Consider the following 105,041-nt stretch of genomic DNA (forward strand, 5'->3'; position numbering starts at 1 on the left):
TCCCCGACCCGGACGCCTACCCCCACGCCCACGGCGTCGTCCAGCCCGACCACCCCGGGCGGGGACACCTGCGCGCTGCGGTCCCGGCCGACCGGCAAGGTGCTGCATGGCTACTGGGAGAACTGGGACGGCGCCGCCAACGGCGTACACCCCGGCCTCGGCTGGATCCCGATCACCGACTCCCGGATCACCGGCCACGGCTACAACGTGGTGACCGCCGCGTTCCCGGTCATCCGCGCCGACGGCACCGTGCTCTGGGAGGACGGCATGGACGCCGGCGTCAAGGTGCCCACCCCCGCCCAGGTGTGCCAGGCCAAGGCCGCCGGACTCACCGTGCTGCTGTCCATCGGCGGCGCCACCGCCGGCATCGACCTCAGCTCCAGCGCCGTCGCCGACCGGTTCGTCGCCACCGTCGTACCGATCCTCAAGCGGCACAACTTCGACGGCATCGACATCGACATCGAGACCGGCCTCACCGGCAGCGGGAACATCAACCAGCTCTCCCCCTCGCAGGCCAACCTGATCCGGATCATCGACGGGGTGCTGGCCCAGATGCCCGCCGGGTTCGGGCTCACCATGGCGCCGGAGACCGCGTACGTCACCGGCGGCAGCGTCACCTACGGCTCGATCTGGGGCGCGTACCTGCCGATCGTCAAGAAGTACGCCGACAACGGGCGGCTCTGGTGGCTCAACATGCAGTACTACAACGGCTCGATGTACGGCTGCGCCGGTGACTCGTACCCGGCCGGCACCGTCGCCGGTTTCGTCGCGCAGACCAACTGCCTCGACGCCGGCCTGGTCATCCAGGGCACCACCGTCCGCGTACCGCTGGACCGGCAGGTCCCCGGGCTGCCCGCGCAGGTCGGCGCCGGCGGCGGGTACATGAGCCCGGCTCTGGTGGCGCAGGCGTGGAACACCTACCAGGGCCGGCTGAAGGGCCTGATGACCTGGTCGGTGAACTGGGACGGGTCGAAGGGCTGGACGTTCGGCGACAACGTCCGCTCCCTGCAGGGCCGCTGACCCGGCAGGGCTCCGCGTTCCACCCCCGGCGCGGAGCCCTGCCGCTGGCGCGGGTTGCGAGACCCTGCGAGGCTGGCGCTCGTGTATGACTACGACCTGCTGGTGCTGGGCTCCGGACCGAGTGGACAGAAGGCGGCGATCGCCGCGGCCAAGCTGGGCCGCCGCGTCGCCATCGTCGATCGCCGCGACATGCTCGGCGGAGTGTGCATCAACACCGGCACCGTGCCCTCGAAGACGCTGCGCGAGGCGGTCCTCTACCTGACCGGGCTGAGCCAGCGCGACCTCTACGGCAGCAGCTACCGGGTCAAGGAGGACATCACCGTCGCCGACCTGGCCGCCCGCACCCAGCACGTGATCACCCGACAGACCGACGTGATCCGCGACCAGCTGGCCCGCAACAAGGTCGCGCTGATCACCGGCACCGGCCGGTTCGCCGACGCCCACTCCGTCTGGGTGGACGCCGGCTCCGGCCGGGAGACCCGGATCAGCTTCGACAAGGCGGTCGTCGCCGCCGGCACCCGCCCGGCCCGACCGGACAGCGTCGACTTCGACGACCGGACCATCGTCGACTCCGACGGCGTGATCAACCTGCAGGCCGTCCCGCGCAGCATGGTCGTGGTCGGCGCCGGGGTGATCGGCATGGAGTACGCCTCGCTGTTCGCCGCGCTCGGCACCAAGGTGACAGTGGTCGAGCGCCGCCCCCGGATGCTCGACTTCTGCGACGAGGAGATCGTCGAGTCGCTGAAGTACCACCTGCGGGACCTGTCGGTGACCTTCCGCTTCGGCGAGGAGGTGGCCGCCGTCGAGAAGCACCGCACCGCAGCGCTCTGCGTCCTGCGCAGCGGCAAGAAGATCGTCGCGGACACGGTGATGTACTCGGCCGGGCGGCAGGGACAGACCGACGACCTCGCGCTGGACGCGGCCGGGCTCACCGCGGATCACCGCGGCCGGATCGCGGTCGACGCGAACTACCGCACCGCCGTCGACAACATCTACGCGGTCGGCGACGTGATCGGCTTCCCCGCGCTGGCGTCCACGTCGATGGAGCAGGGCCGGCTGGCCGCCCAGCACGCCTGCGGCGAACCGGCCCGCGGCATGTCAGACCTGCAACCGATCGGTATCTACACCATCCCGGAGATCAGCTTCGTCGGGAAGACCGAGGAGGAGCTGACCGAGGCGTCAACTCCGTTCGAGGTGGGCATCGCCCGCTACCGGGAACTGGCCCGGGGGCAGATCGTCGGCGACTCGTACGGGATGCTGAAACTGCTCGTCTCACCCGAGGACGGGCGGCTGCTCGGGGTGCACGTGTTCGGCACCGGCGCCACCGAGATCGTCCACATCGGGCAGGCCGTGATGGGCTGCGGCGGCACCGTCGACTACCTGCTCGACGCGGTGTTCAACTACCCGACCCTGGCCGAGGCGTACAAGGTGGCCGCCCTGGACGCCGCCAACAAGATCCGCAACATAACCCGAATCAACGACTGACCCCTGCTGCCCCGCCCTCGCCTCGTTGATCTTGCACTTGCCGCCCCGCGGGTGCCCGTTATGACCGGTGCATCCGGGCCGCAAGTGCAAGATCAGCGGGAAAGGGGGTCAGCGGCCGGTGGCGTAGCCCTGGGCGCCTCGGGGGTTCGCCGCCGCGGACAGGACTCCGGTGCGGGGGTCGCGGGTGACCGCGCACATGCGGCCCAGGCTCCACGGGTCGGACAGGCGGACGGTGTGGCCCCTTGCGCGCAGGCCGGACAGCACCTCCGCGTCGATCCGGTCCTCCAGCACCAGCACGCCGGGCTCGACGCCGCGCGGGTAGAACGACGCCGGGAAGCTCGTGGTGTGCCACGTGGGGGCGTCGATCGCCTCCTGCAGGTCCTGCCCGCCGGCCAGGTGCCGCAGCAGGAACAGCAGCTGCCACTGGTCCTGCTGGTCGCCACCGGGCGTCCCGCAGGCCATCACCGGCTCGCCGTCGCGCAGCACGAGCGTCGGGCTGAGCGTGGTACGCGGACGCCGCCCCGGCCGCAGCGTGGAGGCGAGCCCCTCCTCCAGCCAGCACATCTGCAACCGGCTGCCCAGCGGGAAGCCCAGCTCCGGGATGGTGGGTGAACTCTGCAGCCAGCCGCCGCTGGGCGTCGCGGAGATGATGTTGCCCCACCGGTCCACCACGTCGACGTGGCAGGTGTCGCCGCGGGTCACGCCGTCGGCCCGTACCGTCGGTTCGCCGGTGCTCGGGTCCTGCGGGACGGCCCGCCGGTCCGCGTCGGCCCGCAGGTGCGACGGCAGCCGGGGCGGGCTGCCCGCCGGGCTGCCGGGACGCAGCGTCGTGTCGGCGCGGTCGCCGACCAGCGCGGCCCGCGAACGGGCGTAGCCGGCCGACAGCAGCGCGGAGCCCGGCACGTCGGTGTCGCCGTACCACGCCTCCCGGTCGGCGAACGCGAGCTTCAGCGCCTCGGCCTGCGCGTGGATGCCGTCCAAGCTGGACGGATCGTAGACCGCCGGGTCGTCGAGCGCGTCCAGGACGGCCAGGGTCTGCAGCAGCACCGGGCCCTGCCCCCAGAAGCCGGTCTTGGCGATCGTGTGCCCGCGCCAGTCCAGCGTGACCGGCGCCTCCCAGGTGGCCGAGAACCCGGCCAGGTCGTCGCCGGTGACCAGCCCGGCGTGTGCGCGCCCGCTGGAGTCGCGGAACGGCAGCCGGCTGAAACGGTCGATCGCCTCGGCGACGAAACCCTCCCGCCAGGCGCGCCGGGCCGCCTCGATCTGCGCGTCCCGGTCCGCACCGGCGGCCCGTCCCGCGTGGACGAGGCGGCGCAGCGTGTCCGCGTACGCCGGGTTGGTGATCATCTCCCCCGGCGCGGGTGGGCGGCCGTCGCGCAGCCAGAGCCGCGCGGACGTCGGCCAGTGGTCGGTGAACAGCGACCGGACCCGCGCGACTGTCTGCCCGGCGGCGCCGACCAGCGGGTGGCCGGCGGCGGCGTAGCCGATCGCCGGTTCCAGCACCTCGGCGAGCGTGCGGGTGCCGTGGTCGCGCAGCAACAGCAGCCACGCGTCGACAGCGCCGGGCACCACGGCGGCGAGCGGGCCGGCGCCGGGCACGAGGTCCAGGCCCAGCGACCGGAAGTGCGCGACGGTGGCGGCGGCCGGGGCCGGACCTTGGCCGCACAGCACCCGCGGCGCCGGATCGGCGGCGGTGGCGAGGATCGCCGGCACCTCGCCGGCCGGGCCGTTGAGGTGCGGCTCCACGACGTGCAGCACGAACCCGGCGGTCACGGCGGCGTCGAACGCGTTGCCGCCGCGCTCCAGCACGCCCATCGCGGACTGGCTGGCCAGCCAGTGCGTGGACGAGACCATGCCGAACGTGCCGCGCAACGTCGGCCGGGTGGTGAACGTCATCGGCGGTGAGCCTACGCCGTGCCGGCGATGTCGGCGCGGTCCGTCGCGCCGCCCTCCTCCCCCGGGCTGCCGTCGCGCTCGCCGTCTAGCGGGAACAGGCACGCGGCCTCGTGGCCCGGACCCACCTCGGCCAGCGCCGGATCGGTCTCGGCGCACGCGGGGCGGGCCTGGGGACATCGGGTACGGAAGCGGCAGCCGCTCGGCGGGTCCACCGGGCTGGGGATGTCGCCGGTGAGCACGATGCGGCGGCGCTGCCGTTCGACCCGGGGGTCGGCCACCGGCACCGCCGACAACAACGCCGCCGTGTAGGGGTGCGCCGGGCGCCGGTAGATCCGCTCCGGTGGGCCGGTCTCCACGATGCGACCCAGGTACATGACCGCGATCCGGTCGCTCATGTGCTCCACGGCGGCCAGGTCGTGCGCGATGAACAGGTAGGTCAGCCCGAGGTCGCGTTGCAGGCGCCGCAGCAGGTTCATGATCTGCGCCTGGACGCTCAGGTCCAGCGAGGCGATCGGCTCGTCCAGGACGATCAGGTCCGGCTCGCCGGCCAGCGCCCGGGCCACGCCGACGCGCTGGCGCTGGCCGCCGGACAGCTCGTGCGGATGCCGGCCGGCCGTGTCGGCGCGCAGGCCGACCAGGTCCAGCAGTTCGGCCACCCGCTCCCGCCGGGCGGTGCGGGACGTGGCGAGCCGGTGCACGACAAGAGGTTCGGCGATACTGTCGCCGACGGTGCGGCGCGGGTCCAGCGACGCCTGCGGGTCCTGGAACACCATCGCCACGTGGCGGCGCGTCGCCCGCAGGCGGCGGCGGGACCAGCGGGTGACGTCCGCGCCCGCCACCCGGACCCGCCCGGCGCTCGGGTCGACCAGCCGCAGCAGCGCCAGCCCGGCGGTGGACTTGCCGCTGCCCGACTCGCCGACCAGCCCGAGCGTCTCGCCCCGGTGTACGGCGAGCGTGACGCCGTCGACGGCGCGGACCGTTCCGGCCGGGGTCGGGAAGTGCACCGCGAGGTCGTCCAGCTCGGCGATCACGTCGGGGGTGTCGTCGCTCATCCGGCCTCTCCACGGTAGAAGGTGCGGACCGTGTGCCCGTCGCCGACCGGGGTCAGCGGCGGCAGCTCGTGCTCGCAGCGCGGGTCCGCGCGGACCGGGCAGCGCGGCCAGAACGCGCAGCCGGGCGGCAGGTCCAGCGGGCTCGGCGGCGCGCCGGGGATGGCGACCAGGTCCTCGCCGCGCCGGGACGGGTCGGGCCGGGCCGCCAGCAGCGCCCGGGTGTACTGGTGGGTGGGCGTGTCGAACACCCCGTCGACCGGGCCCTGCTCGACGATGCGTCCCCCGTACATGACCGCGACGGTGTCGGCGATGCCGGCGACCACGCCCAGGTCGTGGGTGACCCAGACGACTGCGGTGCCCAGCCGCGCCTGCAGGTCGGCGACCAGCTCGATGATCTGCGCCTGGGTGGTGACGTCCAGCGCGGTGGTCGGCTCGTCGGCGATCAGCAGGTCCGGCTCGCACGCCAGCGCCATGGCGATGGCGACGCGCTGGCGCATGCCGCCGGAGAACTGGTGCGGGTACGCGTCGACGCGCCGCGCGGCCGACGGGATGCCGACCAGCTCCAGCAGCTCCACCGCCCGGTCGCGGGCGGCGCGGCGGGTCAGCCCGAGGTGCTCCTCGGCCGCCTCGGTGACCTGCCGGCCCACCGGCAGCACCGGGTTGAGGGAGGTCATCGGGTCCTGGAAGACGAACCCGACGTGCCGGCCGCGCAGCCTGCGGCGGCGGTCGTCGGGCAGCGCGGTCAGCTCGTGGTCGAGCAGCCGCACCCGGCCGGTGACCGTCGCGGCGCGCGGGGCCAGACCGGTGGCGGCGAGCAGGGTCATGCTCTTGCCGCTGCCGGACTCGCCGACCAGCGCGAACGTCTCCCCCTGCCGTACCTGCCAGGACACGCCGGCCACGGCGCGGGCCGGACCACGGCGGGTGCCGATCGTGACGGTGAGGTCGTCCACGGACAGCACCGTCGAGTCGGTCCTGGGCCGCTGGCGCTGGCTCGGCATGCGTTCGGTGCGCTCGCTCATGGGGTGCTCCGGCGGGCCTCGGCGAGGGTGAGCTGGCGCGGGTCGAGCACGTCCCGCAGCGCGTCGCCGACCAGGTTGAACGCCAGCACGGTGAGGAAGATCGCCGCGCCCGGGAACACGCCCAGCCACCAGGCGTCGGTGACGAAGCCGCGCCCGTCGAACAGCATCCGGCCCCAGGCCGGCGCGGGCGGCTGGATGCCGAGGCCGAGGAAGGACAACGCGGCCTCGGAGAGGATCGCGAACGCCAGCGACAGCGACGTCTGCACGATCAGCGGCGCGGCGATGTTCGGCAGCACGTGCCGGCGCATGATGCGCAGGTCGGACGCGCCGATGGACACGGCGGCCCGGACGAACACCTGCTCGCGTACGGACAGCACGCCGGCGCGGGTGATCCGGGCGAAGATGGGCGTGTAGACCACGCCGATGGCGACCATGGCGGTGAGCAGGCCGGGGCCGAGCACCGCCACGATGGCCACCGCCAGCAGCAGCACCGGGAACGCGAACAGCACGTCCATGCAGCGCATGAGGATGCTGTCCAGCCAGCCCCGGTAGTAGCCGGCGAACAGTCCGAGCGTCACCCCGGCGACCAGCGCGATGCCGACGCTGACCGCGCCGACCTGCAGTGACACGCGGGCGGCGACGAGCACCCGGCTGAGCACGTCGCGGCCCAGCTCGTCGGTGCCGAACGGGTGCGCGCCGCTGGGCGGGCGCAGCATCTGGTCCACGTCGACGTCGTTGACGCCGGCCGGGGCCAGCCACGGGCCGGCCACGCCCACCACGACCAGCAGGACGAGCACGATGGTGCCGCCGACGGCGAGCGGGTCGCGGCGGAGCGCGTCCAGCACACGGCGCCCGGTGCTCTCGGTCGTGGCGCTCACTTGACCGTGATCCTCGGGTCGAGGCGGGCGTAGAGGATGTCCACCAGCAGGTTGACCAGCAGGAACAGTGCGGCCACCAGCAGCACCGCGCCCTGCAGGACGGGATAGTCGCGGGCCTGCACGGCGTCGAAGGTGAGCCGGCCGATGCCCGGCCAGGCGAACAGCACCTCGATGACGATGACGCCGCCGAGCAGGCTCGCCAGTTGCACGGCGACCACAGTCACCACCGGGATCAGCGCGTTGCGCAGCACGTGCCGCACGATCACCACCCGGTTGCGCAGCCCTTTCGCCTCGGCGGTGCGCACGTAGTCGGCGGAGAGCACCTCCAGCACCGAGGAGCGGATGAACCGGGTGAGGATGGAGGCGGCGACCAGGCCGACGGTGACCGCCGGCAGCGCCACGTGGGTGGCCCACCGGCCGGGGTCCTCGGTCAGCGCCACGTAACCCGACGGTGGCAGCCAGCCGAGCACCCCGGCGAACAGCAGGATGCCCATGATGCCCATCCAGAAGTCCGGCACCGAGACGCCGAACTGGCTGAACACGCGGGCGGCGTGGTCCACGGCGGAGCCGCTGCGTACCGCCGCGACGATGCCCAGCGGGAACGCCACCAGCAGCGCGAACAGCACCGCGGTGACGGCCAGGGACAGCGTGGCGGGCAGCCGTTCCAGCACGATCTGGCTCACCGGCTGGCCGGTGCGGAAGCTGACCCCCAGGTCACCGGTGAGCGCGTGCCCGAGGTAGCTGGCGTACTGCACCGGCAGCGGCTGGTCGAGGCCGGCCCGTTCCCGCAACGCGTCGTACGTCTCCTGGTCGAACCGGGTGCCGAGCGCCACCCGGACCGGGTCGCCCGGCACGAGTTGCAGCAGCAGGAACACCACAAGGGTCACGCCGATCAGCACGACCGCCGACTGGAGTGCCCGCCGCAGGACGAAGCGGGCCATCACTTGGCCAGGGCGACCGACCGGAACCGGATCGCCCGGTCGGTGCGCACCTCGTAGCCGGAGACCTTCTTCGACCAGCCCTGCACCACGTCCGGGTTGTAGAGGTAGAGGTAGCTGGCGTCGTCGACGATCTGCTTCGCCGCCTGCTCGTACGCCTGCTTGCGGGCGCCCTGGTCGGTCTGGGTGCGCGCGTCGTCCAGCAGCTTGTCCACCGCCGGGTTCTTGTACTTGTGGAAGTTGAACGTGCCGCCGCTGTGGTGCTGGGCGTAGTAGAACTCGTCCGGGTCGATGTTGCCGAGCCAGCCCAGCATGAACCCGTCGAAGTTGCCCTTGGCCTGCTCGTCGAGCCACTGGGCGAAGTCCAGCGTACGGATCTTCACGGTGATGCCGACGTCCTTGAGCTGGGCGGCGATGACCTGGGCGGCGCTGACCGTCTCCGGGTACTCGCTGGTGACCATCAGGTCCATGGTCAGGTTGCTCACGCCCGCCTGGCCGAGCATCTGCTTGGCCTTGCCCGGGTCGTGGCTGTAGGGCGCGTAGTCGTAGTAGAACGCGCTGTCCTTCGGGATGGCGGTCTGGTTGACGGTGGCCAGGCCGAACTTCGCCGCCTTGGTGATCGCCTCCCGGTCCAGGGCGTACCCGATGGCGCGCCGCACCTCGGGATTGTCGAACGGCTTGCGGGCCTCGTTGAGCGCCACGTACCAGTAGTCGGTGGAGGCCGCCGACTTCACCACCGGGTCGTCGCCGTCCTGCAGCGACTTGACCTGCTGCGGCGGCAGGTTGTCGGTCCACTGCACCTGGCCGCTGCGCAGGTTCTGCAGCGCCACGGTGGGGTCCTTGACGAAGGTGAACGTGACGCCGTCGAGCTTCGGCTTCTCACCCCAGTAGGCGTCGTTGCGCACCAGCTTGATGCTGTCGCCGGCGGTGTAGCCGGCCACCGTGAACGGGCCGCTGCCCACCGGCGCGGTCTTCACCTTGCCGGACTCCACGTTGGACTTCTCCACGATCGCGACGCCTTTGAACCCACCGAGGTTGGCGAGCAGGTTCGGCGTGGGCGCGCTGAGCGTCACCACCACCGTCGCGGGGTCGGGCCCGGTGACCGACTTGACGGTGGCGAACTTGTACGCGTTGTTCAGCTTCTCCTTGATGATCCGCTCGAAGGAGTAGACGACGTCCTCGGAGGTCAGCGGCGACCCGTCGGAGAACTTCACGCCCTCACGCAGCGTGAACGTCCAGGTCAGCTGGTCGTCGCTGGTGGTCCACTTGGTCGCCAGCGACGGCACCATCTTCAGGTCGGCGTCCGGCTCGACGAGCGTGTCGTAGACGTTCTCCAGCACCTGGAAGCTGTAGTAGGCCGAGGTCTTGTGCGGGTCGAGCTGGTCGGGTTCGCCGCCGATCGCGGCGTTGAGGATTCCGCCTTCGCCGCCGGCGTTCCCCCCGCCGCCGACGTCGACCGCCTCGCCGCCGGTGCATCCGGACAGGACGCCGACGGTGAGGATGAGTGCGGCGCCGAACGCGCCGAGCTTGTTCCTGGACACAGGCCCCCCTTGCCACTTCCCGGACAAAAGAAAGTTTCGGCGAGTCTTGTCTCCGAGCCGGATGATGTCAAACGAATCCAGCCAAAATGACTGGTCGATCGGTGTTGCCGGTGCGGAGTGAACGGTGGTTCAATCCGGGCCCCGACCCGATCCGCCACCGCGCTGGGAGTTGCCGCCGTGACCACACACGAGGTCGTCAACCAGGTCCCCCCGATGGTCGGCCACGACACCGCCGACGACCCGGCGCTGCGCGACGGCGTGACCCGGGAGGGCGCCGAATGGGCGCTGCCCGGCCTGCAGGAGCTGGGCCGTCTCGCCGGTGGTGAGGAGGCAGCCGAACACGGGCGGCTCGCCAACGAGCACCCGCCGGTGCTGCGCACCCACGACCGGTACGGCAACCGGATCGACGAGGTGGAGTTCCACCCGTCCTGGCACGAGCTGATGCGTACCGCCGTCGGGCACGGCCTGCACGCCGCGCCGTGGACCGACGACCGACCCGGCGCGCACGTGGCCCGGGCGGCCGGCTTCTACCTGTGGCGGCCCGACGCCGGGCACGGCTGCCCCGTCTCGATGACCTACGCGGCGGTGCCCGCGCTGCGGCACAGCCCGGAGCTGGCCGACCGCTACGAGCCGCTGCTCACCACCCGCGAGTACGACTTCGGGCTGCGCCCGCCGCAGACCAAGCACGGGCTGCTCGCCGGCATGTCGATGACCGAGAAGCAGGGCGGCTCGGACGTACGCGCCAACACCACCACCGCCCACCCCGAGCCGGACGGCAGCTACCGGCTCGTCGGGCACAAGTGGTTCACCTCCGCGCCCATGTGCGACCTGTTCCTCACGCTCGCCCAGGCGCCCGGCGGCCTCACCTGCTTCCTGGTCCCCCGCGTGCTGCCCGACGGCGCCCGCAACCCGATGCGGCTGATGCGGCTCAAGGACAAGCTCGGCAACCGCTCCAACGCCTCCGCCGAGGTCGAGTACGAGCACGCGGTGGCGTGGCGCGTCGGCGACGAGGGCCGGGGCGTGCGCACCATCATCGACATGGTCAACCTGACCCGGCTCGACTGCGTGATCGGCGCGGCGGCCGGGATGCGTCACGGCGTGACCACCGCCGTGCACCACGCCACCCACCGGCGGGCGTTCGGCGACTACCTGGTTGACCAGCCGCTGATGCGCAACGTCCTGGCCGATCTCGCGGTGGAGTCCGAGGCCGCCACCGTGCTGATGGTCCGGCTGGCCGGCGCGACCGACCGGTCGGCGCGCGGCGACGACGGCGAGACCGCGTTCAAGCGCCTCGCCCTCGCAGTCGGCAAGTACTGGGTGTGCAAACGCTGGCCGGGGCACGCCGCCGAGGCGCTGGAGTGCCTGGGCGGCAACGGCTACGTGGAGGAGTCCGGCATGCCGCGGCTGTTCCGCGAGTCGCCGCTGAACTCGATCTGGGAGGGCTCCGGCAACGTCGCCGCGCTGGACGTGCTGCGCGCGCTCACCCGGGAGCCGCAGGTGCTCGCCGCGTACGAGGCGGAGGTGGCCGCCGCGGCCGGCGCGGACGCGCGCCTGGACGCCGCCGTACGCCGGGTGCGTGACGAACTGGCCGACCACACGGACCTGGAGCTGCGCGCCCGGCGGGTGGTGGAGCGGCTGGCGCTGGTGCTGCAGGGCGCGCTGCTGGTGCGCCACGGCCACCCCGCGGTCGCCGACGCGTTCTGCGCGTCCCGGCTCGACGGCGACCACGGTCAGGCGTACGGGACGCTACCCGGCGGACTGGACCTCGCAGCGATCATCGACCGCGCCACCCCGAAGATCGGCTGAGCGGCGATGACGCGCCTGGTCTCGACGCACCTGTATCCGGTCAAGTCCCTCGGCGGCGTCGACGTCGACCGGGCCGAGGTCGAGCCGTGGGGGTTGCGTCACGACCGCCGCTGGGTGTTGCTGCGCCCCGACGGCGGCAAAGTGGGCTCGACCGCCATTCCGGCGCTGCTCGGCCTGACCGCCGCGCCCGGGCCCGGGTCGATCACGCTCACCGACCGCGACGGGTCGTCGCTGAGGGTCGCCGAGCCGGTGGACGGGCCGCTCGTCCCGACCGACGTGTCCCGGCTGGACACGGTCCGGCTCGCCGCCGACGAGGCCCACGACTGGCTCTCCGCGAGGCTGGACCGCCCGGTGCGGCTGGCCTGGCTGGACGACCCGCGCCGCCGCCCGATGTCGGCCGAGCACGGCGGCCGGCCCGGCGACCCGCTCAACCTCTCCGACGCCGGACCGCTGCTGGTGGCCACGGCGCCGTCGCTGCGGCGGCTGCGGGACTGGATCGTCGAGGGCGCGCTGGAACGCGGCGAACCGGCCCCGGTGCCGCTGGCGATGGCCCGGTTCCGGCCCACTGTGGTGCTCGACGGGCCGTTCGAGCCGTTCGCCGAGGACGGCTGGACACGGGTGCGCATCGGCGCCGTCGACTTCCGGGTCTCCGAACGCTGCGACCGCTGCTCGGTGACGCTCATCGACCCGCAGACCCTCGCCAGCGGGAAGGAGCCCATCCGCACGCTGGCCCGGCACCGGCGCCACGACGGCAAGACCTGGTTCGGCGTCCGGCTGGTACCGGTGACCACCGGCGAGATCCGCGTCGGCGATCCCGTCACCGTCTCCTGATCCGGCCGCTCAGCGGCCACGCCACTCGTCGGCCAGGATCGCGTGGACGAGCTGGTCGGCCCACCCGCCCCGGAACCGGTAGCTGCGCACGTGCCGCGCCTCCCGCCGCATCCCGAGCCGGGCCATCAGGCGCGCCGACGGCTCGTTGTCCGCGTGGCAGCGGGCCACCACCCGGTGCAGCCCGAACTCGCCGAAACCCCAGTCCAGCAGCGCCCCGGCCGCCTCCGTGGCCAGCCCCCGGCCGCCGTGGTCGGGGTGGAACACGTACCCCAGTTCGGCGGTGCGGTCCGCGGCGCTGCGCCACACCAGCTCGACCGCGCCGATCACCCGCCCGTCGCGCACCACGGCGAGCGTCAGGCAGTCGCCCTCCGCGCGCAGCGCGTCCTCGCCGGCCATCGCGGTCACCGACGCCAGGGACTCCGCCCGGGTACGCGGGGCGGCGCCCGCCATCCAGCGGACCACGTCCGGGCGGCGCTGCCAGGCGTGCACGTCGTCGAGGTCGTCGAGCGTCACCGGGCGCAGCAGCAGCCGGGTCGTGCGCAGCGGGTACGCCGGGTGGGCCATCGGGCGATGGTAGGAGGAACCTAGGGTGGGCCGCATGGTCGTTTCCGCCGACGACGGCAACCCGCTCACCCAGCTCACGCTCGACCAGCTCCGGCAGCGCACCAGCGTGAAGTGGCGGCTGTACCCGCCGGACGTGCTGCCGCTGTGGGTGGCCGAGCAGGACGTGCCGCTGGCGCCGCCGGTGGCCGAGGCGCTGCGCCGCGCGGTCGACCTGGGCGACACCGGATACGCGTACGGCACCGGGTACGCCGAGGCGGTCGGCGGGTTCGCCGCGCAGCGGTGGGGCTGGGCCGACTTCCCGGTCGGCCGGACCACGCTGGTGCCGGACGTCATGATGGGCACGGTCGAGGTGCTGCGCCTGGTCACCGGGCCGGGCGACGCGGTGGTGGTCACTCCCCCGGTCTACCCGCCGTTCTACGCGTTCGTCACGCACGCCGACCGGCAGGTGATCGAGGCGCCGCTCGGCGCGGACCTGCGGCTCGACCCGGCCGCGCTGGAGGAGGCGTTCCGGCGCGCTCGTGCGATCGGCGAGCGGCCGGCGTTCCTGCTCTGCAACCCGCACAACCCGACCGGCGTGGTGCACCGGCCCGACGAGCTGGCCACCGTCGCGGAGCTGGCCGCCCGGCACGGCGTCCGGGTGGTCTCCGACGAGATCCACTCTCCGCTGGCGCTACCAGGTGCGCGGTTCACCCCGTACCTGACGGTGCCCGGCGCCCAGAACGCGTTCGCGCTGCTGTCGGCGTCCAAGGCGTGGAACCTCGCCGGGCTCAAGGCGGCGCTGGCCGTCGCCGGGCCGGACGCCGCCGACGACCTGGCCCGGATGCCGGAGGAGGTGAGCCACGGCCCGAGCCACTTCGGCGTGCTCGCGCACACCGCCGCGTTCCGGGCCGGCGGGCCGTGGCTGGACCGGCTGCTCGACGGCCTGGACGCCAACCGGGCACTGCTCGGGTCGCTGCTGGCCGAGCACCTGCCGGCCGTGTCGTGGCGGCCGCCGGAGGGCACGTACCTGGCCTGGCTGGACTGCCGCGCCCTCGGCGTGCCCACCGAGGCGGGCGACGGCCCGGGGGTGGCCAGCGATCTGGACGGGCCGGCGCGGATGTTCCTCGACCGGGCCCGGGTGGCGCTCAGCTCCGGGCACGTCTTCGGCGCCGGCGGCGCCGGATTCGTCCGGCTCAACTTCGCCACCTCCCCCGCCGTGCTCACCGAGGCGGTGACCCGGATGGGCCGCGCGGCGACCGGCTGACGGCCGGACCGGCACCGGCGCCCCGCGGCGCCGGTACGCCGGCCGGCTCAGGTGGTGGTCTGCCCGTCGATGCTCTCGCGCAGGATGTCCGCGTGCCCGGCGTGCTGGGTGGTCTCGGCGATGACGTGGATCAGCACCCGCCGGATGCTGCGGACCGAGCCGGGCTCGTTCCACGGCGCGTCCGGCACCGGCCAGGTCGCCGACAGGTCCTCGACGCCGGCGACGATCTCCTCGGTACGGGCGGCGATGCGGGCGTAGCGGTCCAGGATGGCCGGCAGCGTGTCCTCGGGCAGCATCTGGAAGTCCCGTCCCCGCTCGATCGCCCACTGCGGCAGCTCGCGGGCCTGCCCGGACATGAAGTCCTCCCAGGTGACGCCCTCGGGCATGGCGAAGGACATCGCCGACGGGCCTTCGACCACGAACCGCAGCCACGCCTCCTCGGTGGACGCGACGTGCTTGATCAGGCCGCCCAGGCAGAGCGCGCTGACCGTCGGCTTCTGCCCGGCCTGCTCGTCGGTCAGGCCGCGTACCGTGTTGGTCAGCATGTTCCGGGCCTCGGCGAGCTCGGCCAGCAGGTCGGTCCGCTCGGCGTCGAGGGTGGTGGGGGTCGTGGTGGTGCCGGTCATCGTCATCGGTTCCTTCCGGTCCTGATCGGGTACGGGCCCACACTCGCAGGCGTAGCGGTCAGGATGTGTCCTCTTCTGCGGGGAGAATGCGAGTCGTGCCGACGACTTCCGCGCGACTGCTCTCCCTGCTGTCCCTGCTTCAGGCCCGCCGGGACTGGCCGGGCGCGCTGCTCGCCGAACGGTTACGGGTCAGCGCGCGTACCGTGCGCCGCGACGTCGACCGGCTGCGGGAGCTGGGCTATCCGATCGAGAGCACCAAGGGCCCGGAGGGCGGCTACCGTCTCGGCGCCGGCTCGGCGCTGCCGCCGCTGCTCTTCGACGACGAGCAGGCGGTCGCGCTCACCGTGGCGTTGCAGACCGCCGCCACCGGCGTGACCGGCATCGAGGAGGCCGCCGCGCGGGCGCTGACCACGGTGCGGCAGGTGATGCCGCCCCGGCTGCGCCACCGAGTCGACGCGCTGCGGGTGATCGCGGTGGAACGGGCCGGCACGCCCGCCGCGGCCCGCGTGGAGCCGGGACTGCTGATGACACTCAGCGCCGCCGTGCACGCCCGCGAGGAGCTGCGCTTCGACTACGACTCGGTGTCGGCGTCCGCTCCCGACGCGCCGCCGCGCCGCGCGCAGCCGCACCACCTCGTCACCTGGGGCGGGCGCTGGTATCTCGTGGCCTGGGACCTGGACCGCGACGACTGGCGCACGTTCCGGGTCGACCGGATCAGCCCGCGTACGCCCACCGGCCCTCGGTTCACGCCGCGCGAGCTGCCCGGCGGGGACGTCGCGGCGTACATCGCCGGCCGGTTCAAGGGCGCCACCGGGCCGGGTGACTGGCCCTGCCGGGGTGAGGTGATCCTCGACCTGCCCGCCCGGACGGTCTCCGCGTGGACCCGCGACGGCATCGTCGAGGAGCTGGGGCCCGATCGCTGCCGTCTGACCCAGGGCGGCTGGTCGTGGACCGGGCTGGCCGCCCTGCTCGGCCGCTACGACGCCGACATCGAGGTGGTCGGGCCGCCCGAGTTGCGGGAGGCGTTCGCCCGCCTGGCCCGCCGCTACGCCGCAGCAGCGGAGGGCCCGAACCCGCCTCGGTAGCCGGGCCGGCCGGGGTGTCAGTCGGTGGGCAGGAGCGGGCGCATGAACGTGCGCTCGTACCGCAGGACGCAGCCCGACTCGTCGCGGATCCGGTCGGCGGCGACGAACTCGGGGTCCACTCCGAACCGGGCCCGGTACTGCTCGTACGCCGCCAGGCTCTCAAAGCTGAACAGCGCCTCGGCCCGGTCGCTGGCGCCCTCGGCGGGCAGGAAGTAGCCGTGGTGCACGCCGCCGTGCCGTGCCACCAGCCGCATCCAGGTGCGGGCGAAGCGCTCGAACGCCTCGATCTGTGCGGGGTCGATCGTGTAGTGCACGACGCAGGTGATCACGCGGCCACGATAGCGACGGTCGGTCAGGCGGCGCAGCGGCGGTCGCCGGGGTCGGTCGTGTCGGCCAGGCCCGCGTACCGGCCCCGGTGGCAGAGCAGCGGCGAGCCGACGTCGGCGTGCCACAGCAGCTCCGGCTCGGCCAGCACGACGGCGTGGTCCCCGACGACGACCCGGTCCACCACCCGGCACAGCAGCCAGGCCAGTGTGTCGTCGAGGACCGGCACCCCTTCCCGGGCCGGGCCGCCAGCGGGTCGGCTCGGCGAACCTGTCGATCCCGCTGGCGGCGAACCTCCGGGCCACCTCGTGCTGGCCGTGCCCGAGCAGGTGCACCGCGACGTGCCGGGCCCGGGACACCACCGGCCAGCTCGACGAGCCCAGGTCCAGCCGGTCAGACCGTGAAGCCGTGGAACAGCACCGAGGCCAGTCCGAGCGCGAGCACCAGGTTGAACACGGTGGCCGCGCCGAACACGGTGACCGGCCGCCAGCCGGCCTCGCGCAGCGACGACACGCGGACCTCCAGGCCGATGCTGACGAAGGCCAGGATGAGGAACCAGACCCGCAGGTCGGTGACGATCGCCATGGTGGCCTTGCCGTCCGCCCCGGCGGCGTCGAGGTACCAGGTGGCGATCACCGAGGCGGCGACGAACCCGAGGACGAACTTCGGGAACCGACGCCACAGCTCGCCGAGCCCAGGCCGCGGGGTGTCCGGACGGCGCTCCACGCGCAGCGCGAAGTACGCGGTGAGCGCCACCGCCACCACGCCCATCAGCGCGTTCTGGGTGACCTTGACGATGCTGGCGATCTGGAGCGCGTCCTCACCGGCGAGCGCGCCCGCCGCGGTGACGGCGGCGGTGGTGTCGATGTTGCCGCCGATCCAGGCACCGGCGACCGCGTCGGAGAGGCCGAGCACGTCGGCCAGCCACGGCAGCAGGAAGATCGACGGCAACGCGAACGCGATGACCAGGCTGGCCGTGTACGCGAGCTGTTCCCGGCGTGCCCGGACCGCGCCGGCGGCGGCGATCGCGGCGCTCACCCCGCAGATCGACACGGCCGAGGCGAGCAGCGCCCGCAGTTTGTCGTCGAGGCCGAAGCGCCCGGCCAGCCACCAGGTGAACAGGAACACGCCGCTGATCAGCAGCAGCGCCTGGGCGATGGCGGGACCGGCGGCGCTCGCGATGACGGCGAGGTTGATCGAGGCGCCGAGCAGCACCAGGCCGGTCTTGATGAAGAACTCGGTCCGGAACGCGGCGGAGATCCGGTCGCGCAGGCCGGTCACGGTGACCACCAGGTTGCCGAGCAGGCCGAGCAGGATCGCGTAGACCGGGTACTCGATCGCGGTGGCCACCTCCTCGACCGCGCTGCCCTCGGCCCAGACCGGCACGTTCTGTTCCAGGTAGCGGGTGAGCGCGGCCAGCCCGAGCACCACCAGCAGACCCACGGCGGTCCAGGCCCAGAACGCGCCGGAGCGCAGGTCGGCCGGGGGCGGCGCGTCCGCGGGCGTACCGTCCGGTCGGTCCACTGAGGTCGCGGCGGCTGGGGTGTCCGCGGTGGAGGCCGCGGACGGCCCGGCGGCGGTGCTGCGAACGGCGGGCTCCGGTGCGGCGGCCATCACGGCACCAGCCCGGCGGGGATGGCGCCGACCAGCACCAGGAGCAGCAGCGCGAGGCCGAGGACAGTGGCGGCCCAGTCCTCGCTGAAGGCGAGCCGGGACGTGCCTGCGGTGGGCGGTTCGGGTGGCGTGGGCGCGTTGCTCATGGAGGGCTCCTACGGGTACGCGCGGGCGAGGGAGGGCAGCCGAAGGCTCATCGACCCCACGGAGAGTTTCCTACTTAACTAGTAGGATTACAAGGTCTTCCCGCGCTCCGGCTCACCCGCGGCACGTTCGGCGACCACCACCGAGATGCCGTCGAGCACCCGCTGCAGACCGAACTCGAAGGCGTGGTCCGGCCCGTACGCCGCGCCGTGCGCCATGCCCGCGGCCGTGCCGACCCGCGCGGCGAGCGGGAAACTGCCGACGGTCATGAACTTCTCCAGCCAGGGCCCGTGCGTCTGCCACCACTGGTCGTCGGTCATCCCGGTCTCACGTTCCAGCTCGGCCACGTCCAGCGCGACCCGCGCCGCGCTCTTGGCGTGCCCCAGCACGAGCGTGAGCACCGCGTCCATCTCCACGTCGTCGAGCCCGATGTCCGCGACGGCGCGCAGCTCGTAGTCGTACTTCGCGAGCACGTTCGGGCCGAGCACCGGCCGGGTCGTCTCGGCGCGCAGCAGCCACGGGTGGGACCGGTAGAGCGCCAGATTGTCCCGCGCGATCCGTTCCAGCCGGCCCCGCCAGCCACCCGGCACGTCGGCCGGGCGCGGGAGGTCACCGAGAACGGCGTCCACCATGACGTCGAGCAGTTCCGCCTTTCCCGGCACGTACGTGTAGACGGACATGGTGCCCACGCCGAGCGCCTCGCTGACCCGGCGCATGGTGAGCGCGTCGATGCCCTCGGCGTCGGCGATCTCGATCGCGGCGCGCACGATCCGGTCGACGCTGAGACCGGGACCGGCGCCACGGCTGGCCGGCTCCCGGGTGCGCCAGAGAAGGGCCAGGCTGCGGGCGGGATCGGCCTTGCGCCGGCGCTCCTTCGACATGGTGCCGTCATCCTACCGGCCACGCCGGTCGCGGCCCGTCGGCGGGACGCCGGGCAAAAACCACGAGAATTGTTCGGGCAAAAAGAATGGCGGGTTCTCCCGCCACTACCAACATATAGCGCACCCCCGGTCTTGCGGCAAGCCCCGGGTGGTGGCGCAGAATTGCCGGCCGTAAACCATTGCCGAGGCATTCGAAAAGCCGCGAAGAGCGGAGGCTCGGCCGTGCCCGTGATCGGAGACGAGTTGAATCTGCCTGCCACCAGCGTTTTCGATCTTCCCGAGCGTCTGTCGGCCAAGGCCGACCCGGATCTGATCGCCACCGACGAGCGGCACTTCGCCGTCATCGCGGACAGCCTGCGCCGCTCGATCGCCGAGTTGACCGACCGGCTCGACGCGACGCGCCGGTCCGCCGGCGGCCGGGGCCGGCAGGCCGTCGACCGGGACCAGGAGGTCCGGCGGTTGAGCGCGCGCCTGCGTACGCTGCGCCGTTACGGCCTGGACCTGTGCCTGGGCCGGATGGTCGGCGCGGACGGCGCGGCCCCGGTGTACGTGGGCCGACTCGGCCTGACCGACGGCGCGGGCGGCCGGCTGCTGCTGGATTGGCGCTCCCCCGCCGCCGAGCCGTTCTTCGGCGCCACTCACGCCGACCCGATGGGCCTGGTCAGCCGCCGCCGGTACCGGTGGAGCCGAGGGCGGATCACCGACTACTGGGACGAGGTGTTCACCGCCGACGCTCTGGCCGGGCACGCCGCGCTGGACGACCAGTCGGCGTTCATCGCCAGCCTGGGCGCGACCCGGTCGGCGCGGATGCGTGACGTGCTCGGCACCATCCAGGCCGACCAGGACGCGATCATCCGGGCCGGTTCCCGGGGCGCGCTGGTGGTCGACGGCGGTCCCGGCACCGGCAAGACGGTGGTGGCGCTGCACCGCACCGCGTACCTGCTGCACGCCGACCAGCGCCTCGGCGAGCGCCGCGGCGGGGTCCTCGTCGTCGGGCCGCACCAGCCGTACCTGAACTACGTCTCCGACGTGCTGCCCAGCCTGGGCGAGGAGGACGTGCAGATCTGCACCCTGGCCGACCTGGTGCCGGAGGGCGCGGCGGCGGCGCCGGAGACCGACCCGGAGGTGGCCCGGCTGAAGGCGTCGGCGGACGTCGTGCGGGCTGTCGACGCCGCGGTCCGGTTCTACGAGGAGCCGCCCGCGACCGGGATGACAGTCGGGGTCGGGGACGCCGAGCTGCGGCTGACCGCCGACGACTGGGCGACGGCGTTCGAGGGCGCCGGCCCGGGCGTCGGGCACAACGAGGCCCGCGACGACGTGTGGGAGGAACTGGTCACGATCCTGGTGGAGAAGTACCGCGGGGACGAGCCGGAGGAGGCGGTCCGCCGGGCACTGGGACGCGACCGGGAACTGGTGACCGCGTTCGGCCGGGCGTGGCCGCTGCTCGACCCGCTCGACGTGGTGGCCGACCTGTGGTCGGTGCCGGCCTACCTGCGCCGGTGCGCGCCCTGGCTGAGCGTCGAGGAGATCCGTACGCTGCGGCGGGCCGACGCCCGGGCCTGGACGGTCGCGGACCTGCCGTGGCTGGACGCGGCCCGGCGGCGGGTCGGCGACCCGGAGGCGTCGCTGCGGCGGCGCCGCGACGAGGCGGTGCTGGCCGCGCAGCGCGCGGAGATGGACACGGTGGTCGACGCGCTGATCGCGTCGCACGCCTACGACGACGGCGAAGGTCTGATGACCATGCTGTACGGCGAGGACATGCGCACCAGCCTGGTCGACTCCAGCGCGTTGAGCGTGGCCGATCCGGACCTGCTGGCCGGGCCGTTCGCGCACGTGGTGGTGGACGAGGCGCAGGAGCTGACCGACGCGCAGTGGCAGATGCTGCTGGCGCGCTGCCCGTCGCGCAGCTTCACAGTGGTCGGCGACCGGGCGCAGGCGCGGCACGGGTTCACCGAGTCGTGGCCGCAGCGGCTGGCGCGGGCCGGGTTCGACCGGGTCGAGGTGGCGACGCTGACAGTCAACTACCGCACCCCGGCGCAGGTGATGGCGGCGGCCGAGCCGGTGATCCGGGCGGTGCTCCCGGACGCCAACGTGCCCACGTCCATCCGCGACGGCGCGCCCGTGCGGTACGGCGACCGCGCCGACCTGCGCGCGGTGGTGGACGGCTGGCTCGCCGCCCATCCCGAGGGCGTCGCGTGCGTCATCGGCGATCCCGGGTTCCCGGCGACCGACCGGGTCCGGTCGCTGACGCCGGAGCTGGCGAAGGGGCTGGAGTTCGACCTGGTGGTGCTGGTCGACCCGGAGTCCTTCGGCGACGGCATCTCCGGCGCGGTGGACCGGTACGTCGCGATGACCCGGGCCACCGGCGAGCTGGTCGTGCTCACCGGGCCGTGACCCGTGCCCCGGGGGCGGCGCACGCCCCCGGGGCACGGCTCAGCGGCTGAGCGCCCGGTAGCGGCGCAGCGACAGCGGCAGGAACACGGCGATCAGCCCGAGCGGCCAGAGCACCGCCAGCAGCGGGTGGTGCGCGGCCACCCAGGAGTCGCCGCCCCAGCCGGGGTTGCCGAACAGCTCCCGGGTGGCCCCGACCGTGGCGGACAGCGGGTTCCATTCGGCGACCGCGCCCAGCCACGCGGGCATGGTGGACGGCGCCACGAACGCGCTGGACAGGAAACCGAGCGGGAACTCCAGCGTCTGCACGGCGGTCACCGCGCTCTGCCCCTTGACGGTCAGGCCGAGGAAGACGCCCACCCAGACCAGCGCGAACCGCAGCAGCAGGATCAGCCCGAACGCGGTGAGCGTGTCACCGAGGTCGCCGCGCGCCCGCCACCCGACGGCCAGGCCGACGAGCAGCATGACGGCGAGCGTCACCACCGCGAACATCAGGTCGGCGACAGCGCGGCCGAGCAGCGGCGCCAGCCGCGACACCGGCATGGACCGCAGCCGGTCGGTGACACCGCGGTCCAGATCCGCCGCGACCGCCATGGTGGTCATACTGATGCCGAAGACCATGGTCATGGCGAACATCCCGGGCATCAGGAACTCGCGGTAACTGCCGCCGCCTGGTACCTGGAGCGCGCCGCCGAACAGGTACGCGAACATCAGCACCATCAGGATGTCGAAGCCCAGCGAGCCGATCAGCGGGCCGGGCTCGCGCCGCCAGTGCGCCAGCGCGCGCCCGGTCAACGTCAGGCCGTCACCGGCCAGCGACGCACGCCGGGCCGGGTTCACCGTCGCGGTCACGCGGTCACCTCCACGCCGGTGCGGGCGGCGGAGGACGTGGCAGTGAGCTGGAGGAACACCTCGTCCAGTGTGGGCCGCCGCAGCGCCACGTCGGCCACGCCCACGCCGTCGGCGTCGAGTGCGCGCAGCACCTCGGTCAGCGCACCGGCCCGCTCGCCGACCTGGGCGCTGACCGCCCGCCGGTCCGGATCGACAGCCGGTTCGGAGCGGGCCACCGCGCGCAGCCGGCTCGCGGCGGCGGCGAGGTCGACGGCGTCGCGGACGACCAGTTCGATCCGGTCGCCGCCCAGGCGGGACTTGAGCGCGTCCGGGGTGCCCTCGGCGATCACCCGCCCGGCGTCGAGCACGCAGACGCGGTCGGCGAGCTGGTCGGCCTCGTCCAGGTACTGCGTGGTCAGCAGCACCGTGGTGCCGCCGCGCACCAGGTCGCGTACCGCCTCCCACACCTCGTTGCGCCCGCGCGGGTCCAGCGCCGTGGTCGGCTCGTCGAGGAACAGCACCGACGGCGCGAGGATCATCCCGGCGGCCAGGTCGAGGCGGCGGCGCATGCCACCGGAGTACGTGCGTACCGGCCGGTCGGCGGCGTCGGCGAGCCCGAACCGGTCGAGCAGTTCGGTCGCCCGCCGCCGCGCCCCGGCCCGGCCCAGGTGGAACAGGCGGCCGAAGATGACCAGGTTCTCCCGGCCGCTCAGCGCCTCGTCCACCGCCGGATGCTGGCCGACCAGGCCGATGCGGTGGCGTACCCGGTCGGCCTGCCCGGCCACGTCGTAGCCGGCGACCTCGGCCCGCCCGGCGTCGAAGCGCAGCAGCGTGGCGAGGATGCGTACGGCTGTGGTCTTGCCCGCGCCGTTCGGGCCGAGCAGCCCGCACACGGTGCCCGGTGACACGCGCAGGTCGAATCCGTCCAGCGCCATGTTGTCCCCGTACCGCTTGCGCAGGCCCTCCGCGAGGATCGCGTGTTCCACGTCTGTCCCCCTCCGTCGACGACGGCCACTACCGTACAACGTACGGTAAGCCGTCCGCCAGGGACTGCGGCGCCTAGCGCTTGAGCAGCACGCGCAGCGCCTCGGTGATCTCGCCCGGCGCCTCCTCGGCCATGAAGTGCCCGGCCGTGGTGGTGCGGTGCTCCAGGTCCGGCGCCCAGGCCCGCCACACCGCCGCCGCGTCGTAGCCGAGCGCGGCGCCCCAGTCCTGCTGGATGACGGTGACCGGCATGGTCAGCCGCCGCCCGGCGTCCCGGTCCGCCCGGTCGTGCGTCACGTCGATCCCGGCCGAGGCCCGGTAGTCGGCGACGATCGAGTCGACCGCCTCGCGGGAGGCCCGCAGGTACTCGGCGCGCACCTGCGCCGGCATGGCCGCCGGGTCACCGGCCCAGGCGTCCAGGAAGTGCCCGAAGAACGCGTCAGCGCTGGCCGCGATCATCTGCTCGGGCAGGCCGGGCGGCTGCGCCATCAGGTAGAGGTGGAACGCCACCGAGGCGGACGCGCCGTGCAGCACGTCCCACATGTCGAGGGTGGGCAGCACGTCGAGCGACGCCAGGTGGGTGACCGCGTCCGGGTGGGCGAGGCCGGCCCGGACCGCCACCAGGGCGCCCCGGTCGTGCCCGGCGAGCGCGAACCGCTCGTGTCCGAGCGCGCGGGCCGCCGCCACCACGTCGGCGGCCATGGTCCGCTTGCTGTACGTGTCCTCGCTGGCAGCGGCCGGCTTGTCGCTGGCGCCGTAGCCGCGCAGGTCCGGGCAGATCACCGTGTGCTCGCCCGCCAGGTCGGCGGCGACGTGCCGCCACATCAGGTGGGTCTGCGGGAAGCCGTGCAGCAGCACGACCGGGCTGCCGGAGCCGCCCACCGCCACGTTCAGCGTCACCCCCTCGGCGACCGGAACGCGCTGGTAGTCGAATCCCGCGATGGTGGTGCTCATCTCGATCCCTCTTTCGTCTCGTCGTACCTGACCAGCGTGGCGGCGCCCGATGAGCAACCGATGAGCGCGATACGGTGACCGCTGTCGAGGAGGGTCGGTGCCTGTCGGTTTCGGTGTGCTGGGTCCGGTCACGGCCTGGGACGACGCGGGTGAGCCGGTCGACCTGAAGGGGCCCCGGCACCGGGCCGTGCTGGCCCGGCTGGTCGCCGCCCGGGGCCGGGTGGTGCCGGTCGGGCAGATCGTCGACGACCTGTGGGACGACCCGCCGGCCGGCGCGGTGGGCGCGGTCCGCACGTTCGTCGCGGCGCTGCGCCGCCGCCTCGAGCCGCGCCGTCCGCCACGCGAGGCGGCCCGGCTGCTGGTCACCGAGGGACCGGGGTACGCGCTGCGCGCCGACCCGGGCGCCGTCGACGCCTGGCGGTTCGAGGACACGGTCAGCGCGGTAGCCGACGCGCTGCCCCGGGCCGCGCTCGACCGGCTCGACGAGGCGCTGGGCTGGTGGCGCGGACCCGCGTACGCCGACTTCGACCAGCCGTGGGCGCACGCCGAACGGTCCCGGCTCGACCAGATCCGGCTCACCGCCGTGGAGCGGCGGGCCGAGGCGCTGCTGGCGCTGGACCGGGCCGCCGACGCCGTACCCGATCTCGACGCGCACGTCGCCTCGTACCCGTGGCGGGAGGACGGGTGGGCGCTGCTGGCGTCGGCGCTCTACCGGGCCGGGCGGCAGGCCGACGCGCTCGCCGTGCTGCGCCGCGCCCGGGAGCTGCTGCGCGACCAGCTCGGGCTGGACCCCGGACCCCGGCTGCGGCGGCTGGAGACCGACCTGCTGCGCCAGGCCGAACCCGAACCGACCGGCGCGGCGCGCGTCTGGGCCGAGACCGCAGCGGCGTACGAGCGCAGTGTGGTGCCCGGCGCGCGGGCCCGGCTGGAATCGACAGTCGGGCTGTTGCGCAGCCTCGCGGTGACCGGGCCGGGCGGACTGGAGGCGGCCCGGGACCAGCGCGAAGCCGCCATCACCGCCGCCGAGCAGCTGGGCGACCCGGAGTTCACCGCGCGCGTGATCGGCGGGTACGACGTACCCGCGATCTGGACCCGCTCGGACGACCCGGCGCAGGCGGCCCGGGTCGTCGCGGCGGCGCAGCGGGCGCTCGCCGGGCTGGGCCCGGACGCGCCGGAGGCGACCCGCGCCCGGCTGCTGGCCACCGTCGCGATCGAGTCCCGCGGTACGGCGTCACCCGGCCCGGCGCAGGCCGCCCGGGAGGCGGAGGCGATCGCCCGGCGGATGGCCGACCCGGCGCTGCTGGCCCAGGCGCTCAACGGCGTCTACATGCAGACGTTCCAGCGGGCCGGGCTCGCCCCGCAGCGGGACGCGGTCGGCGTCGAGCTGGTCGCGCTCGCCGCCCGGCACGGCCTGGCCACGGTGGAGATCCTCGGGCACCTGATCCGCGTGCAGGCGCGCAGCGCGCTCGCCGACTTCACCGCCGCCGACGCGCACGCCGAGGCGGCGGACCGGCTCGCCGCCCGGCACGAGAGCCCCCTCGTCGGCGTGTTCACCGGCGGCTACCGGGCCATGCGGACCGCCGCCACCGGCGCGTACCCGGATGCGGAGGCGGCGTACCGGTCGTGGGCGACCGGGCTGGCCGGCTGCGGGATGCCCGGCGTGGAGCGCGGCCTGCTGCCGCTGGCGCTGCTGTGCCTGCGGGTGTGGCACGACCGGCCCGCCGACTTCCCCGCCGACACCGACTGGGGCCCGTACGCGCCCTGGGCCCGCCCGCTGCTCCTGCTCGCCGACGGGCGGCGCGACGAGGCCGCAAGGGCGTTGCGTCGCACCCCGGCGCCGCCGCCTGACCTGCTCATGGAGGCGCTGTGGTGCCTCACCGGCCGCGCCGCTGTGGCGCTCGGGGACCGGGACGCGACGCTCCGGGCGCGCGACGCGCTCGTCCCGGCGGCGGGCGAGGTGGCCGGGGCGGGCAGCGGTCTGCTCACCGTCGGGCCGGTGGCCGCACACCTGGATCGGCTCGACGCAGCACTCGGGGTGACCGGCGGCTAGGGCCCTCCCGGGACACCCGGCCTGCGGCTAAGGTGCGGCGATGGACGAGCTGAGGCACCTGTTCCGGCGCGCCGCCGACCACGCGGCCGACTACCGGCGGTCTCTGCCGGGCCGGCCGGTCGGCGTACCCGTGGATCAGGCCACGCTGACCGAGGCGTTCGCCGGTCCACTGCCGGACGCGCCCACCCCGGCCGAGCAGGTCCTCGCCGACCTGGTGGCCGCCGCCGAACCCGGCCTGGTCGCCACCGCCGGCCCCCGCTACTTCGGCTTCGTCGTCGGCGGCGCCTCGCCCGCCGCAACCGCCGCCGACATGCTGGCCGTCGGCTGGGACCAGATCGCGTTCAACGCGGTCACCTCCCCCGCCGCCGTGGCCGCCGAGACGGCCGCCGGCGGCTGGCTGAAGGACCTGCTGGGCATCCCGGCGACCGCGTCGGTCGGCTTCGTCACCGGCGCACAGGCGGCGAACACCGCCGGGCTCGCCGCCGCCCGCCACCAGGTGCTCGCCGACGCCGGCTGGGACGTGGAGCGGCGCGGCCTGTCCGGCGCGCCGGCGGTACGCGTGTTCGCCGGGGCTGAGCGGCACGCCACCATCGACAGGTCGCTGCGCCTGCTCGGCCTCGGCACCGACGCGCTGCACGCGGTGCCGACCGGCCCGCAGGGCGCGATCGACCCGGACGCCCTGGAAGCGGCGCTGCGCGACGCCGGTCCCGGCCCGACCATCGTCTGCCTCCAAGCGGGCAACGTGAACACCGGCGCGTGCGACGACCTGCGCTGGGCCTGCGACCTGGTCCACCGGTACGGCGGCTGGGCGCACGTGGACGGCGCCTTCGGGCTGTGGGCGGCTGCCAGCCCGTCGACCCGGCACCTGGTCGACGGGCTGGAGAACGCCGACTCGTGGGCCTGCGACGGCCACAAGTGGCTGAACCTGCCGTACGACAGCGCGTTCGTGTTCTGCGCCCGGCCCGACGCGCACGCGGCGGCCATGTCGCTCGCGGCCGCGTACCTCGTGGGTTCCGGTGGTGTGCCGGCGGGCGCGGACCTGACCGCGGAGTCCTCCCGCCGCGCCCGGGGTTTCGCGGTCTGGGCGGGCCTGCGGGAGCTGGGCCGCGACGGCGTGGCCGCGCTGGTCGAGCGGTGCTGCGCGCTGGCGCGCCGGTTCGCCGACGGGCTCGCCGCCGCCGGGTTCGAGGTGGTGAACGACGTGGTGCTCAACCAGGTGCTCGTCGGGTTCGGCGACGACGCGCGCACCGACCGGGTGGTGGCCGCAGTCCAGGCTGACGGGACGTGCTGGGTGGGCGGGACGACGTGGCGGGGGCGGCGGCTGATGCGGATCTCGGTGTCGAACGCGATCACGACGGAGGCGGACGTGGACCGGTCGGTGGCGGCCCTCATCCGGGTGGCCAACTGACGGATCCACCGACCGAAGGCAGTCGTTCACCGTCCGAGGTGGATGAACGCCGCCCAGGCCAGCGGCTGGGCGAGGTCGGCCCGAGAGCATTGGGACGCCAGCTCGACGGGCATCTCGGGCGGTGGCACCCGATCCGCGTCCAGCATCCACAGCTGTGCACGGTGCAGCGCCTCGGCCGGCTGGCACCCATCGACATGGAGGTGATGGTGCACCAGGTACATCAGCAGCGAGGTACCGACGTCGGGTACCGACCACAGCGCCCCGAAGACAGTCCGGGCACCCGCCGCCAGGAATGCGGTGGCCAGGCTGAACGCCTCGTCGTGAAGACCGCCGATCAGGCTCGTGGTGCAGGCCGCCAGGAAGACCTGCCCCAGTTCGAGTGCCGCGCGCCGCGACGCGTCGAGCAGGTGCCGAGCGGGTAGCTCGCCCCCGGCGAGCACCAGGGAGGAGTCCGCCGGGCGCGCGGGATCGACGCGGCCGTGGCAGGCCAGGTGCAGGACGGCCGGGCCGGAGGCGGTACGCATCCACGCCAGCACCTCGTCGGGTCGGGCGAGACTGTCCGGGCCCTCAGACGGACCGCCCAGGTAGCGCCCCTGCGGATGGAACCGGTGGTGGACTGCTCGCGCTTCGGCGCCGGCGAAAGGCAGGTCGCCGAGGGGATCCCCGACCACGAGTGCCGACCGGGTGGACGTCGGTGGCTTGGTGGAGGAGGCGCAGAGCAGGCGCGCTGACGGAGTGTAGGAGACGACCACATCCTGTACGGCGTACCGCCGTACAGACGAGGTCTCCCGGTAGGCGGCGTGCCACGGCACGAGGCCGAGGATGCCCATCGGAACCATGACCAAACGGGCCGGCCCTGCGGCACGCAGGTCCCGGCCGATCGTGACGACCTCCGCCATGGCGGCACGCCAGGCCCATCGGCACAGGTCATCCAGCGGTGAGCCGGACATGACCGACCCGGTCGAGCCCACAGGTCCCGCATCTCGAAGGGGTCCGGCCGCCGCGGGACCCAGCCCCGCAGTCAGCAACCGCCGCAGCGGTGACCCGGGGGTGACGAGTAGCTGGGGCAACTCGACCAGGAACGTCGCAGATCGGGCCGGTACGACGGCCGCGAATCCGGGCACGGCACCGGCTGCGGGGACCAGGTACACGATCGCGTCCGCGCCGACGTCGATAAGTGCGGCGCGAAGGTTCTCGACTCGAACCTGCGCCACCGGATCGTGGCCGGCGGCGTCCAGGACCCGCAGCACCCGCGTACGCAGGTCGTCGGGGACCTCATCGGCGGCCGCCACGGCGTCGAGCGGCCGACCGGTGACCTGGTCGCGTCCCAGTCCTTCTGTGCGCCGCCACTCGTCGGCCAGGTCGGACCGTCCGACCTCGTCGAGCACATCCGCCACCGTCCGGGACTCGGTCGCGGCGTGCAGTACGAGTCCCCGTCCCGCGTCCAAGGCGACGATGGCGTCGTCATCGGCCTGGTCCTGCAGGCACCAGCGGAGCACGGTGGCCGCGTCCACCGTGGCCTCCCGGGCCGCCTCCAGGGCATGGTCGGTGCCCGCCTGGAGAAGGACTCGCCGCGCATGGCCCGCGAGCGCGGCGAGCCCGAGTCGGCGAGTGCGCTCACGGTCGGTACCGCCGGCCAGCCGCAGCGCCCGAGCGTGGTCACGCGTCAAGTCGGTCCACAGCGGGTTCTCCGGCCCGCCGCACTCCGCCACCGCCACACCAAGGTGATCGGCGGCACGGGCGGCCGCGCCCCGGCTCCCCAGACCCAGCTCGGCCTGTGCCGCCAGCTTCCAGCTCACCGTCCGCGCCACGTGCCCGCGTGGCAGCCGTTCCGCCAGATCGCTGAGGTGGTCGGCCCACAGCCGCAGCATCCGCCCGTCGCCATGCAGCGCGGCGACACTCACCTGGGGGATGGCAGTGATGATCGCGTCGGCCACCGACTGGTAGGGCAGCTCTCCAGGTGGCAGCGGACGCGGCGGCAGGGCGGCCGCCGGCCGATCGCCCGAAGCGAGCGCCGCGGCCGTCCGCAAGGCGCGGACCATCGGCTCCAGCGTCCGATCGGGGACGTACGCGTTGATCCGCCCGATCGTCTCCCGCATACCGTCGAGGTCACCGCCCGCGCCTCGCCCGGCCGCCCCCATGAGCATTGCCGCCGCGGGGAGGCCGACGCCGGGTTCGCCCTCGTCGGGGAGTACGTCGGCAGATCGTTCCGCCAGATCCATAGCGGCACCGAACGCGCGCAGATCACCCGTGGTGGCCGCTCTGGTGTACAAGGCGTGGTACAGCAGCACTCGCAGCCGCGCCCCCTCGGTCCGCGCGAGTCTGGCGTCACGCCCGGCGCGTACCACCGCCTCGACTCCCGCGCCCGCCTCCGGCTCGACGCCAGTGGCGTGAAGGTACTGGTCGAGCAGTCCGGCTGCCGCGTCTAGTGCGCCCGCGATCCCTTCGGGCGGGGGGCCGGTCGACCGGCCCAGTGCGAGCAGCCGGCGCAGCTTCGCCACGTCGATCTCGGCCTGTGTCTCGCCGAAGTAGGCGAACTCGCCGTACAGCACAATGGCGGCGAGGGCCACGCGTCGTTCGGCGTCGGCGCCCACCCGATCGGTCAACGCCTCGTCGGCGTCGTTGAGCGCCGTACGCAGGTAAACGGCGCCGGCTTGCGGATCATGGTAGGTGAGCAGCTCGTACCCGACCACGACCCGGAGGATGTGTGCCGCCAACAGGTCGTCGTCCGCCCGGCCGAGAGCCGCGACCGCGTCATCGGCGCACCCGATGGCGTTCCGGAGCGCCTCCGGCGCGCGGGCGAGCTGCCAGCACAGCAGGTGTGTCTCCCCGAGTGCCCGCCACACCGGCCCGCGGTCATCTGTCGACGACAACGCCTCGGCCAACACGGCACCGGCTTCCGTCAGCCCCTTGAGGTCACCGGTCGCGACCGCCTCCTGTCGCAGCAGGTCGGCCAGGCGGACGGCGACGGCGGGGTCGGGGTCGGCCTCCTGAACCGTCCGCCAACCCGAGATGGCCACACCCAGGTCAGCCGCGTTCCCGTCCAGTTCCCAGAGGGCTTCGTGCGCGGCGGCGAGAGCGCGGTGCAGTGAGATCCAGCCCGGCGTTCCGGGATCGCACGGCCCGAGTGCGCGCCGCGCAGCGGACGCGGCGATCTCGACGTGGGCCCGGTCCCGCTGGAGACCGGCTAGTTCCAGGTGGCCGCAGGCCAGATCCGCGGCGGCGATGGCGTAGCGGGACTCGATGGCGACGGGGAGCGCATCCAGTGCGGCCGTGAGCTCGGCGACGCCTCGGGTGAGGTCCTCCGTACACCTACCGGCATGGTCGTATCGCGCGAGCAGCGCCATTCCCCGTACCACCGCCAAGTGCGCCGCGTGATCCGAGGACGTGGAGACCAGGTGGATGTCTCGCAGCGTGCCGAGCGCCTCGTCCGCGTCCGCCGCGGCGGTCTCGGGCGGGAGTACGCTGTCCGCCCTCCGGGCGAGGAATCGATCCCAGACCGCCTCCCCCAGGTCCATTGCCACGTCATCCCGGTCCGTGTCGTCGGTCGGCCATCGCCGGTACGCGACCGTGAGATGGGAGACGGCGCCGTCATGATCCTTCGAGCCGTGGCCGAGCTTCGCCCGTGCCGCGAGCGCCAAGCCGAGCTGCCAGTGCCATAGCGCCGCATCCGGGTGGGCCTCGGCGGTGGTCACCGCCCGCTCCAGAGCATCGACGGCGGTGTCGAGGTCGGCCGGTTCGCCACCGATGTCGTACCGCTTCAGATGCGCGAGTCCAAGCATGCCGGACAGCCCGGGGAGGTCGGCACACGGTGGCGGCGCGGTGACGAGCGCAGCCAGCCGCGCGATCCACTCGTCCTCCTCGCTCACCATTCGGCCTCGACCGAGCCCGGCACCTCCGTCACCACCGGCACGACCGCTGTCGTCCAGTCACACGCGCTCCCCTCCATCGTGCCGGCGTCACGATGGACCGCAGCCAGCCCGAGCCGACCGAGTAGACCGGAGACCACCAGCGGCGCCCTCGTTCGACCCGGCCACGCCTCGTCCAGCGGCGGCAGCTCGAACGGTGACGAGCTGAACTCCTCTTCGGCCGCGAGGAGCACCAGCCAGTCCCGCGTCGTGGCGCCGGGCTCCACCACGGATCCAGCGGGTAGCCGCAGCTCCACCGGCCGTCCGTAGAGCGCCGCGCCCACGTGCTTCGGCGCGACGTACGCCCCGGGGAAGAGGCCGGCGTGCACGCGATGCCGCTCGGTGATGTCGAGCAGGACGCAGTGCAACCGACGGTCGCCGGCATTGCGGATCCGGACGAACACCGTCGGCGGAACCCACAGGTCGGCTTCCCTGCGGTACTGCAGGCGCAGCACGCCGTCGGCGCCCGGAAGCAACGGTGGGCGTTCCGCGGGCGCGGCCACCTCACCGGGCCTGGCCTCTACGACCTCCAGCGTGACCACGTCAGCCAGGGCTGAGACGGGATTGGTGAGGGCTTTCACGCGCTTCACCCGGGCGATGTGCTCGAGCACGGCGGTCACCCGCCGACCGCCGTCGCGGGCCACACCGGTCAGGTCATCGCAGAGCGGGAAGTCCTCAGCGTCACTGACGCGGACCCGGTCGGGCTCGGGCACGTCCAGGCGCAGTTCGGGCGTCCGCTCCTCGTCCGGACCGAGTATCCGCACGTGCGGCGACGGGCCACCGGCAGGCCCGGCCGTCTCGAGGGCCGCCAGCACGAGGTCCAAAGTTGGCTGGTGTGCCGCGTCCACCCCGACGGTGATCGCCGGAGTCGGCACCCGGCTGAGCACCACCGGGTACTGCAGATCGTCATCGGGCTCCCAGCCAAGGGGACGGACCACGCTGCGCTCGGGAAGAATCCGGACGACACGCGCCTCCCGAACTTCTGGCCCGGGTACGGCCACCCGTATGTCGTCGTACCCGTCCGCCAGGAGGCCGTGGCAGCTGCCAACGTCGATCTCCCAGTCACGCCGCACGCGGCGCATTCGCATACCGCCGGCCGACGGCGTCACCTCACCACCCAGGAACGGCTGGTCGGCGATACCCGGACTGGCGGGCGCCAGCTGCGGGACCTGCGCGGACACGTACCGTTCGACCTCGCACCGAGCAGCCGTCAGCAAGTCACGATACGTCGCCGCCGATCCAAGGCGTCGCATGGCGCTGATCAGGGACCAACTGAACAGTCCGTGGTACCGACCGTCCACCCACGTCTCGACGGCCGTCTCGGAGGAGCGGCAGGCGGCCAGTTCCACGTACTGCGCGGGTGGCCTGGAGGCAGCGGCCAGCAGATCCGGCAGCAACGCCTCGATCAAGGGTATGTCGGTCACCGGTGGAAGCGCCCGGCTCAGGTTGCGGGTGCCGCTCTGCGAGTGGCAGCTGTCCAGGACGACCACCAGGTGGACGCCACGCGCGGCGATCTCGCCGAGCAGCAGCGAGAGGTGCTTGTCGGAGAGTTCGGGGACACCATCGGAGCGGCTGTCGTGGCAGACGAGCGTCTGCATCTCGGCGCTCGGCTCCAGATGCCAGAGTTCGGCGGGGACCGCCATCCGCGAGCCGTGCCCGCTGAACCAGAAGATGGCCGTGTCCCCCGGTCCGGCTCGTCCGAGGTGGTCTCGAAGGCCGACGATGATCGCCGTCCGCGTGGCCTCCTGGTCACGCAGCACGCGGATCGACGACGGGTCCTGCTCCGGGCAACGTGTCTTCAGAAACTGCTCGGCCAGTGTCACGTCGTTGACGGTTCCGCGCAGTCCCGGTGCCGCGCGGTAGTGGTCGATCCCGACCAGCAACGCGAGGACTTTGCGGCTCATCCGCGTCGTCCTGGGGGCACATGGATCCAGGCATGCTCGACGAACTGCTTCTCCGGCAGCTCGACGGTGGCCTCCTCGAACTGGTCTGGCAGTGGCGGCTCGACGGAGTGCTGGATGACATCGCGGTAGAGCAGGTCCGGAACGCCGAGGACGTAGTCGGCATGCGGGTTGTCCCGCAGCGCAGCCCGCAATGGCGGACTGTCGAGGATCCGGTGTACGGCAATCGCCGCGGTGCCCACCCATCCGCTGTCCGCTGGCTTCATCAGTCCACGGTGGAGGGCCACCCGGAGCCGGACCCGCTCGGCCGCGGAAAGAAGCCGGTTCGTCCGCGACAACGCCTCGGCCAGACCGCCCACCAGGCGTGGGATCACCACCGACTCGTCGATGCCGACCGGCAGTACGGCGAACTGACCGTCGCCCTGTGGCTGCAGGGCGATCGCAGTCTCGTCCAGACCGGCGGCGCGTCGCGCGTCGGACAACACCTGGACCAGCCAGGACTGGGTCCGCTCGGCGAGGTCGTTCGATCGGCGGCTGTAGCTCGCGACGTCCGTTGCCATGCACAGCCGTACCGCCGCCGAGCTCGGTTCCGCCGGCCCGGGCAGAGCTTCCTCGAATCTGACAGAGTCCCGGACGGTGGCCTGGTGTCGGACCATCCGGCCTCGGCCGGGCACGGCCATCTCGACACGGAGTCCAACGCGTCCGGACACCGTCGTGGCAGCTGCTGGAAGCTCCACGAGCGCGTGCATTCCATAGGTCAGGGGCAACAGGCTCTGACCGGTCGGATCCGGAAAAGTCCAGCCGAACTGGCGCCGCCCGGTTCCGAAGGACCAGGCACGCGGCCGGCCCGTGCGAGGTGCCAGCCGGAGCAGCCAGCCGGGGCGGGCGGCCCCGACTGCCCGCTCGGCGGCGGGAGTCAGCGGGCGCGGTGAATCGAACCCGTAGTTCAGTCCGAGAGCACCTCCGTCAGCGTCGACGCGAATCGCGGCCGCTTGTTCGTCATCTAGGGCAACCTCGAAGCGAGCCAGCGTGTAACGCCGGCTTCCCCCCGACGGATCCAGGTCGAACGCGATGATCATGCCGTAGTAGCGCCGCCCGCCGACGTCGGCACGCCGTCGCAGCGGAGCCGGCAGTTCCTCGGCCGGGATGGGAAAGAGCAGGGGGCGTCCGATACTCACGGTCGCCGGGTCTGCCGGGTAGTTCGGGTCCTCCGGATCCCTGGGCCGATCAGTCGACAACGCCGTGTGGGCAAGTACGTCGTCCGGCCGCAGCAGTTCCTCGCCGGTTACCACGTCGTCGCGGGTCAAACTGCCCTCCAGTTCGTCGCCCGATGGTCGATTGCAGCTATCGGCACGCCCCGAAAAGGCAATCGACCCAGGCTCTTATGTCACGCGCGCGTTACACCATTGGTTGACGTATTGGACGCCTGCGAGTAACAGATCCTTGCCATACCTCGGCGAGGAGCAATACCGAGTGTCAACCAACCGACAACAGCACGACACGGTTGGACGAGGCGTCATCCGCCGCCCCGCGCGACTCTCACCGTTCCGGACCGCGCCCGTGAAGATCCCGCAGAAATACGGAGTCCTGCGAATCCCGCCATGCCAGGCTGCGGCGGACCTGGATACGGAGGAGCGACGTGGACATACGATCACCCCGATCGCCGATAAGGCCGATCGCCTCAACCTGCACCGCGAGGCGGCGCGGCGTTGCGGGCAGCCGCCGGATGTCGCACACTTGCTGGATCACCAGCGGACCACACTCGCACGACGGGGTCGACGTGGACGGTGCCGACCGGCTCCCGGGTGAGCGTGCCACCGGATTCCTGGGCCGTCTCCCCCCGACGACGCGCCAGGAGGTGCTCGACCACGGTCGGCCCCGACGGTACGAGCCGGGTGACCGGATCCTTCGGGAAGGCGACCGCGACCGCCACGTGATCCTGCTGACCAGCGGATTCGTCAAGGTGACCACCCACATCGAGGGGATCGAGGCGCTCGTCGCCATCCGGGGTGCCGGAGACATCGTGGGTGAGGCCGCCGCCCTCTCCGACCAGCCCCGAATGGCCAGCGTGATCGCGTGCGGCACAGTCACCGCGCGGCTGGTCACCGCAGAGGCGTTCGGCACGGTGCTGATCCGGTATCCCGATGTCGCACGGCTCGTGACCATCACGCTGGCCGAGCGGCTGCGCTGGGCCAATGACCGGCGGGCCGACTTCGTGGCCTTCCCGGTCGAGGTGCGTCTCGCCCGCGTACTCGTCGAGATATCCGTACGGTTCGGGCGGCGGGCCGCTCACGAAGCTGTCGCCATCGACGTTCCGCTGAGCCAACGCGAACTCGCCACCATGGTCGGAGCCTCGGAGGACACCGTCCAGAAAGCCCTACGGGCACTACGGCGGGCGGGACTGATCCACTCCACCTACCGCCGACTCACCGTCCTGGATCCGGCCGGCCTGCGGCGGATGTCACGCCACGTCCGGTGAGCCCGCATCGGCCGAGCCGCTTGGCCGGCCGCCGAACGGACCTGTAGTCCGCTGGCCATTCGGTCGCCCCTTTGACCTCTTCGGTCGACGCGAAACAAAGGTCGTCGCCGCAAATATTCAGCAAATGATTCAACTTGGCTAATCCCGTGAGGGGGACCTCCACATCGTGCCGCGCGAGACTGCCGACTAGACCAACCGCCGATTTTCAGCTGCCCATTCCCCTTCGGCGACCCATCGCCCGTCTTCTCTGACCCCACCGGAGAATCATGTCCGACGTCAACCAGCTCCGCGGCCAGCTCCGCAGCATCGAAAATCAGATCTTCAACCTGAGGCAGAACATCCTCAAGGTGGACGACACGGTCGGCGCAATCGAGCAGCAGCAACAGGCCACCCGAAACGACCTCGTTGAGCTGCGCCTGGCCTTCGCCCGCTTCGCGCAGCAGGCCGAACGCACCGCGAACGTCCACCGTGCCGAGACCGCAATCGGCGCCCTCAAGAACGACATCGAGCACCAGTTCGGCCACCACAAGGTGGTACGCCGAACCGCCGTCGGAATGCTGCAGTCCTTCGACGTCGGACTGGTCAGCGAGGACACGGTCCAGGCGGTCGGTGAGCAGTTGATGATCCAGACCCCGCGCTATTGGCTTGCGCCGGTCCTCGTCGCGCTTGCCGCCTGGGTTGGCGACGATCCCGACCTGTGCGTCCGGGCGGTCGAGGAGGCGTACCGACGGTCCCCGGAGCGCACCTCCCTGCTGATGACACTGATCTTGCGTCGGCAAGGGCGACGGGCGAGTGCAGTCCGATGGCTGAGGCACTACCTTGATGCCCAGGACCCGGCGGCGCTCAACCGTGAATTCGCGTTGATTCTGGAGGCGATTGCGCACGGCGCCTTCGGTCCCGATGCGTTGACGCTCACCCGGGAACGACTCGAGTCGTGGCGCCGCACCCTGCTCGCCGACGAAGCATCCACGCACGCCCAACTCAACCGGTGGCGGCGCGAGATGGAAACGTTCGTCCGGCCCGAAGGCCTTCGAGAGGATTTCCCTCGACTCGGCGCGTCCTCGCCGCAGTGGCCGCAGCTGGAACGCGCGCTCGCCGGAGCTGAGGCACACCAGTCCATCATCGATCGGTACGTCGCCGTGCTGAACACCCCGCCGTCGCCCACCGACCGGATCGAGGATGCCATCGACGACCTCCTCGACATGTTGGTCGAGGAGTACGACCCCGAAGAACTTCCGCTACGGCGCGAACTGGCGGCGAAGGAGGCGATCGTGGCGGCCGACGGGGATCTTGAGGAGGCAGCCCGTTCGACACCGTTCCAACTGGCCGCACTGAAGGACGTGAGGGACTACCTGACCATCCAGACCGACTCTGCCCTCGATCCCGACGGCATTGGGGTGTCGCCACAGACCCAACGGCTCGCCCTGGCGTTCTGCCACGACTGGCTCAGTGACGCCCACAGCGCGTTCACCCGGGACTACCGCCTGGGATTGCCCTCCACGGTCACGGTGACCCTCGACCTGCGCGAACGCGCCGACGTGACGGGCTTCAAGCCACCCCCGTGGACCGGCTCCTTCGAGCGCCCGCTGGACGCGCTGGAGCGCTCTCTGACCTCGCACTGGACACGGCACACCGAGCCGTTCCTCGCGGGTCTCGCCTTCGACTGGCGCAAGCGAATCATCGCGCCGATCGTGGTACTGCTCCTCGTCGCCGTGTTCGGATCTGCCGTCGCCGGCCTCGCAGTGGGCCTTGTGATTACCGTCGGGGGTGGTGTGGCCTGGGGCCTCCTGCTCCGCGCCCAGGCCGACTCCGCAGCCGAGAAGCAGAACGCCGCCCGTGCTCGGCTCGCGGCAGCCCGGAAGCGGTCACTGGTCGAACTGCGAGCTGCCGGCGCCGAACTGACCGACTGGACCACCCGGTTCACAGACGCTGACAGCAGGGAGTCGAACGTACGGGCTCTGATTGCCGACCTTGCCACCGCGGGGGCGCCGGGAAGCCCGCACGAACGCCGTGTCCCCGGTCGAGCAGAGGAGGCGTGACATGGAGATGCCCGAACCGGCCACGGATCTCGTGGCCGATGCGCCGGCCTCCGGCGTTCCGTGGGCCCGGCAACCGATCGCCGCGGCGAAGCGCAGCACCAGCCGGGCCCGGAGGATGGTGGAGAACCTTCCCGACTGGGAGCCGATGCCACCAGGGGAACTCGTCGTCCGCCGCCCGCGCCGGTACTGACATGTCCAGCGCCGACAACGGATATCAGCGATGGGCGAAGTTCCTGGAACTGTGGCGGTCTGGTGAGGACGCCGATTCGAGGTATCTCCCGCCCCTGGCCGAGGACGACTATCCGGCCGACGTCTGGGTCAGGCTCGTGCGCCGCATCGTCGAGGCGATGGCGACTCGGCTGAATGCGTGGGAACGAGGTCTCCTACAGGCCCTCCTCGCCGCGCAGGACGAGTTCGAGGTGGCACGCGCACTCACCCAGTCCCGAGGGAGCCTCACCCCCATCCGCGCGTTGACCGGCCATCCCGGCCTGCCCGCAGACCTGTCCCGACAGCTGCGCGCCGAGGTCGACAGGCAGATCCGCTCGGTCCAGCGTGCGCTCGAGGAGACCGTCGAATCCGCGCACCGCGTCGGAGCCAACGACCGGCTCGTCCAGGCGCGACTGCGTACGTTCCGTGAGAACGCGGTCACCGAGGTGCTGATGCAGGCGCCGGACCGCCGGGGCGGCTGGGACGGCTGGGCCACCGAGCCGGCGGACCGACCACGTCGGCGGTTGATCGTTCGTCGTCACCCCGACAGACCCGAGGAGTAGCGTGTCCCACTACGACGAGGCCCGCCGCGACCTCGACAGCTACATCGCGGCCCGGGTGCCGCTGATCGGCATTCGCAGTGCCGAGCAGACCCGTGCCATCCGGCTGATCCGGGAGGTCGCTGGCAGTAGCCAGCGCGTCAACCTGCCGTTCTGGATTTATACCCGGGCGACCGGGCTTAGGGACCTACGCACCAGAAATGCGGTGCAGGAGGATCGATCCCTGGTCGCGGCCATGGATTTCGCCGCGGCCCAGATGTCCCGGCGCGCCCAGGCGACCATGGTCTTCGTCGAACCGGACGACCTGAGTGTCGATTCGCCGGTCACCCGTCACATCGCCGAACTCGCCCGGCTCGCCGACGACCAGTCCGGCAGTGTCGTGCTGATCACGGACACACCGATCTGGAGCGGCCTGCAACGCCTCGGGATGAGTGTCTCGTTGGAGCTGCCCAACGCGGCCGAGATGTACGAGGTCGTGGTCGACTTCCTTAAGGATCAACAGGGTTCGGTGACCATCGACTGGATCGAGGCGGACGCCCGCCAGGTGGCGGACTTCCTGGTCGGCGTACCGGAAGGCACCGCCATCAACATCCTGGCCACGATCGCCGCGAGCGGCCGCCTCCGCCGCGAGGACGTCGACCGTCTCGCCGAGGTCAAGGACAAACACTTCTCGGATCTCGCCGGCCTCGTCCGCGTACCGCTGGACCGCTCCGCGCACGAGATCGGTGGGCTGGCCACCCTGCGGCACTGGTTGCACCGGCGCCATCAGGTCATGTGCGCTGACCTGCGGAACACCGGGCTCCGGCCGCCTCGGGGCGTTCTGCTCGTCGGGGTGCCCGGGTGCGGCAAGTCTCTGTCCGCAAAGGCGGTAGCTGCCCAGTGGCGGCTGCCGCTGTACCGGCTCGACTTCGCGGCCATCCTCGGAATGTACGTGGGGCAGTCCGAGGCACGGCTACGGGAAGCCCTGGAGATGGCAGACCGTACCGCCCCATGCGTGCTGTGGATCGACGAGATCGAGAAAGGGCTCGCCGGCCAGCACGACAGCACCGGCGTGGGCAGGCGGCTGGTCGGACAGTTCCTGTTCTGGCTCCAGGAATCCCGGTCGCGGGTGTTCGTCGTGGCGACGTCCAACGACGTCCGCTCACTCCCGCCGGAACTGCTCCGGAAGGGCCGTTTCGACGAACTCTTCTTCGTCGACCTGCCCGACGACACCGAACGCGCCGAGATCATCCGGCTCTACCACCGCAAGTATGTCGGCTCCGAGCCTGCCCCGGATCTGCTCGACCGCCTCGTCTCCCTCTCTGAGGGTTTTGCCGGCTCCGACATGGAAGCCGCTCTCAAGGAGGCTGGATTCGAGGTGCTGGTCAACGGTCATGCCGGTCTGAGCAGTGACTTCATCATCGACACGTTCATGGACACGATCCCGCTCAGCCGCAGCCATCCCGAGGAGATTGCCGAGATACGCGCGTGGGGCCGGGACCGCGCTGTCCCGGCCGGTGCGGCGAGCCTTCCCGACTCATCCGAATCCGGGGCACGCCGACGACTGATCGTCGCCGGTGAGGCGTGACGAGAGGAGTGAAATGAGCGACGACCGAAAGCCCGACAGCGGACCGATCTGGAACGTACGGTCCCTCGTCGGCGACCTCGCCGACGATCTGCCGAAGGCCGCACCGGCACCTCCGATGAGAGTGCCCGCGGCGCCCCCGGCCACGCTGTCCACTCCCGCTCGGCGGGTGCTGGAGAGACCCGACGATTCAAACGAAACGCCGCCCGGCCCGATCAGCGACGACGCGCTGGAAACCGCGGAGTCTCCTGACCCCCAGCCGCGCGGCGGCTGGATCAGCGAGGGCGAGACGCCCCGGCCGAGCAGCGGTGATTCGATGCGGCTGTTCACCCTGTTGCTCGGCATCGCGGTCGTGGCGTCGGTCCTGATTCTCATCGTCGTCGGCCTGGTTGCCGGTCGGGACGAAGACCTGTCCGGAGCCGTACCTCCACCGATCCCGGTGACTTCGACGGAAGATCTGCGGGACGCCGAGACGCCCAGCGAGGTCGTATCGCACCAGGAGGAGCAGGCTCTCCCCGCCGCCGTCGCGGATCCGGAGGAGGAAGCGCTTGCCCGCCTGGAAGAACTTCATCGGCAGGACCTGCACACAGTGCCCCTCGACGGCCAGTACGCCGCCCAGCTCGCATCGAAGACGGTGGGGATCGTCGACACCAACCAGGTCGCTGCCAACGGCTCACACACCTTCTACGCCCGTGACATCCTCGAGGAGCACGCCAGCCTGAGGCAGCGGTTCGGTGGCGAGGCTCGGATCGTGCTGCTGTTGAGCACCGACTACGGGCGAAAGCAGCAGTTGGACGGGCAGCCGCTCTGGGTAACCTTCGCACTCCTGCCTAATCTGAAAAAAGAGGCTGTCACGGGGTGGTGTGCGCGGCAGTTCCCACAGATGCGCGGCGCCGCGCTGGAGAACCGCTGCATACCGCGCCGGTTGAATCCACCCGGCACGTCCACCGGCTGAGGACCGTCCAGCGTCCGGCGGCCGGGGTCTCCGGGACGCCCGAGGTCGGCAAACCTGCTGCGCAAGACCGGTGACGACTGGCGGCGCGGGAGGCGGTCGCCGTGGTGCTGCGCCATACCGCGTCGCACGGTGCGCTCGCCGCAGCGGCCGCGCAACTGGCCAGCCGCACCGAGACGGTACCGGCGGCCGACGGCGGCCGGAACGGATGGGGCAGCACGCAGCGCTAACAGTAGGTAGCTTGGCGCTCACTGCTGTCCTCTGGGGAGGGTCGACATGTGGGCGGACGAGGCCGCGCTGGACGCGGCGGCACGCCGGCTCGACGAATGGGAGTCGTCCCTGGCCGACCGGGCGGCACGGGCCCGCGACCTGTCCGCCCGCACCCAGGCGCTGACCGGCACCGCGCGCAGCGCCGACGGACTGGTCGAGGTCACCGTCGACTCGTCCGGGCTGCTCACCGACCTGCGGCTGGACGAACGCGTCCGGCAGCACTCCGCCGCACACACCGCCCGGCAGATTCTCGCCGTCAGCCGGGACGCCCGCGCCGACCTGCTGCGACGGCTCACCGAGGCCACCACCGCGGCACTCGGCGCGGACGACCCGGCCGGGCAGGCGATCGTCGAGTCCCACCAGCGGCGGTTCGGCCCCGACCCGGGCACGTCGGATGCCGCCCGGTGACGGCCTCCAGGTCGACCCGGACGACCTGACCGCGCACGCCGCACACCTCGGCCGCTGCGCCGACAGCATCGACACCGCCCGGCAGGCCGGCCAGCACGTCAGGCTGGGCGCCGACGCGTACGGGCAGCTCTGCGCGATCATGCCGGCCCTGCTCGACGGTCTCCAGCGGATGCTCACAGACGGCATCGGCACCGCCGCCACGTCGGTCCGGGACACCGCCGGGAAGCTGCGGTCGAGCGCCGAGCGCTACCGCGCCTCCGACGCGCACGCCGCCGACCTGCTCGACCGGGTACGGCAGCGGCGGTGACCACGAACCCACTGGTCGCCGCCGCGGCGGACTCCGGTCCGAGTCCCTGGGCCGGCGTGTGGATCTGCGAGGACATCGAACTCATCGCCCAGGGCGTCCGCACCGGCAGCTGGATCGACGGCAGCCTCGGCGTGGTCAGCGCCGGCCTCGACGCGCTCGCGCTCGTGTCCGACCCGGCCGGGGTCCTCCTCCAGTACGGCATCGCCTGGCTCATCGAACACGTCAAGCCGCTCAGCGAAGCCCTCGACTGGCTCGCCGGCGACCCCGCCGAGATCACCGCGCACGCGCAGACCTGGCGCAACGTCGCCGCGTCCCTGCGCGAGGACGCCGCCGAGCTGGCCCACGCCGTACGCACCGAGGTCGCCGGCTGGACCGGCGCCGCCGCCACCGGCTACCGCCGCTGGGCGAGCGAACAGCAGCAGGCCATCACCGGGCTCGCGCAGGGCGCCGAGGCGATGGCCGCGATCACCGAAGGCGCCGCCGGCCTGGTCGCGGCAGTGCGGCTGCTGGTCCGCGACGCCATCGCCGCCTGCGTGTCCCGCCTGATCGTGTACGCGGCCGAACTGGTCGCCACGGCGGGGCTGGCGACGCCGCTGGTGGTGGAGCAGGTGACGACGACAGTGGCGTCGTGGGCGGCGCGGATCGGGCGGTTGTTGCGGGGGTTGCTGGCAAGTCTGCGGCGGCTGATTCCGGAGATGCGGCGGCTGGGTGAGCTGATCGGCAAGCTGAAGGAGGCGCTGCGCCGCCTCTCGTCCGCCGGACCGGAGAAGACTCCTGGCAGCGGTGGCCCCGGGCGCCATAACGGTCACCCGACGAGGCCCCCGGACTTCGACCCGGGCAAGCAGCATGGTCCCCTCGGCGCCGACTTCCGGCCCGAGGTGAATGACCCTCGCGGCTTGTTCGACGACAAGGAAAGAGCGGTCGGTGACCGCCTCGCCGAGGAAGGGGACATGGTCCATCCACGGGAACGTGACGACAGCCTGTACAAGCTCAAGAATCCGGACTCGATGGTGCGGTCCGGTCCAGACGATCCCGGCGTGGTGACCGAATTCAAGACCCTCGACCGCTCCAGCAGCGAAGCCGTACGCCGTAACATCATGGCCGCCGGTAAGCAGGTCGACCAGACCGGCGGCGGCAACGCGGTCATCGACGGACGCCCGGTAAACCTGAGCGAGGAGGAGGCCCGGCGGGGTTTCGCACGAGCGCTGGGTCAGCACAGACAGCACGGCAGCGCCATGCCCGGCCAGGTCCGAATCATCCTCGGCGACAACCGAATAATCACGCTTCCCGACTAGTCTGGTGTCGCACATGTCGACTTTGGAACACATTTTTCTCCACGCTGCGGAGGAGCCGAAAGCGGTGGCCGACAGGATTGCTTCGGCGATCGGGTTGCGAGCTTCGATCAGTCCTGAGGGAGGCATTTATTTGAGCCGTCCCGCGCAGTGCGGCCCAGGCGGGGAGGTCGGCGGCGAGGTTGCCCGCAACTATCTCGCCTATCCCTCCAACGTCCCGGAGGAGCAGTCGCTCCTGGACGCCTATGAGATCCTCTGGGATTTCGGGTACACGGGCAGAGACCGGGATGTCCAACTGCGTGAAGCCCGCCGCGTCTTCGAGCAGCTCTCCGCGGCGCGGCTGTGGCCGGCTGTGCTGGTGGCGGGTCTCGACACGCTGATCGCCGCCTGGGATCCGGATCTCGGGTCCACCTGGTTTCCCTCGGGGACGTCACCGGACGCGGTCGATCGGGACGCCTGGCAGGAGTATCTCGCCCGTCTCCGCCACTGATCGTGGACCCGTACGAGCTGGTAGAACTCAGGGATGCCGTGCCTGAGGAGAATCTCCCCGCCGGAGCGGTCGGTGCCATCGTGCGCGTGTTCCACCGCCCCGACCTCGCCTATGAGGTGGAGTTCGCCGATCAGGACGGCCGGCCCCTCAGTGCTGTGGCCCTGACGCCGGACAAGATCCAGAAGGTCGACACCACGGGTGGCGACGGACAGTCGGCAGCACAGTAGTGGCCGGCCTCGTCGTTCTGCGGCCCGGGGTCGACCGGACAGCGACCGGAGGGTTATTCGACTGGACCGTGGGGTTCCTGATCGCTCGGCTCACTGACAGAGACGCCGCAGCGCATCTTCAAGAGATCGTCGACAACAACCTCGGTTCATTCCGGCTGGATGACCTGTCGCCGGAAGCCCAGCGCGAGGTCGTCGCCCATTTGCGCGAGGGTCTTGTCGCGGCGGGTGAACAGCATCTGCCGGAGACAGCCCAGAAATCTGTTGTGGTGGCACATCTCCGAGAACTCGTCGCCGCGACTCACAGCTTGCCGGTGGAGTAAGGATGTTCGGAAAGGGGCGACATGGGAATGATGGTGGCCGCCCGTCGGATCGAGGCTCCGGCGGACGAGGTGCGGTATGCGTTTGGTTTTGAGGACAGGTTCGATCGCATCCTCGTCATCGACCCGCAGACGTTGCAGGCACGAGTCGAGGACGACGACTTCAACGCCGCTGCCAGCGCCATCACCGCCAAGATCGTCAATGCCTGGCGCGACCGGGGCGAGTTCCCGGAACGCATGCTCGTCGCGAGTTAGCTGAGAAACCAACCACTCAGACCGGAGGAACCCCCTGGTGGCTTCATTCGACGAGTGGCTGGACGTCTACGAGGTCGTCTACCGCGCCCTGCCCGCCGAGTCCGACCACCAGTGCCCGAACTGCGGTCACCGAACCCTCCGGATGGTGTTCACCGGGCCCCCAGGGGCCGGCTACGGCTACGCCTCCTTCTGGTGCGACACCTGCCTCGAGGGCATCCACGTCTCGCGGGCTCCGGTTCCCGCCGGAGGGAGGGCCCTGTCCACTGCCGCGCCGATCGAGGAACGCACCAGGGGCATCCCCAACTACCGCCTGGTGACATAGCTGAATCGCGTCGGGAATCGGCTATGAGCCGAGGATCCCGCACTGCAGCCGGACGGTGACGCGCTCGGTCACCACGTCCACCCCGCCGAGAGCGTCGCGTACGTCGGCGGCGAACTCCGCGCGTTGATGCAAAGTAGGCAGACGTTCAGCGGACATGGCGGAGAAGACACCGCCGACCATGTCGTCGACGGTGAGCGGCGCGTCGTACCGCACCGACGTCTCCTCGTACCGATATCCGGCCCCCACGAGCGCCTCCCGGTTGCGGCGACGCCCGTCCTCGTCGGTCTGGCATCTCCCGGTGACCGGGTGGCCGACCATCCGCTCCAGGCATCCGCGCAGCGCGATCGACCACTCGGTGTCCTGCATCCACAAGGGTTCGCCGTTGGTGACGACCGCGATTCCACCGCCTGAGCGCAACAACGGCCGTGCCGCCTCGAACAGGGCGTCGCGGTCCATGAAGTGAATGGCGACGGCGACGGTCAGCGCACCGACACTCCCCTCGCCGAGCAGCCGGGACAACGCGGGCACATCACCGTCGCTGCCGAGCATCCACGTGGCGTTGGCGGTCCCCCGGTCCAGGGCGGCACGCCGGGCGATGGCCAGCATGTCCGGTTCCGGGTCCATGCCGACGACAGCGCCCACCCGGTCGGCGAGCGGGATGCTCAACTGACCGGTGCCGCAGCCGAGGTCGACGACGGTGTCGTCAGGACCGAGACCGAAGACTGCCGCCAGCGCGTCGACCGCCTCGGGTGGATAGCCGCGCCGATGCCGTGCGTAGTAGGTCGCCACCTCACCGCCGAAGCCCGTCGCCATGCCGGCAGCCTGCCCGCCGCGACCGTCGCGAGGCCAGCCGTTCTGCTCAGGGCACGCCCTCGAAACGCCGCGACCGCCGAGCCTGTCCCCCGTGCGAGCTACCCGCAAGTGTCCACCGCACGGTGACGTTTCCCGGCCTGCGAATCCATAGCGTTCCAGGTGAACCGTGGCGCTCCGGCCGCGGACCTCTCGAAGGAAACGTCATGCGTGTGGTGAAGCAGTTCCTGGCCGTCGTCGCGGTCAGTCTCGTCGGCAGCCTTGCGGTCGTCGCGGCACAGGACAACGCCGTGCTCAGCCTGATCCTCGGCGCCGCGACCGCCGCAGCCGCGATCATCGTGTACGGGTGGGTGGTGCGCCGTACCGAGCGTCGCGACGTCACCGAGCTGGCCCGGAACGGCGCGGCCGCCCGGCTCAACCGCGGGGTGCTGATCGGGTTCGCCATGTTCGCTGCGGTCATCGTCAACATCGCCCTCATGGGCGGCTACCACGTACACGGCATCGGCTCGGTGTCCGGCGCGGTGGGCATGGTCGGGTTCATGGCCGCCGCGGCGGTGACCGAGGAGCTGATGTTCCGCGGGCTGCTGTTCCGCCTGGTCGAGGAACGGCTCGGTACGTGGCTCTCGCTGCTGCTGACGGGCGTACTGTTCGGCCTGATGCACCTGCTGAACCCGGACGCCAGCCTGTGGGGTGCCACCGCCATCGCGATCGAGGCCGGGTTCATGCTGGCGGCCTGCTATGCCGCGACCCGCAACCTGTGGGTACCCATCGGCCTGCACTTCGGCTGGAACTTCGCCGCCGGCGGCATCTTCGGCGTCGTCGTCTCCGGCAACGGCGAGTCGGCGGGTCTGCTGGACGCCACCACGTCGGGTTCGACGCTGCTCAGCGGCGGCGACTTCGGGCCGGAGGGCAGCCTCTACACGGTGGCTGCCGGGGCGGCGCTGACAGTGGTCTTCCTCTGGCTGGCGCACCGCCGTGGTCACATTGTGACGCGGCGCCGCCGCGCGGCCGAGGCCCCGGCGGAGAGCGTTACGGTCTCCTGATGATCACCCGACGGATGCTCCAGGACTCGTGGCGGCACTGGCCCGTCACGGTCCGGGATCTCCCGCTGGCGCTGGTGATCGCGCTCGCAGCAGTGACCCCACCGCTGCGCGGCATCGGTACGCAGCTCGGCGATCTGCCCGCCCGGCCGTTCGACGCGCTGACAGTCGTGGTGATCGCCCTGGAGTGCCTTCCGCTGGCGCTGCGCCGCAGCCGCCCGGCGCTGTCCCTCGCCCTGGTGTCACTCGGCTTCGCGCTCGACCAGGTGCGCGCGTACCACACCTTCGCGGGCGCCGCGCTCGCCGTCGCGCTGGTGAGCGCGGGCGCCCACCTGGACCGAGGCCGCCGTACGACGGTGCTCGCCGGCTCCCTCGCGTACATCGGTCTGGCAGTCGTGCTGGATCGACAGGGGTCGACCGAGGGCGTGGTCGGGTTCACCACGTTCTACCTGCTGCTGGCGCTCGCCTGGGGCACCGGGTCGTGGCTGCGGCAGGACCGCCTCGCCGAGGCCGAACGCCGCCGGCACGTCGCCGACACCGCCCGCGCCGCCGAACGCGCCCGCATCGCCGGTGAACTCCACGACGTGGTCACCCACCACGTGACGGCGATGGTGGTACAGGCCGAGGCGGCCCGCTACCTGACCGCCGCGCCCGACCGCCTCGACACCACCCTGACCGCCATCACCGACACCGGCCGCCGTGCCATCGGCGACCTGCGGCTGCTGCTCGACGTGCTCAACCCCGACCACGGTACGGAGCCACGCGCCCCATCGGTCGGCGAGCTGCACACCCTGGTGGAGCAGACCCGGCAGGCCGGGCAGCCGGTGGAGTTCACGCAGCAGGGCACCCCGGCGGAGGTGACCGGCGGCGCGGAGATGGCCGCGTACCGGGTGGTGCAGGAGGCGCTGACGAACGCCCTCAAACACGCGCACGGCCGCCCCACCGCTGTGCACGTACACCATGGAGACCGGGAGATCACGGTGGAGATCAGCACGGACGGCCCGGGCCCGCGCGCCGCGGGTCCGGGCGGAAGCGGACGCGGCCTGGCCGGGCTGCGCGAGCGCGTGTCGGTGCTCGGCGGCGAGTTCGACGCCAGGCGCGGGGCGGGCGACGGCTTCGTCGTCCGCGCGCGCATCCCCACCGGGAGCGCGTCGTGACCAGGCCGATCCGGGTGCTGGTCTGCGACGACCAGGCGCTGATCCGTACCGGGTTCACCACCATCATCGACGCGCAGCCGGACATGGCCGCGGTGGGCGAGTGCGGCGACGGCCGCGCCGCGGTCGACCTCGCCGGCCGCCTGCGGCCCGACGTGGTGGTGATGGACGTACGCATGCCGGTGCTCGACGGCATCAAGGCCACCCGCCTGCTGGCCGGCGCGGGCGTCGCCCACCCGGTCAAGGTGCTGGTGGTGACGACGTTCAACCTCGACGAGTACGTCTACGAGGCGCTGCGCGCCGGCGCGAGCGGGTTCCTGCTCAAGGACGCCCCACCGGCGCAGCTGCTGCACGGCATCCGCACCGTCGCCTCCGGCGCAGCGCTGCTGGCGCCCGAGGTGACGCGGCAGCTCGTCGGCCGGTACGCGGCGCGGATCCGCCCGGCCGAGGGCGCACCTGCGGACGTGGGGCTGACGCCGCGTGAGCTGGAGGTGCTGCGGCTGATCGCCGACGGGTTGTCGAACAGCGAGATCGCGGCGCGGTTGGTGATCAGTCAGGAGACGGTGAAGACGTACGTGTCGCGGATTCTCACGAAGCTGGACGTGCGGGACCGGGTGCAGGCGGTGGTGTACGCGTACCGCACCGGCCTGGTCACCTGATCTACCCGCCAGGAACCGACACACCATCGTCGTCGAGAGGTGAGCCGTCCAGGGCGCGATCGGTCTCCGCGGCGGTCAGACGCACGATCACGTCGCCGTCGGAGGTCGGAAAGCGGGTGAAACGCAACAGGACGAACCCCGAACGGTTGCTGCCCCGCACGCCGTTGCCGAGGGGCATCGTGTGCACACCCTCGACGAGCCATTGATAGACCGGCTGCGCGTCCGCGTCACGCCAGCCCTTCAAGCCGGCGTGGTGAACCGCCAGGGTCAGCTTCTCCGCCAGGTACTCGGGGTCGCAGACGCTGGTGATCGTCAGGTCGAGTTCCGCGAACCGGTGTGCCGGCCCGAAGTGCCACAGTGCCCGCACCTCGCGGACCCCCGGGGTCAGCGGCCGTCCGACGAACAACCAGTCGTACGCGTCCAGGAAGGGTGCGTGGCGCTTGAGCCAGCTCTCCCTGTCCTGTTCCCGCAGGATCCAGGGCAGAGGGATCTCGTTGAACTCGTCGGTCCACACGACTTCGGGAATCTCCCAGGCGTCGAGCCAGGTTCTGACGCGCTCGCGGTTGGCCAGGAACGCGGCTCGCAGTTCATCGCGCTGGCGGCGTCCGGTCATCGGATCACTCTCCGTAGTCCCAATCGAGGCCCCAGATGCGGACATTGCCCTGGTGGTCGCCGGTGACGACGGTGCCGAACGCGTCGTCGGCGCGTATCGCTGTGACCTGGGCGTGGTGACCGTGCAGTGAGCGGATCCGGCGTCCGGCGCGCAGGTCCCAGACGTCGACGGTCTGCTCTCCCGGGTCTCCGGCCACCGCGAACCTCCCGTCGGGCGAGACCACCACCTCCTCGACCCCGGAGAGGCGTCCAGCCGGGTCGTCGAGAGCCCTCCCGTCGAACACCGGCTCTCCGCTCGCGGCGTCCCATACGACGAAGCCGGTCAGCCCGGCGATGACGGCGAGCCGGCGGGAGTCCGTGAAGGCCAACGCCGCCGACGAGCTGTGCTTGACCCGGTCGAGCTGGTACGACGGGCGCCTGTCACCCGGTCGCCACGCGGTCAGGCGGGTCATCCCGGCCAGCAGCAGCATCCCGGAGGCGAACCGGATCTCCGTGTGCGGGTCGACGTCCGCAAAGGTCTTCACGGGCTTTCCGGTGTCCATCGACCGGACCTCCACGGCGGCCGTGTCGTGGGTTCGCAGCTGCACGGCGATCGAGCGGGACGCCTCGTCGGCCGTGACGCCGACGATCGTGCCGGGTCCGGTGCGGACCGTCGCGACGCAGGCAGCCGCCTCCAGCGACCACACCGTCGCCAATCCGTGGCCGAAGCCGACCGCCAACAGGTCGCCCGTGATGTCGAGCGTGGTGTTGCCGTCGTCGCGAGGCAGTGCGCCGGCCACCTTGAAGCGGGGCTGGAACGTCTCGGTGTCGTGGCAGGCGACCGATCCGTCCGAGTAGCTGATGATCATGTCCCGGCCGCCCCTGGCGAAGGACAGGCTGGTGGCGGGGTTCCGCCGCTTGGTGACCCCGCCTGCCTTCTCCAGCGTCTCCAGGTCGAAGATCTCGACCTCGTCGACATTGGCCGGGAAGGCGAACAACCGGCCGGAGGCGCCGATGTCGAAGGTGCCACGGGTGAGCATGACATCGGACAGCTCCTGCTCCAGCCAGATGCCGGTCAATCCGGTGCGCCGCAGGTTCCGGCCCAGGGCCCTGGAGGCCCGGCGTAGCCGCGGATGACGTTCGTGGCCGGGAACGGCACGCGCCTCGCGGATCGCGTCCGCTGCGCGCCGATCCTCTCCGGCCGCGATCATCGCCTCGACGCGCTCCATGACCTGGTCGAACGCCCGCTCGTCGCGCGCGAGGGCACCGACCGGGCGGGGCGGCGCGTACGACCGCGGAGCGAGGTGTCCGCTGAGTGGCATGGGAAGTCGGGAGAGCGAGGTCTGGCCACTGTAGCCGTGCGATTCGGCGATGACGGCGTAGCCGCAGTCCCCGCTGAACGCCGTCGCGTCGCGGCGTGAGCCCCGCGCCCAGTCCTTCGGGAAGGTGCGGACGCATCGGCGGATGGCGAGTTCGAGGACCTGAAGGTCTCCGGTCCCGGGGTCGAGCAGAGCCCAGCCGGCCCGGCCGGAGACGCCGAGCATGCGGTATCCGGTCAGCCAGGGGATCTCCCACCGTCGCGGTTCGTCCCAGACCCGCATGTCCACCACTGTCAGGGACTGGTAGCCGGTTCTCAGGACGGTCGACCCGTCCGGCGCCAGGGCGACCTTCTGGCCGTCGCCGTCCATCTCGTCGGTGGGTATGTGCAGGCCCCGCATCCTCGTGTCCCGCAGGGGCCACCACTGCTCCACACGGTGGTCGACGGCGGAGCCGGGACGACCCAGTGAGGCGGAGACGCAGACCTCGGCGTCCGGGCCGAGGATCACCCGGGTGACAGTGCCGTCGTGGGGGCGGATGCCGGCGACCGGCTTCCACGCGTCGGTGCGGAAGACGAGGACGCGGCCGTCGCCCGTACCCACAGCCGCGAAGCCACCCTCGGGGCTGAGCGCCACGGCTGTTCCTCCGTCCAGCCGGCCTTCGAGGTAGGCCGTGCCGCCGGCGAGCAGCCACCGTTCGACGCGGGAGTCCTGGTAGCAGACGAGGATCCGCGCTCCGGCGTGGTCGATCGCGACGTCGACGGGAGCCGGGCCGGAGGCGGCGAGTTCCGCGACCACCCGGCCCGCGAAGGCGTCCCAGACCCGCACCCGCCCTGACCTCTCGGCCACCACCACGTGTGTCGCGTCGTGATCGCAGGCCATCGCGACGACCTGGCCGGACAGCTGCCCGAACACCTCGAGCGTGCCCCTCGGCTCCAGTCGGGCACAGCGCTCCCGCGCGGCCGCGATCTCCGGCGATCCCGGATGCTTGCGGTCCGCCTCAGCCAGGTGCCGGGCCGCGAGGACGCCGTCACCGCGTTCCATGTGCACCATCGCGGCCAGGTAGTCCGCCTCCCAGGAGTCGCCCGTGGCGCGCAGTTCCGACAGGAGGATCTCGTCGGTGACCAGGCCGTCGGCCCATTTGAGGAGCCCGTGGTTGTAGACCGCGCGGACGTTGTGCGGGTCGATCGCCTTGGCCCGCTCGAACATCTCGATCGCGCGGCGTTGGTCGCCGAGGTCCCACAGGGACAGCGCCTTGTTGGACAAGCCGTCGGCCTGGAGAGACGGCGACACCTCGTCGGGGCGCGGGTAGGGACCAGATGCGCAGTCCGCGTAGACGCTGAGCAGGACGGCCTCCGCCTCGGCGATGTCGCCGATCCTCGACCGGGGGTCGCGCACCAGGCAGCCGGACAGGAGGTCGCGCAGCGGCCGCGGGAGATCGCCGCGTAGCGACGCCAGCGCATCCGCACCGTCGTGTCCCCACTTCCAGAGCCGGCGCCCGTGCAGCAGCTCGATCACCGTCAGCGCCCAGGACCACATGTCGCTGGCCCGGCCGATCCGGCCCTCCGGATCGACCTGTTCCGGCGAGCAGTACTGCGGTGTGAAGCCGCCGAGCGTCGCGTACGAGGTCTCGACGCCACCCGCTGTCCTGTGCGACACGAACGCTTTCGCCTTGGCCGTTCCGAAGTCGGTCACCCGTGCGGTCTCACCGTCGTACATGACGTTGGAGGGCTTGATGTCCTGATGCACCAGACCTGCCGCGTGCGCGTGGCCGATGCCGCGCAGCATCTGGATCGCCACGTCCAGGGCCCGCGGGAGATCGCGGCACCGCCCGTCCCGCACCGCCGCCGTCAGGTCACCGCCCGCGACCCATTCCGCGAAGACCACCGGGTACGCCCCGACGCGCTGCACGTAGTTGCAGCCGACGACGTTCGGGTGCGGGTCGAGATCGGTCCAGGCCTGCGCTTCCTGCGCGAGCAGGTCGAGGATCCCGGGCGCCGCTGCAAGGTCGGGGCGCGGCGTCTTCACCGCCAGGTCGACGCCCCAGGCGAGGTGATGGGCGCGGTAGACGAATCCCATCCCGCCCGTCTCGACGACCTCCTCGATGCGGAACGTGTCGAGGACGGTCTCCCCCGGCCGCCACCGGATGACCTGCCCCGCGTCCACGCCGAGGCCCTAGTCGACGAGCGCCACGTAGATCGGGCTACCCAGCAGCGTGCCGTCCGGGCCTGGCTTCTCGGCCAGTCGCTTCGCGACGAACTCGACCCGTTGCGCCGGCCCCGGGAGCGCGGCCCCGATCTGCGCCAGCGACTCGTGGAAGCGCTCGTCGTCGAACTCGCCCGGGTCGGCTCGCAGTTCCTGGAGCTTGCGGAACAGGTACGGCGGGACCGATCCGACCGGTTCGGCATCACCGCCACCGACCACGTGCGACGCCGAGCCGCCGAGGACGATGACCTGGTCGTCGAGCGTCCCCGCGAAGACCACGATGCCGGTGGTCGGGAAGACCTGCCAGCGCATCTCCAGGCAGGCCTGGACGTAGGGGCGCTCCTCGTCCGCGGCGCCGACCTGGTCGGCGTCCTGCAGGTGCCGGATGACCTTCTCCAGCTTGTCGAGGTCGTGGCGCTCGGGCAGAACCGCCTTGCGGCTGTAGCGGACGACCTTCAGGTCGACGGCGAGCTCGGTCTCGTGCTGCGCGGAGGAGGCGACCTGTGCGGCCAGGAGCCCGATCTTGAGATGCGACAGGTAGAGGTAGTACTTGAGGCTCAAGATGCACTCCGGTTACGGGGAGACGTCCGAAGCCCACCCTACGTTGCGCACGCTCGCGATGCTGACCCTCGATCGAGGATGATCGGTGTCCGCGCGGGCCCCTCGCACCAACGCGACCACCTCCCGTGCTGAGCGCGTCAGCGATGGACGCGGCGGGAGCAGGGGCCGTCGTGATCGGCGCGGAGCAGGCACCGCCGGCCGCCGGGCATGAGCAGGTCGCAGAAGACCCGATGGCGTACGTTCTGGTCGTCCTCGGCCGACACGGTCGTCTCACCCGGGTCGGCGTGCGGCAGCACCCCGGTCCACCGTGCCACGACGCGGGCCAGGCGCTGCGCGGCGGGCAGGTCGGCAGCGGTCACCGGCAGGTGGATGACCCAGCGCCCGGTCACCGGCGCTCGCCGTTCCCCTGCCGCGCCTGCTCGGACTGCCAGCGGCGGAGCGCCACCTTGATCCGCAGGGTCTCCTGGCGGTGCCTGGTGATCTCGGCGTGGAGCGAGGCCATGTCGCCGGGGACCCGGCCGAGGTAGGCGTACACCGCATCGGGGTCGAGCGCGCGGCGCCCGAGCCGGGCGGGCGGGAAGCGGCGCTCGCGCACCTGCCACGGCAGCAGTGAGGGGTACGCGGTCGCCCCGCTGCCCCGCCCCGGCCCATCGTTACGGACGCTCATCAGCCTGTCCTCCTTGTCGTGGAAGGGGTGGGCCCGCCTGCCCGTCCCGCGCCGGCGGGCCCACCCCGCCCTGACACCGCAGCTCCGTTCAGCGGTACGGCACCAGGGCTGCTCAACGGATCACCGATCGACAGGCACAGCGGCCGGGTTGTAGAGATCGCGAGGCCGTCGTGCCGGTAGTCATCCTGTGACAGTGCGCAGTGGACGCGCAACGTTCCAAAGGCGCATTTCTGGATTGTGCATTGACTTATTTCGTGGGAACGAGTAGACGTTGCAGAGCTACGTCACTCGTTGTTGCCGGATGGAACCAGGGAGTGCCCGGATGGCGGAAGACATCGGTTCGACCGTGCCACGCCGACAGCTCGGCCGGCTGCTACGCCAGTTCCGCAACGAGGCCGGCGTGACCCTCGACGCCGCCGCCGAGGCGCTGGAGTACAGCCGGCAGAAGATCTGGCGCATCGAGTGCGGCCTCGGGCCGGTGCGGGTGCTGGACGTCAAGGCGATGTGCGAGCTGTACGGCGTGTCCGCGGAGATGACCGACGCAATGCGGGGATTGGCGGCCGAGACGAAGTCGAAGGGGTGGTGGCACGCGTACGGGGACGCGGTGCCGAGCTGGTTCGAGCTGTACGTGGGGTTGGAGTCCGCCGCTGCCCACCTCCGGGAATACGGCGACAATCTGATCCCCGGCTTGCTTCAGACTCGCGCCTATGCTCTGGGCCTCTACCAGCCCGGCAGCCGACTTAGTGTTGACGAACGCGAGCGCGCGGTCGAGGTGCGACTCCAGCGGCAGAGTCTCCTAACCCGCAGGCTGCCGCAGCCCCCACGCTTGGACACAGTGTTGTCCGAGGCGGTACTCCGGAAGACCGTTCATGGACCAGGGGTCATGACCGGCCAGCTCACCCGTTTGCTCGAAGTCTCCGAACTTCCGAACGTTTCCCTGCGCGTCGTGCCCTTCGCGGCTGGTCCTCACCCGGGGTCAGTCGCCGGCTCGTTCGTCATTCTCGACTTCCCCACCAGCAAGGGAGGTCGAGCCGCCGAGCCGTCCGTCGTCTACAGCGAGTCCCTCACCGGAGCGCTCTACCTGGACAAGCCAGACGAATTGCGCGCCTATGAGAACGCCTGGACCGGGCTGGATGCGCTGGCGTTGAGTGAGGCAGAATCGAGAGACGTGATCAAGAGGGTCATCGGAGAGATACGCCATGACTGACCTGACCGGCGCCGCCTGGCGCAAGAGCACCCGCAGCGGCGACAACGGCGGCAACTGCGTCGAGGTCGCCACCAACCTCGCCGGCATGGTCGCGGTACGGGATTCCAAAGACCCCGGCGGCCCGCTATTGAGCTTCGAGCCGGCTGCCTGGACCGCATTCGTGGCCACGATGAGAAGCGACAGGTCGGTCTGAGGCGGGCGTCCGGGTGTAGTCATCAGATTCGGGCACAAGCGCGCTACCGGCTCTGGCCGACATCTTGCGGCCCCAGACCAGGGCATCGGTATGCCGTGTGCTCGCTTCGGTGCCGCATCCAGAACACCACGTCGAGGGTGCGCAGGCGCGATACCTCCTGCGGCAACCTCGCCTGAGCCTGCAGTTCCGCGAGGCGCCCAACGAGCATGCCACTGTCCTCGCGAAGACGGCCGTGCAGCCAGCGCCAGAATTTCCTGCGGGTCCCGAACGCGCAGGAGACGATTTCGTCGTAAACGGGCACCAGCGCGGGTCGCTTTCGCGCCAGCAGCTTTCCTGCAATCACCCAGCCGATACCGTCGGCCCTTTTGACAAGACGCCATGCTCGGTCGGCGTGGCTTCCATCGTCAACGAAGGCAAGGGCGCCTTCATCGCTCAGGTCAACCTCGGTCGGGATCCCGGCCAGGTGAGCCGACAACTCCCGACCAAGCCGCCCCTGCAGCAGGTCGAGGGCCGTCCGAGGGGGTACCCGCACGCTGAGCAACTCGATCGCGATCAGGTCGTCTGCGGTGATGACGTTACAAGAATCCGGGCGGTCCCCACCGCCACCGAGCCGCTCGAACTGGCTACCGGTACAAGGCGTCGCACCTCCGAGCCCGAAGTACGCTTGAAGCTCAGGTATCGAGCGAGGGCTGTCCAAGACCGCAAGGACTTCTACGAGAGACAGTGGACGTCTCATGCCTCACTTCCGATCGCCACGCGCCGCCGAATCTCCTTGAGCGCCACCACATCACCGACTCGTGCATCCTCGGCGGACCAGAAGTCCAGTCCATCGGTTGCCCTACGTGTGGCACTGATCTCTGGTCCGTACACATCGATCTTCACCGCCTCGCCGGCGGCGCTGGGGGACGCATATGTCCGGTTGCCGTACCGGATGGTGCCATCGGCAAGCAGCTCGGCAACGTACTGTTTGCCAAGGTATTTCGCATACAGCTTGGTACCGGGACGAAGTCGGCCAGCCCTGATCAGGTCGACAAGCTTGATCGCGCGCTCCGCCTCCGAAACCGGTCGCTTGACGGTACGACGGGTCACGGACCCAGGTGGTTGCGATCGAGGAGGCCGCGGGGTCGGCAATACAGGTGGCGCGGCTGCTGGCGGCATTGCCGCACGGGCCACCACCGCCGGACCGGTGCCAATGCCGGTGGCAGACGCGACGGACGAAGGGAAATCGAAGCTAGCGCGCACTCTGACGAGGCTGGATCGCACCTCGTCCCGCGTCAGCCGGCCGAGCCGGCGATCGAGCATCGCCACCATCTCGGGTGCAGGCTCTCCCGCCGCGAACAGTTTACGCAGCTCCGCATGTACCAGCCGGTCGACGAAGTAGCCCTTCCACAACTCTTCGATGCGGTTGTCGCGCATGTTCTCTTTGCTGAGCAAGGAGAGCAGCTCAACAGCGCCCTCGAAGTCCTCCTCGAGCCGCACCGCGCGAAAGAGCTTGTGCTCGATGGGAACCGGAGCGTGGGCGTTGTAGACGCGCCATTCCGCCCCGTCCGTCAGGGCAACCCACTCCACGCCCGCGACGGCGGCATAACTGATGGTCTGGTTGGCCCAGCGCGGATCGTCGAGGTTCTCGCCGAGCCCTTTGGCCTCGATGAACAAGCGTGGGGTGCGCAGCAGCAGGAGGGCGTAGTCCACGGGGTTGTCGGCACCGCGGCGCCGGTACTCGCGGTGCACCTCGTCGACGTCGAAGAGATCCCAGCCCAGTGCTCCGATGATCGGCTCGATGAGTCCGGCCTTGGTGTTCTGCTCGCCGATGCGCTGGTGTTGGCGCCGGAAGCGCACCAACCGGTCAAGGCATTGCTTGACGGCGTCTTCCAGTTCGAACATGCTCCTCATCCTTCGCGCGGTGCGGCACTGAACGAACTCGGCCCAGCGGACCCGGGCGCTTCCTCCCTCAACCGATGCAGGTGGCTCAGCAGCGCTTCGATCTCAGCCGCCGGCGCGGACCCTGAGCCGTGCAGCGCGCTGATGTCACGCCGTAGTCCCTCCAGTTGGCGCCGCGCCTCGGGCACGTCGCCCAATCCGGCGACGAGCATGGCGATCTGTTGCCGCAAGGGAAAGAGTTCCGGCGAGTCCGACCGCATCACCTGCTGTTCCTCGGCGAGAAGCGCGCGCAGTTCTCTCAACGCCTCGGTCGCCTCGCCCAGCTCCGCCTGGCAGCTCGCTGCCTGCTGCCGACACTGCCAGATCAGTTCCTCGTCGGGCACGGGACGCTTGGCGAGATCGACGATGAGCCGCTGGAACTCCGGAAGCGCCTGCCGGAACGCGCCGGCCAGGACGTACAGGTTGGCCAGGTTGAGCCTCAGCTCCAGGATCCGCGGCTGCCTTGCCGCGTGCCCGCCGCTGATCGGCTGCAGCACCGATTCGAGCAGCTCGGCGGCCTGGGTGAACCGCTCTTCCTCGGCAAGCTCCCAGGCCCGCTCCTCCACCTCGGCGAGCTGGTCGAGCGACGGCGGCTCGACAATCTCTGCCGCTGCTCGTGGACGGACGATGTCGACGCGCGTCGGCGGCAGCGGCGAGCGGGGCGGCAGCGGCCCGAACGGATACCGGTACGGCATTGTCGGGTCGACCCGCTGCCCGTCCGCCACCGTCGGGGCGGCGTCGGCTGCCTTCTCGGCATCGACCGCTCCGAACGGCGCCAGCATCTCGTAGACCTCGACCGCCGACTCGGGCCGGTGTTGCGGGTCCTTGGCGAGCAGCCGTACGAGGAGGTGCACCAGGACGTCCGGCACACCCGCGCGGTGCTCCGAGACCGACGGGACGGGGTCGTTCAAGTGCCGGTGCAGCATGCCGAGCGGGTTGTCGGCCCGGTACGGCGGCTTGCCGGTGAGCAGCTCGAACAACACGCAGCCGAGTGCGTATAGGTCGGTGCGCGGGCCCACGGCACTGTTCAGCGCCTGCTCGGGAGCCATGTATGTGGGCGTGCCCAGTGTGTGGCCGGTGGCGGTCAGCCGGGGCACGTCCGGTCCGAGCAGGGCGGCCACCCCGAAGTCCAGGACCTTGACGGCGCCGCTGGGGGTCACCATGACGTTCTGCGGCTTCAGGTCACGGTGCACGAGTGAGGCGGCATGCGCCACCGCCAGTACCGAGCAGATCTGGGTGCCGATGGCAGCCGCCCACGGAACGGCGAGCCAACCACGCTCGGCGATCAGGTCGGACAGGAGCACACCCGGAACGAGCTGCATGACGATGTAGAGGTCGTCGCCGTGGTGGCCGACGTCGTGCACGCTCGGCACTCCGGGGTGGTCCAGGCGTGCGGTCACCCGGGCCTCGCGGATGAACCGGTCGACGGCGGTGTCGCGGTCGCCGTCGGGCACGGCGAGCTTGCGCAGGAACTTGATGGCGACGGGCCGGTCCAGCTTCTCGTCGAAGCCCGCCCACACCTCCCCCATGCCGCCGTGACCGATCGGATACGTCAGCTCGTATCGATCCGCTACTCGTTCCTGCGCGTGCATCCGTCTCCCCCGGCAGCCCTGTCGGATGACACCGACGACTCGTCGGCTAGTACCGCTCGCCATAGATGTCGAGCAGTTCCTGGTAAGCCTCCCGGACCGCATCGTTCGCACCGGGATCGTGCGCCGCGTTCTCGGCAGCCACGGCAGCGAGTTCGAGCGCGTTACGCACCCGGGTCAGTTCCGCCTCCGTCTCGTCCCACAGCGTTGTCACGCGCTGCCGCTGTTCGGTCAGCGCCTTCCCCACGCTGCTCGTCGAATCCCCCGCCGGGCCGGACTGCCGGCGCCCCATCTGAGTACGCAACTGCTGCCGGCGGCTGAGCACATCGCTCGCCTCCCAGAGCGCCTGCGCCAGGATCTGCCCGCCCTCCGCAGCGTCCATCACACGGTCCACGTCGGGCAGCGCCCGTCCGGCCCGCTCCGCCAACTTCACCAGGTCGAGGAAGTCTTCCCGGTCCTCGGCCTCGGTCAGGGTGTGGTGCAAGGCGGGAAAGGCCGCCTGGTCGGGCGCCTCGATCTGAGGTGGCGGCTTCGTCGCCGTGATGCCGGCAAGCCCGAGGCCCAGCAGGAGCGCGACAAGAAACAGAATGACCAGCAGTGGCGCACCTGAGAAGCAGAGCACCGCGGAGACGAGCACCGCGATAGTGCAGAGCACGACGACGCCGGGAACCTTGGACGGCTCCGGGGCGGTCGGGACCGCCCGCAGGTCGGTGATGCTGCCCCACTTGTGTCGACGTGGCGAGCGGGTCACTTTCAGCGGGGTGAGCGCGGTCATGACCCGGGACTCGTCCACGGCGATCCAGAGGTGGAAGGTGGGCTCGGACGGGGACAACCGTCCTCCTCTCGGCGAGGTGCGAAGGCTCAGGCGATGCCCTTGCGGCGGCGGATCATCTGGTACGCCTGCCGGCGTGCGAACTGGTTGAGCTGCGACCGCAGGCTCTCGTCGTCGAGGTAGCGCTGCATCAGCTTGCCGTTGTCGTCGTGGCGGGACAGGATCACGTCCTCGATCCGCTTGTCGCAGACGACGCCGAAGTTGCTCTCGTCGTTGACGAGCGCTGCGGCTTCCAGCGTGCCGTCTTCGGCCAGCGCGACGATCTGCTGCTCGACCCAGACCTTGTCCGCCTCGCCCAGGCCGATACCGAACCGGTCGTTGAACACGTCGATCAGATCCGAGAGCGCGACCTTCTCCGGGTCGTGTTGCGAGCCGACACCACCGCCGACGAAACCGGGCAGCATCTGTTCCCCCTCGGGAGACAGCGAGGCGTCATGCTCACCGGTCTTACTGACCCGCAGGTGGGTCAACTGCACCTCACCGATGTCAACGGACGGGTCCTGCCGGCGCGGGAGCCGGTTGAGCAGCGCGCGCCCGTACAGGTAGAGCCGCTCCAACTCCTCGTCGTGGTAGGGCACTACCTGGCTGAGGAACGCGTACATCCGGGTGTAGTCGCGCAGTGCAGACCGGAAGTCGTCCGCAGCCTCCGGGTCGTCGGCGGCCAGGGCGTTGAAGCGCTGGACGGCCGGCTCGGTGAAGCGGTAGAGGGCGGCGTGGGCCCGCTGGAGACCGGTCTCCGTGGTCGCCTTCCGCTCCGCCTCCAGCAGCGCTTCGGCGTACGCCTGCAATTCCGAGTCGACGAGGACCGGGTAGCCCGTGACGGCGTTCTGCGCGGTGTAGAGCAGGTTCGGGTCGGTGGGCGTGGTGGCGGCGGTTTCGAAGTACGGCTTGAACTGCTCGGCGATGTCGCCGGCCTCGTTGACGAAGTCGAGAACGAACACGTCACCCTGCGTCTTGAGCGGGTGGGTGCGGTTGAGCCGGGACAGGGTCTGCACGGCGGCGACGTTCTTGAGCAGCTTGTCGACGTACATGGTGGTGAGCAGCGGCTGGTCGAAGCCGGTCTGGTACTTCTCGGCGACGACCAGGATCTTGTACTCGGTGTCCTGCTTGGCCTTCGGCGTGCCGGCGTACTTGTCGTCGGCGGCGGTGTAGCCGAACTTTTCGGGTAGCTCACCCTCGCCGAACCCGTTGATTCGTGCCTCGGTGTGCTCGACGCCGTCGACCTCCAGGTCACCGGAGAACGCCACGAGGGAGTCGCAGCCCACGTAGCCCTGCATCTCGACGTACTTCTTGATGGCGGTGTGCAGACGCACGGCGGCCTCGCGGGAGCCGGTGACCACCATGGCCTTGGCACGCCCGCCGAGGCGCGGCGCGGTGTGCTTGCGGAAGTGCTCGACGATGATCTCCGCCTTCTGGGCCTGCATGGTGGGGTGCAGGCTGGCGAAGCGGGCGAGCTGGGCGCCGGCCTTCTTCGGGTCGACCTCCGGGTCGTCGGGGTTGGCGTTGGCCAGCTTCCAGTACGACTTGTAGGTCAGGTAGTTGCGCAGCACGTCGAGGATGAACCCCTCGTCGATGGCCTGCCGCATCGAGTACGTGTGGAACGGCTGCGGATTGCCGGTGACCGGGTGCGGCGTGCCGAACAGTTCGAGCGTCTTCGGCTTCGGGGTGGCGGTGAACGCGAAGTACGACAGCGTCTCGTGCCGGCCTCGGGCCAGCGCCGAGGCCGTGAGCAGGTCACCCGACTCGTCGACGTCGTCGCTGCCGAGCTTGAGCAGCACCTTCTTCAGCGCGGCGGCCGAGTCGCCGGACTGCGACGAATGCGCCTCGTCGACGACGACTGCGAACCGCTTGCCCTTGAGCCCCTGCACCTGGTTGAGCACGTAGGGGAACTTCTGCATCGTGGTGATGACGACCTTTGCCGTCTCCCCCTGAAGCGCGGCGGCCAGCTGGGCGGAGTCCTTGTCGATCCGCTGCACCACGCCGGGCACGTGCTCGAACTGGAACACAGTGTCCTGCAACTGCCGGTCGAGGACGACCCGGTCGGTGATGATGATGACCTTGTCGAAGACCGGCTCGTTGGGGCGCAGCCCGTCCTTGGCGACGTTCGGCGCGGTGTGCAGGCTGGACAGCCGGTGCGCCAGCCACGCGATGGTGTTCGACTTGCCCGACCCGGCCGAGTGCATGACCAGGTAGTTGTGGCCCGAGCCGTGCCGGGCCGCGTGGTCGGTGAGCTGGGTGACCGCGTGCCACTGGTGGTAACGCGGGAAGATCAGCGCCTTGGATTCCTTGTCGTAGTGCAGGAACCGCCGCACCAGGTCCATGAACACGTCCGGGTGCCAGATCTGCACCCAGAGGTAGGAGCTGCGGTAACCCTTGTCAGTGGCCGGCGGGTTGCCCGCCCCACCGGACACGCCGGGCCCGTTCGATCCGGTGTTGAACGGCAGGAACCGGGTCTTCTCCCCCGCGAGCTTCGTCGTGACGAAGACCAGGTCGGGGTCGACCGCGAAGTGCACGAGGGTACGCCGGGCGAAGATCAGTTCTTTCGGGTCGCGGGTCTTGCGGTACTGCTCCTTGGCGTCCTCGACGGTCTGGCCGGTGAGCGGGTTCTTCAGCTCGGCGGTGGCGAGGGGGATGCCGTTGACGAAGAGAACCAGGTCGAGGGTGTTGTTGTTGCTGATCGAGTACGCGAGCTGGCGGGTTACGGTGAGGCGGTTGGCGCGGTAGAGCTTGAGCGCGTCGTCGGTGATGGCGTGGGCGGGCTTGAAGTACGCGAGGCGGATCAGAATGCCCTTGTCCTTGACACCTCGACGGAGGACATCGAGGGGCCCGCGCTCATCGATCTGCTTGGCGAGATGCTGGGCGAAGCTCCGCTGCGCCACGTCCGGGTCGTTCCCGTGATACGCCAGCAGCTTCGTCCACTCCTCCGGCTGGGTCTCACCGATGAAGGTGAACAATTCGGCTGTATCGAGGCCAGACTCCGTTCGGAAGTTGCCGGTCAAACCCCTCTTCCAGCCCGCTGCTCGCAAATCTCCCTCTATGCGGCCCTCGAACCGCCTCTCTACTTGAGAGGACACACTCACTCGACACTCTCCTCGTCGGAGTCCTCGACCTCTCGCACAACCGACCTCGCCAGCGACACCAGCGATCCCTCACTGCCGAGGAACCATCGGCGCGGGCCCTGCACAGCCACCGGTGCCCCATTCCACTCGGCGAGCGCATACATACGCATGACAAGGCCACTCGGCGTGTACCGCTTACCGTCCGCGGCCCACACCAATGGTCGAGACCGGCTGTTCACCCAAGTCGCCGCACCCCGACGACTGTCTTCCGATAGCCAGGAGGCCAAAGCTCGCCGTTCGGGTTCCGTTACCGCACGGAAGCTAAGGCGGCTGCCTTCCTTGATTCGAGCAGCATCGACCAAGATGTGTACGGAGTTACGACGTCGGGTGGTTCGCTGCCGCGGCACAGGCACATAGTCCGGCCGCAAATCGGGTGCAGGTGTGCCCGTCTCAAGCGCCGTAAGCACGGACCGCACTAGTGGTCGAATCCGGTCGGCAGAAGCGAGCGTCGGCCCGATGAATGAACTCTGACCAAACTGTTCGTCGATCTGAGTTACTAGCCAGCGAACGGTCTTGCCAACAAGAAGAGGAACCTGGTCAAGCACAGCTTCCCAATTATAGTCGGAATCATCAATGCCATCCCGACCCAAATCTTGAAATACGATATGCGCGACGATCAGGCTGCCCTGCTCGGCGACGGCGGCCGCACGGCCCTCCAACCCAGGCTGCATGGCATGAAGCGAGTCACGAACCCGACGCAGCAACTGAACAGAGCGCCAGATCTGCACGGCGGGAGGCCGCTCGCCGAAAATCCTCACATATGCACCCTCCGGACCCTCCTCCCACAAGAGGTCCTCGTTATTTCGAACACGTTGCGCCAGCCTTGGATCGGCATGTGCACAGGCCAGAGCTATTGCAGCCTCCCGGACAGTGCAACCGCTCTCCGGCGACGGCTCGAACTCGCTTCGCCTGATCGTGTAGGTCAGACCGAGCGCCAACGAGAACTCTTCTCGGATCGCCAACTGCACCTCATCAAGCGCCACAAAGTCGCGCCGCTCGATGTGGTTCTGGGTGTTCGTAGCCTTCGTTATCTCTGCGCTGGTCGCTTCGTCTGTACTTGCAATGACCCGGATGCCCACCAATGCACCTCGGACGCGATCATCGCCCTTTTGCACCGCTGCCGCGATCGCTGCAACCGTTTGCGCGCCGTTCACGACGCTGATATTAGTCGCCTCTATCTTGGCAGTACCGTAGGGAGAGCTTCGACTCTTGGGTGTCAGTTCAAGACTGTCACACAAAATCGTGACACCATTATTCCGATACCAAAACTCGTAAGGTTCCTCGGCTAGACTCCGGGCGATATCGGCGTTCACCTGGGTAACGCCGAGGGATTCTCGAATGTTCTTCCGAAACAACTGGTCGCCGTTATCTTCATACCATGAGGCAACCGTGGCTGCCGTCGTAACACCGTTAGCCGCCCGCATTGGCGTACTCAATTCAAACCAGCGGTCCATCTCAAAATCCAACTTTATTGGATCAGGCTGCGCCGTCTTTCGAATAATTTCCCAAATGTCGCGCACGTAAAGGACTTCAAAATCGAGGTAATGCCCATGAGCGTTGAATTCGTCCCGCAACTCCGATAGCCGTAGCAAAACATTGGGATGCAGTGGCGCCTGCCTCATTAGACCAATCGTCAGCATAATGCGAGCTTGCGGGTCGTCGACGATCGTAGTGATCTGTGTTTTGAGAGGCTGAACTTTTGCGTTGAATCGTCCGAATTCGCGTCGATCAATCATACGCAGGCCATCCGCCATGGTTATTACATCTAGCTCACCAAAGTTGGCCGCCGCGCGATCGTTCCACTTCGTTTGAATCAGCCATAGTCGAGGCGCGCCAGCTGTGAACGCGACGGCATCGATGCCGAAGTCTTGACCGCCGTCCGTTACGGTAGCCGCAGCTCGCGCATCACCACAATCGGTCCGACTGTTGGTGATTGCAGCAGCAAGCGCTCTCGAGAGCAGGCAGCGGCGCCGTTCATCGGGGTCCGGGTTGGTGAAGTCGCCAACATCGATGCGATCCTCGAACCTTCGGCGCAACGAGTCTGCGATAACCGTCACCTGTCGCGACGCATCCATCAGCTTGGACACCCAAATCCTCCCGGCGGCAGATTGCCTGCAAGTCCGTTGTTGCTACCTGGCTTGGTTGATCCTTCTCACTTCACCGGCCCCCTACGCCAACTCCGAAGCTTCCGCCGTTTGCACGTCGAGCCTTCCGGTCACGGCCGCCGCCACCAGCGCTTGACGACGGAGATGAAGTAGTAACACCTGGCGGTCGATGGCACTGCATATTTGTTCAACGACCCGAAGTTTCTCCTTCAACGCCACGACGATTTCGCGTTGACGGACGAGGGTCGGCAAAGGAATAGGGAAGTCAAGGATCTTGCTACTGTTTGTTGATGCTAGATTTGTTGTCCTCACTCCCGTGCTTTCGAAATAGCATCGGCCATGAATGGACCGAGTGACGAAAGCAAGATATTCCGGATCGAGTCTCGCCTTATCGCATCGAATTGCGAAGACATGATTTTGATGGAGGCAGTCGACAAGCTGACCGCGCCATACTGCCCCTCGACCGAGTTTGTCAAGGTCTCCGCCCTCGGTCATCAATACATCGCCGGCCTGCAACTTGCTGCGTTCCGCTAGACCGCGAGGGACTGTAACCTCGGTGACAGAATCCAGGCTAAGGCGACCCGCTTGCACATTGGCGACGCGCAGATACGGCAAGGTAACATCGCCATCGGTCCTTTGCCGGGCTCCGTTCACTGTAAGCCCCGACTGGAGACGGCTTATGTAGCCAAGCCGAACCAGGGGCAGCGATACAGGGAGCACCGGGAGCCAGGGGAAGTTGTCATCCCGCTGACCCTTCGCCAGGATTCCTGGCATCAACTCTTCGGAGATGACTGCTTGGACACGCTCCTCGAGAATCCTTCGCTGGGCCACCCTCCGCTCTACTACCGCGACGAACCGAGCTAACTCGGCGTCGAGGAAGTCCACGATTCGGCGCTGCTCTTCTAGGGGTGGCACAGGAATCGGCGCGGCGGCGAGTCGTTCACAGACAAGTTCGATTTGGTTTGTCGCTCCGACAACAAGAGCCGAAGAAATATAGTGCTGAAATGGTTCCGAAAGAAGATAATAATAGGCAAATCGAGGATGAAGGATTTGGGGCTGCGCGCGAAGGCGCGTAACGTGACTATCAGCCATAGCCGGGCGAGAATCCGGAGTGCCCGAGAAGAACCCGACACGGCCGAGCGTTCCACGGCCAGTGGAGTTAAGAAGGACATCGCCTGTTCGAAGGATGCCCTTCAACTGTGTTGGATCGCCTGCGACGGCGTGCAGCCGAGCTCGTCTCCAGTCCAAGCCGTAGGCTTGGTTCGCTGCCTGGCTGACGGCCCAGACTTGGCCATCCTCCACATAGTCAGGGGCGGTCCCGCGACCAATTGATTCGGTCACATGCTTCAGTGGCCGCCATTCCCACTTGGCAGGAATCGCCACGCCTGCAAGGCCGGTAGTCACCGCCTCACCTCGCCAAGCAGAGCCTGGATTTCGGTTTCTAGGGCCATCAACTCAGAGTCGATTTCGTCGAGTGGGCGTGGCGGGTTGTAGACGAAGAAGTGGCGCGTGAATGGAATCTCGTAGCCAATCTTGGTTTTGCTTTCGTCAATCCAGGCACCGGAGACGTGCGGAAGCACCTCCCGCCTTAGATAAGCGTGTATGTCCTCGTTCAGCGGCACGTTCTCGTTATCGCGCAGATCCGGGTCCGGCAGTGGGTTGCCCTTGCGGTCGCTCTGCATCTCCCCCTCCGGGTCACTGACGGAGAACGCCTCCCACACCGCCTTCTCCACCGCCGCCGGCAGCTTGCCCAGCCCGTTCAGCTTCATCGCGAACTCGGCCCGCGTCGCTGACGACGTACCGATCAGCGACTTCACCGCCGTCAGCAGCGATTCGCGCTCGGCGTACCTGAGGACCGCCTTTGCCTCGGCAAGCAGCGCAACCGTCTTCTCCGTGACCTCGAACCGCAGCCGCAGCGGTCGCTCTACGGTGATCCGCTGGTATCCGAAATCGGTGGTCTTGAAGACCTTCACGTTTGCGTGCTGCGGGTGCTCCGGGTCGTCCGCGATGGCCAGCGCGTTCACGTACGCCCGGGTCAGGTCGTCGATGTGCTCGTCGGTGAGCATCTTGCGCTTGTCGCCGAGGCTCTTGCGCATCTTCGTCCAGTAGTCGCGTCCGTCGAGCAAGACGACCTTGCCCTCGCGGGCCGGGTCCTTCCGGTTGGTGAGGATCCAGAAGTAGGTGGAGATGCCGGTGTTGTAGAAGAGCTGGTCAGGCAGCGCGACGATGCCCTCCAGGAGGTCCTTCTCCAGGATCCAGCGGCGGATCTCCGACTCACCAGATCCGGCACCACCGGTGAAGAGCGGCGAGCCGTTGAAGACGATCGCCAGCCGGCTGCCGCCGTCATCGGGGCGCTTCATCTTCGAGATCATGTGCTGGAGGAACAGCAGTGAGCCGTCGTTGATCCGTGGCAGGCCGGCACCGAAGCGGCCGGCGAAGCCCCGGGCGTGCTCGGCCTTGATGAACGTTTCGACCTTCTTCCACTCCACACCGAACGGCGGATTGGCGAGCATGTAGTCGAAACGCTCATCCTCGTGGCCGTCCTGGCTGAAGGAGTTCCCGAAAGCGATCTTCGTCGGGTCACCGCCCTTGAGCATCATGTCGGAGCGGCAGATCGCGTACGTCTCGCCGTTGAGTTCCTGCCCGTACACCTCAACGGTGGCGTGGGCGTTGTGCTCCTCGATGTACTCCTGCGCGACGCTGAGCATGCCGCCGGTGCCGCAGGCCGGGTCGTAGATCTTCCGGACAATGCCGGGGGTCACGAGGTCGTCCTCGTCGGGAGCCAGCAGCAGGTTGACCATCAGCCGGATAACCTCGCGCGGCGTGAAGTGCTCACCGGCGGTCTCGTTGCTGATTTCCGAGAAGCGACGGATCAAGTCCTCGAAGACGTAGCCCATCTGGTGGTTGGACACCACGTCCGGGTGTAGATCCACTTCTGCAAACTTCGTGAGCACCTGGTAGAGCAACCCGGCTTCGGCGAGGCGGCTGATCTGGGTATCGAAGCCGTACTTGTCCAGCACGTCGACCGCACCTGGCGAAAACCCGCCGATATAGGCACGCAGGTTGAGGGCCGCATGGTCCTGGTCGCCGAACGACGTCTTGAAGGACAGCTTGCTGGTGTTGTAGAACGGCAGCCCGGCTACCCTCCGCAGCACCGGATCCATGTTCTGCACGCCAGCGTCCTTGAGCTGCTGGTGCCGGGCCAGCACCGCGTCCTTCGTCGGCTCCAGCACGCAGTCCAGCCGTCGCAACACTGTCAACGGCAGGATTACCCGTCCGTACTCGGACTGCTTGTAGTCGCCGCGGAGCAGGTCGGCCACGGACCAGATGAAGTTGGCCAACTCTTGGTGCTTGGTGCTCACCAGTTTCCTTTCGATTGCCTTAAGACAAGCAGTATCACTGCCGTCCTGCATCGTTGTAGTCGCCCACTCGGCCGAAACGATCAACCGAGCGTCAGCGTGTCGTCTCAGGCGGAGGATGCACGGCGGGCCACCGGCCCGCAGGCTTCCGCATCTGTCACCGAAGCGCCGCCTCCGCGTCGGATATCTGACGAAAGGAATGTCCGCCGGGGAATCATATTGGCCCGTCCGCGGGGCAAACCGCGCCACGGGCCAGCCCGTCGGCGGTGAGCTGCACCAGTTCCGCCCCGAGCGTCGCCGCCTGCCGCAGTGCCGACTCGAAGGCGTGCAACCGTCGGAACGCCTCCCCGTACCGCTCCTGTTCCTCCCGCGACACCCGCCGCACCTGCGCCCGCCGTACGTCGAACCGCAGCGTTCCCGAGAGACTCGACGCCTGCCGCTCATTCGTCGACGTCCGAAGTTGGCCCGCAAGGAACCACGAATCCAACGCCGCGGGATTCGGCCGCAGCAGATACAGGTTGCGCCCCAACAGGGCACCCTCCGCCGTCACCACCCGCGCGGTGAGCTGCCGCGCGATCATCGGCACCACCACATCCCCGGCGGCCAGGGCGATCTCCTGCCCGAGCCGCCCGTCGTCGCGCCCCGAGGGCTCACCGCCGCCCAACACGTCCGACACGGTCAGCACCGGCCGACCGTCACCGGCAAGCTCACCGTCATCGCCGGAAGCACCCCGGATCGGCCCGAGGAGCTGCAACGCGCCGGCCCGGACCAGCTCGCCGACCGTAAGGAACTCTCCCTGGGCTTCGTCGGCCGCGGGCGTGACCTGCGGCATCAACGTCGGTAGGTCGGCGACGACGGCGGCGAGGCGCTCGCGTGTGCGTACCAGATGTTCGCCTGTCGCCTCGCCCACGACGGCGGGCTGGCGACGTGCGGGGGTGAGGTCGATCTCCTCGTCGAGCAGTTCGATGACCGGGACGGCGCGGGCGTAGCCGGGCTCGTCGATCTCGCCGTCGTTGGCGAAGAACCGCCAGGTGTCGAGGATCCGGGTGTGATCGCCGGTGGCGGCGTCGATGAGCAGCGTCCGCGCCGGTGGGGGCGCGTCGGCCGGTGGGCGGCGCAGCACCCACAGGTGCAGGGGTACGCCGTGCGGCGCGGCTGCCCCCGGCGGCAGCGCGATGACGGCGCGCAGCACGCCGCGGCGCAGCAGTTCGGCGCGAATGCGGCGGCCGGGGCGGCGGCCGGCCACGGCGGGCGGCATCAGGAGTACGGCGTGGCCGCCCGGTCGCAGGTGGGCCAGCGCGTGCTGGACCCAGGCGAGTTCCGGTTCGGTACGTGGGGTGGTGCCGACGATCCAGCGCGGGTCGTGGCCGAGTTCCTCGTCGCCCCAGTTGCTGGCGCCGAAGGGCGGGTGGCAGACGACCGCGTCGAACGTGCGTCCGGAGTAGTCGTCGGCGCGCAGCGAGTCGCCGGTGGTCACCTCGCCCGGTACGTCGCGTAGTGCCAGCCACAGTCCGGCCAGCCGGGCCAGGTCGGGGTCGAGTTCCTGCCCGTACGCGGAGGTGCAGCCGGCGCGGACGGCGGCGCGCAGTGTGGCGCCGGTGCCGGCGGCGAGGTCGAGGACGGAGCCGCCGGCTACGGCGGCGAGCCCGGCCATCAGGTCGGCGATGTCGTCGGGGGTGGCGTGCGGGCGAGCCGGTCCGGGGGCGGAGAAGCGTTGCCAGAGCGCGTCGAAGGCGCCCTGTGGGCCGAGTTCGTCGGCGAGCGCGTCGATGTCCGGCGCCAGCGCCTTCAGCTGCGGGTCTGCCGGGCGGGTGGGGCGTTGGCCGCGTTGCCGGGTAAGCAGCCGGGCGCCGACGGCGGCAAGCCCGGCGGCCGGTGAGGGACCGGCTGCGACGAGGTGCCGCCAGAGCCGGTCGGCAGTGGCGAGTTCCGGGAGTTTGCCCTGGGCGTGCAGCCAGCGCTCGACCTGGGCGAGGTCGAACTCGGGACTGGTGGCGCTGCCGCCGACCGGCTCGGGGAAGTCCCCGTGCCGTTTGCGCCAGTTGCTGACGGCGGCCCGGCCGACACCGGCGAGCCGGGCGATCTCCGCTGCGGTGATTGTCGGTGTCTCCTGCACGTTCGGAGTGTGTCACACCTGTCAAGCATGATGCTTGTTGACAGCGTTCACAGATGATGCTCTCATTGACGCCGCCACGTTCACAGCAGGAGGAAAACAATGCGCAAGACCACCACGCTCGCCCTGATCGCCGGTGCCCTCGTCGCCCTGGGCTGCGGTGCCGGCACCACCGACGACACCACCGGCAGCAAGGCGGAGACCGGCACCGAGGCGGCCGCCGGCGACACCGACGGCGGCAAGGCCGACACGGGCAAGAGCGACGACAAGCCGAAGACCGCGAAGATCGGCCACCCGGCCCGTGACGGCAAGTTCGAGTTCACCGTCAAGTCCGCGAAGTGCGGCGTCAGCAAGGTCGGCTCGTCGACGTTCGGCGCCAAGGCGCAGGGCCAGTTCTGCCTGGTCACGCTCAACGTGAAGAACATCGGCAAGGAATCGCAGATGTTTGACGGCAGCAGCCAGAAGGCGTACGCCGCAAACGGCACCGAGTACTCCGCCGACGGTTCGGCCGCCATCTACGCCAACAAGAACGCGGAGACGTTCCTCAACGACATCAACCCCGGCAACCAGGTCACCGGCGTGGTCGTCTTCGACATCCCGAAGGACGTCAAGCTCGCCAAGCTTGAGCTGCACGACTCGCCGTTCTCCGGCGGCGTGACCGTCTCCCTGAGCTGACCTGACCAGCGCCGGCCAGGGCGGGATCCGCGAACCCCGCCCCCCGGCGCCACTCCGCCGCCAGCCCGATTCTCTACGCGAGGAGATCGACATGCGCAGTGCGAACAAGCCGGACGACGGCCGCGACCGCCAGTCGCCGCCCGGCACCTACCCGACGACTGTCTACCGGCTCACCGTTCCGGCCACGGACGACGGCCTATGCGCCGCGCTCAACCTGGACTACCTGCGGCGGCACGGCTTCGAGCCCGCCCCGCACCGGGTCCTCGACGCACCGGCGCTGCTGGTGCACGGCAGCGCGCCCCGCGACCGGGCCGAGTGGTGCGGTGTCCTGTCAGGCCTGGTCGGCACCGACGTGACCATCGGCTACAGCAGCGGCGGCGGCGCCCTGCTGCTGGCGGTGGACGACCGGGCATACGCCCTGACCTTCGGCACCCTGGGCCGTTTCATGATCGAGCTGGAGAAGACAGACCCGACGTTCGGTGTCTCCTTCGCCGTGCGGACGCTTCACCCCAGCGGGATCCGCCAGGTTCGCCGCCGGGTGGTGGGTGCCAGCGGCCGGGTGGACCGGAGCCTGGTTCCGGGCGGCCAGCCCATCTGGAGGTACGGCATCGACAAGTGGGGGGAGATCGTCGGCCAGGTGTCCGGCCGCGTCGACAACCCGAACCTGACTGCGTGCCAGGGTGCGGGCGCTGCGGTGAGGGTCGAGGGCAGCGACGCGCTGCGCATCCCTCTCGGCGTCTCCCCCGAGCGGCTGCTCGCCGATCTGCGGGAGATCGACCGGGTGTGCCGGCAGGAGTCGCCGCTCGCCGACCTGGAGTTCATCGAGCAGATCCGGCCGCTGCGCCCCAACGACTCCCGGCACCCGGCGCTGATCGAGGTTCTCGACCGGCGGCTGGGCCTGCCCGACCCTCCGGATCTCGGCATCGCGGTGCCGGGCAGCCTGGTGGCCGACGTCGAGCACGTCGCTTCGTACCGGGTTCGCGTGCCCCGATCCGGGCGAGGCCCGATCCTGACCACGGACCTGGACCTGTCGGCCATCCTGTCGCACACCGTCCACGCCCTCGACGGTGACCGGTGGCCCGGGCTGCGCAATGGCACGCTGACGCTCTACGCCGACGCCGCCGGTACCGAGGAGATGGCATCGACGCCGGTGTCCCGGTGGATCACCGCCGAGGTCGCCGTCGGCGGCAGCCACATGCTGCTGCACGAGGGCCGGTGGTACGAGATCGGCGACCGCCACCGCGAGTTCCTGCGCCAGGAGGTGGCTCGCATCCTGAACCGGCCGCCCAGCGTCGTGTTGCCGCCGTGGACGAAGGAGCTGGCGAACGAGGACTGCTACAACCGCGAGGCAGCAAAGAAGCGTCCGGGCCTGGTGCTGCTGGACAAGAAGCTCCTCCGCACCGGGCAGCACCCGCATGGCATCGAGGCGTGCGACCTGCTCGGGCCGAACGGTGAGCTGATCCACGTCAAACGGGCGTCGGGCAGCTCGCCGCTCAGTCACCTCTTCGCGCAGGGTGTCACGTCGTTCGACGCGTTGCGCTACGACAACCAGGCGCGTAACCGGTTCCGCGACCTGGTGCGCGCGCAGCCGGGCGGGCCGGACCTGCCCGAGGACTTCCGCCCGCGCACGGTGGTCTATGCCATCGCTTTGAGTGCCGGCCGCACCGTCACCGTGGACTCGCTGTTCACATTCGCGCAGGTCGCGCTCTACCAGGCGGTGAAGACGCTGCGCACGGAGGGCGTCGACGTCGAGGTCGTCGCCATCCCACCCGCCTGACCGGCACCCCTTCCGGATCCGACCGCCCGGCGGACCGCACGCCCGCCGGACGGTCACCCCTGCCTGCCGCCGTGCCATCGACCACCCAGGAGGAACGATGCGACCGGACGAGTTCCGCCACGCCCTGAGCCTGCTCCCCGCTCCCCTGCACCAGCGCGCCCTTCCGCTTCGCCAGTGCGTCTTCCACACCGCGTGCCCGCCGTGCCGGCGCGTCGGCGACGCGGTCACACTCGCGCTCGCCGCGGCTCACTACGGCCGGCTCACCTCGGCCGGGCAACTCCTCGACAACGCCGTCCGGCTCGCCGAGGAACACGGCACCATCCGTCCCCCGCAACCCGATCCGGCGCGCGGCCCAGATCGGCCCGTCCCGTGGACGGCCGTCTCCGCGCCCGTCGTCGCCGTACGCGGCGTCAGACCGAAGCGCCGCGCCGGCGGCAGCGGCTACGCGACCGGGCGGTGGACCCGCCGGGTCACCAGTCGCGGGCCCAGTCCGGCGGCGGTACGACGGCGAGCTGCGGCTCCCCGCTGATCGGTTCGAGCGCGTGCACGATCCGCAGGTCCCCGTCGGCGGCGGCATCGGAGTCGGTCAGCACCCGGCCGCTGCTGCCGCCGACGCTCACCAGCACCCACCAGTCGGGGTGGATGCCGCCGTCGTCGACGAGCGCCCGTACGCCGAACTCGCGGGCGAAGGTGACCGCGAGATCACGCTCGCCGTGGTCGGTGGCGGCGGCCAGTTCGGTATCGCCGGTGAGGATCCAGCCGAAGCCCTCGCCCCCGTCGGGCGGGATGAGCATCGCCACCGGCCGGGGATCGTCGACGGCCCGTTCCTCGACCCGACCGACGTACACGCTCTCCGGCGCCACGCCGTACTCCGTCAGCAGGAACCGGCGGAGGGCGTCCGCCGGCAGCTCGGCCTCGAAGTGGATCCAATATCGCACCCCTGCCCCTCTCCGAAGCCGAGCCCGATCCGCCACAGTGTCTTGCCTCGGCGGCCCGCCGGGGAGTTGGCTGTCGGGTATGGCCCGCATCGCGTACCACGACGCGGACGCCGAGGCGTTCGCCGCGACCCGGCACCTCACCGACGACGGTCTCACGGCCTGGCGGGCCGCCGTCGCCCGGCATCTCACCCCGCGCTCCGGGATGCGACTGCTCGACCTGGGTGCCGGGACGGGTAGCTGGGCACGCGCGTTCACCGACTGGTTTCCCGGCGTCGAGGTGGTCGCCGTCGAGCCGTCGGCGGCGATGCGCGCCCGCTGTGTGTTCGCGCCACTCGTCGCAGGCGACGCCGGGCACCTCCCTCTGGCCGGCGGCAGTGTCGACGGCGCCTGGCTGTCCACGGTCATCCACCACGTGCCCGACCTGGCCGCGACGGCACGCGAGCTGCGCCGGGTGCTGCGTCCCGGTGCCCCGGTGCTCATCCGGTCCGCGTTCGCCGGTAGGCACGAGGCGATCACGCTGTTCGACTACTTCCCGGAGGCGGTCCGCGTGCTGGACACGTACCCGAGCATCGCCGACGTCGGGGCCGCCTTCGCCGCCGCCGGCTTCGCCACCGCGGCGGTCGAGGCGGTCCCGCAGGTCACCGCACCCTCGCTGCGGGAGGCGGCGGCCGGCCTGCGCCGGGAGGCGCACACGCCGCTTCAGCTCATCACCGATGCGGAGTACGCCGCCGGCATCCAGCGGCTACGCGAGGCAGCAAGGACGGTCGACAGCCCGGTCGTCGACGCCCTCGATCTGCTCGTGCTGCGCTGAAACACGCGGTTAGGGTGGGGCGATGGATCATCGTCAGTGGACTGTCGTCGGCGCGCCGTCGAGCGCCGGCGCGCACACCCCGGGTGTCGAGCGAGCCCCGGCCGCCCTGCGCGCCGCCGGCCTGCTCGACCTGCTGCGCGACGGGGCGGACGTCGAGGACTGCGGTGACGTGCCGGGCTTCCGGTGGCGGCCCGATCCGGCGTACCCGAGGGGGCAGAACGCGGGCGCGGTGGCCGCCGTCGCGTCGGCGGTGGCCGACCGGGTCGCGGGCGCGCTGGGCCGGGGCCGCGTGCCGCTGGTGCTCGGCGGCGACTGCACAGTCACCGTCGGCCTGGTCGCCGGGTGCGCGCGGGCCGGGATGTCGCCCGCGCTGGTGTACGTGGACGGCGGCCCGGATCTCTACACGCCGGTGACCCGCGCGAACGGCAACCTGGATGCGATGGGGCTGGCGCACATGCTGGGCCTGCCGGGAACGCTGCCCGAGGTGGCGGGCGTCGGGCCGGTGGTGCCGCTGCTGTCCCCGCAGCGGGTGGTGGTGTACGGGGATTCGCTGCCCCGGGGTGACCACGAGCGGGAGCTGGTGGCGGAGCTGGGGCTGGCGTACGTGCCCGCCGATGAGGTGCACGCCGACGCGCGGGCGGCGGCGCGCCGGGCCCGGGCGGTGGCCGAGGGCGCGGCCGACGGGTTCGTGGTGCACTTCGACGTGGACGTGCTGCGTTTCGTGGACGCGCCGCTGGCGGACGTGCCGGAGTCGTCCGGGCTGAGCCTGGACGAGGCGGCGGCAACGCTGGCGGAGCTGGTGGCGAGCCCGAAGTTCGCCGGGTTGTCGGTCACCGAGATCAACCCGCACCATCTGCCGGACGACGAGGTGCTGCCCCGGTTCGCCGGTGTGTTGGCCGGGGCGCTGACCGAGGGCTAGGCGGTCTCCGCGAGGTGCAGCGGCAGCACCTTCGCCGCGCTCACCGCCAGGTCGCGGTCGAGCACCTCGTCGCGGGGTACGAAGACCATCGCCTGTCCCTCGCCGAGCACCACGTCCTCCTGGCGCGCGTCGGTGGTGCCACGGAAGACGTACACGGTGACCGTGTGGGCAAAGCCGTCCTCGTGCGGGCGGGGGCCGCTCCACAGCAGGTGCAGCTCCCCGGCGGTCAGCCCGGTCTCCTCCAGCAGCTCGCGCCGGGCGGCCTGCTCCGGTGGCTCGCCGGGTTCGATGCTGCCGCCGGGCAGGCTCCACTGGTACGGAGACACCGGCGCGTTGCCGTCGCGGTGCTGCATGAGGATCGCGCCGGTCCGGTCGACGAGCAGGACGAGGGCGACGTCGTATGCGGCCACGTCCTGAGCCTGCCACGCGGCACCGGCGACACGCAGCCCCCACTTTCCGCGGCATCGACCGAAAGTTCGATTCAGAGCACCAGAAGCCATAGACATATCGACATGGCTTTTGTAGCGTCAGCGCACAGGCGACGAAGGAGTGCGACCATGTGCTACGGACATGACGGACACGCCGCGCTGCAACAGTCACTTGACCGGCGTGGCCTGCTGCGCGGCTCCCTGGCGGCGCTCGCCGGGATCGGGCTCGCCGCCGGGCTCGGCGCGACGGGCGCCCAGGCCGGCGGACACCACCACGGCCGGCGCCCGGTGCCGAAGGAACTGATCAGCCTTCAGCTCTGGACGGTCCGCGACGCGCTCAACGGCTCCCCCGGCTACGACCCGACGCTGGCGCACCTGGCCCGCATCGGCTACCCCCGGGTCGAGCTGGCGCTCGGCTACTTCGGCCGTACCGCCCGGGAGCTGCGCCGCTTCCTGGACGGCATCGGCATCAAGGCCAGCTCCAGCCACGACGGCATCGCCGCCGACGCCGCCGCGCTGGACCAGAAGATCGCCGACGCCCGTACGCTGGGCCAGCGGTTCATGGTGGTGCCGTACCTGAACTCCGACCGCGAGGACGACTGGAAGCGCTGGGCGGAGCAGATGAACGTCGAGGCCGCCGCCGCGCGCAAGGCGGGTCTGCGGTACGGATACCACAACCACGCGCACGAGTTCACCATCGACTTCGGCAACGGCCGGCGGCCGTGGGACGTGCTGACCGAGGAACTCGACCCGCGACTGGTGCACCTGGAGATCGACATCTACTGGGCGGTCACCGGCGGCATCACCTCCGGCGAGGGCGTCGCCGACCCGGAGGGCTTCACGCTCGACGTGATCCGCTCGGCGCCGCAGCGGGTCCTGCAGTACCACGTCAAGGACCGCGACCCGGCCACCGGCGACATGGCCGACCTGGGCACCGGGATGATCGACTTCGCGCGGATCTTCCGGGGGCACCAGGTGATGGAGTACATCGTGGAGAACGACACGCCGGACGTGACGCCGCAACGGACCGCTGAGGTCGGCTACCGCTACCTGCGCCGCCTGCGGTTCTGACCCGCAGCGGGGCACGGACGGCCGCCGGGCGTGACACGCTCGGGGTGGCCGCGCCGACCGAGGGGGTACGCGATGACCGACGAGCCGGACGACGTCCACTACGACCGCCTCTACCGGGACACCGAACGGCCGCCGTGGGAGATCGGCGGTCCGCAGCCGGCGCTCGCCGAGGTTCTCGACACCGGGGTACGCGGCCCGCGCGTGCTCGACGTCGGCTGCGGCACCGGGGAGTTGGCGCTCGCGCTGGCCCGCCGCGGTCTCGACGTGACGGGTGTCGACATCTCGGCGGTGGCGATCGATCAGGCGCGGGCCCGGGCCGCCCAGGCGGGACTGCCGGCGCGTTTCGAGGTGTGCGACGCCACGGCGATCCCGGTGCCGCCGGTGCCGTACGACTCGGTGTTCGACTCCGGGCTGCTGCACTCGCTGGACCGGCGGGGCGCCGCCGTACGCGACTACCTGGCGCTGCTGCCGCGCCTGACCGCGCCCGGCGGGGCGGTGTTCGTGCTGGCGGTGTCGCCGGAGGCGGGCCAGGGCTGGGGTCTGGACGCCGACGCCCTGCGCGCGGCGTTCCCGGAGCCGCTGTGGTCACACGTCACGGTGGAGCGGATCGACGTGCTGGCCCGGGTCGAGGGCGCGGACCTGCGGCTGGCCGGCAATCTGCTGCGCGCCACCCGCTCCCCCGTCGGTCCGTAGCGGGACCGGTCCGGCGGGCGGCGTCAGCGACGCCAGTGCTGACGTGGGGCGTAGCCCTCGCGGCGCAGCCAGTGTTCGGTGTAGACGATCCGCTCGGCCTCGATCACGACGAGCGGGTCCTCGGGCGGCTCGGACAGCGACCGGCCGCGCTCGGCGTGTTCGCTCTCCCAGCGGAACGCGGCCCAGTGGTGGGCCCGGTCCGGATGCTCCGGCCCGAGCACCCGGGCGGTGCCGAACACCTGCGCGCCGCGGCTGCTGGCCAGCCCGACCAGCGGCGCGAAGACGCCGACCGACACGCGCGGGTCGGCGGCGATGTTGCGCATCTTCGGCGAGCGCGGCGCGGCGGTGAACATCAGCGTGAAGCCCAGCGGGTAGTAGCGCACCGGCGTCGCCAGCGGGCCGTCCGGCCCGACTGTGGCGAGCACGCACATGTTCTGCGACGACAGCAGGTTGAGGATGCGTTCGGCCAAGCGGTCCCGGTCCAGCTTCCTCGTCGGCGCCGGCCCGGTCAGCCACGGGTTCGTCAGCGGCACGGGGCGTCCTCGATCATGACGGCACCCTACCGGCCGGGTTCAGGCGCGGGCCGGCGAAGTGCTGGCCCGCAGCACCACCTCCGCGGGCAGGCGGCTGATCCGCCGGCGGCGGCCCGGGTTCTCGGTGAGCGCCAGCTCCATCGCCTTCTCGCCGAGCTGGCGCAGCGGCAGCGCCACTGTGGTCAGCGGTGGGGTGAGGTCGCGGACGATCGGGATGTCGTCGAAGCCGGCCACCGAGATGTCGCCGGGCACGGACAGCCCGTGGTCGCGCAGCGCCGCGTACGCGCCGACGGCCATCACGTCGGTGAGCGCGAACACGCAGGTGGCGTCGAGGCCACGGCCGAGCAGCTCGGTCATCGCCTGGTAGCCGCCGTCACGGGTGAACTCCGCCTCGGCCACCGCCGCCGGGGACAGCGTCACGCCGGCGGCGGCCAGCTCGTCGCGGAACCCGCCGAACCGGTCGGCGACGGTGGTGAGCTCGGACGGGCCGGAGAGCACGGCGAAGCGGCGGTGCCCGAGGCCGAGCAGCGCGCGGGCCAGCGCGGCGGCCCCGGCCCGGTTCTCCGGCAGGACGCTGTCGACCTTCAGGTTGCGGTGCCGGCTGACCACGGCGACCCGGCCGCCGCCGTCGAGGTAGGGCGTCAGCTCGGCGGCCAGCGCGCGGTCCCAGCGCGGGTCCTCGAAGCCGGAGCCGATGAGCAGGATGGCCGGGGCGCGTTCGGCGCGCAGCATCGACACGTACGCGATCTCGCGTTCCGGGTCGCGGAACGTGCTGGCGAGCATGACCAGCAGGTCGTTGTCGGCGGCGACCCGCATCACGCCGCCGGCGACGGCGGCGAAGTAGGGGTCGGTGACGTCGTGGCAGATCACGCCGACGCTGCGGTGCGACGCGCCGGCCAGCGCGCGGGCGTGGGCGTTCGGGGTGTACGCGAGCCGCGCGGCGGCGGCCAGGACGCGGTCGTGCAGGTGCGGGGTGACCCGCCGCCCGTTGAGCGCCCGGGAGGCGGTGGCCAGTGAGACGTCGGCCGCTCTGGCCACGTCTTCCAGCGTCACGTGCGGCATCGATGAGTCTCCCTGCGGAACGTCTTGACCCGGTGTTCCGGCGTGGCTACGGTAGCACCCTGAAAGCGCTTACTGAAAGCGCATTCAGCGCTGGGAGGGGCACAGTGGAGCGCACACCCGTCGGGATCATCCTCAACGGCGTCACCGGGCGGATGGGCTACCGGCAGCACCTCGTCCGGTCCCTGCTGGCCATCCGCGACCAGGGCGGCGTGCCCGCGCGCGACGGCAGCCGGATCTGGCCCGAGCTGACGCTCGTGGGCCGCGACGCGGGCCGCCTGGCCGAGATCGCCGAGCGGCACGGGCTGTCGGCGTACACGACCGACCTGGACGCGGCGCTCGCCGACGACGCCCACCAGATCTACTTCGACGCCCAGGTGACCGCCGCGCGGGAGAAGGCGATCCGGGCGGCGATCGAGGCCGGCAAGCACGTCTACACCGAGAAGCCGCTCGCCGAGGACTTCCTCGCCTCGCTGGAGCTGGCCCGGCTCGCCGCCGCGAAGGGCGTCCGCAACGGCGTCGTACAGGACAAGCTGTTCCTGCCCGGCCTGCGCAAACTCAAGCGGCTGGTCGACGGCGGCTTCTTCGGCCGGATCCTGTCCGTGCGCGGCGAGTTCGGCTACTGGGTGTTCGAAGGCGACTGGCAGGCCGCGCAGCGTCCGAGCTGGAACTACCGCGCCGAGGACGGCGGCGGCATCACGCTGGACATGTTCCCGCACTGGCACTACGTGCTGGAGCAGATCATCGCCCCGGTCACCGCCGTCACCGCCGTCACCGCCACGCACATCCCCGAGCGCGTCGACGAGAACGGCGGCCACTACCGCGCCACGGCCGACGACGCCGCGTACGGCATCTTCGAACTCGCCGGCGGCATCGTCGCGCAGATCAACTCCTCCTGGGCGGTCCGCGTGCACCGCGACGAGCTGGTCGAGTTCCAGGTCGACGGCACGCACGGCAGCGCTGTCGCCGGGCTGCGCGACTGCCGTATCCAGCACCGGGGCACCACCCCGATGCCGGTGTGGAACCCGGACCTGCCGGTCACCGAGCCGTTCCGCGCGCAGTGGCAGACCGTGCCGGACAACGGCGAGCACGACAACGCGTTCAAGGTGCAGTGGGAGGCGTTCCTGCGGCACGTCGTCGACGACGAGCCGTTCCCGTGGGACTTCCTGGCCGGCGCGCGCGGCGTGCAACTGGCCGAGGCCGGGCTGCGCTCGGCGCGGGAGGGGCGGCGGGTGCAGATCGAGGAGATCCCCCGGTGAGCACGCTCGTCACGCTGCCGGCGCCGGGCGGCGGCACCGAGCGGCTCACGTTGCGGGAACCGGCCGCCTGGCAGCGGCCGTCCGGGCCGCCGGCCAGCCGGATCGCGTACGCGGCCGCGCACGTCGTCGCCGACCCGTACGCCGACAACTCCCCCGGCCGTCCGGCGGGCCTGGACTGGGACGCGACGCTCGCGGTGCGGCGCGACCTGTGGTCGTGGGGGCTCGGTGTGGCCGAGGCGATGGACACCGCGCAGCGCGGGATGGGGCTGGACTGGACGGCCACCCGCGAGCTGATCCGGCGCAGCGCCGCCGAGGCCGCCTCCTGCGGCGGGCGCATCGTCGCCGGGGTGGGCACCGACCAGCTCACCGGCGTCCCGCGCACGCTCGACGAGGTCGTCGCCGCGTACGCCGAGCAGCTCGCGGTCGTGCAGGGGTACGGCGCCACGCCGGTGCTGATGGCCAGCCGGCACCTCGCCGCGCTCGCCACCGGCCCGGAGGACTACCTGCGCGTCTACGAGCGGGTGCTGCGGGAGGCCGGCGCGCCGGTGGTGCTGCACTGGCTCGGCGACATGTTCGACCCGGCGCTGTCCGGCTACTGGGGCTCGACCGACCTGGACGAGGCCACCGCCACGTTCGCCGCGCTGGTGCACGCCCACGCCGACCTGGTCGACGGCGTGAAGGTGTCGCTGCTCGACACCGGGCGGGAGGTGCGGCTGCGGGAACTGCTGCCGCCGACGGTGAAGGTCTACACCGGCGACGACTACCACTACCCGGAGCTGATCGAGGGCGACGGGAAGCTGTTCAGCCACGCGCTGCTCGGCGCGTTCGCGGCGATCGCCCCGGCCGCGTCGGCCGCGCTGGCCCGGCTCGACGCGGACGACAGGGCCGGGTTCCGGGCGATCCTCGACCCGACGGTGCCGCTGTCCCGGCACCTGTTCGCCCCGCCGACGCCGTACTACAAGACCGGCATCGCGTTCCTGTCCTGGCTCAACGGGCGGCAGCCCGGCTTCACCATGGTCGGCGGCCTGCACGGCGGGCGCGGCGTCCCGCACCTGGTCGAGGCGTTCCGGCTGGCCGACGCCGCCGGGCTGCTGCTCGACCCCGAGCTGGCGGCACAGCGGATGCGCGCGTACCTGGACGTGGCGGGCGTGCCCGGATGAGCGCCGATCCCCGGCTGGCCCGGCTGTCGCTCAACCAGCGCACCACGCAACGCTGGTCGGTGGCGCAGGCGGTCGACGGCTGTGTGCGCGCCGGCATCCCGGCGATCGGGCTGTGGCGCGAGCCGGTGGCCGAGATCGGCGTACCGGCCGCGGCGCGGCTCGTCACCGACGCCGGGCTGCGGGTGTCGTCGCTGTGCCGGGGCGGGTTCCTCACCGCCGCCGACGACGCCGGACGGGCCGCGGCCCTGGCGGACAACCGGCGCGCGATCGACGAGGCCGCCGCGCTGCGCGCCGCCTGCCTGGTGCTCGTCGTCGGCGGGCTGCCGCCCGGCTCCCGTGACCTGGCGGGCGCCCGGCAGCGGGTCGCCGACGCGCTGGCCGAGCTGGCCCCGTACGCGGCTGCGCGCGGGGTACGCCTCGCGCTGGAGCCACTGCACCCGATGTACTGCGCCGACCGGGCGGTGCTGTCCACGCTCGGGCAGGCCCTCGATGTGGCCGAGGCGTTCCCGGCAGAGCAGGTCGGCGTCGTGGTGGACACGTTCCACGTCTGGTGGGATCCGGACGTGTGGCGGCAGATCGCCCGCGCCGGGACGCGGATCGCGAGTTTCCAGATCTGCGACTTCCTCACCCCGCTCCCGGCCGACGTGCTGCTGGGGCGCGGCATGATGGGCGACGGGCACATCGACTTCCCGCCGCTGCGCCGCGCGGTGGAGGCCGCCGGATACTCGGGCGACGTCGAGGTGGAGATCTTCAACGCCGAGGTGTGGGCCACCGACCCGGACCAGGTGCTCGCCACCATGACCGCCCGGTACGTGGATCTCGTGCTCACCGACTGACTCAGTGTCACGAGTCCGGCCTGTCGGATAAATCAGGTGGCCGGTCCCCCGGATCCGGGGGCAGGATCGGGATCATGGCATCCCCGCACCTCACCACTCCGATCACCTCCGACCTGCTGCGCGGCGCGCTCGACCTGGAACAGACCTCCGACGGGGTGCTGCCGCACCGGCTGCCCGCGTGGGCCCGGGCGCAGAACATCGACCCGCAGCTCATGACGGCGGAGGCGATGCCCTCGGGCGTACGGCTGGTGTTCCGCACCCGCGCCACCACCGTCGAGCTGGACGTGCTGCCGATGAAGATGGTCTACCGGGGCACCGGGCCGCGTCCCGACGGCCGCTACGACCTGGTCGTGGAGGGCCGCCTCGCCGGTCAGGCCACCGCCGGTGGCGGCAAGGTGCTCACCATCGACCTGGCCACCGGCACGTCCGACATCGAGCCGGGGCCGGTCGGCACGGTGCGCTTCACCGACCTGCCCGCCACCGACAAGGAGGTGGTGATCTGGCTGCCGCAGCGGGAGATCACCGAGCTGGTGGCGCTGCGCACGGATGCGCCGGTCGAGCCGGTCGACACGGGTGACCGCCGGGTGTGGCTGCACCACGGCAGCTCGATCAGCCACGGCTCGGACGCGGAGAGCCCCACCGGCACCTGGCCGGCGGTGGCCGCCACGCTGGCCGGCGTGGAGCTGGTCAACCTGGGGTTCAGCGGCAGCGCGCTGCTCGATCCGTTCACCGCCCGCGCGATGCGCGACACCCCGGCCGACCTGATCAGCGTCAAGATCGGCATCAACGTGGTGAACGCCGACCTGATGCGGCTGCGCGCGTTCGGCCCGGCCGTGCACGGCTTCCTGGACACCATCCGGGAGGGCCACCCGCACACGCCGCTGCTTGTCGTGTCGTCGATCCTGTGCCCGATCCAGGAGGACACGCCCGGCCCGGGCGCTGTCGAGTTCGTCGACGGGAAGGTGCGGTTCCGGGCCACCGGCGACCCGGCCGAGGTGGCTTCCGGCCGGCTCACGCTGCGCGTCATCCGCGCCGAGCTGGCCCGGATCGTGGCGTCCCGGGCCGGCGCGGACCCGAACCTGCACTACCTCGACGGGCTGGAGCTGTACGGCGAGGCCGACTACGCCGAGCTGCCGCTGCCCGACGAGCTGCACCCCGACCCGGCCGCCGACCGCCGCATCGGCGGGCGGTTCGCCGCGCTGGCGTTCGGACCGAAGGGACCGTTCGCCGCCGCGCAGTGACGGACACCCGCCCACGGCGCGGTGTGACCCAGGTCACGCCGCGCCGTGATCCGTCGGAGGGGCCGTGAACGACCATCTAGGCGTGGGAGGAAGCAAACAGGACGAGGAGCGGCTGCTGCGGCGGGTCGCACGCGGCGACCTCGACGCGTTCGACGAGCTGTACCGGCGTACGTCGCCGTGGCTCGCGATCCGGCTGCGGCGGCGCTGCGCGGACGACGGCATCGTCGCCGAGGTCCTCCAGGACACGTACCTGACGGTGTGGCGGGCCGCCGGCTCGTTCTCCGGCATCCGGCGCTCCGGTGGATCGGACGCGCCGGGCGGTTCGGCCGCCGGCTGGATCTGGACCATCGCGGCCCGGCGCCTGGTCGACGCGCTGCGCCGCCGCGCCCGCGTCCAGGAGGTGCCCACCGACGTGCTTCCGGTACGCAGCGCGCCGGCCGCCGAGGACGAGGCGCTCGCCGGGTCGTTCGGCTCGGAGGTAGGAGCCGCGCTGGACGCGCTGGCCCCGGAACTGCGGGCGGTGCTCGCCGCGATGGTCCTGGACGGACTGACCGTCCGGGAGACATCGGTCCTGCTGGGGGTGCCGGAGGGCACAGTGAAGAGCCGGGCGCGGCGTGCCCGCAACGCGCTACGGGAGGCACTGGCATGACCGCTCACGTTCCCCCGCCGGCACTGGTCGCGTACGCGGCGGGCAGCCCCGACGACGCCGCCGCCTGGACGATCGAGGTGCACCTGGAGGGCTGCGCCGAGTGCCGCGACCGGCTCGGCGAGCTGGCCGCGCCGCCGCTGCGGGCGCTGCTCGGCGACGCCCGGGAGGCGATCCTGGCACAGGCCCGCACCGGGCCGCGACCGGTGCCCCGGCGACCGCTGCGACGGTGGTGGCTGCGCTGGACCGACTGGTCGCTGCTGGCCTGGGCGGCGATGACGTGCACGGCGATCCTCGCCGCGGTGCTGCTGGACCGCAACTACCCCGAGCAGCCCTCGACGGTGCTGCTGCTCGCGCCGGTCGCGCCGCTGGCCGGGCTCGCGGTGGCCTGGTCCCGACGCGCCAACCCGAACTGGGAGGTGGTCGCCGGCACCGCCCGCGCCGGGCTGGAACTGCTGCTGCGCCGTACCCTCGCGGTTCTGCTCCTGGTCGCGCCCGTGCTCGCGGTGGCCGGGCTGGCGGTCGGCCGCAACCCCGCGCTGTGGCTGCTGCCCTGCCTGACGTTCACCGCGGCGACGCTGCTGCTCGGCAGCCGCGTCGGCGTGCCGCTGGCCGCCGCCGTCCTCGGCGGCGGCTGGCTCACCGCGGTCGCGGCCGCGTCGTTCACCGGCGACGCCGACGCGGCCCGCGCCGCCGCCGTCACCGAAGCCCTGCTCCGGCCCGCCACCATGCCCGCCTGGGCGGCGGCCGCCGCCGTGCTCACCGCGCTGACCGTGCTGCGCGCCGACCACCTGCGGCGCGCGGCCGGCTGACGCCGGCCCTCCGGAACCACGCCACGGCGCCCGCCGGCGCCGCGGACGACCCTGCCCCGAGAAGGAGACGACATTGGTACGCGCAGTGAGCGCCGACGAGGTGGCGCCGACCCGGCACGCCTGGCGGATCGAGGCGGTGGGACTGTCGGTGAAGGCCGGACGGCACCTGGCCGTCGACAACCTCGGCCTGACGCTGGGCAGCGGCGTGCACGGGCTGCTCGGCCCCAACGGCGCCGGCAAGAGCACGCTGATGCGCGCGCTCGCCACAGTGGTCAAACCACACGGCGGGGTGCTCCGGCTGACCGGCGCGGACGCCACCGCGTCCCGCGAGCTGCGGCCGGTGCGCCGCCGGCTCGGCTACCTGCCGCAGCAGTTCGGCTACTACCCCCGGTTCACCGTCCGGGAGTACGTCGAGTACGTGGCCTGGCTGCGGGAGATGCCGGCCTCGGCGGTGCCGGGCGCGACCCAGCGGGCCATCGACCGGGTACGCCTCACCGACCGGGCCGACGCCAAGCTCAAGTCGCTGTCCGGCGGCATGCTGCGCCGGGCCGGCATCGCCCAGGCGATCGTGAACGAACCGGACCTGCTGCTGCTCGACGAACCGACAGTCGGCCTGGACCCGGAACAGCGGGTCGAGTTCCGTGAGCTGATCCGCGAACTCGGCGCGGACGCCTGCGTGCTGGTCTCCACCCACCTGGTGGAGGACGTGGTGGCGGCCTGCTCCGACGTCATCCTGATGGACCAGGGCACCCGCGTGTTCCAGGGCCTGCCCGCCGACCTGGTCCGCCACGGCGAGACCGGCGGCGTCGGCGACAGCGCCGCCGAGCGCGGCTACTCGTACCTTCTCCAGCAGCACCGGAGCGCCTGATGATCCGACAGGTACGCGTCGAACTGCGCCGCTCCAACGCGCCGACCGTGGCGGTCCTGCTCCTGATCATCGGGATCCTCGGCGCCGCCAGCATGTACAGCTTCTGGCAGGGACAGTGGCTGCGGTTGGGCTACGTCCACTCCTCCGGCATGTTCCTCCTGATGCCCCTGTCGCTGGCCGGCGGCGCGGTACTGGGCCGCCGGGACCGGCGTACCCGCGCCGACGAGCTGATGAACAGCACCGGCCGGCCCCGCTGGCAGCGCGCGCTGCCCGCGATGACCGCGCTCGGCGTCGCCGTCGCGGCCGCGCACCTGCTCGTGCTCGCCGGCGCCGGCGCGGTGGTCGCCTTCGACGGCGCCTACCTCGGCGTACGCGGACTCGCCGGGCCCCTGACCGACGTGCTGGTGCTGGTGGGCGCGGCCTGGGTGGGGGTGGCCGTCGGCCGGCTGTGGTCCTCGCCGCTGCTGCCGCCGCTGCTGGCCGCCGCCGGCCTGGTCGCGCAGGAGGGCACCGCCATGCTCGGCGGTCCGGGCAGCACCAGCCGGCTGTCGAACGCCTCCCTGATGATCTCCTGGCCGCCGGACACGCCGTGGGAGACGCTGTCCGACCGGCTGCTGCTCAGCCGCCTCGCGCTGGGCGTCGGGCTGGTCCTCGCCGGGCTGCTGCTGGCGGCGGGCCGGTCGTGGCCGGTCCGGGCCGGGGCGCTCGCGAGCCTCGCCGGGGGCGTGGCGGGTCTCCTGCTGATCGGCGTGCCCGGCCCGACCGGGATCTGGCAGCTCGATCCGGACGCACGCCGCTTCGTCTGCGCCGACGGCACGCCGCAGGTGTGCGTCACCGCCGTCAACGCGCACCTGCTGCCCGAGATCACTCCCGAGGCCCGCCGAGGGCTCAAGGCGCTGGCAAAGCTGCCGGACGCGCCGGCCCGCGCGGTGGAAGTGCGGCTGGACACCGTCGGCAGCAACGACAGCGAGCAGTGGCACCGGCCCAAGCCGGCACCCGGCACCGTGCAGTTCCTCCTGGAGGTCGACCCGCAGACCGGCCGGGCCGCCGACGTGGCCGAGCGCATCGCCCTGGGGGGCGGCACCATGTGGTACGGCTGCGGGCGCAGCGGCGACGACATCGCCCCGGCGATCGCCGCGGCCTGGCTGCTCGACGTCGAGACCGTGCGGCTGTGGGACTCCTGGACCGGCTACCGGTACGCCGACGAGAAGCAGGAGGAGATCCGGGACGGGGTGCGGCAACTGCGCGCGCTGCCCGAGCCGGAGCAGCTGCGGCGCATCACCGCGCTGCGGGACGCAGCCACGCGGTGCGAGCCGGACCTGATGCCGGCGCTCACCGGACGGGCCGCGCCGTGACCCGCTGGCTGCCGCTGTACGTGCGGTCCCGCCGGCTACCCGCCGCCCTGGCCGGATCCGCTATCGCGGTCGCCGTGATGGCCGTCGCCTGGTCCGGCTTCACCGACCGCCCCGCGGTGCCCGCCGGCCTCGCCGTGCTCACCACCGCGCTGGCGGTCGCGCCGCTCGGGCCGACGCTCGCCGGCACCGATCCGGCGCTGGAGCGCACCGCCGCGTGGCAGTGGGCGCCGCGCCGGGCCGGGCACCTGCTCGGGTACGCCGCGGCGGTGGTCGGACTGCTGGCCGCCGCCCGCGTTCTCGGCGCCGACTTCGGGCCGCTGGACGTGCTGGCCCGCAACACGGCCGGGCTGATCGGGCTGGTCGGCCTCGGCGCGGCGCTGGCCGGCGCCCGGGCCGCCTGGCAGGCGCCGACCGCCTGGGCCGCCATGGCGTCCTTCATGGCCGCGCCGGGCGGGCCGGAATGGCGGCAGGCGGCGCTGTGGATGGCGCAGGAGCCGGGCAACCGGATCGCCGCGGTCACCGCCACGACGTTCCTCCTCGGCGGCGTCGTCGCGTACGCGCTGCGGGTCGGCCCGCAGGTCGCGGCGGCCGAGGCGGCGCTGGAACAGTGACGTGCCGGGCCTCGTCGCGCGCCCACGCGCGCGGCGAGGCCCGGCCGATGTCAGGTCAGCGGCACCCAGGCCAGGGTGGTCATGCCGGCCAGGGCGGTCGCCTTGAGACCGGCGTCGGAGAGCGTCCAGAGCACGCCGTCGATCATCAGCGAGCGGCGGATCGGCGTCCGCTCGCCGCCGTCGGCCAGGCTCCCCGGATGGTCCACCGCGCCGGCCACTGTGAATCCCTTGTCGCCGAGCCGCAACGCCAGCACACCACCGAACGGCGGGCGCTTCGTGCCGTCGGGCCCATCGGTGTCCACGCCCGACTGCATCACCGGGATCACCACCAGCCGCTCCGGCGGCCAGTAGAGGAACGCGTGCGGGTCGTGCTCCGCCTCCGACCAGCCACGGGCGACGTGGTGCTGGGCGATCCGGGTGGGCCGGGCCGGGTCGGCGACGTCGAACAGCGACACCTGGGTGCCGGTCACCTGCCCCTCGTCAGTGGCGTCCTGGCCGACGCCGATCAGGCGCCCGTCGCCGGCCGGGTGCAGGTACGCCGAATACCCGTTGATCTTCAGCTCGCCGGTCACCCGGGGCGCGGCCGGGTCGCGCAGGTCCACGCCGTACAGCGGGTCGGTCTGCCGGAACGTGACCACGTATCCGGTGCCGCCGACGAACCGCACCGCGAAGATCCGCTCGCCCTTGCCGAGGCCGGTGACCGCGCCGACCCGCTTCAGCGTGGCCCCGTCGGCGCGCAGCACGTAGACGCCGGACTGGGAGGACCTCTCCCGCCTCCACGTGTCGCCGGTGGTGGTGGCGACCCGCAGGTGACCGTCCCACTCGGACAGCGCGTACTGGTTGATCAGCCAGCCGGGCACCGACCCGGCGGCGACGAAGCGCGGCGTGCCCGCGGCGGTGTCGAACTGGTAGATCTCGGTGCTGACGTCGCGCGCCTCCGGTGACGCGACGCGCCACGTCCGCCAGCGCTGGTCGGCGGCGACGTAGAGGCGTTGACCGTTGCTGTACACCGTGTCGCCGTCCGCGAACACGGTGACCGGGTTGCCGGTGCCGAGCGCGGGCGCGCCCAGGTCGAAGCTGAGCACGGTGAGCGTCGAGGCGGCGGAGAAGCCGGCCGGCCGGCTCACCCGGTCGCAGCCGACCCGACCGCTGCCGACAGTGCGGACGCCGTCGCGGATCTCGTACCGGGGCAGCCAGTCGTCGAGCGTGGCCTTGTCGATGACCCCGCGGTTCGCGGCGATCCGCTGCGCGTCGGTACGCTCCCCCGGCTGCTGCGGAAACTCGAGCCGGTGACCGGAACTGATCACGATGCGGGCGGTCGCGCCGACCTGCCGTGCGTCGACCATCCGGCCGTCGATCCGGTACTCGCCGACGACGCGCGGCGCTGCGGCGAGGTCGACCAGGACCATCCGGGCCTGCCCGACCACGCCGGGTGCGGGACGCCGACCGGGCACCGTGGACTCGGGGACCCTTCCGGCGCGCAGCAGCACGAGCGCGCGGTCCCCGTGCAGCAGCAGGCTGCCCTCCTGCCCGGAGAACCGGTCGGCGGCCGGATCGAGCGCCAGCCGGCCGGTCTGCCGGCGGGTCGCCGGGTCGACGACCGTCAGCACGCCCCGGCCGTACGTGACGATGCGCCGGCCGTCGGTCTTGACCAGGTCCGGCTCGTCCACGCCGGCCTCGTGTACGTTCGTCCCGGAGAAGTCCGGAGTGGACGCCGGCCCGGCCGCCTTCTGGGCGCCGCTGTCGGCCCCGGCCTCCGCGCCGAACCGGAGCAGGTCGCGGCCCGGCCCGAGACCCCACGGTCCCACCGCCGCCCGAGCGGCCGCCCGGATCTGCCGTAGCGCCTCGTCGCAGGAGTCGAACGCGACGAGCCGCAACCCACCGGCCGGAACGGGCCGGCCGGTGGGCGGCGGATCGGCCGAGGGTGACGCGGTGCAGCCACCGAGGGCCAGCGCGGCGGCCATCGTCCATCCGATCGTCCGGAATCTGCGAAAGGTCATGGGCCGTCAGACGTGGCCGCGGCGAGCACGGTTCCCGGCCGAACGCGCTCAGCCGCCGGCCATCGCGCCGAGCACGATGAACGGCTCCTTGCCCTTGACGACCTCCTCGGGCAGCGGCTCGTCCGGCGACTCGTTCGACAGGTCCAGCTCGCAGGCGTAGAAGCGGACGAACGGCCGGCGCTTCCCGCTGTGCCGGTCGCGGATCGTGCCGAGCTGCATCGGGTACGCGGCCTCCAGCGCGTCGAGCACCTCCCGCTGGGTGGGCGGCCCGGCCACCTCGACGCGTACCTCGCCGGTGACGTGCGCCAGGTTCTTCAGGTGCGCCGGTAACACCACCCGGATCACGGCAGCACCTGGACCTCGACCGAGAGCACGCCCGGCAGGTCCCGCACGATCGGCGCCCAGGTGTCGCCGCCGTCGGCCGAGTGGTAGACCTGACCGCCGGTGGTGCCGAAGTAGATCCCGCAGGGGTCGAGCGTGTCGACGGCCATCGCGTCGCGCAGCACGTTGACGTAGCAGTGCGACTGCGGCAGCCCTTCGGTCAGCGGCTCCCAGTGCTCACCGCCGGTACGGCTGCGGTAGACGCGCAGCTTGCCCTCCGGCGGGTAGTGCAGCGAGTCGCTGGTGATCGGCACCACGTAGACCGTCTCCGGCTCGTGCGCGTGCACCGCGATCGGGAAGCCGAAGTCCGTCGGCAGGTCGCCGCTGATCTCCCGCCAGTTGCCGCCGGCGTCGTCGGTGCGCATGACGTCCCAGTGCTTCTGCATGAACAGCGTGTCCGGCCGGGACGGGTGCTGGGCGAGGCGGTGCACGCAGTGCCCCACCTCGGAGTCGGTGTCCGGGATCTCGCCGGAACGAAGTCCCTTGTTGATCGGCAGCCAGCTCGCGCCGCCGTCGTCGCTGCGGAACGCGCCCGCCGCCGAGATCGCGACGTAGATCCGGTCCCGGTCGGCCGCGTCGAGGATGATCGTGTGCAGGCACATCCCGCCCGCACCGGGCTGCCAGGACGGGCCGGTCGGATGCTGCCGCAGCGCGGTCAGCTCGGACCACTTCTGGCCGCCGTCGGTGGACAGGTAGAGCGCGGCGTCCTCACCGCCCGCGTACACGGTGTCGGGGTCGTGGCGGGACGGCTCCAGGTGCCAGATCCGCTTGAACTCCCACGGGCGCGGGGTGCCGTCGTACCAGAGGTGCTGCCCGACCTCGCCGCTGTAGGCGAAGTCGTTGCCGACTGTCGTCCAGTTCCGGCCGCCGTCGTCCGAACGCTGGATCAGCTGCCCGAACCAGCCGCCGGACTGGGACGCGTAGAGCCGGTCCGGTTCGACGGGTGAACCTGTGAGGTGGTAGATCTCCCATCCGCCGAAGTGCGGTCCGTCGACGGTCCAGTCGTCGCGCTTGCCGTCCGACGTCAGAATGAACGCGCCCTTGCGCGTGCCGACAAGTACCCGTACGCCGCTCATGTCTCGTCCTCCATCCAGGTGTCTTCCCTGCACTGACCGCGGGCCTCGCCGAAACTCATCGTCGTGGTACTCCCAGGCTTGACATTTCTCCGCCGGACGCGCGGCGGCCGGGCGCCACGCCGGTACGGCGGGAATGTCGGGGGCTGCGGCTAGCGTGCGGGCATGACCGGTCCCGGAGACGTTCCGCCCGAGCACCTCGACCGCCTGCGCCCGGTCTGCCTCGGCCTGCCCGACGCCTACGAGGAGCCGGCCTGGGTGGGTGTGCGGTGGCGGGTGCGCGGCCGCACGTTCGCCCACGTGCTCACCGTCGACCCCGGCCACCAGGCCGCGTACGCGCGGGCGGCGGCGACCGACGAGCCGGTCTGCGTGATGACGTTCCGCTCCCCCGGCGACGAGATCGCCGGGCAGCCCGCGGCCGGGCCGCACTTCTTCAAGCCGGACTGGGCCGCCGACGTGGTCGGCCTGCGACTCGACGCGGACACGGACTGGACCGAGGTCGCCGAGCTGCTCACCGAGAGCTACTGCGTGCTGGCCCCGAAGAAGCTCGTGGCGCTGGTCGACCGGCCCGGTTGAGTCAGCCGAGCTTCTTGCGCAGCGTCTCGAACGCCAGGTCCGGCCGCAGCGGCACGCCGAAGCGCTCGTCGCCGTACGGGAACGGGCTCAGCTCGCCGGTGCGGACGTAGCCGCGCCGCTCGTACCAGGCGATCAGGTCGTCGCGCTGGACGATCACGGTCATCCGCATCTCACCGGCGTGCCACTGCTGCGTCGCGTACCGCTCGGCCTCGGCCAGCAGCTCCCGGCCCAGGCCGCCGCCCTGCCGGCCGGGGGCCACCGCGAACATCCCGAAGTAGACGTGGTCGTCGCGGCGTTCCAGCTGGCAGCAGGCGAGCAGGTCACCGTCCTGCTCGGCGACCAGCACCACGCCGTCCGGGGCGGTGACCGCCGAGGCGACCATGTCCGGGTCGGTGCGCTGCCCGGCCAGCAGGTCCGCCTCGTGGGTCCAGCCCTGCCGGCTGCGCTCACCCCGGTACGCCGACTCGATCAGGTCGACGAGGGCGGCCACGTCGCCGGGGCGGGCGACCCGGACGGTACGGGATGCGGGGCTGGTCATGGCGGTTCTCCACGGTCGCGGCTGCGTACCTGGTCAGCGTACGCACGCGGGCGTTGCGGGCGGCGGCCGGGACCACGGGGCGGGACGGCTGGTGGTTCACTGCCCGGCATGGAGACGACGATCGGCACGGCGGGCCTGCCCGCGGTCCTCGACCTGCCGGCCGCGCCGGTACGGGGAGGCCTGGTGGTGCTGCACGGCTCGCACGCCGGGCAGCGTTCCCATTTCCTGTACGCGCACCTGGCCCGGCTGCTGCCCAGGGCCGGGATCGCGGTGCTGCGCTACGACCGCCGCCCCCGCGTCGACGGGCACGACGTGCCGCTGGCCGACCAGGCCGACGACGCCTCCGCCGCGCTCACCGAGCTGCGCCGGCACGTCGGGGCGGTCCCGGTCGGGTTGTGGGGGTTCAGCCAGGGCGCGTGGGCGGCGGCGCTGACCGCCACCCGGCACCCGGTTGACTTCCTGGTCCTGGTCGGTTGCAGCGGGGTGAGCCCCGCGAGGCAGATGCGCTACGGCACCGCTGAGCAGTTGCGCCGGCACGGGTACGGGCCGGCCGACGTGGTTGAGCTGACCCGGCTGCGCGCGCTCGCCGAGGACTACCTGCGCGGCGACGTGCCACGCGCGGTGGCGCAGGCGGAGCTGGACGTCGCCGTGCGCCACCCCTGGTTCCCACTGGCGTCCCTGCCCGAGGAACTGCCCGCCACGCCCGGCACGTGGACCGACATGGACTACGACCCGGCGCCGGTGCTGGCGCGGCTGACCTGCCCGGTGCTGCTCTGCTGGGGCGAGACGGACGCCTGGATCCCGATCGAGGACAGCCTCGCGGTGTGGCGGCGGGCGGCCCGCGACGCCGAGCTGACGGTGGCCCGGCTGGCGGGCTGCGACCACGCGCCCACGCTCGGCGAGGGTGAGGACCTGGACAGTGTCAGCCCGCAGTACGAGCGGGTGCTGTTGGGCTGGCTGGACCGCCTGCTGCCGCCGGCCGGCTGAGCGGGCTGCCGGTTCCGCCTCCAATTCTCCGCGCGCCGCGCCGCCGCCGACGGCTAGCCTGCCGGGCATGGATGCCGCGCTGCCCACGTTCGAGTTCGCCTTCCCCGGCCCGCTGCGCGACCAGCTCGTCGCCGCGGTGCTCGACGGGAGCAAGACCACCACTACCGCGCTGGTCCAGGACTACGAGATCGACGGCGAGCCGCTGCCGGCCGTCGGCAGCCGCTCGGCGGTCATCGACTCCGACAGCCGGCCGGTGGCGGTGATCGAGCTGGTCGAGGTCCGCGTCGCCCGCCTCGGCGACGTCGATCTCGACCACGCGCGGGACGAGGGCGAGGGCTACGAGTCGGTCGCCGCCTGGCGGGCCGGCCACGAGCGGTTCTGGCACGGCGAGGACTACCGCGGCTGGCTCGGCGACCCCACGTTCACCGTCGACGACGACACCATGGCCGTGCTGGAACGCTTCCGCCTGGTCGAGACGCTCTGACGGCGGCCCGCGTGGCTCACTCGGCGGCGAGCCAGGCGCGCAGCGCCGCACCGTGCTCGTCCAGCTCCGGGGGCGGCAGCTCGTAGCGCGGCGGGGTGCCGGACAGGCCGATCGGGTTGCGGATCCCCGGCACGCCGCCGGTCGTCGCCACCGGCTCCAGGCCCAGCCTCTGCGCCAGCGCCACCCCCTCGGCCACCGAGTTGATCGGGCTGCACGGCACGCCCGCCGCGCGCAGTTCGCCGAACCACTCCGCGCTGCCGCGCTGGGACAGCGCCGCCACCAGCAGCGGCCGCAGCTCGTCGCGGTGCGCGACGCGGTCGGCGTTGCGCCGGAACCGCGCGTCGCCGGCCAGCTCCGGCACGCCCAGCACCCGGCAGAGGGTACGGAACTGCCCGTCGTTGCCGGCGATCACCACCAGTTCGCCGTCGGCGGTGGGCAGCGGCTCGTACGGCACGATGCTCGGGTGCGCGTTGCCCATCCGGTGCGGCTGCGCGGCCCCGGCCACGTGCGCGCTGGTGTGGTTGACCAGCCCGGACAGCGCCGACGAGAGCAGGTCCACCGTGACGTGCTGCCCGCGCCCGGTCTCCTCGCGGTGCCGCAGCGCGGCCAGGATCCCGACCGCCGCGTGCAGCCCGGCGATCACGTCGAACACCGCGACACCGGCCTTGTAGGGCGGGCCGTCCGCGTCCCCGGTGAGGCTCATCAACCCGGCGGCGGCCTGCACCATCAGGTCGTACCCGGGCAGGTCGGCGCCCCCGGCAGCGCCGAAACCGCTGATCGAGGCGTACACCAGGCGGGCGTTGCGGGCGGTGACCGTGTCGTGGTCGAGGCCGACGCGGCGCAGCGCGCCCGGCCGGAAGTTCTGGATCAGCACGTCGGCCCGGTCGGCCAGCCGGTGCGCCAGCGTCAGGTCGCCGGGGTCGGTCAGGTCGAGCACCAGTGAGCGCTTGTTGCGGTTGACCGCCAGGTAGTAGGTGGAGACGTCGTCGCGGACCGGGGGCCGCCAGCCGCGGGTGTCGTCGCCGCCCGGTGACTCCACCTTGACCACGTCCGCGCCGAGGTCCGCCAGGAGCATCGTCGCGTACGGTCCGGCGAGGATGCGGGAGAAGTCGGCGACCAGCACCCCGTGCAACGGACCCGACATGCCGACCCCTCTCTCGCCGCCGACCACGATGACACATTCCTGACGGCCCAGCCGGCCGGGGTGGCCCGTCCGGCTACGGTCGCCTCGGGGACGTACCGGGAAAGGGGTTGCCCGTGCCGCTGCTCAGCCGGCTCGCCGAAGCCACCGACGAGCGCCCGGGCGCGATCCGGGTGCAGGACCGCTCGCTGTCCTGGGTGGAGCTGCGCCGGGCGGCCACCGCGGTCGCCGACGACCTGCGCGGCGCGGCCCGGGTGGCGGTGCCCGCGACGGCGAGCCTGGAGACGGTGATCGGCGTGGTCGGCGGGCTGCTCGCCGGCGCGGCGGTGGTGCCGGTGCCGCCCGACGCCGGGCCGATGGAACGCGACCACATCCTGCGCGACTCCGGCGCGGAGGTGCTGCTGGCGGCGCCGGGCACACGGGAAGCCCATTCGCCGCCGCTCGTGCCGCTGGACCTGGCTCGGCGCTCGGACACCAGCCATCCCGAGCCCGACCCGGCGGCCACCGCGCTGATCCTCTACACCAGCGGCACCACCGGCGCGCCCAAGGGCGCGATGCTGTCCCGCCGCGCGGTCGCCGCCTGCCTGGACGGGCTCGCCGACGCCTGGGCGTGGACGCCGGACGACGTGCTGGTCCACGGGCTGCCGCTGTTCCACGTGCACGGGCTGGTGCTGGGCGTGCTCGGCCCGCTGCGCGTCGGCAGCCGCCTGCGCCACGTCGGCCGTCCCCACCCCGAGCGGTACGCGGCGGCGGGCGGCTCGCTGTACTTCGGCGTACCCACGATCTGGTCGCGGATCGCGGCGCAACCCGCGGCGGCGCGGGCGCTGCGCGGCGCCCGGCTGCTCGTGTCCGGCAGCGCGGCGCTGCCCGATCCGGTCTTCGCGGCGCTGGCCGGGCTGACCGGGCACCGGCCGCTGGAGCGGTACGGCATGACCGAGACGCTCGTGACGGTGAGCGCCCGCGCGGACGGTCCCCGGCGGCCCGGCACCGTGGGTGTGCCGCTGCCCGGCGTGCACACGCGGGTGCGGGACGAGCACGGCGACCCGCTGCCGGCGGACGGCGCGGCCATGGGTGAGCTGCAGGTACGCGGCGGCACGCTGTTCGACGGTTACCTGAACCGGCCGGACGCCGACGCAGCCGGTCGCACCGCCGACGGCTGGTTCCGCACCGGCGACGTCGCCACGGTCGACCCGGACGGCGTCCACCGCATCGTCGGCCGGGCCGCCACCGACCTGATCAAGAGCGGCGGGTACCGGATCGGGGCCGGCGAGGTGGAGGACGAGCTGCTGGCCCACCCGGGTGTGCGGGAGGCGGCGGTGGTCGGCACGCCCCACCCCGACCTGGGGCAGCAGGTGACCGCGTACGTGGTCGGCGACGGCGTGGCCGAGGCCGAGCTGATCGACTTCGTGGCGCGGCACCTGTCCGCGCACAAGCGTCCCCGGCAGGTGCGGCTGGTCGGCGCGCTGCCCCGCAACGCGATGGGCAAGGTGCAGAAGACCCTGCTGACCGAGGCGTGAGTGGCCCTCTCAGCGGGCCGCTGCCGCGCGGCGGACCTGACGGCGGGCCTCGTCCGCCGGCACGCCTGTGGCACGCAGCAGGTCGTTGGCGACCGTCCGCAACTGCGAGACCACGATGGTGCCGGAGAAGCCGATGTCCTGCCGGCACGCCTCGCCCGCGTCGCGGACCGCGCGCAGCACCCGCTCCCGGGCGGCGACCGGCTCCTCGGCGGCCAGGAACGCCCGGTGCAGCAGCCGGATCGCCGCGCTGAAGTGCTCCAGCGCGGCGGGCAGGTGCGGCGGCACCGGCTCCCGGTCCCGCAGCGCGGTGCCGATCCGGCGCACCATGCCCCGGCTGTTGCGGAACGCCCGGTCCAGGTGCTCGGCGCCGTGCCGGTACGCGGCCAGGGCCCGCCGTCGCCGCCAGCGCACCGGGGAGAACCGGACCACCTCGTCGGCGGCGGTGACCATCTCGTCGATCCGGTCCAGTTCCGTCTCGGCGGCGCGCATCCGGGCCAGCACCTCGTCGGCCGCCCGCACGTCGGCGTGTGCCAGGGCCTCCGCCGACGCGGTCATCTGGCACGCGAACGTGTCGAGCGCCGGATCGGCGACGCGGCGGACCGCGCGCAGCGGGTTCAGCGGCGCGATCACCAGCACCACGAGCAGGCCGACCACGCCGCCGACGAGCGCGTTGACGGTCCGGGGCAGCTCCAGGTCGGGCGACACCGGGGTCAGCGTGGCGACCAGCACCGCCGTACCGCCGGCCTGGGTGACGAGCGCGCCGGTGCCCCGGACGAGCACCGCCGCGGAGACCGCCAGGAACACGATCACGCCGGTCTGCCACGGGCCGGTGCCGAAGAGATGGATCAGCAGGTCGCCGACGACGATGCCGAGGACGACACCGACCACCAGTTCCACGGTGCGCCGGGTGCGGTTGCCGAGCGAGGCGGCGATGACGCTCACCGCCGCGGCCGGCGCGAACGTCGGGTCGGGGTTGCCGAGCACCTCGCGGGCCACCGTCCAGGCCAGCGCGGCGGCCAGGCCGGCCTGGACCGCCACCAGGAAGTACGTCCGCAGCCTCCGGCGGCTGGACCGCCCGACGTCGCGCACCCGGTCGACGGCATCCCGCATGCGCCCGGGTACCCGCGGTCGCCCGCCCGAACCTCACCCCGGGTACGCCATCGTGCCGGTCAGCGCCACCACTCCGGGCAGCCGGGTGTCCTGGCGCAGGAACTGCACCACCACCGGGACCGGGGAACGCAGCACGCAGCCGTACGGGCGGTCCAGCCGCACCGCCTCCGGGTCGATCAGGTCGTTCACCCGTACGTGCCGGATCCGGCGGGCGCCAACCAGTAGCCGGTACGGTCCGACCGGTTCGGCGTCCTGGTAGTAGAAGTCCAGCTCCAGCTCGGCGTCCTCGTCGGTGGCGTTGAGCACGCAGAGCTGGTCGAAGGCGGTGAACGCCGGTTCCGGGCCGTGCGCGGGGAACGGCACGTGCCCGCCCGGCACCACCCAGACCCGGGCGCCGACCGGCGCGCTCACGACTCCTCCAGCAGCCGGGCCAGGTCCGGGGTGAGGAACACCCCGTCCGGGTCGAGCCGGCGGCGCACCGCCTGGAAGTCGTCCCAGCGGGGATAGAGGGGACGCAGCTCCCGCGCGCCGAGCCAGTGCTTCTTGCCCCAGTGCGGGCGTCCGCCGTAGTGCCGGAACACCGCCTCCATGTCCCGGAAGTACTCGTCGTACGGCAGCGAGGTGTTCTGCAGGCAGGCGATCGTGGTGGTGGGGCGGCCGTAGGCGTTGCTGAGCCAGATGTCGTCGGCGGCGATGGTGCGGACCAGGACCCGCCAGGCGGCCACCCGGCGGTGCCCGGCGGGCACCCGGCGGCGCACCTCGGCGAAGCAGGCCGGGAACGCCTCCGACGGCAGCATGTACTCGATCTCCTCGAAGCGCAGCTCCCGGTGCCGGGGAATGGTGCGGTGGGTGGGCCCGACCTGGCTCTGCCGCGGCTCGCCGTCCGGCAGCCGGGGCTGTGCCCGGTCCGGCGCGGCGTCCGTGTCGGTGCGGTTGATCACCCGGATCTGCGTCTGGTCGCTGCGCGGGTACCAGTAGAAGTCCATGTTGCGGTTGGTGTGCTGCAGCACGGCGAGGTGGTCCAGGGTCCAGTCCAGGTGCGCGCACCAGGAGCGGCGGTGCAGTTGGTAGGTCGGCTGCACGTCGAGCGTGACCTGGGTGACCACGCCGAGCGCGCCGAGGGAGAGGCGCACCGCCGGCAGCAGCTCCGGGTTGCGCCGCGCGTCGACGTCCAGCACGTCGCCGGTGCCGGTGACCAGGCGCACGCCGGTGACCTGGGTGCTCAGGTTCCCAAATCCGATGCCGGTGCCGTGGGTGCCGGTGGCGGTCGCCCCAGCGATCGACTGGTAGTCGACGTCGCCCAGGTTGTCCATGGCCAGCCCGGCGTCGTAGAGCCCTTCGCCCAGCGCCCGCAGCTTCGTGCCGGCCCACGCGGTCGCGACCCGCCCGTCGTCGGAGATCACCCCGGCCATCCGGTCCAGGCTCAGCAGGATCCCGTCGGTACGCACCAGCGGGCTGGACGAGTGCCCCGAGCCGACCGGCCGGACGGTCGCGCGCGTGGCCCGGGCACGGCGCACCAGGTCGCACACCTCGGCCTCGTCGGCCGGCTCGGCCCGGTCCGCCGGTGTAAAGCGGAGACTGCCGGACCAGTTCACGAACTCGCGTGTCACAGCGGCCCCTCCCCGGCCCGCTTACCCGTGCCCGCGCCGGGTAGTCACCGCCGTGTCCGAGCCGCCGCTGTCGTTCCCGCCGATCGACGCGTACGCGTTCCTGTCCGACACGCACACCACGGCGCTCGTCGCACCGGACGGGGCGGTCGAGTGGTTCTGCGTACCGGACGCGGCGGGCGACGCGGTCGCGGCCCGGCTGCTCGACCGGGACACCGGCGGCCGGTTCACGCTCACCGTCGCCGGCTGCCCGGCGCCGCGGCGCCGCTACCGGCCGGACACGCTGGTGCTGGAGAACGACTGGGCCGCCCCGTCCGGCGCGGCGGCCGGCGAGGACCTGCTCGCGGTCCGGCCCGGCGCCGCCGACCGGCCGATCCACGCCGAGCGGGCGCTGGTGCGCCGGCTGCGAATCACCGACGGTGTGCTGCGGGTCCGCGCCGAGCTGACGCCCCGGCCCGGGTACGGGGCACGCCCGGTGCGCTGGCGGCGCGACGGTAACGGCTGGCACGCCGACGGCACGCCGCTGCGGCTGCGCACCGACCTGCCGGTCACCGTCGAGGACGGCACGCTCGTCGCCGAGGCGGAGCTGCGCGCCGGGCAGGACGCGACGCTGCTTCTCGGGTACGCCGACCCGGTGCCCGCCCTCGCCGACGCCGAGGAGCTGACCGAGCGGACCGCCGACAGCTGGCGGGCGTGGTCGGCGCGCGGCGACTACACGGGCTTCGCGGCCGGGGCGGTCCGGCACAGCGCCCTGGTGCTGCGCGGCCTGTCCTACGACGAGACCGGCGCGCTGCTGGCCGCCCCGACCACATCGCTGCCCGAGGAGATCGGCGGGGTCCGCAACTGGGACTACCGCTTCACCTGGCACCGGGACGCGGCGCTGCTGCTGCTCGCGCTGCTCCGCCTGGGCCACGCCGAGGAGGGCCGCCGCTATCTGCGGTTCCTGCTCGGCATCTGCGCGCGGCAGCATCCGCTCGCGCCGCTCGTCGGCATCCACGGCCACGCCACCGAGGAGCGTGAGCTGCCGCACCTGTCCGGCTACGCCGGCTCGGCGCCGGTGCGGGTCGGCAACGAGGCGGCGAACCAGATCCAGTTCGACACGTACGGGCACATCCTCGACGCGGCGCTTGCCTACCAGCTGCTCACCGGCGAGCTGACCGGCCCGCAGTGGGCGCTGCTGCGGCGGCACGTCGAGACCATGGCGGAGCGCTGGCGGGAACCGGACCACGGGGTGTGGGAGATCCGCGGCCCGTGCCGGCACTACGTCTACTCGAAGGTGATGACCTGGGTCTGCCTGGACCGGGGCATCCGCCTCGCCGGGCTGCTCGGCGACGGCGCCGCGCCGGTGGACCGGTGGCGCCGGGAACGTGACGCGCTGCACGCCGAGGTGCTCGACCGCGGGTACGACGAGCGCGCCGGCAGTTTCGTCATGGCGTACGGCGGGACCGAGCCGGACGCCTCGCTGCTGCGGATGCCGCTCGTCGGGTTCCTGCCCGGCGACGACGCCCGGGTGGTCGCCACCGTCGAACGGATCCGCGCCGACCTCGCCGTCGCGCCCGACCTGATCCGGCGCTACCGGGCCGACGACGGGCTGCCCGGCACCGAGGGGGCGTTCCTGCTCTGCTCCTTCGAGCTGGTCTCGGCGCTGGTACTGGCCGGCCGGCACGGCGAGGCGCGGGACATCTTCGACCGGCTGGCCGGCCGGGCCGGGCCGCTCGGCCTGCATCCGGAGGAACGCGCGCCCGACGGCACGGCGCTGGGCAACTTCCTGCAAGCGTTCACCCATCTGGCACTGATCGAGGCTGCGCTGAACCTGGACTCGGCGGGCGACCGGGACGCGCTGCACGCGTGGGCGGAACGGTCAGCGGCCGCGGCGGCGTGACCGGCACCCCGCCGGGAACCAGCGCGCCCCTCCCGACGACTATCCCTGTATGGCGTGTGAGCAGTGGCGGGAAATCCTGTCGGCACAGCTGGACGGTGAGGCGTCCCGCTCGGAGATCGAGGCGGCCGAGGCGCACCTGACCGGCTGCGCCGGCTGCCGGGGCTGGTTCGACTCGGCCGCGGCGGTCACCCGGCGGGCCCGTACGCAGCTCGCCCCGCGCGTACCCGACCTGGTCGACGCGGTGCTCGCCGCCGCGCCGCCGCCCCGGCCGAGCCGCCGCCAGCGGATCGCGCTCGGACTACGCGGGGCGCTCGGGTTGCTCGGCGCGGTGCAGCTCGTGCTCGGCCTGGCCCAGATCGGCCGGGAGGCGGTCGTCGCACACGCCCACACCTCCGGCCAGCACCTGTGGCACGAGTCGGCGGCGTGGAACGTAGCAGTCGGCGCCGGGTTCCTCTACGTGGCGGCACGCCGGACCACGCCGTCCGGCCTGCTGCCGATGCTCAGCGCGTTCGTCGCCACGCTGGTGCTGCTGTCGGTGAACGACCTGATCACCGGTCAGGTCGCGATGACCCGGCTGGTCAGCCACGGCTTCCTGCTGGTCGGCTGGGCCGTGATGCTGGTGCTGTCCCGGCCGGGCTGGCGCCCCGGCGACACGCCGCCCGGGCGGGGCCGGTCGAGCGGATCGCGGTGGGCGCTGCGCACCGAGGAACCGGCCGCGCCGGCGCCGCTGCGGCTGGTGCAGCCGGGCCCGTACCCCGCCCAGGCCCGCAACCGGCGCGCGGCCTGACGCGCGGCGCCGCGCGGGGCCTGAACCGCCGGACGGCCGGGGCCCGCGGGTGTCAGCGGGCCCGGCGGTCACGGACGTCGCCGGACCAGGCGGCGGCCAGGTCCTCCCGGGCGCGGGCGACCCGGGACCGGATCGTGCCGACCGGGCAGCCGCACACCTCGGCGGCCTCGGCGTAGGACAGGCCCAGCACCTGGGTGGCCACGAACGCCTCCCGGCGGTCCGGGGCGAGCGCCGCGATGAGCCCGCGCAACACCACCCCGTCGTCCCCGCCGCGGGTCACCGCCCCGGCCGCCTCGGCGGCGGCCTGCCAGTCCGCCAGGGCGGCCGTGCGGGGCCGCGCGGTCGCCGCCCGGACGTGGTCCACCGCGACCCGGCGGGCGATGGTGAAGACCCAGGTACGCGCCGACGACCGGCCCGCGAAGCCGGGCAGGCTGCGCAGCGCGCGCAGGAACGTCTCCTGGGCCAGGTCGTCGGCCTCGGCCGGCCCGGCCAGGTGGGCGAGGAACCGCCACACCGGCGCCTGGAGGGCACGGACGAACGCGGCAGCGGCCAGCCGGTCACCACGGGCGGCGCTCCGGGCCCACCCGGTCACCTGCTCGTCGTCGGCGTCCGGGCTCATCCTCGGCCGGCCCGCGGGCCCGACATCGTCATGCCCGACGGTACGGATCCGCTGCCCGCTCGGTTCATCCCTGGCGTCCCTCCTGCCACCGGGCCTGACTGTCGGCGACCTCCGGTTGGTCGGCCGGCGGGCGGGAAAAGTTCCCGAACCGGGTCAGTCGTCGTCGACGGAGACGGTGACCGGCCCGACCCGCAGGACGCCGTCGGTGAGCGGCGCGCAGCGCACGCCGCCCCGGCGACGCAGCGCCTTCCAGGTGCCGGACGCGACCACCACGTCGAGCCAGGCGCACGGCGGCGCGGCCCGGTGCACCCGCAGGCGGACCGGACCGTCGCCGGAGTCGAGCGTGAGCACCCGGCCGACCAGCTCGTCCACCGGGATGCCGTCGGTCAGCACGTTGCGCCGCAACTGGGTGAGGTCCGCCCCGGGCGGCAGCGACTCCCGCGCGATCAGCGTGACGCTCGCCCGGCGGTGCGCCGGGCGGCCGAAGTAGCGGTCCCCGACGATGCCGAGCCCGGCGCGCACCTCCACCCGCTCGACCAGTTCACCGGGCGGCGCGGGGGCGGGCCCGTCCGCGGGGCGGCCCACGTACCGGTGCACGGGCGAGGCCAGCAACTGGACGATCCGCGGCATACCCCGAAGTGTAATCGCGGGCATACCACCGCCAAACCGGACGATAGCCGCGCTCACGTATCCGCGGCTTACGCAGGGCGTTGTACCAGGTGTGACGGCGAGGCGACCCGACGCGATCGGGGCTCATCCCCGGCGGCGGCTGGCCTGGGCGCGGCGCGAGAACGAGCGCCGGCGCCAGGCGTACGAGACGGCGGCGCGGGCCTGGCGGCGGCGCGCGGAGCACCTCGACCGGCTGCGGATCGAGGCGGCCGGCTTCCACGGGTGCGTCCTGGCCGGCACCGCGCTACCGGTGCCGCTGGACGACGGTGAGGTCGTCTACCGCATCCTGCCCACCGTCGACCTCGTCGAGGCCACGGCCCGGCACCTACCCGGACTGCCGGTGCCGGACGGCACGCTCGCCGGATGTCTCGACCCGGCCGAGGGCCCGCTACCGGCCGGGCTGCGCGTGATCGCCAGCGGCGCCGCCGTGGTGACCGACCGGCGGGTCGCTTTCACCGGGCCCGGCGTCGGCCGGGAGTGGCCCCTGCGGAATCTGCGCGGACTCGGGCACCACCCCGGCCGTCCGGTCACCCTGCTGCACGACGCCAACGGCATACCGGCGGGCCTGCGCGTACCGGCGCCGGGCGCGGCGAACGCCCGGTTCTACCTCACCCTGGCCCACGCCGACGCCACCGGTACGCGCACCGCGGTGGTGGAGGACGTCGAGGCGCTGTGGTCCGCCCACCGGGCCGCCCGGCCCCGCCCACCCCGGCCACTCGGGCCGTGGGACGCCCCCGCCGAACGGGCGCTCCCCCAGCGGCTGGCCGCGGCGGGCGTCGCAGCGATGGCCGTACTGCTGGGCGTCACCTCCGCCGGCACCTGGACCGCGACCGCCGGGCAGACCGACCCGGCAGCCCGAACCGCGACGCACCCGGCGACCGCACCCCCACCGGCCGTTTCGTCAGTGCCGCACGTGGCGACCCCGGTCAACCCGTCGTCTCCCCCCACGTCCCGGCCGCCCCGGCCCGCGCCGCGGCCTCCGGCCGCCGGTTCGGGTGATCGGGTCCCCACCACCGCGCCACCTGCCGCCGGATCCCCGTCGACGCGCGTGAGCGGCCGTACGCCCGTGATCGTCGAACCGTCCGGCCCACCCGCCGCCGGTCCGGCGACGCCGGCGCCGAGCGTGAGCCCGACGGCTGATCCGGTTCCGACCGGCGAGCCCGATCCGACAACCGAGCCGAGCCCGTCCGCCGCATCCGCCGAGCCGAGCATCCTGGACCTGGTGGGCCTGCACCTCGGCCTGGCCGTCGGTTCCGGCGCAACAGCCCGGCAAGACGCAACCCTCCCCTGACCCCGTCCCCACGCTCGCCGCTCTCCCACTTCCCCGCCGTCCCGCCCTCGCGGTCACCCCGCCTCACCCTCGCCGTCGATCTTGCACTTCGCGCCCCGCAGATGCCGGATTAATCCCGCTTTAGGCGGGCCGGAAGTGCAAGATCGACGGCGAGGGTGAGGCGGGGTGACCGCGAGGGCGGGAC

Annotated in this window: 99 protein-coding genes and 1 pseudogene; 51 read left to right on the forward strand and 49 right to left on the reverse strand. The window is 71.9% G+C overall.

What is annotated here, in order from left to right; translation table 11 throughout:
- On the forward strand, positions 1-1,020 hold a 1,020-nt coding region (locus tag BAW75_RS07645; protein ID WP_244206032.1), incomplete at its 5' end, for a chitinase.
- 81 nt (positions 1,021-1,101) lie between these two features.
- Complete coding sequence (gene sthA, locus BAW75_RS07650; protein ID WP_043324162.1) at positions 1,102-2,505, forward strand: Si-specific NAD(P)(+) transhydrogenase; 1,404 nt, start codon at positions 1,102-1,104, stop codon at positions 2,503-2,505.
- 108 nt (positions 2,506-2,613) lie between these two features.
- On the opposite strand, the gene BAW75_RS07655 is transcribed toward sthA, so the two are convergent.
- From BAW75_RS07655 to BAW75_RS07680, 6 genes are read right to left on the reverse strand one after another with little or no spacing between them, the layout of a single operon-like run.
- Positions 2,614-4,401, reverse strand: coding sequence for a gamma-glutamyltransferase family protein (locus tag BAW75_RS07655; protein ID WP_104113069.1), 1,788 nt, complete (start codon positions 4,399-4,401; stop codon positions 2,614-2,616).
- Positions 4,402-4,412: 11 nt separating this feature from the next.
- Positions 4,413-5,453, reverse strand: coding sequence for an ABC transporter ATP-binding protein (locus tag BAW75_RS07660; protein ID WP_043324164.1), 1,041 nt, complete (start codon positions 5,451-5,453; stop codon positions 4,413-4,415).
- Complete coding sequence (locus BAW75_RS07665; protein ID WP_104113070.1) at positions 5,450-6,472, reverse strand: ABC transporter ATP-binding protein; 1,023 nt, start codon at positions 6,470-6,472, stop codon at positions 5,450-5,452. Before BAW75_RS07665 ends, BAW75_RS07660 begins: the two co-directional genes overlap by 4 nt.
- Positions 6,469-7,350: an ABC transporter permease gene (locus BAW75_RS07670; RefSeq protein ID WP_104113071.1), complete on the reverse strand. Its 882-nt coding sequence runs from the start codon at positions 7,348-7,350 to the stop codon at positions 6,469-6,471. Before BAW75_RS07670 ends, BAW75_RS07665 begins: the two co-directional genes overlap by 4 nt.
- Positions 7,347-8,291 carry an ABC transporter permease gene (locus tag BAW75_RS07675; RefSeq protein WP_104113072.1) on the reverse strand — a complete coding sequence of 315 codons (945 nt, stop codon included), beginning with the start codon at positions 8,289-8,291 and terminating at the stop codon, positions 7,347-7,349. The genes BAW75_RS07670 and BAW75_RS07675 overlap by 4 nt, the downstream gene beginning before the upstream one ends.
- A complete protein-coding gene (locus BAW75_RS07680; protein WP_104113073.1) occupies positions 8,291-9,829 on the reverse strand; it encodes an ABC transporter substrate-binding protein in 1,539 nt (512 codons plus the stop codon). The genes BAW75_RS07675 and BAW75_RS07680 overlap by 1 nt, the downstream gene beginning before the upstream one ends.
- Positions 9,830-10,006: 177 nt before the next feature.
- Here BAW75_RS07680 and BAW75_RS07685 point away from each other — a divergent pair, with 177 nt between their 5' ends.
- Both BAW75_RS07685 and BAW75_RS07690 read left to right on the forward strand, forming a co-directional pair.
- A complete protein-coding gene (locus tag BAW75_RS07685; protein WP_104113074.1) occupies positions 10,007-11,635 on the forward strand; it encodes an acyl-CoA dehydrogenase family protein in 1,629 nt (542 codons plus the stop codon).
- Between the two features lie 6 nt (positions 11,636-11,641).
- A complete protein-coding gene (locus BAW75_RS07690) occupies positions 11,642-12,466 on the forward strand; it encodes an MOSC domain-containing protein (RefSeq protein ID WP_104113075.1) in 825 nt (274 codons plus the stop codon).
- Between the two features lie 9 nt (positions 12,467-12,475).
- Here the strand turns inward: BAW75_RS07690 and BAW75_RS07695 are convergent, their stop codons facing one another.
- Positions 12,476-13,030, reverse strand: a complete 555-nt coding sequence (locus tag BAW75_RS07695; protein ID WP_104113076.1) for a GNAT family N-acetyltransferase — start codon at positions 13,028-13,030, stop codon at positions 12,476-12,478.
- Between the two features lie 34 nt (positions 13,031-13,064).
- Between BAW75_RS07695 and BAW75_RS07700 the strand changes: the two genes are divergently transcribed.
- Entirely contained in the window at positions 13,065-14,273 is a 1,209-nt protein-coding gene (locus tag BAW75_RS07700; protein ID WP_104113077.1) for a MalY/PatB family protein, read from the forward strand.
- 47 nt (positions 14,274-14,320) lie between these two features.
- Here BAW75_RS07700 and BAW75_RS07705 read toward each other — a convergent pair whose 3' ends face one another.
- Positions 14,321-14,899 (reverse strand): DinB family protein, encoded by a 579-nt coding sequence (locus tag BAW75_RS07705; RefSeq protein WP_104113078.1) that lies wholly within the window; start codon positions 14,897-14,899, stop codon positions 14,321-14,323.
- 86 nt (positions 14,900-14,985) lie between these two features.
- Here BAW75_RS07705 and BAW75_RS07710 point away from each other — a divergent pair, with 86 nt between their 5' ends.
- On the forward strand, positions 14,986-15,984 hold the full coding sequence (locus BAW75_RS07710) for a helix-turn-helix transcriptional regulator (protein WP_104113079.1): 999 nt from the start codon (positions 14,986-14,988) through the stop codon (positions 15,982-15,984).
- Between the two features lie 17 nt (positions 15,985-16,001).
- On the opposite strand, the gene BAW75_RS07715 is transcribed toward BAW75_RS07710, so the two are convergent.
- From BAW75_RS07715 to BAW75_RS07730, 5 genes and pseudogenes are all read right to left on the reverse strand, one after another.
- A complete protein-coding gene (locus BAW75_RS07715) occupies positions 16,002-16,313 on the reverse strand; it encodes an NIPSNAP family protein (RefSeq protein WP_043324181.1) in 312 nt (103 codons plus the stop codon).
- Between the two features lie 23 nt (positions 16,314-16,336).
- Positions 16,337-16,736 (reverse strand): annotated as a pseudogene (locus tag BAW75_RS33560) (flavin reductase family protein); the annotation flags it as partial.
- Positions 16,702-17,922 (reverse strand): YeiH family protein, encoded by a 1,221-nt coding sequence (locus tag BAW75_RS07725; RefSeq protein WP_104113080.1) that lies wholly within the window; start codon positions 17,920-17,922, stop codon positions 16,702-16,704. The gene BAW75_RS07725 and the pseudogene BAW75_RS33560, both read right to left, overlap by 35 nt.
- A complete protein-coding gene (locus tag BAW75_RS32255; protein WP_166456277.1) occupies positions 17,922-18,068 on the reverse strand; it encodes a hypothetical protein in 147 nt (48 codons plus the stop codon). Before BAW75_RS32255 ends, BAW75_RS07725 begins: the two co-directional genes overlap by 1 nt.
- 87 nt (positions 18,069-18,155) lie before the next feature.
- Complete coding sequence (locus tag BAW75_RS07730; RefSeq protein ID WP_104113081.1) at positions 18,156-18,947, reverse strand: TetR/AcrR family transcriptional regulator; 792 nt, start codon at positions 18,945-18,947, stop codon at positions 18,156-18,158.
- Between the two features lie 222 nt (positions 18,948-19,169).
- On the opposite strand from BAW75_RS07730, the gene helR reads away from it, so the two are divergent.
- Positions 19,170-21,341: an RNA polymerase recycling motor ATPase HelR gene (gene helR / locus BAW75_RS07735; RefSeq protein ID WP_104113082.1), complete on the forward strand. Its 2,172-nt coding sequence runs from the start codon at positions 19,170-19,172 to the stop codon at positions 21,339-21,341.
- 39 nt (positions 21,342-21,380) lie between these two features.
- Here the strand turns inward: helR and BAW75_RS07740 are convergent, their stop codons facing one another.
- The 3 genes from BAW75_RS07740 to BAW75_RS07750 all read right to left on the reverse strand — a co-directional run bounded on the left by BAW75_RS07740 (position 21,381) and on the right by BAW75_RS07750 (position 24,107).
- Complete coding sequence (locus tag BAW75_RS07740) at positions 21,381-22,190, reverse strand: ABC transporter permease (protein ID WP_104113083.1); 810 nt, start codon at positions 22,188-22,190, stop codon at positions 21,381-21,383.
- Entirely contained in the window at positions 22,187-23,155 is a 969-nt protein-coding gene (locus tag BAW75_RS07745; protein WP_104113084.1) for an ATP-binding cassette domain-containing protein, read from the reverse strand. Before BAW75_RS07745 ends, BAW75_RS07740 begins: the two co-directional genes overlap by 4 nt.
- Before the next feature lie 73 nt (positions 23,156-23,228).
- Positions 23,229-24,107 carry an alpha/beta fold hydrolase gene (locus BAW75_RS07750; protein ID WP_104113085.1) on the reverse strand — a complete coding sequence of 293 codons (879 nt, stop codon included), beginning with the start codon at positions 24,105-24,107 and terminating at the stop codon, positions 23,229-23,231.
- Between the two features lie 97 nt (positions 24,108-24,204).
- On the opposite strand from BAW75_RS07750, the gene BAW75_RS07755 reads away from it, so the two are divergent.
- Both BAW75_RS07755 and BAW75_RS07760 read left to right on the forward strand, forming a co-directional pair.
- Positions 24,205-26,157: an ATP-binding protein gene (locus BAW75_RS07755; RefSeq protein ID WP_104113086.1), complete on the forward strand. Its 1,953-nt coding sequence runs from the start codon at positions 24,205-24,207 to the stop codon at positions 26,155-26,157.
- Positions 26,158-26,197: 40 nt separating this feature from the next.
- Positions 26,198-27,565: a pyridoxal phosphate-dependent decarboxylase family protein gene (locus BAW75_RS07760; protein WP_104113087.1), complete on the forward strand. Its 1,368-nt coding sequence runs from the start codon at positions 26,198-26,200 to the stop codon at positions 27,563-27,565.
- Between the two features lie 26 nt (positions 27,566-27,591).
- Here the strand turns inward: BAW75_RS07760 and BAW75_RS07765 are convergent, their stop codons facing one another.
- The 4 genes from BAW75_RS07765 to BAW75_RS32265 form a co-directional block, all read right to left on the reverse strand.
- Positions 27,592-31,437, reverse strand: a complete 3,846-nt coding sequence (locus BAW75_RS07765) for a CHAT domain-containing protein (protein WP_104113088.1) — start codon at positions 31,435-31,437, stop codon at positions 27,592-27,594.
- Positions 31,431-33,377, reverse strand: coding sequence for a caspase family protein (locus tag BAW75_RS07770; protein ID WP_167435529.1), 1,947 nt, complete (start codon positions 33,375-33,377; stop codon positions 31,431-31,433). The genes BAW75_RS07765 and BAW75_RS07770 overlap by 7 nt, the downstream gene beginning before the upstream one ends.
- Positions 33,374-34,681: a hypothetical protein gene (locus tag BAW75_RS32260; RefSeq protein ID WP_167435530.1), complete on the reverse strand. Its 1,308-nt coding sequence runs from the start codon at positions 34,679-34,681 to the stop codon at positions 33,374-33,376. Before BAW75_RS32260 ends, BAW75_RS07770 begins: the two co-directional genes overlap by 4 nt.
- A gap of 232 nt (positions 34,682-34,913) precedes the next feature.
- Positions 34,914-35,123, reverse strand: coding sequence for a hypothetical protein (locus tag BAW75_RS32265; protein WP_167435531.1), 210 nt, complete (start codon positions 35,121-35,123; stop codon positions 34,914-34,916).
- Between the two features lie 31 nt (positions 35,124-35,154).
- Between BAW75_RS32265 and BAW75_RS07775 the strand changes: the two genes are divergently transcribed.
- From BAW75_RS07775 to BAW75_RS07835, 14 genes are all read left to right on the forward strand, one after another.
- On the forward strand, positions 35,155-35,853 hold the full coding sequence (locus BAW75_RS07775) for a Crp/Fnr family transcriptional regulator (RefSeq protein ID WP_167435532.1): 699 nt from the start codon (positions 35,155-35,157) through the stop codon (positions 35,851-35,853).
- A gap of 266 nt (positions 35,854-36,119) precedes the next feature.
- Positions 36,120-37,892 carry a hypothetical protein gene (locus BAW75_RS07780; protein ID WP_104113091.1) on the forward strand — a complete coding sequence of 591 codons (1,773 nt, stop codon included), beginning with the start codon at positions 36,120-36,122 and terminating at the stop codon, positions 37,890-37,892.
- 1 nt (position 37,893) lies between these two features.
- Positions 37,894-38,082 (forward strand): hypothetical protein, encoded by a 189-nt coding sequence (locus BAW75_RS07785; protein WP_104113092.1) that lies wholly within the window; start codon positions 37,894-37,896, stop codon positions 38,080-38,082.
- A 1-nt stretch (position 38,083) separates the two neighbouring features.
- On the forward strand, positions 38,084-38,662 hold the full coding sequence (locus BAW75_RS07790; RefSeq protein WP_104113093.1) for a hypothetical protein: 579 nt from the start codon (positions 38,084-38,086) through the stop codon (positions 38,660-38,662).
- Position 38,663: 1 nt separating this feature from the next.
- Entirely contained in the window at positions 38,664-40,226 is a 1,563-nt protein-coding gene (locus BAW75_RS07795; protein WP_104113094.1) for an AAA family ATPase, read from the forward strand.
- A gap of 13 nt (positions 40,227-40,239) precedes the next feature.
- Positions 40,240-41,178: a hypothetical protein gene (locus BAW75_RS07800; RefSeq protein ID WP_104113095.1), complete on the forward strand. Its 939-nt coding sequence runs from the start codon at positions 40,240-40,242 to the stop codon at positions 41,176-41,178.
- A 273-nt stretch (positions 41,179-41,451) separates the two neighbouring features.
- The gene (locus BAW75_RS07805) at positions 41,452-41,853 is read left to right on the forward strand and encodes a YbaB/EbfC family nucleoid-associated protein (RefSeq protein WP_104113096.1); all 402 of its coding nucleotides are present in this window, start codon (positions 41,452-41,454) and stop codon (positions 41,851-41,853) included.
- Complete coding sequence (locus tag BAW75_RS07810) at positions 41,840-42,160, forward strand: type VII secretion target (RefSeq protein WP_104113097.1); 321 nt, start codon at positions 41,840-41,842, stop codon at positions 42,158-42,160. The genes BAW75_RS07805 and BAW75_RS07810 overlap by 14 nt, the downstream gene beginning before the upstream one ends.
- A complete protein-coding gene (locus BAW75_RS32795; RefSeq protein WP_244206034.1) occupies positions 42,157-43,455 on the forward strand; it encodes a WXG100 family type VII secretion target in 1,299 nt (432 codons plus the stop codon). Before BAW75_RS07810 ends, BAW75_RS32795 begins: the two co-directional genes overlap by 4 nt.
- Positions 43,456-43,468: 13 nt before the next feature.
- The gene (locus BAW75_RS32270; RefSeq protein ID WP_167435533.1) at positions 43,469-43,942 is read left to right on the forward strand and encodes a hypothetical protein; all 474 of its coding nucleotides are present in this window, start codon (positions 43,469-43,471) and stop codon (positions 43,940-43,942) included.
- A gap of 2 nt (positions 43,943-43,944) precedes the next feature.
- Positions 43,945-44,169: a DUF4926 domain-containing protein gene (locus BAW75_RS32275; RefSeq protein ID WP_167435534.1), complete on the forward strand. Its 225-nt coding sequence runs from the start codon at positions 43,945-43,947 to the stop codon at positions 44,167-44,169.
- Entirely contained in the window at positions 44,169-44,489 is a 321-nt protein-coding gene (locus tag BAW75_RS07825; RefSeq protein ID WP_104113099.1) for a hypothetical protein, read from the forward strand. The genes BAW75_RS32275 and BAW75_RS07825 overlap by 1 nt, the downstream gene beginning before the upstream one ends.
- Before the next feature lie 21 nt (positions 44,490-44,510).
- Positions 44,511-44,741 (forward strand): hypothetical protein, encoded by a 231-nt coding sequence (locus tag BAW75_RS07830; protein WP_104113100.1) that lies wholly within the window; start codon positions 44,511-44,513, stop codon positions 44,739-44,741.
- A 37-nt stretch (positions 44,742-44,778) separates the two neighbouring features.
- Positions 44,779-45,063: a hypothetical protein gene (locus BAW75_RS07835; protein ID WP_104113101.1), complete on the forward strand. Its 285-nt coding sequence runs from the start codon at positions 44,779-44,781 to the stop codon at positions 45,061-45,063.
- A 21-nt stretch (positions 45,064-45,084) separates the two neighbouring features.
- On the opposite strand, the gene BAW75_RS07840 is transcribed toward BAW75_RS07835, so the two are convergent.
- A complete protein-coding gene (locus tag BAW75_RS07840; protein WP_104113102.1) occupies positions 45,085-45,876 on the reverse strand; it encodes a class I SAM-dependent methyltransferase in 792 nt (263 codons plus the stop codon).
- Positions 45,877-46,079: 203 nt separating this feature from the next.
- Here BAW75_RS07840 and BAW75_RS07845 point away from each other — a divergent pair, with 203 nt between their 5' ends.
- From BAW75_RS07845 to BAW75_RS07855, 3 genes are read left to right on the forward strand one after another with little or no spacing between them, the layout of a single operon-like run.
- Positions 46,080-46,916 (forward strand): CPBP family intramembrane glutamic endopeptidase, encoded by an 837-nt coding sequence (locus tag BAW75_RS07845; protein WP_104113103.1) that lies wholly within the window; start codon positions 46,080-46,082, stop codon positions 46,914-46,916.
- Positions 46,916-48,070 carry a sensor histidine kinase gene (locus BAW75_RS07850; RefSeq protein WP_104113104.1) on the forward strand — a complete coding sequence of 385 codons (1,155 nt, stop codon included), beginning with the start codon at positions 46,916-46,918 and terminating at the stop codon, positions 48,068-48,070. Before BAW75_RS07845 ends, BAW75_RS07850 begins: the two co-directional genes overlap by 1 nt.
- Positions 48,067-48,726 carry a response regulator gene (locus tag BAW75_RS07855; RefSeq protein WP_104113105.1) on the forward strand — a complete coding sequence of 220 codons (660 nt, stop codon included), beginning with the start codon at positions 48,067-48,069 and terminating at the stop codon, positions 48,724-48,726. The genes BAW75_RS07850 and BAW75_RS07855 overlap by 4 nt, the downstream gene beginning before the upstream one ends.
- Position 48,727: 1 nt before the next feature.
- Here the strand turns inward: BAW75_RS07855 and BAW75_RS07860 are convergent, their stop codons facing one another.
- The 5 genes from BAW75_RS07860 to BAW75_RS07880 form a co-directional block, all read right to left on the reverse strand.
- Positions 48,728-49,339, reverse strand: a complete 612-nt coding sequence (locus BAW75_RS07860; protein WP_104113106.1) for a hypothetical protein — start codon at positions 49,337-49,339, stop codon at positions 48,728-48,730.
- 4 nt (positions 49,340-49,343) lie between these two features.
- On the reverse strand, positions 49,344-52,799 hold the full coding sequence (locus BAW75_RS07865) for a serine/threonine-protein kinase (RefSeq protein ID WP_104113107.1): 3,456 nt from the start codon (positions 52,797-52,799) through the stop codon (positions 49,344-49,346).
- A 9-nt stretch (positions 52,800-52,808) separates the two neighbouring features.
- Entirely contained in the window at positions 52,809-53,399 is a 591-nt protein-coding gene (locus BAW75_RS07870; RefSeq protein WP_104113108.1) for a DUF7019 family protein, read from the reverse strand.
- Positions 53,400-53,536: 137 nt separating this feature from the next.
- Positions 53,537-53,788 carry a hypothetical protein gene (locus tag BAW75_RS07875; protein ID WP_104113109.1) on the reverse strand — a complete coding sequence of 84 codons (252 nt, stop codon included), beginning with the start codon at positions 53,786-53,788 and terminating at the stop codon, positions 53,537-53,539.
- Positions 53,785-54,066 (reverse strand): DivIVA domain-containing protein, encoded by a 282-nt coding sequence (locus BAW75_RS07880; protein ID WP_104113110.1) that lies wholly within the window; start codon positions 54,064-54,066, stop codon positions 53,785-53,787. Before BAW75_RS07880 ends, BAW75_RS07875 begins: the two co-directional genes overlap by 4 nt.
- A 322-nt stretch (positions 54,067-54,388) precedes the next feature.
- On the opposite strand from BAW75_RS07880, the gene BAW75_RS07885 reads away from it, so the two are divergent.
- Positions 54,389-55,273: a helix-turn-helix domain-containing protein gene (locus BAW75_RS07885; RefSeq protein ID WP_104113111.1), complete on the forward strand. Its 885-nt coding sequence runs from the start codon at positions 54,389-54,391 to the stop codon at positions 55,271-55,273.
- The gene (locus tag BAW75_RS07890; RefSeq protein WP_104113112.1) at positions 55,266-55,466 is read left to right on the forward strand and encodes a DUF397 domain-containing protein; all 201 of its coding nucleotides are present in this window, start codon (positions 55,266-55,268) and stop codon (positions 55,464-55,466) included. Before BAW75_RS07885 ends, BAW75_RS07890 begins: the two co-directional genes overlap by 8 nt.
- A 43-nt stretch (positions 55,467-55,509) precedes the next feature.
- Here the strand turns inward: BAW75_RS07890 and BAW75_RS07895 are convergent, their stop codons facing one another.
- The 9 genes from BAW75_RS07895 to BAW75_RS07935 all read right to left on the reverse strand — a co-directional run bounded on the left by BAW75_RS07895 (position 55,510) and on the right by BAW75_RS07935 (position 70,506).
- Positions 55,510-56,163 (reverse strand): DUF6308 family protein, encoded by a 654-nt coding sequence (locus tag BAW75_RS07895; RefSeq protein WP_208635201.1) that lies wholly within the window; start codon positions 56,161-56,163, stop codon positions 55,510-55,512.
- A 35-nt stretch (positions 56,164-56,198) separates the two neighbouring features.
- Positions 56,199-57,350 (reverse strand): restriction system modified-DNA reader domain-containing protein, encoded by a 1,152-nt coding sequence (locus BAW75_RS07900; protein ID WP_208635202.1) that lies wholly within the window; start codon positions 57,348-57,350, stop codon positions 56,199-56,201.
- A 5-nt stretch (positions 57,351-57,355) separates the two neighbouring features.
- Positions 57,356-59,080: a serine/threonine-protein kinase gene (locus tag BAW75_RS07905; protein WP_244206035.1), complete on the reverse strand. Its 1,725-nt coding sequence runs from the start codon at positions 59,078-59,080 to the stop codon at positions 57,356-57,358.
- The gene (locus tag BAW75_RS07910; protein WP_104113116.1) at positions 59,025-59,807 is read right to left on the reverse strand and encodes a hypothetical protein; all 783 of its coding nucleotides are present in this window, start codon (positions 59,805-59,807) and stop codon (positions 59,025-59,027) included. Before BAW75_RS07910 ends, BAW75_RS07905 begins: the two co-directional genes overlap by 56 nt.
- A 29-nt stretch (positions 59,808-59,836) precedes the next feature.
- The gene (locus BAW75_RS07915; RefSeq protein ID WP_208635203.1) at positions 59,837-62,761 is read right to left on the reverse strand and encodes a type I restriction endonuclease subunit R; all 2,925 of its coding nucleotides are present in this window, start codon (positions 62,759-62,761) and stop codon (positions 59,837-59,839) included.
- A 122-nt stretch (positions 62,762-62,883) separates the two neighbouring features.
- Entirely contained in the window at positions 62,884-65,013 is a 2,130-nt protein-coding gene (locus tag BAW75_RS07920) for an AIPR family protein (RefSeq protein ID WP_104113118.1), read from the reverse strand.
- Positions 65,014-65,094: 81 nt separating this feature from the next.
- Positions 65,095-66,435, reverse strand: coding sequence for a restriction endonuclease subunit S (locus BAW75_RS07925; protein WP_104113119.1), 1,341 nt, complete (start codon positions 66,433-66,435; stop codon positions 65,095-65,097).
- On the reverse strand, positions 66,432-68,393 hold the full coding sequence (locus tag BAW75_RS07930) for a type I restriction-modification system subunit M (protein WP_244206036.1): 1,962 nt from the start codon (positions 68,391-68,393) through the stop codon (positions 66,432-66,434). Before BAW75_RS07930 ends, BAW75_RS07925 begins: the two co-directional genes overlap by 4 nt.
- 211 nt (positions 68,394-68,604) lie before the next feature.
- The gene (locus BAW75_RS07935) at positions 68,605-70,506 is read right to left on the reverse strand and encodes an N-6 DNA methylase (protein WP_208635205.1); all 1,902 of its coding nucleotides are present in this window, start codon (positions 70,504-70,506) and stop codon (positions 68,605-68,607) included.
- A gap of 99 nt (positions 70,507-70,605) precedes the next feature.
- Here BAW75_RS07935 and BAW75_RS07940 point away from each other — a divergent pair, with 99 nt between their 5' ends.
- The 3 genes from BAW75_RS07940 (at position 70,606) to BAW75_RS31970 (ending at position 73,484) form a co-directional block, all read left to right on the forward strand.
- Positions 70,606-71,178 carry a DUF4352 domain-containing protein gene (locus BAW75_RS07940; RefSeq protein ID WP_104113120.1) on the forward strand — a complete coding sequence of 191 codons (573 nt, stop codon included), beginning with the start codon at positions 70,606-70,608 and terminating at the stop codon, positions 71,176-71,178.
- A gap of 91 nt (positions 71,179-71,269) precedes the next feature.
- Positions 71,270-72,955, forward strand: coding sequence for a DUF6119 family protein (locus tag BAW75_RS07945; protein ID WP_104113121.1), 1,686 nt, complete (start codon positions 71,270-71,272; stop codon positions 72,953-72,955).
- A gap of 97 nt (positions 72,956-73,052) precedes the next feature.
- Complete coding sequence (locus BAW75_RS31970; RefSeq protein ID WP_146074809.1) at positions 73,053-73,484, forward strand: hypothetical protein; 432 nt, start codon at positions 73,053-73,055, stop codon at positions 73,482-73,484.
- Here the strand turns inward: BAW75_RS31970 and BAW75_RS07950 are convergent.
- Positions 73,426-73,893, reverse strand: a complete 468-nt coding sequence (locus BAW75_RS07950) for a hypothetical protein (RefSeq protein ID WP_244206037.1) — start codon at positions 73,891-73,893, stop codon at positions 73,426-73,428. The genes BAW75_RS31970 and BAW75_RS07950 overlap by 59 nt on opposite strands.
- Before the next feature lie 79 nt (positions 73,894-73,972).
- Between BAW75_RS07950 and BAW75_RS07955 the strand changes: the two genes are divergently transcribed.
- Both BAW75_RS07955 and BAW75_RS07960 read left to right on the forward strand, forming a co-directional pair.
- On the forward strand, positions 73,973-74,704 hold the full coding sequence (locus BAW75_RS07955) for a class I SAM-dependent methyltransferase (RefSeq protein WP_104113122.1): 732 nt from the start codon (positions 73,973-73,975) through the stop codon (positions 74,702-74,704).
- A 22-nt stretch (positions 74,705-74,726) separates the two neighbouring features.
- On the forward strand, positions 74,727-75,623 hold the full coding sequence (locus BAW75_RS07960; protein WP_104113123.1) for an arginase family protein: 897 nt from the start codon (positions 74,727-74,729) through the stop codon (positions 75,621-75,623).
- Here the strand turns inward: BAW75_RS07960 and BAW75_RS07965 are convergent.
- The gene (locus BAW75_RS07965) at positions 75,620-76,033 is read right to left on the reverse strand and encodes an NUDIX hydrolase (protein ID WP_104113124.1); all 414 of its coding nucleotides are present in this window, start codon (positions 76,031-76,033) and stop codon (positions 75,620-75,622) included. The two genes, BAW75_RS07960 and BAW75_RS07965, sit on opposite strands and share 4 nt — an antisense overlap.
- A gap of 147 nt (positions 76,034-76,180) precedes the next feature.
- Here BAW75_RS07965 and BAW75_RS07970 point away from each other — a divergent pair, with 147 nt between their 5' ends.
- On the forward strand, positions 76,181-77,122 hold the full coding sequence (locus BAW75_RS07970; protein ID WP_104113125.1) for a sugar phosphate isomerase/epimerase family protein: 942 nt from the start codon (positions 76,181-76,183) through the stop codon (positions 77,120-77,122).
- Between the two features lie 72 nt (positions 77,123-77,194).
- A complete protein-coding gene (locus BAW75_RS07975; RefSeq protein WP_104113126.1) occupies positions 77,195-77,815 on the forward strand; it encodes a class I SAM-dependent methyltransferase in 621 nt (206 codons plus the stop codon).
- Between the two features lie 23 nt (positions 77,816-77,838).
- Here the strand turns inward: BAW75_RS07975 and BAW75_RS07980 are convergent, their stop codons facing one another.
- Complete coding sequence (locus BAW75_RS07980; protein WP_104113127.1) at positions 77,839-78,348, reverse strand: pyridoxamine 5'-phosphate oxidase family protein; 510 nt, start codon at positions 78,346-78,348, stop codon at positions 77,839-77,841.
- Between the two features lie 39 nt (positions 78,349-78,387).
- Positions 78,388-79,410, reverse strand: a complete 1,023-nt coding sequence (locus tag BAW75_RS07985; RefSeq protein ID WP_104113128.1) for a LacI family DNA-binding transcriptional regulator — start codon at positions 79,408-79,410, stop codon at positions 78,388-78,390.
- 104 nt (positions 79,411-79,514) lie between these two features.
- On the opposite strand from BAW75_RS07985, the gene BAW75_RS07990 reads away from it, so the two are divergent.
- From BAW75_RS07990 to BAW75_RS08030, 9 genes are all read left to right on the forward strand, one after another.
- Entirely contained in the window at positions 79,515-80,666 is a 1,152-nt protein-coding gene (locus BAW75_RS07990) for a Gfo/Idh/MocA family protein (RefSeq protein WP_043324235.1), read from the forward strand.
- Complete coding sequence (locus BAW75_RS07995; protein ID WP_104113129.1) at positions 80,663-81,826, forward strand: dihydrodipicolinate synthase family protein; 1,164 nt, start codon at positions 80,663-80,665, stop codon at positions 81,824-81,826. The genes BAW75_RS07990 and BAW75_RS07995 overlap by 4 nt, the downstream gene beginning before the upstream one ends.
- A complete protein-coding gene (locus BAW75_RS08000) occupies positions 81,823-82,662 on the forward strand; it encodes a sugar phosphate isomerase/epimerase family protein (protein ID WP_104113130.1) in 840 nt (279 codons plus the stop codon). The genes BAW75_RS07995 and BAW75_RS08000 overlap by 4 nt, the downstream gene beginning before the upstream one ends.
- A 74-nt stretch (positions 82,663-82,736) precedes the next feature.
- Positions 82,737-83,903, forward strand: coding sequence for an SGNH/GDSL hydrolase family protein (locus BAW75_RS08005; RefSeq protein WP_104113131.1), 1,167 nt, complete (start codon positions 82,737-82,739; stop codon positions 83,901-83,903).
- 64 nt (positions 83,904-83,967) lie between these two features.
- A complete protein-coding gene (locus BAW75_RS08010) occupies positions 83,968-84,552 on the forward strand; it encodes an RNA polymerase sigma factor (protein ID WP_104113132.1) in 585 nt (194 codons plus the stop codon).
- Positions 84,549-85,361, forward strand: coding sequence for a cupin domain-containing protein (locus BAW75_RS08015; protein ID WP_104113133.1), 813 nt, complete (start codon positions 84,549-84,551; stop codon positions 85,359-85,361). Before BAW75_RS08010 ends, BAW75_RS08015 begins: the two co-directional genes overlap by 4 nt.
- A gap of 73 nt (positions 85,362-85,434) precedes the next feature.
- Positions 85,435-86,229, forward strand: coding sequence for an ATP-binding cassette domain-containing protein (locus BAW75_RS08020; protein WP_104113134.1), 795 nt, complete (start codon positions 85,435-85,437; stop codon positions 86,227-86,229).
- Entirely contained in the window at positions 86,229-87,584 is a 1,356-nt protein-coding gene (locus BAW75_RS08025) for a hypothetical protein (RefSeq protein ID WP_104113135.1), read from the forward strand. Before BAW75_RS08020 ends, BAW75_RS08025 begins: the two co-directional genes overlap by 1 nt.
- The gene (locus tag BAW75_RS08030) at positions 87,581-88,195 is read left to right on the forward strand and encodes a hypothetical protein (protein ID WP_104113136.1); all 615 of its coding nucleotides are present in this window, start codon (positions 87,581-87,583) and stop codon (positions 88,193-88,195) included. The genes BAW75_RS08025 and BAW75_RS08030 overlap by 4 nt, the downstream gene beginning before the upstream one ends.
- Positions 88,196-88,245: 50 nt before the next feature.
- On the opposite strand, the gene BAW75_RS08035 is transcribed toward BAW75_RS08030, so the two are convergent.
- From BAW75_RS08035 to BAW75_RS08045, 3 genes are read right to left on the reverse strand one after another with little or no spacing between them, the layout of a single operon-like run.
- Complete coding sequence (locus BAW75_RS08035) at positions 88,246-90,195, reverse strand: beta-propeller domain-containing protein (protein WP_244206038.1); 1,950 nt, start codon at positions 90,193-90,195, stop codon at positions 88,246-88,248.
- A gap of 48 nt (positions 90,196-90,243) precedes the next feature.
- Complete coding sequence (locus BAW75_RS08040; protein WP_104113138.1) at positions 90,244-90,540, reverse strand: MoaD/ThiS family protein; 297 nt, start codon at positions 90,538-90,540, stop codon at positions 90,244-90,246.
- Positions 90,537-91,652 (reverse strand): WD40/YVTN/BNR-like repeat-containing protein, encoded by a 1,116-nt coding sequence (locus tag BAW75_RS08045; RefSeq protein WP_104113139.1) that lies wholly within the window; start codon positions 91,650-91,652, stop codon positions 90,537-90,539. Before BAW75_RS08045 ends, BAW75_RS08040 begins: the two co-directional genes overlap by 4 nt.
- Positions 91,653-91,814: 162 nt before the next feature.
- Here BAW75_RS08045 and BAW75_RS08050 point away from each other — a divergent pair, with 162 nt between their 5' ends.
- Complete coding sequence (locus BAW75_RS08050; RefSeq protein ID WP_104113140.1) at positions 91,815-92,225, forward strand: MmcQ/YjbR family DNA-binding protein; 411 nt, start codon at positions 91,815-91,817, stop codon at positions 92,223-92,225.
- Position 92,226: 1 nt separating this feature from the next.
- Here BAW75_RS08050 and BAW75_RS08055 read toward each other — a convergent pair whose 3' ends face one another.
- On the reverse strand, positions 92,227-92,763 hold the full coding sequence (locus BAW75_RS08055) for a GNAT family N-acetyltransferase (RefSeq protein WP_064446059.1): 537 nt from the start codon (positions 92,761-92,763) through the stop codon (positions 92,227-92,229).
- A 108-nt stretch (positions 92,764-92,871) separates the two neighbouring features.
- On the opposite strand from BAW75_RS08055, the gene BAW75_RS08060 reads away from it, so the two are divergent.
- On the forward strand, positions 92,872-93,750 hold the full coding sequence (locus tag BAW75_RS08060) for an alpha/beta hydrolase family protein (RefSeq protein ID WP_104113141.1): 879 nt from the start codon (positions 92,872-92,874) through the stop codon (positions 93,748-93,750).
- 67 nt (positions 93,751-93,817) lie between these two features.
- Positions 93,818-94,234: an ASCH domain-containing protein gene (locus BAW75_RS08065; RefSeq protein ID WP_104113142.1), complete on the forward strand. Its 417-nt coding sequence runs from the start codon at positions 93,818-93,820 to the stop codon at positions 94,232-94,234.
- Positions 94,235-94,250: 16 nt separating this feature from the next.
- On the opposite strand, the gene BAW75_RS08070 is transcribed toward BAW75_RS08065, so the two are convergent.
- A complete protein-coding gene (locus BAW75_RS08070) occupies positions 94,251-95,378 on the reverse strand; it encodes a CaiB/BaiF CoA transferase family protein (RefSeq protein WP_104113143.1) in 1,128 nt (375 codons plus the stop codon).
- Positions 95,379-95,491: 113 nt separating this feature from the next.
- On the opposite strand from BAW75_RS08070, the gene BAW75_RS08075 reads away from it, so the two are divergent.
- Complete coding sequence (locus BAW75_RS08075; protein ID WP_104113144.1) at positions 95,492-96,892, forward strand: acyl-CoA synthetase; 1,401 nt, start codon at positions 95,492-95,494, stop codon at positions 96,890-96,892.
- 9 nt (positions 96,893-96,901) lie between these two features.
- On the opposite strand, the gene BAW75_RS08080 is transcribed toward BAW75_RS08075, so the two are convergent.
- Genes BAW75_RS08080 through BAW75_RS08090 form a run of 3 tightly spaced genes read right to left on the reverse strand, consistent with a single transcriptional unit; the run spans position 96,902 to position 99,612 of the window.
- Positions 96,902-98,002 (reverse strand): FUSC family protein, encoded by a 1,101-nt coding sequence (locus BAW75_RS08080; RefSeq protein ID WP_104113145.1) that lies wholly within the window; start codon positions 98,000-98,002, stop codon positions 96,902-96,904.
- Between the two features lie 33 nt (positions 98,003-98,035).
- Complete coding sequence (locus tag BAW75_RS08085; protein ID WP_104113146.1) at positions 98,036-98,413, reverse strand: sensory rhodopsin transducer; 378 nt, start codon at positions 98,411-98,413, stop codon at positions 98,036-98,038.
- Positions 98,410-99,612, reverse strand: coding sequence for a D-arabinono-1,4-lactone oxidase (locus tag BAW75_RS08090; protein WP_104113147.1), 1,203 nt, complete (start codon positions 99,610-99,612; stop codon positions 98,410-98,412). Before BAW75_RS08090 ends, BAW75_RS08085 begins: the two co-directional genes overlap by 4 nt.
- Before the next feature lie 52 nt (positions 99,613-99,664).
- On the opposite strand from BAW75_RS08090, the gene BAW75_RS08095 reads away from it, so the two are divergent.
- Together BAW75_RS08095 and BAW75_RS08100 are read left to right on the forward strand one after the other, a co-directional pair.
- Positions 99,665-101,491 carry a glycoside hydrolase family 15 protein gene (locus tag BAW75_RS08095; protein ID WP_208635206.1) on the forward strand — a complete coding sequence of 609 codons (1,827 nt, stop codon included), beginning with the start codon at positions 99,665-99,667 and terminating at the stop codon, positions 101,489-101,491.
- A 49-nt stretch (positions 101,492-101,540) separates the two neighbouring features.
- Positions 101,541-102,278: a zf-HC2 domain-containing protein gene (locus tag BAW75_RS08100; protein WP_043324265.1), complete on the forward strand. Its 738-nt coding sequence runs from the start codon at positions 101,541-101,543 to the stop codon at positions 102,276-102,278.
- 52 nt (positions 102,279-102,330) lie between these two features.
- Here BAW75_RS08100 and BAW75_RS08105 read toward each other — a convergent pair whose 3' ends face one another.
- On the reverse strand, positions 102,331-102,897 hold the full coding sequence (locus tag BAW75_RS08105) for a sigma-70 family RNA polymerase sigma factor (protein WP_043324268.1): 567 nt from the start codon (positions 102,895-102,897) through the stop codon (positions 102,331-102,333).
- 153 nt (positions 102,898-103,050) lie between these two features.
- Positions 103,051-103,527, reverse strand: coding sequence for a molybdenum cofactor biosysynthesis protein (locus tag BAW75_RS08110; protein WP_104113148.1), 477 nt, complete (start codon positions 103,525-103,527; stop codon positions 103,051-103,053).
- A gap of 91 nt (positions 103,528-103,618) precedes the next feature.
- On the opposite strand from BAW75_RS08110, the gene BAW75_RS08115 reads away from it, so the two are divergent.
- Entirely contained in the window at positions 103,619-104,857 is a 1,239-nt protein-coding gene (locus tag BAW75_RS08115) for a hypothetical protein (protein ID WP_244206039.1), read from the forward strand.
- Positions 104,858-105,041 lie beyond the last annotated feature (184 nt).

The sequence above is a fragment of the Micromonospora chalcea genome (assembly GCF_002926165.1).
GTDB lineage: Bacteria > Actinomycetota > Actinomycetes > Mycobacteriales > Micromonosporaceae > Micromonospora > Micromonospora chalcea.

Excerpts from the sequence above, each read along its gene's own strand:
- BAW75_RS08080 (WP_104113145.1), bottom strand. The coding sequence starts at position 98,002 with ATGCGGGATGCCGTCGACCGGGTGCGCGACGTCGGGCGGTCCAGCCGC.
- BAW75_RS07655 (WP_104113069.1), bottom strand. The coding sequence starts at position 4,401 with ATGACGTTCACCACCCGGCCGACGTTGCGCGGCACGTTCGGCATGGTC.
- BAW75_RS08055 (WP_064446059.1), bottom strand. The coding sequence starts at position 92,763 with ATGACCAGCCCCGCATCCCGTACCGTCCGGGTCGCCCGCCCCGGCGAC.
- BAW75_RS07690 (WP_104113075.1), top strand. The coding sequence starts at position 11,642 with ATGACGCGCCTGGTCTCGACGCACCTGTATCCGGTCAAGTCCCTCGGC.
- BAW75_RS07695 (WP_104113076.1), bottom strand. The coding sequence starts at position 13,030 with ATGGCCCACCCGGCGTACCCGCTGCGCACGACCCGGCTGCTGCTGCGC.
- BAW75_RS08015 (WP_104113133.1), top strand. The coding sequence starts at position 84,549 with ATGACCGCTCACGTTCCCCCGCCGGCACTGGTCGCGTACGCGGCGGGC.
- BAW75_RS07955 (WP_104113122.1), top strand. The coding sequence starts at position 73,973 with ATGGCCCGCATCGCGTACCACGACGCGGACGCCGAGGCGTTCGCCGCG.
- BAW75_RS08045 (WP_104113139.1), bottom strand. The coding sequence starts at position 91,652 with ATGAGCGGCGTACGGGTACTTGTCGGCACGCGCAAGGGCGCGTTCATT.
- BAW75_RS32255 (WP_166456277.1), bottom strand. The coding sequence starts at position 18,068 with ATGAGCAACGCGCCCACGCCACCCGAACCGCCCACCGCAGGCACGTCC.
- BAW75_RS07970 (WP_104113125.1), top strand. The coding sequence starts at position 76,181 with ATGTGCTACGGACATGACGGACACGCCGCGCTGCAACAGTCACTTGAC.
- BAW75_RS07750 (WP_104113085.1), bottom strand. The coding sequence starts at position 24,107 with ATGAGCACCACCATCGCGGGATTCGACTACCAGCGCGTTCCGGTCGCC.
- BAW75_RS07770 (WP_167435529.1), bottom strand. The coding sequence starts at position 33,377 with ATGAGCCGCAAAGTCCTCGCGTTGCTGGTCGGGATCGACCACTACCGC.
- BAW75_RS07675 (WP_104113072.1), bottom strand. The coding sequence starts at position 8,291 with ATGGCCCGCTTCGTCCTGCGGCGGGCACTCCAGTCGGCGGTCGTGCTG.
- BAW75_RS32270 (WP_167435533.1), top strand. The coding sequence starts at position 43,469 with ATGTCGACTTTGGAACACATTTTTCTCCACGCTGCGGAGGAGCCGAAA.
- BAW75_RS31970 (WP_146074809.1), top strand. The coding sequence starts at position 73,053 with ATGCGACCGGACGAGTTCCGCCACGCCCTGAGCCTGCTCCCCGCTCCC.
- BAW75_RS07660 (WP_043324164.1), bottom strand. The coding sequence starts at position 5,453 with ATGAGCGACGACACCCCCGACGTGATCGCCGAGCTGGACGACCTCGCG.
- BAW75_RS08000 (WP_104113130.1), top strand. The coding sequence starts at position 81,823 with ATGAGCGCCGATCCCCGGCTGGCCCGGCTGTCGCTCAACCAGCGCACC.
- BAW75_RS08005 (WP_104113131.1), top strand. The coding sequence starts at position 82,737 with ATGGCATCCCCGCACCTCACCACTCCGATCACCTCCGACCTGCTGCGC.
- BAW75_RS07975 (WP_104113126.1), top strand. The coding sequence starts at position 77,195 with ATGACCGACGAGCCGGACGACGTCCACTACGACCGCCTCTACCGGGAC.
- BAW75_RS07830 (WP_104113100.1), top strand. The coding sequence starts at position 44,511 with ATGGGAATGATGGTGGCCGCCCGTCGGATCGAGGCTCCGGCGGACGAG.
- BAW75_RS07810 (WP_104113097.1), top strand. The coding sequence starts at position 41,840 with ATGCCGCCCGGTGACGGCCTCCAGGTCGACCCGGACGACCTGACCGCG.
- BAW75_RS07665 (WP_104113070.1), bottom strand. The coding sequence starts at position 6,472 with ATGAGCGAGCGCACCGAACGCATGCCGAGCCAGCGCCAGCGGCCCAGG.
- BAW75_RS08025 (WP_104113135.1), top strand. The coding sequence starts at position 86,229 with ATGATCCGACAGGTACGCGTCGAACTGCGCCGCTCCAACGCGCCGACC.
- BAW75_RS07785 (WP_104113092.1), top strand. The coding sequence starts at position 37,894 with ATGGAGATGCCCGAACCGGCCACGGATCTCGTGGCCGATGCGCCGGCC.
- BAW75_RS07800 (WP_104113095.1), top strand. The coding sequence starts at position 40,240 with ATGAGCGACGACCGAAAGCCCGACAGCGGACCGATCTGGAACGTACGG.
- BAW75_RS07850 (WP_104113104.1), top strand. The coding sequence starts at position 46,916 with ATGATCACCCGACGGATGCTCCAGGACTCGTGGCGGCACTGGCCCGTC.
- BAW75_RS08110 (WP_104113148.1), bottom strand. The coding sequence starts at position 103,527 with ATGCCGCGGATCGTCCAGTTGCTGGCCTCGCCCGTGCACCGGTACGTG.
- BAW75_RS07700 (WP_104113077.1), top strand. The coding sequence starts at position 13,065 with ATGGTCGTTTCCGCCGACGACGGCAACCCGCTCACCCAGCTCACGCTC.
- BAW75_RS07805 (WP_104113096.1), top strand. The coding sequence starts at position 41,452 with ATGTGGGCGGACGAGGCCGCGCTGGACGCGGCGGCACGCCGGCTCGAC.
- BAW75_RS07905 (WP_244206035.1), bottom strand. The coding sequence starts at position 59,080 with ATGCGGTCCGGGAGGCTTACCAGGAACTGCTCGACATCTATGGCGAGC.
- BAW75_RS07885 (WP_104113111.1), top strand. The coding sequence starts at position 54,389 with ATGGCGGAAGACATCGGTTCGACCGTGCCACGCCGACAGCTCGGCCGG.
- BAW75_RS07880 (WP_104113110.1), bottom strand. The coding sequence starts at position 54,066 with ATGAGCGTCCGTAACGATGGGCCGGGGCGGGGCAGCGGGGCGACCGCG.
- BAW75_RS07890 (WP_104113112.1), top strand. The coding sequence starts at position 55,266 with ATGACTGACCTGACCGGCGCCGCCTGGCGCAAGAGCACCCGCAGCGGC.
- BAW75_RS07765 (WP_104113088.1), bottom strand. The coding sequence starts at position 31,437 with ATGGTGAGCGAGGAGGACGAGTGGATCGCGCGGCTGGCTGCGCTCGTC.
- BAW75_RS07945 (WP_104113121.1), top strand. The coding sequence starts at position 71,270 with ATGCGCAGTGCGAACAAGCCGGACGACGGCCGCGACCGCCAGTCGCCG.
- BAW75_RS08065 (WP_104113142.1), top strand. The coding sequence starts at position 93,818 with ATGGATGCCGCGCTGCCCACGTTCGAGTTCGCCTTCCCCGGCCCGCTG.
- BAW75_RS07725 (WP_104113080.1), bottom strand. The coding sequence starts at position 17,922 with ATGGCCGCCGCACCGGAGCCCGCCGTTCGCAGCACCGCCGCCGGGCCG.
- BAW75_RS07860 (WP_104113106.1), bottom strand. The coding sequence starts at position 49,339 with ATGACCGGACGCCGCCAGCGCGATGAACTGCGAGCCGCGTTCCTGGCC.
- BAW75_RS07900 (WP_208635202.1), bottom strand. The coding sequence starts at position 57,350 with ATGTTCGAACTGGAAGACGCCGTCAAGCAATGCCTTGACCGGTTGGTG.
- BAW75_RS07730 (WP_104113081.1), bottom strand. The coding sequence starts at position 18,947 with ATGTCGAAGGAGCGCCGGCGCAAGGCCGATCCCGCCCGCAGCCTGGCC.
- BAW75_RS08100 (WP_043324265.1), top strand. The coding sequence starts at position 101,541 with ATGGCGTGTGAGCAGTGGCGGGAAATCCTGTCGGCACAGCTGGACGGT.
- BAW75_RS07985 (WP_104113128.1), bottom strand. The coding sequence starts at position 79,410 with ATGCCGCACGTGACGCTGGAAGACGTGGCCAGAGCGGCCGACGTCTCA.
- BAW75_RS07780 (WP_104113091.1), top strand. The coding sequence starts at position 36,120 with ATGTCCGACGTCAACCAGCTCCGCGGCCAGCTCCGCAGCATCGAAAAT.
- BAW75_RS07790 (WP_104113093.1), top strand. The coding sequence starts at position 38,084 with ATGTCCAGCGCCGACAACGGATATCAGCGATGGGCGAAGTTCCTGGAA.
- BAW75_RS07710 (WP_104113079.1), top strand. The coding sequence starts at position 14,986 with ATGCGAGTCGTGCCGACGACTTCCGCGCGACTGCTCTCCCTGCTGTCC.
- BAW75_RS07840 (WP_104113102.1), bottom strand. The coding sequence starts at position 45,876 with ATGGCGACGGGCTTCGGCGGTGAGGTGGCGACCTACTACGCACGGCAT.
- BAW75_RS08050 (WP_104113140.1), top strand. The coding sequence starts at position 91,815 with ATGACCGGTCCCGGAGACGTTCCGCCCGAGCACCTCGACCGCCTGCGC.
- BAW75_RS07960 (WP_104113123.1), top strand. The coding sequence starts at position 74,727 with ATGGATCATCGTCAGTGGACTGTCGTCGGCGCGCCGTCGAGCGCCGGC.
- BAW75_RS08035 (WP_244206038.1), bottom strand. The coding sequence starts at position 90,195 with ATGACCTTTCGCAGATTCCGGACGATCGGATGGACGATGGCCGCCGCG.
- BAW75_RS08105 (WP_043324268.1), bottom strand. The coding sequence starts at position 102,897 with ATGAGCCCGGACGCCGACGACGAGCAGGTGACCGGGTGGGCCCGGAGC.
- BAW75_RS07845 (WP_104113103.1), top strand. The coding sequence starts at position 46,080 with ATGCGTGTGGTGAAGCAGTTCCTGGCCGTCGTCGCGGTCAGTCTCGTC.
- BAW75_RS07760 (WP_104113087.1), top strand. The coding sequence starts at position 26,198 with ATGGACGAGCTGAGGCACCTGTTCCGGCGCGCCGCCGACCACGCGGCC.
- BAW75_RS07705 (WP_104113078.1), bottom strand. The coding sequence starts at position 14,899 with ATGACCGGCACCACCACGACCCCCACCACCCTCGACGCCGAGCGGACC.
- BAW75_RS08070 (WP_104113143.1), bottom strand. The coding sequence starts at position 95,378 with ATGTCGGGTCCGTTGCACGGGGTGCTGGTCGCCGACTTCTCCCGCATC.
- BAW75_RS07940 (WP_104113120.1), top strand. The coding sequence starts at position 70,606 with ATGCGCAAGACCACCACGCTCGCCCTGATCGCCGGTGCCCTCGTCGCC.
- BAW75_RS08060 (WP_104113141.1), top strand. The coding sequence starts at position 92,872 with ATGGAGACGACGATCGGCACGGCGGGCCTGCCCGCGGTCCTCGACCTG.